Raw genomic sequence first — 114,025 nt, forward strand, 5'->3', positions numbered from 1 at the left:
CCGCGGCGCTAGCGGAAATAAGCACCGATTTCGGACCAGCGCATACCGGACCAGAGGTGCGCCGGTCCGAATCTGCCGCCGCCGTCCGGAACCGTAGCGGAAACGGTGACGCCGGGGCTGTCCCATCCGGGGGAGCGCCGCCGCCGTCCGGAACCGTAGCGGAAACCGGGGGAGCTTAGGCGGTGGGGCCGCGGAAGCGGGAGTAGCTGCGCCAGAGGCCGTAGATGGCGCCGCCGACCGTGGCCGCCTTCAGGCCCAGGGTCGCGGCGCGGCGGCCGGACCGGAAATCGTAGACCGGCCAGTTGTTCTCGCGGGCGTGGCGGCGCAGCCGGGCGTCAGGATTGATCGCCACCGGGTGGCCCACCATGCTCAGCAGGGGAATGTCATTGTGCGAGTCGCTGTAAGCCCAGCAGCGGGACAGGTCCAGGTCCTGCTCCTCGGCGATGCGGCGGACGGCGACGGCCTTGGCCGGACCGTGCAGGATGTCGCCCACCAGCCGCCCGGTGTAGGAGCCCTCGTGGATCTCGCCCACGGTGCCGAGTGCGCCGGTGAGGCCCAGCCGGGTGGAGATCACCGTGGCCACCTCGATCGGCGTCGCGGTGACGAGCCAGACCGGCCGGTCCATCCGCAGGTGCTGTTCGGCGAGGGCCTTGGTGCCGGGCCAGATCCGGGACTCGATCATCTCGTCGTAGACCTCTTCGCCGAGGGCCTCGATGTCCTTGACGGTGAAGCCGGACGCCAGGCTGAGGGCGGTATCGCGGACGGCGTGGACGTCCTCGAGGTTCTCACCGCGGCAGACGAACATCAGCTGTTTCCAGCCAAACCCTGCGGCCTGGCGGAGGGTGAACGCCCCGCGCTGGTGCATTTTGCGTGCCACATGGAAGAGGCTGGCGCCGCGCATCAGCGTGTTGTCGACGTCGAAGAAGGCAGCTTCGCCGTGCTTCGGTGACGCTGCCGTCCTCGCGGCGACGGCGACGATCTTCTCCTCGGGCATGCCACGAGTCTAGTCAATGCGGCAGGCATCCCCGTGATCGGAGCCCTCCGCCGCACCGGAGGAGCGGGCCGAAAAGCCCAGCGAACCGTGCCGGCGAGAGGGGCACGGCACCTTCGGCGGGGCCGGACCAGGGCTGCGTCGACGACGGCGGCGGCGCCCGGCTACCGTTAAACCATGGCCAGCACCGACCCGCACCAGGCGCCCAGTCCCGCCGTCGTCCTCATCACCAAGCCGAACTGCCACCTGTGCGAGGACGCGCGCGACGCCGTGACCCGGGTGACCGCCGCGCTGGGCCTGGAGTGGTCCGAGCAGTCGATCGACGACGACGCGGCCCTGCGTGAGCGTTTCGCCGAGGAAATTCCGGTGGTGCTGGTGGACGGGGTGCAACGCGACTTCTGGCGGATCGATGAGGCGCGGCTGACGCGGACCCTTACCCGCGCGCTCGGCACCGGCCACTGAGCAGGTCATTCAGCCTGGCACTGATAAGCCGGCCGGCCGCCGCTGCTTTGTGGGCCGAAGTCGCCCGGCCCTAGAGTGGGAAGACAACAGAACTCGATGGAGCAGATAGTGACCTCGCTGGACCCCACACCCGGCGCCCTGGCCGCGGGTGCCGGCGCAGCCGCCAAGCAAATCCCGCCCGCGGCCGTGGCGCGGCTGACCCTCTATCTGCGCGCCCTCACCACGCTCCTGTCGGAGGGAGTGGACCGGGTCTCGTCCGAATCGCTCGCCGAGGCCTCCGGGGTCAGCTCCTCCACCCTCCGCAAGGACCTGTCCTACGTCGGCTCCTACGGCACCCGCGGCGTCGGCTATGAGGTGCAGTACCTGAACCAGCACATCGCGGCGGCTCTGGGACTGACCCGGGACTGGAAGGTCGCGATCGTCGGCGCCGGCAACCTGGGCAAGGCGCTGGCCCGGTACGGCGGGTTCGAGTCCCGCGGCTTCGACATCGTCGCCATCCTCGACGCCGACCAGATGGTGATCGGCAGCGAGGTGGGCTGGTTGCGGGTCAGTGACGCCGCCGACCTCGAAGCGGTCCTGCACCGCACCGGCGCCAACATGGTGGTGCTGGCATTGCCCGCCGCCGTCGCCCAAAGCGTGTGCGACCGCGTGGTTGCCGCGGGGGTACGCAGCATTCTTAGCTTCGCCCCGGTGATGCTCCAGGTCCCGGACGGGGTCAACCTGCGGAAGGTGGACATGGCCACCGAACTGCAGATCCTCGCCTACCACGCACAAAGGGCGCAGGACCCGGACGACGCCGACTGATCAGTCGGCGTCGTCCGGGTCCCGCGCCCGGCGCGTGAACGCGGCGTCTAGCGGCCGTACGGGTTGGCGAACGGCTGCTGCTTCTTGAAGTACGGGGCGACGGCGGGCATGTACAAGATGACGATGCCGGCGACGCCGAGGACCACGGCCAGCGTGCCGAGGCTGAGCGGGAACAGGCTCAGCAGCGACAGGGCCGCCAGCACGGTGCCGAGGATGCGGGCCCAGTTCCGGCCCTTCCGGACGTTCAGGGCCACCAGGGCGTACAGGCCGGCGCTGATCAGGGCGAAGACGATGATGCTGACCATCACCGCGCCCTTGATGCTGTCGTAGCTGATGTCCGCGCCGCCGGCGGCCATCTGCTGCTCGACCGTGCTGCGCATCGCGGGGTTGTCCAGGGTACCGAGCGCCAGGAGCAGCGAGATCACCCAGACGACGCCGGAGGCCACCAGCAGCCAGAAGGCGGTGTTGAGCAGCTGCGGCTGGCCCGCGGCTGACTGCTGCGGCTGCTCGGACGGGTAACCGTACGGCGAGGGGCCGTTGGTGTACGCCGGGGGCTGCTGGCCGTACTGCGGCTGCCCGTACTGAGCGCCGTTCTGGCCATACTGCGGCGCGTTCTGCCCATACTGGGGTGCCTGCTGGCCATACTGCGGCGCGTTCTGGCCGTACTGCGGCTGCTGCCCGTACTGGGGTGCCTGCTGGCCGTACTGGGGAGCGTTCTGGCCGTACTGCGGCGGGTTCTGTCCGTACTGGGGTGTGCCGGACTCGTGCCCGTCAGGGCTGGAGGGCTCGACTGGCGGGTTGGTCATGGCGGTCCTCTGCATTTGAAGGCGAACTGCCGGGATCAGCGCCTAGACCCTGCCCCCAGCGTGGATAGTCCCACCGTACCCCGACCGCGCGCCGTTGTGGGGGAACGGATGCCGCGCACTTCCCGTGAAATACGGCGGCCTCAGGTCCGGGACTTGCCGGCTTCGAACCAGGCCTGGGCCGCCGGCAGCCACATCAGCACCGTGGCAGCGAGGCAGATGACGAAGCTGGGCCAGCTCCCGCCCCCGGCCAACCCGGTACTGACGGCGGCCAGCAGGAGGCTCACACCGGCGGCGACCGTCAGGGCGTACCGGGCCCACTCCCGGCCCTCCTTCATCTTCATGGCCAGCGTCACCTGGGCCGCCGCGAGGGCGAGGGCGATCAGCACCAGAAGCAGCAGCAGGATGCCGGGACCGGGGGAGACGACGAAGAGGACCAACCCGCCAAAGAGCCCGACGACGCCGGCCAGCAGCCCGAGGAGGCCGCCGGCCACCCAAATCCAGTACGAAATCCTCAGTGGAACAGGCATCGGCGGGACCATGAACATTCCCGCGTAACCGCCCACCGGCAGAACCTCACGGAAGTTCCGGGGATGGTCTGCAGGCCACGCGAACCGGTTGGCGCCTGGCTTGGGTGGCTCGGGAAGGTCGCCGGTGGTGCTCATGAATTTCACTGTAGACGGACCCGCTGACGGTTTCGAGTTGCCACCCGGGGGCCACCTCAATGAGCGAATGCCCCGCACCATCCGAAGAGGTGCGGGGCATTCGAGGGGCCGGCCGCGGTGGCCGGAAGTGCCCGGCGCTGCCGGGGTGTGCAGACTAGGCTGCGGGGGCGATGAAGGCCAGTTCCAGGTTGATGGCAACCTTGTCGCTGACCAGCACGCCGCCGGCTTCAAGCACGGCGTTCCAGGTCAGGCCGAAGTCCTTGCGGCTGATGGTCGTCTCGGCAGTCAGGCCGGCGCGGGTGTTGCCGAAGGGATCGACGGCCACGCCGTTGAGCTCGGTCTCGAGGGTGACGGGGCGGGTGATGCCCTTGATGGTCAGGTCGCCCTGCAGCTCGTAGGCGTCGCCCTTCTCGACAATGCCGTTGGAGACGAAGGAGATCTCCGGGAACTTCTCGACGTCGAAGAAGTCTTCGCCGCGGACGTGGCCGTCGCGGTTGGCGTCGCCGGAGTCGAAGCTGGCGGTCTTGATGGTGGCGTTGACCTTGGAATCGGCGACGTTCTCGGAGAGGTCGAGAGTGGCGTCGGCTTCCTTGAACTGGCCGCGGACCTTGCTGATGCCCGCGTGGCGGACGGTGAAGCCGATCTCGCTGTGCGAGTTGTCGAGGGTCCAGGTGCCGGCGGTGAGGTTAGCGGGAAGTGCCATGGTGGTTCTCCTTGAGTAAGTGATTCGTTCGGATCGTTGTCTGATCGTCGGTCGCGGCCTCATTGGTTGAAGTCTCAACTAACTGCTTCACCCAGTATAAACATGCATTTGCATCTTTTATTCCACCTGCGGGGAACATTTCGGAAAAAACTTGAGTTCTACTCCTCGTAGAAGATTTCGTCATTGCCCCTGCCCTTTGAGAAACTGGTACACATGCCCCACGCGACTGTTCATCTGCTCCGCCATGGCGAGGTCCATAATCCCGACGGCGTCCTCTACGGCAGGCTCCCGGAATTCCACCTCTCCCAGCTGGGCCGGGAGATGGCGCAGACCGTCGCGGACCACTTCAGCCGCCGCGTCGCCGAGGGCGCCAACATCGTGCACCTGGCGGCGTCGCCGCTGACCCGGGCGCAGGAGACGGCGCAGCCGATCTCGCAGGCACTGGGCCTGCCGATCGCCACCGAGGGACGCATTATCGAGGCGGCCAACTACTTCGAGGGGATGCAGGTGTCCCGCTCCGAGATCCTCAAGCCCCGGCACTGGCCCATGCTCCGCAACCCGCTCCGCCCCTCCTGGGGAGAGCCATACCAGGAGCAGGCCACCCGCGTCCGCGCCGCCGTCCAGGACGCCCGGCTCAAGGCCATGGAACTCGGCGGTGAGGACGCCCAGGCCATCCTGGTCAGCCACCAGCTGCCCATCTGGGCCACGCGCCTGAGTGCCGAAGGCCGCCGCTTGTGGCACGATCCCCGCAAGCGCGAATGCACCCTGACGTCCGTGACCTCCCTCGTGTTCAACGACGACGGCACGCTGCTGCGCGTGGACTACAGCGAACCCGCCGCCGCCCTGCTTCCGCGCGCGTCCAGCACCCCGGGAGCCTGAGCATGGAGACGACGAACCCCCGCGTCACCCGGCGCGGCCTCCTCGCCGCCGGCGGTGCGGGCCTGGCCGCGGTACTGGGCCTGACCGGCTGCGCCCAGGAAGACGACCTGGCCAAGCAGGCCAAAGCCGGGGACAACAAGAACTACGTTGCCGGCGACGGCTCCGTCACCGAATTCGCAGCCGCGGACCGCAAGAAGCCGGTGGACCTCAAGGGCACCCTCTTCGACGGCACCACCGTCACCGCCGCGCAGTTCCAGGGCAAGGTCACCGTCCTGAACTTCTGGTTCGCCGCCTGCGCCCCCTGCCGGGTGGAGGCACCCTCGCTGGAGGCCCTGCACCAGGAGTTCAAGGACCAGGGCGTGCAATTCTACGGCGTCAACCTCCGCGACGAGAAGGCGACGGCGGACGCGTTCGACAAGACCTTCAACCTGACCTACCCGAGCTTCAACGACAAGGACGGGGCGGTCCTGCTGGCCGTCTCCGGCTTGGTTCCCCCCGGCGCCGTCCCCACCACCCTGGTCCTCGACAAGCAGGGCCGGGTGGCCTCCCGCGTGCTCGGCGAAATCGAGAAGGGCACCCTGAAGTCCCTCATCGCCGCGGCCGTGGCCGAGTGAGCCGGTAGCTGCCGCCGTGAACAGTCCCTTCGCCGAAGCCATCCTCAACGGATCCCTCCTGCTGGCCATCCCGGTGGCCCTGCTGGCCGGGTTCGTGTCATTTCTGTCCCCCTGCGTGCTGCCGCTGGTGCCCGGCTACCTCGGCTACGTGACCGGGCTGACCGGCGTCGACCTGCAGAAACAGCGCCGGGGACGGATGCTGGCCGGGATCGGGCTTTTCGTACTGGGCTTCTCGGTCATCTTTGTCCTGCTCGGCGGGGCGTTCGGCCAGCTCGGCACGCTGATCACCGGATCCCAGAACGGCTGGATCACCCAGCTGCTCGGCATCCTCGTGATCATCATGGGCGTGGTCTTCCTGGGCGGATTCTCCTGGCTGCAGCGTGACGCCAAGATCCACGCCAAACCACCGGCCGGGCTCTGGGGAGCGCCGCTCCTGGGCGTGACCTTCGGCCTCGGCTGGGCGCCGTGCATCGGCCCCACCTACTCCGCCGTCCAGCTCCTGAGCCTCTCCGGCGGCTCCTCCGCCGCCAAGGGCGCCCTGCTGGCCTTCGTCTACAGCCTGGGCCTGGGCATCCCGTTCCTGCTGATCGCCCTGGCCGTGCGCCGCGGCGTCGGCGTCATGTCCTTTTTCCGCAAGCACCGGCTCGCCATCCAGCGCACCGGGGGCGGCATCCTGATAGCGCTGGGGCTGCTGATGGCCACCGGCGTGTGGGGTGCCTGGGTGTCCGGCCTGCAGTACTGGTTCCAAACCGATGTGAAGTTGCCGATCTGATGAGCGAGCGAGTGAACGAACAAACGAAAACCACGCCGGACGGCAAAAGCGGCTCCACCACCAAGCCCCGGAAGAAGGCCGTCTCCTCGGCCAAGTCCGAGGCGGTGCTGCCCACGCTGGGCCCGCTTGGCATGCTCCGCTGGGCCTGGACCCAGCTGACCAGCATGCGCACCGCGCTGTTCCTGCTGCTGCTCCTCGCCGTCGCCGCCGTCCCCGGGTCCCTCTTCCCGCAACGGCCTGCCAACCCCGCGATCGTCACGCAGTACATCAAGGACCACCCGGACTACGGCAAGCTGCTCGACTCGCTGCAGCTCTACGACGTGTACTCCTCGGCCTGGTTCTCCGCGATCTACCTGCTGCTGTTCATCTCGCTGATCGGTTGCGTGGTGCCGCGCGCCATCGTGCACTACAAGGCGATGCGCTCCCAGCCCCCGCGCACCCCGGCCCGGCTGTCCCGGCTGCCCGAATACGGCACCCTGATCATCCCCGCCGACGCCGGAATCCCGGCCTCGCGCGCCATCGAGGACGCTGCGGCGCTGCTGAAGAAGCGCGGCTACCGCGTAGAGGTCAGGGACCGCGACGGCGAACGGCCCTCCGTGGGTGCCGAACGCGGCCTGTTCAAGGAAGTCGGCAACCTGGTCTTCCACACCGCCCTGATCGGCGTGCTGGTTTCCGTCGCTGCCGGCGGCCTCTTCGGCTACAGCGGCCAGCGGATCCTGGTGGAGGGCGATACCTTCGTCAACACCCTGGTGGGCTACGACCAGTTCAGCCCCGGTACCAACTTCCAGTCCAGCCAGCTGCAGCCGTACTCGATCCAGCTGGACAAGTTCCAGATCACCTTCGACCGCGAGTCCAAGGGAAAGTTCGGCCAGCCGATCGACTTCAAGGCCGACGTCACCACCAAGGAAACCCCGGACTCGCCGTCCAAGCAGGAAGTGCTGAAGGTCAACGACCCGCTCAGCCTCGGCGGCACCAGCGTCTACCTCACCGGTAACGGCTACGCCCCCGTGGTCACCGTCCGCGACGGTGCCGGCAACATCGCCATGCAGGGCCCTGTAGTGGCCAAGCTGCAGGGCGACAACTACTACTCCTCCGTGGTCATCAAGGTCCCGGACGCCAAGCCGGACCAGCTCGCGTTCGCCGGGTTCTTCCTGCCCACCGCCTTCATCACCCCCGAGGGCGTCTCCTTCAGCGGGGACCCTGAGCTGTTCAACCCGCAGCTAACGCTGAACTCCTACTACGGCGACCTGGGCCTGAACGACGGCGCCCCGCAGAACGTCTTCGAGCTCGACGTCAAGAAGCTGACCCCGCTGAACGCCCGCAACCTGCCGACCAAGGGCATCGTGCTCACCCCCGGCGCCACGCAGACCCTCCCGGACGGCAAGGGCTCCATCACGTTCGACGGCGTCAAACGCTACGTCGGCGTCGACATCCACCACAACCCCGGCCAGGCCTCCGCCCTGGCGTTCGCCCTGATCGCCGTCGCCGGCCTGGTAACCTCGCTCTACGTCAACCGGCGCCGCGCCTGGGTCCGCACCGGTACGCACCCGGACGGCCGGACCATGGTCGAATACGGCCTGCTGGCCCGCGGCGAGGACCACCGCCTGGCCGGCGAAGCCGCCGCGATCCGCGCCATGCTCGCCGCCGCCTGGCCGCTGGACGAGGAACCTGACTCCGCGAAGGGTCCCGGCGACGGGGCCCCGGCCTCCCAGCCCGCTCCCAGCACCATGGCGGATAATGGCCGGGCGGAGACCGTGCTGCCCGGCGCCGAGGGCGAACAAGCCCCGGAGGACGCCGCCGCAGACGCCACCCAGCCCACACCCGGCTCTACCGAGTCAAAGAAGGATCAGTAATGTTCCCCATCAACGAAACCATGGGCCAGTACAGCGAGCTCTTCATGCTCCTGGCGGCCGGTACGTACACGGTCGCGTTCATCGCCTTCGCCTGGGACCTGGCCAAGAGCAGCAAGATGCTCCGTGCCGTGGACCAGAAAGCGGCCGAGCTGTCCGCTGCCGAGCGCTCAACGGCCGAGTCCGCGCGCGTCGCGGTGGGCGCCGGGGTCGGTGCCGCCAGTGGCAGCTCTGACGCCCCCCGCCTGGCCGGTCCCGCCGACCGGGCGGAGCGGCCGACGTCCTCCGCCGCCGGATCCGCCGCCGACGGTGCCGGTCTGACCGCCGACGGCGGCATGCGCTACGGCTCCGAGCGCCGGGTGCCCGCCCGCGTCGCCGTCGCCCTCGCCGTCCTGGGTGCTGCCATTCACGCCGCCGGCGTCATCACCCGGGGCTTCGGCGCCGGCCGTGTGCCGTGGGGCAACATGTACGAATTCCTCACCACCGGTGCGTTCGTGGCCGTGGCCGTCTTCCTGTTGGTGCTGATCCGCCGCGACCTGCGCTTCCTGGGTACCTTCGTGATCGGCCTGGCCATCATCATGCTGGTGGCCGCCTCCGTGGCCTTCTGGACCCCCGTGGGACACCTGGTGCCGGCCCTGCAGAGCTACTGGCTGCTGATCCACGTGTCCATTGCGGTGCTGTCCTCGGCGCTGTTCACCCTGACCTTCGCGATGTCCGCACTGCAGCTGGTCCAGTCGCACCGGCAGAAGACCGTGGCGGCCGGCGGCAAGGACAAGCTCGGCTTCATGCGGCTGGTCCCGAACGCCCTGAGCCTGGAGAACCTCTCCTACCGGATCAACGCCATCGCCTTCGTCGGCTGGACCTTCACCCTGATGTTCGGCGCGATCTGGGCCGAGAAGGCCTGGGGCCGGTTCTGGGGCTGGGACACCAAGGAAGTCTGGACCTTCGTGATCTGGGTGGTCTACGCCGGATACCTGCACGCCCGCGCCACCCGCGGCTGGACCGGCACCCGCGCGGCCTGGCTCTCGATCGTCGGCTACCTGTGTGTGGTCTTCAACTTCACCATCGTGAACCAGTTCTTCAACGGCCTGCACTCCTACTCGGGGCTGTAAGGCCGGGGCCAACTTTGGGGCGCTGGTCCCGGTCTCTCGGGCCGACCCGCTAATCTATCCGTTTGCCAGAAATGGCCGCTAAGCCACAGCGCTTAGCGGCCATTTCTGTCAGATGGGCGGTCTGTCAGCTGGGCGGCCTCTCCCCGGACGAGCTCTGCTCCTCGGGGGGGGTGCGGCGTCCATCCGCGGTCCAGCAGGGCCGCCCGCACGCGGGTGACCGCCGTCGGCTCCAGCCCCGGAGCGAACGGGGTCAGGTCCCACTGGGTCAGCACCACCACCCGCCACCCGGCGTCCCGGGACCGCTCGTCCCGGAAGATATCGCTGCGGCGTTGACGTGGCTCAGCATGATGTCCGCCGTCGTACTGGACCGCCACCTTTTCCCGCTCGTAGGACATGTCAGGGTCCTGTATCCAGCCGCCCGTCTCATCCAGCATCGGGACGTTGATCCCGGGCTCCGGCAGCCCACAGCTGAGCAACAGGAGCCGGAGCTCCGTTTCCTTGGGGGAATCCGTGCCTTGCCGCATCAGTGCCCTCGCCCGGGTGGCATTCCGGTAGCCGGCCTTCCCGGCCCGCGTCTGCAGGTAGGCGTCCACGGCCTGCAGGGTGGACAGCGGGTTGCGGCGCCTAAGCAGAAAGTCCCCGGCGATCACCATGTCGTCGAGGCTCAGGCTGCCGGCGAGGTCGAACCAGGTCCGCAGCGGTGAGGTGCAGTGGATGTGCGCGCCCGTGACAATTTCGTCGGGCGCCAGAAGTTGCTGATGGCCTACGACGTTCCTGCGCCGCACTGCACGACGCCCGGGCTGGCTCGTCAGATGGACGACGGCGGTGCCGGTGGACGCTAACGGCAGAGGGAACCCCCACAGGAGCGCCGCCGAGAGATGGCTCACGACGGCGTCGGTGACAGTGGCCAGGGCGCGGGCCCGGCTGAGGAGCGTGTCCGGGTCGGTGCTGTCCGTCCGGACGCCGTGACAGGGGCTGACAAGATCCCGTGCCCGGGTCCGGCCGCGGCTTACCGCCGCCGCCCGGGCCTCGGCCGTGCTGAAGGGCCGGTGTAGAAGCTGGGGCGGGAGCTTGCTGGGTTGGCGCATGGAGGCCATTCTGCGCCGGTTGAAGCGGTGCACGTCCGTTGTCCACAGGGAACCCCGGGTGTGGGGGAGGAGTGGTCCGCATCGGACCGGCCGAAGGGACCGGTAGCAGGACCGGCGGATCCGGGGCCGAGATGCTAGGCCGGAGACGTTACCGGCGGCGCCGGTTTGCCAGAGATGGCTGTTCTGAGGCTGCTTGAGCGACCGTTTGCGGCAAGTGGCCGCGGTAGGTGGCCCTGGCGGACCTCAGCAAATTCGGGCGCGCGGGTCCGAGGGGAGGGCGGTTCAGCGGGGAGGAGCTACTTGACCTCGTCGGTGCCCGAGGCGGGATCACCGCTGCCATGGGCCTCTCCGGACCCGGAGTCGCCGCGCAGGTCCCGTTCCCGGGCCTCAAGGTCGTCCTTGAGCTTCTTCAGACGGTCCGCCTCCGCCTGGTTGCGCCGGCGCACCTCCAGGTTGCGGAGGAACTCGGGGTCGTCATCCGGGGCGGTGGGATGGCGGTACGCCGCGGGAGCCGGGCCGGCGTTGCCGCGGGGACGCCCGATCAGGAACCAGAGCACAGCACCCAGTACCGGCAGGACAATCTGGACCGCGATCCAGGCGGGCTTGGAAATGCCCTTAACGTCGCGCGCGTCCGTGCGGATCAGGTCAATCAGTCCGTAGACAAAGACCACCAAAACAATGATTGGTACCACCACGCGGAGCATACTTTCAGTCTAGCCGCCGCCCGGCCGTTCGGTGGCGGGGCCAGGGCACGGAGCAATAACACTCTGCCGCGGACCTCCAGTGGAACAACCGGCCGCGGCCCGGCAGGTTCCGGACGGCTAAACTGGGACCGTGGCTTTCCTGAAATACTCCCTCATCCGCTTGGTGCTGTTCGCGCCGCTCTTTGCGCTCTTCGTCTACCTGCAGCTGGGCTGGCTGCTGGCCGCACTCTGCGCAGGGATGATGGCGTTCGCGATCAGCTTCCTGTTCTTCCAGAAGCAGCGCGACCAGGCCACCGCATCGCTGCACAGCCGGTTCTCCGGCAAGGCCAAGCCGCTGCGCACCGCGGGCGAGGTCGACGACGCCGAGGCCGAGGACCGCCTGATCGAGGCCCACCCGGACGTCACGGTCCGCACCGAGCGCCGCAAGGACTCCGAAGAGTCCTAACCCCCTTGAGCCGGCCCGCAATCCTCGTGAGCGGACCGGTGTCCCCAGGGCGTCGCCCCAGTGGCGCCGCCTAGAACCCGTGGCTTAGGACCAGCCCGATGGAGAACAGCGCCGCGTAGCCGAGGTTGATTAGGCCGGTCTGCTTCAGGACCGGGATCAGGCTCTTGCGGCGCCGGCCGGCGATCATCAGCCAGGACGGCATCAGGCTGGCCGGGATCAGCAGCAGCACGATCAGCATCCACGGCTTCGCCGGCGCCAGCACAATCACCAGCAGGATGGCGACGGCCAGCATCAGCACGTAGCTTTCCCGGGCGTGCTTGTCGCCCAGCCGCACGGCGAGGGTCTTCTTGCCCGCCACCGTGTCCGTGGGGATGTCCCGGACGTTGTTGGCCATCAGCAGCGCGCAGGCGATCAGGCCGGTGCCGATCGCACCGATGACCGCCGCGAGGCTGACCTGACCGGCCTGCGTGTACGTGGTGCCGAGCGTGGCCACCAGGCCGAAGAAGACGAAGACGAACAGGTCACCGAGGCCCAGGTACCCGTAGGGGTTCTTGCCGCCGGTGTAGCCCCAGGCGGCCAGGACGCAGCCCACGCCCACCAGGATCAGCCACCACGCCTGCGTGATGATCACGAGCACCAGCCCGAACAGCATGGCCAGTCCGAAGGCCCCGAAGGCCGCCCGCTTCACCAGCGACGGTTCCGCGGCGCCGGATCCCACCAGCCGGAGCGGGCCCACCCGGTCCTCGTCGGTGCCGCGAATGCCATCGGAGTAGTCGTTCGCGAAGTTCACGCCGATCTGCAGGAACAGCGCCACCAGGGCCGCCAGCAGGGCGTTTACCGGACGGAACGCGTCCATCTCGTAGGCGGCGGCCGACCCGATCAGCACCGGCGCGATCGCGGCCGGGAGGGTGCGGGGACGGGCGCCTTGGATCCATTGTGCGGCTGTGGCCACGTTCAGTACCTCGTTGCTTGGGGGGGTGGCGGCCTGCTGGGGAACAGGCCTGGTGGAAGCTTTTACTATTTTCCCTGATGCAGGGCGTCCAGCCGAACGGCCATGCCCAGCCGGTCCGGTTTCCCGTTGGGGAGCATCAGCAGTTCATCGGCGAGGTGGACGGTCTTGGGTGCCAGCGCGCCCGTCAGCGGACCCGCCGGGCCGGAGTCCAGAAGGGCGCGGAAATCCGCCGCGGCGTCCTCGGATCCGTCGGTCAGGACCACGTACGCGGCCAGGGCCTGCCCCCATTCGGCGGAGGGCACACCGGTCACGAACGCTGCGCGCACGCCGTCGAGCCGTTCGAGCTCTGCCTGCACGTGCGCGGCCGAAACCTTGACGCCGCCGGTGATGACGACGTCGTCCGCGCGACCCTGCACCGTGAGGGTCCCGTCGGGGGCCAGGGTGCCGAGGTCGCTGGTGCGGTACCAGCGAAGGCCGTCGCTTTCTACGAAGGCCGCCGCCGTCAGGTCGGGCTCGCCCAGGTACCCGGCGGCCACCGTGGCGCCGCCGAGCAGGATCCGCCCGTCCGCGTCGACCGCCACCTCGACGCCCTCCAGCGGGACGCCGTCGTAGACGCAGCCGCCGCTGGTTTCGGCCGAGCCGTAGGTGGTGACCACGCGGACGCCGGCCTCCCGGGCAGCGGCCAGCAGCTCCGCCGATGCCGGTGCGCCGCCGAGCAGCACGGCGTTGAAGCGGCGCAGCGCTGCAAGCGTTTCGGCCGACGGGTCATCGAGCAGCCGCTGCAGCTGGGTGGGCACCAGGGAGGTGTAGCGGAGGGTGTCGGTCAGCTCCCCGGCGGCCGCGGTGAAGGCCTCGGGGGTGAATCCGCCGGAGAGGTCCATGGCCCAGGGCCGGGTCCCGGCGAACAGCGAGCGGACCAGCACCTGCACTCCCGCCACGAACTGCACCGGCAGGGCCAGCAGCCACTGGCCCTCGCCGCGGAGCGCGATCGCCGTCGCCATCGAGGAGGCGGCGAGTGCGTCGACGGTCAGGACCGTGGCCTTGGGGGTACCGGTGGACCCGGAGGTGCGGACCACGACGGCGGCGCCCTCTACGCCGGGGACGTCCACCGGGCGGGCCACGGGTGAGCCGTCCGGGCCGGCCGAGAGTTCGACGGCGGGGCCCTCCCCGCCGAGGGTGGCGGCGAGGGCGGTCAGGACCTGGTCCAGATTTGGCGGGGCGGCTGTCACGGCGGGCCTAGAAGTAGTAGGGGAACTGGGCCCAGTCCGGGTCCCGCTTTTCCAGAAAGGCTTCCTTGCCCTCCACGGCCTCGTCGGTCATGTACGCCAGGCGGGTGGCCTCGCCGGCGAACACCTGCTGGCCGGCCAGGCCGTCGTCGGCCAGGTTGAAGGCGAACTTGAGCATCCGGATGGCCTGCGGGGACTGCCGGGCGATGTCCGCCGCGTACTCCAGCGCCACCTCCTCGAGCCGCTCATGGTCCACGGCCTCGTTCACGGCCCCCATCCGGACCATGTCCTCGGCGGAATATTCGCGGGCCAGGAAGAAGATCTCGCGGGCGCCTTTCTGCCCGATCTGGCGGGCCAGCAGCGCCGAACCGTAGCCGGCGTCGAAGCTGCCCACGGTGGCGTCGGTCTGCTTGAATTTGCCGTGCTGGCGGGAGGCGATGGTGAGGTCGGAGACGACGTGCAGCGAGTGCCCACCGCCGGCCGCCCAGCCGTTGACGACGGCGATGACCACTTTGGGCATGGTCCGCATCAGCCGCTGGACCTCCAGGATGTGCAGCCGGCCGGCCCGGGCCGGGTCGATGCTCTCCTGGGTCTCGCCGTCGGCTGTGTTCTGTACTACGTACCGGTACCCGTCCCTACCGCGGATCCGCTGGTCACCGCCGGAGCAGAACGAGTGGCCGCCGTCCTTGGGGGAGGGGCCGTTGCCGGTCAGGAGCACCGTGGCCACGTCCGGGGTCATCCGGGCGTGGTCCATCACGCGGTAGAGCTCATCGACGGTGCCGGGCCGGAACGCGTTGCGCACCTCCGGCCGGTTGAACGCGATCCGCACCGTCGGGAGGTCCCGGACCACGGTGCCGTCCGCGGCGCGCTCCACCTGCCGGTGGTAGGTCATGTCCTGCAGGTCGAACCCGGACACGGTGCGCCACCGGGAGGGGTCGAAGACGTCGGATACCTTGGCGGGGATTTCGTTGCTCACAGACCGAGTCTAGTAATCGGCTCAGCTGATGCAGAACTCGTTCCCCTCGGGGTCCGCCATCGTGTACCAGGAATGCGGTCCCTCGTTTGCGGTCCAGAGGTAGGTGGCGCCGCGGGCCTCGAGGGCGGCACGGACCTCGTCCTTGTCGCCGCCGGCCAGGTTCACGTCCCAGTGCACCCGGTTCTTGACGGTCTTGGGCTCGGGGGCGGTCTGGAACAGGATTCTCCGAGTGGCCGGCCTGCTGGCCAGGTCCTCGGGCGGCCGGATGGCGGCGCCGGTCCGCCAGACCAGCTTCCCGCCGTGCCGGAGGGTGTCCGCCTCGGTCGCGAAGCCCTGTTCGATCATGGACCGGATGAAGTTCTCGTCCTGTGGCTCCACGGCCCAGTCCAGGGTCTCGGCCCACCAGTCGGCGAGGGCGTGCGGATCCGTGCAGTCGACGGCGATCTGGATGTTCAGTGTCATGGCAGAAACCTACGACGGCGGCCCGCGGGGCGCCAGAGGCTGGTGCCGGCAACCAGTTGGCTACTGCAGCCGGTCCAGGACGTCCGGAGGGATCGCGTAGATGAAGATGACGGCCAGCAGGTTCTTGGCCGCGTGCACGAAGTAGGAGAACATCAGGTTCCGGCCCGTCCAGACATACACGAACACCAGGACGGCGCCCATCGCGATGTACGGCATCAGCACAGGGAGCGTCAGCGCCTCCTGGCCCACGATGTGAAGCCCCGCGAAGAGCACCACGGAGAGTGCGCTGCAGACCCAGATGTTGATCTTGCGGCTGAGTTTGCCGATCAGCAGGTGCCGGAAGATGTACTCCTCCACGAACGGACCCACCACCACCAGTAGCGGAACCATCAGCCAGGCCGGCACCTGCTGCATCAGCGCCTGCAGCCCGGCCTGGTTCGCGGAGGTCTGCGGCGGCCCGGTCAACGCCACCAGGACGGCGGTCAGAATCATCGCGGCCACCACGGACGCCGGCACCATCAGCAGGGTGAACCACGGCCGGGTGGCCAGGACCTGCAGGTCCCGCCGCACCACGCGGCGTGCTGCGGTCAGCGCCAGCGCACCAATCACGCCGTAGAAGACCAGGTTGATCGCGTACGACGCGGCGGCGGGGTTGGGGGAGAGCTGCAGCACCACCGGCGTCAACAGATCCGCGGCGGTGGCGAAGAACGCGGCAACCGCCACATAAATGCCCGCGGCGGTGAAATCCAGCCGGGAAAACACGTAGAAATCCGGTCGCGGTGCCGGGATGCGGCGGAGATCGGTGCCCATGGAAACAGACTATCCGGCGTCGGCCCGGTGTTGCCCGCGTCACGGCAGGCCCGGCCCAGCTAGTACTATAGACGAGCCGCGCGACGCCGAGCCCCAGCCGGCTCCGGTACCACCGGCTGCCCCGTTCGCCGGGCGCCCCTGCTGCCGAACGCCCGGAAAACGCCGCCCTGTCCCGGCCAGATCCCCAACCGCAAGGAACAGCTGTGCCTCAAAGTACGTCAACAGACAAGCAAACCGCGGCCGCCCCCACCGCCGTCGACTCCTCCCTCAGCGCCGAGGGCTACAAGAAGTCCCTCAGCGGCCGCCAGGTCACCATGATCGCCATGGGCGGCGCCATCGGCGTCGGCCTCTTCATGGGAGCCGGCGGGCGCCTCGCCTCCACCGGCCCCGCACTGGTCTTCTCCTACGCCATCGCCGGCGTCATCGCCTACCTGCTGATGCGGGCCCTCGGCGAGCTCATCATGTACCGCCAGACCTCCGGCTCCTTCGTCAGCTACGCGGGCGAGATGTTCGGCCGCAAGGGCGCCTACCTCTCCGGCTGGATGTACTTCATCAACTGGGCCATGACCGGCATCGCCGAGCTGATCGCGATCGGCCTCTACTTCCAGTTCTTCTTCCCCAACGTCCCGGTCGAACTGACCGCGGTGGCCGCGCTGCTGCTCCTGGTGGGCGTCAACCTGCTCAGCGTGAAAGCGTTCGGCGAATTCGAATTCTGGGCCTCCGTCCTGAAGGTCGGGGCCATCGTGATCTTCCTGGCCGTGGGCACCTTCATGGTGGTCACCAATGCCAAGGTGGGCGAGGGCCACGCCTCCGTCACCAACCTCTTCGCCGGCGACGGCGGCATGTTCCCCAAGGGCGCCCTGGTGATGATCCTGGTGCTCAACGCCGTGATCTTCGCCTACAACGCCATCGAACTGGTCGGCATCACCGCCGGCGAGATGGAGGACCCCGCCAAGGAGGTCCCCAAGGCCATCCGCGCCGTCGTCATCCGCATCGTGGTCTTCTACGTCGGCTCCGTGACCCTGCTGGCCATGCTGCTGCCCTCGGACCAGTACAAGGCCGGCACCTCGCCGTTCGTCACCGTCTTCGGCCAGATGGGCCTGCCCTGGATGGGCGACGTGATGAACATGATCGTCATCACCGCTGCGCTGTCCTCCTGCAACTCGGGCCTGTACTCGATCGGCCGGATCTTCCGCACCATGGCCAACAACGGCCACGCCCCCCAGTGGCTGACCCGGATGTCCAAGACCCACGTGCCCTACGCCGCCATCCTGGCGATCGGCGCGGTCTACCTGGTCGGCATCCTGCTGAACATCTGGCTTGGCGGCTCGCACGCCTTCGATCTGGCCCTCAACACGGCCTCGATCGGCGTCATCTTCACCTGGGGCTCCATCTTCGCCAGCCAGATCGCGCTGCGCAGGATCAAGGGCAACGACGCCTCCTCGCTGCCCATGCCGGGCTCCCCGTGGACCAGCTGGGCCGGCCTGGTCGCGCTACTGGCCATCACCGTGCTGATCGGCTTCGACACCATGACCAGCAAGACCGGCCAGGTCTTCCAGCTGGGCCTCTGGACGCTGGCCACCATCCCGTTCTTCGCGGTGGTGCTGTGGCTGGGCTGGCAGAAGGTCAAGCACAACGCCCCCAAGAGCGAGCTCTACAGCTAGGCTCCTCCCGTTCGGACGCACGGTTCGGACACCCAGGGACGACGGCGGTCACCCGCGCTGCGGCGCGGGTGACCGCCGTCGGCTTTTAAGTCGCCGTCCAGTCCGGTATCGGGCGCGCCCCGTTAGCCCTTGAGGTGCCGGGCGAAGTGGTCCTCGATGCGCCGCCAGGCCTCCGGAGCCGACGTCGGGTCCGGACCCACTCCCATCACCCGCAGCAGCGGGCGCAGCGGCCGCGGCCCCGCCTCGACGTCGTTGAGGAAGGCGTGCCCCGCCGTCGGGAACTCCTTCACGTCGTGGCTGACGTTGAGCCGCTCCAGCACATCGGTGAGCTTCTCGGCGGCTCCCGGCAGTCCCCGGTCCCGGCCGCCGTAGTTGGCCACGATCGGACACGCCCCGGCCAGCTCCCGTTCCGGGTTGGAGGGCAGCTTGCCGTAGTTCACCGCGGCCGCGTCGAAGCCGTCGTTGGCCAGCAACAGGGCAAACCCGCCGCCCATGCAGAAGCCGATGACCCCTACCTTGCCGTTGGTCCGGCCCGAGTCGAGCAGCCACCGCCGCGCCGCCTCAAGGTCGGCGAACGCCTTGCCCTGGCCCGAGGCCAGGGAGCGCATGGTGGAGACCAGGCAGCGGCGCGCGCCCCCGTCGCTGAAGAGGTCGACGGCCAGGGTGAGGTAGCCGGCGGCGGCCATCCGGTCCGCGTGGCGGACCGTGATGTCGTCCAGCCCGAAGACCTCGTGGATCATCAGCACCGCCGGGAAGGGGCCCTCCCCGTCCGGGGTGGCCAGGTAGCCCCGAAGCGTCCGGGACCCGTCCGGCCCGGCCGGGCCGAGGTCGACGTTGTGCAGGTCGGTGCTGCCGGCGGTGGGGCGGTTGGCGGTGCTGGCCACGGGGGCTCCTCGGTTCGTCGGGCGGGATGGTGGAGTCGCTGGGTGAGGGGTGAAAAAACGACGCCGGGCACGCCCCCAAAGGAGCGCCCGGCGTCGTCGGCCATCGCGGCGGGGCGGCTAGTCGCGCCGGACCGCATCCTTGACGTTCTCGCCAACCTTCTTGGCATCGGAGACCACCTGGTCCTTCTGGCCTTCGGCCTTCAGACGGTCGTTGCCGGTGGCGGTCCCGGCAGCCTCCTTGGCCTTGCCACCAAGGTGCTGCGCCTCGTGCTGAATCTTGTCGCCGAGACCCATGGGGAACCGCCTTTTTCTCTGGTTGGCTGCTTCGGTCCCAGCATAAGCAAAGCATGCTTACTAGTTCAAGTCTTTTCCGGTCGGCGCTAGGCTCGACGTCATGAAACCCGGCAAGCCCCGAATCACCGCCCCGCGCCTCCCGGACCTCCGGCTGGATGATCTCCAGGAGGACGCGGACCCCGAGTTCCGCCGCGGGGAACGCTACGAGGGCCGCTCCTACCGGCAGGCCATCGCCGACGGGCTGGACCTCGCCGGTACGGACTTCGTCGAGTGCTCGTTCGCCGGGATTTCCTTCCACGAGACGCAGCTGCGCGGCGCCGGGTTCCGGGACTGCGTCCTGTCCGACCCGAACGCCCCCGTGCTTACCGCCGCCCGGGCGGGGCTGACGGAGGTGGAGATCCGCAATCCGCGCTGGGGTTCCGCCGAGCTCTACGAGGGGCGCTGGCAGTCGGTGCGGATCGATGGCGGAAAGCTCGACTACGTCAACCTCCGCGGCGCCACGCTGGTGGACGTACAGATCAGCGACTGCATCATCGGGGAGTTGGACCTCGGCGCGGCTACGGCCACCCGGATGGTCCTGAAGGACTGCACCATCGGCGCCTTGGACTTCACCGGCGCCCGGCTCAAGGACGTGGACCTGCGTGGGAGCGCCTTCCGGGCGGTCAGCGGCCTGGGCAGCGTGTCCGGGCTGGTGGTTGACGAGCGCCAGTTGGACCTGCTCGCCCCGCTGCTGGCCGCGCATCTGGGGGTCGCCGTCGCCTGAGCCGTTGGGGATGTGCCGGAACGTCATGCAGGCGTCCCCGGTTGACCCTCTTGACCCGCCGTGTAATCTTTATAGAACGAACGGTCGGTAATTTATTCTGCTGCCGGCCCCCTCTCTGGTGAAGGATGTTCTCATGGTCGAGGCTTTTCTCGTTGGCGGTGCCCGCACCGCGGTTGGCCGGTACGGGGGAGCCCTGTCCGCGGTCCGTCCCGACGACCTGGCGGCGCTGGTGGTCCGTGAGGCCGTCGCCCGCGCCGGCGTCGACCCGGACGCGGTGGAGGAGGTCATCCTCGGCAACGCCAACGGGGCCGGTGAGGAAAACCGCAACGTCGCCCGGATGGCCACGCTGCTGGCCGGCCTGCCGCTGCACATCCCCGGAATCACCGTCAACCGGCTCTGCGCCTCCGGCCTGAGCGCCATCATCATGGCCAGCCACATGATCAAGGCCGGCGCCGCGGACATCGTGATCGCCGGCGGCGTCGAATCCATGAGCCGCGCGCCCTGGGTGCAGGAGAAGCCGCAGACAGCCTTCGCCAAGCCCGGCCAGATCTTCGACACCTCCATTGGCTGGCGCTTCACCAACCCGCTGTTCCAGAAGGGTGAGCTCTCCCGCGACGGGAAGATGACCTACTCCATGCCGGAAACCGCGGAGGAGGTGGCCCGGGTCGACGGGATCACCCGCGACGACGCCGACGCGTTCGCCGTCCGGTCGCACGAACGGGCACTCGCCGCGATCGCAGCGGGCCGGTTCGCTGAGGAAATCGTTCCCGTCACCGTCAAGACCCGCAAGGGTGAGACCGTGGTGGACACCGACGAGGGCCCCCGCCCCGGCACCACCGCCGAGGTGCTTGCCGGGCTGCGACCCGTCGTCGCGGGCGGCTCGGTGGTCACCGCCGGCAACTCCTCCACCCTCAACGACGGCGCCTCCGCGATCATCGTCGCCTCCGAGGCCGCCATCCGGAAGCTGGGCCTGACCGCCCGCGCCCGCATCATCGCCGGCGCCTCCGCCGGCTGCGAGCCCGAGATCATGGGCATCGGCCCGGTCCCCGCCACCCGCAAGGCCCTGGCCAGCGCAGGGCTCGGCGTCGGCGACCTCGGCGCCGTCGAACTCAACGAAGCCTTCGCCACCCAGTCGCTGGCCAGCATGCGCCGGCTGGACCTGGACCCGGAAATCGTGAACCGCGACGGCGGCGCGATCTCCCTGGGCCACCCGCTGGGCTCCTCCGGCTCGCGCATCGCCATCACCCTCCTGGGCCGGATGGAGCGCGAGAACGCCAAGGTGGGCCTCGCCACCATGTGCGTGGGCGTGGGCCAGGGCACCGCGATGCTCCTGGAGCGCGTCTAATGGCCGCCGGCGGCCTGGATACCACGGGTTTCGCGACGCTCCTGGTGGAGGAGCGGCCCGACCGGCTGGTGGTGCTGCTCAACCGGCCCGAGGTCCGCAACGCCATCGACCAGCAGATGGTCGACGAGCTTCACCGGGTCTGCGCCTACCTGGAACAGACCCCCAAGGTGCTGATCATCGCAGGGACCAACGGCGTGTTCGCCTCCGGCGCGGACATCGCGCAGCTGCGCGAACGCCGCCGCGACGACGCACTGCAGGGCATCAACTCGACGATCTTCGTCCGGATCGCCAAGCTGCCCATGCCGGTCATTGCGGCCCTCGACGGCTTCTGCCTCGGCGGCGGCGCGGAGCTGGCCTACGCCGCCGACTTCCGCATCGGCACGCCCGGGGTCCGGATCGGCAACCCCGAAACCGGCCTGGGCATCCTGGCCGCGGCCGGGGCCAGCTGGCGGCTCAAGGAACTCGTCGGCGAGCCCGTGGCGAAGGAAATCCTGCTGGCCGGGACCGTCCTGCGCGCCGACCGGGCCCTCGCCGTCGGCCTCATCACCGAAGTCCACGACGCGGACCGGCTCATGGATGCCGCCCACGATCTCGCGGACCGGATCGGCCGGCAGGACCCGCTGGCGGTGCGGATCACCAAGTCCGTCTTCCACGCCCCCGCCGAGGCGCACCCGCTGATCGACCAGCTGGCCCAGGGCATCCTCTTCGAATCCCAGGCCAAGTTCGACCGGATGCAGGCGTTCCTGGACAGGAAAAACACCAAAACAACTTCCACACCTCAAGACCAGCACGACGGGACGAAGTAACCATGAGCAATTCCGCACAGTCCGCCCCCACGTCCGACGGCGTTCTTCCCCGGTTCGTCGGTGTGCTCGGCGGCGGCCGCATGGGCGCCGGCATTGCCCACGCTTTCCTGATCAAGGGCGCGGATGTGCTGGTGGTCGAACGCGACGAGCAGTCGGCCGAGGCCGCCCGCGAGCGGGTGGAGTCAGCCGCCGCCAAGAGCATCGAGCGCGGCGCCGTCGACGGCAACCTGGACGAGATGGTCTCCCGACTCGCCGTCTCCGTGGATTACGACGACTTCAAGGACCGTCAGCTGGTGGTCGAGGCCGTCCCCGAGGACTGGGACCTCAAGGTCGCCTCGCTGCGCGGCATCGAGGAGCGCCTGGCCGACGACGCGTACCTCGCCTCCAACACCTCCTCGCTCTCCGTGAACGGGTTAGCGCGCGAGCTGGCGCGGCCGCAGAACTTCCTGGGACTGCACTTCTTCAACCCGGTGCCGGCCTCCACCCTGATCGAGGTGGTCCTGGGCGAGCAGACCTCGGATGCTGTGGCCGCTGCGGCCCGCGGCTGGGTCGAGGCGCTGGGCAAGACGGCCGTCGTCGTCAACGACGCTCCCGGCTTCGCGTCCTCCCGGCTGGGGGTAGCGATCGCGCTGGAAGCGATGCGCATGGTCGAGGAGGGGGTCGCGTCCGCCGAGGACATCGACAACGCCATGGTCCTGGGCTACAAACACCCCACCGGCCCGCTCCGGACCACGGACATCGTGGGCCTGGACGTCCGCCTGGGCATCGCCGAATACCTCGCCTCGACCCTGGGCGACCGCTTCGCACCGCCGCAGATCCTGCGCGACAAGGTGGCCCGGGGCGAGCTCGGCCGGAAGACCGGCAAGGGATTCTTCGACTGGAACAGCTGAACCGGCCCCAGCGGGCCGTCTTCCCGGCCCCCTTGAGCCGCAGCGCCTAGCCGGAGTGCGTGGCCAGTGAGTCCAGCGTCCGCTTCATCCCGTCCATGGCGGGGTCCGCGAGCTTCTGGAACATGGGCCGGGCGATCGGCTCGGCCAGCTTCATCCAGCCCTTGAGCTGGAATTCCGCGGTGTAGTTGACCTCGCTGCCGGAGCCCGCGGGCCGGACCTCAATAGTGTCCACCGAGATCACGCTCTTGTTCTCGCCGCGGAGCACGATCTCCGAACCGGAGAGCTTGACCACCTCGTAGGTCAGGCTCTGGCGCTTGCCGCGGAACTCCGCCTCCGCGTGGTACCGGTGGCCCACCGCGACCGGGCCGTCGGTGAGCTTCCTGACCACCGGCGTGCCGGGGTCCCACTCGGGCGTGTGCTCGAAGGCGGAGAGGTAGGCGAAGGCCTTGCCGGCCTCCAGCGGCGTGCGGACCGTGCCGGTGACTGTGATCATGGGCCCAGCCTACCCACGGCGTCCAGCCCCCGGACGGGAATGCCCAGGGGTCCGCCGCCGCCGCGGGCCTAGGATGGTGCCGTGAACCCCTTCCAGCCGCTCACCCTGACCGGCCGCTACGTTGCCCTCGAACCCCTGGACCACAGCCACCACGACGGGCTGGTGGACGCGGTCCGGGACGGGGAGCTGTGGAAGCTCTGGTACACCGCCGTCCCCGCCCCGGAGGCCATGGGCGCCGAGATCGACCGGCGGATGACGCTGCAGGCGGCCGGCTCCATGCTGCCGTTCACCACCCGTCTGCTTGACCCCGCCACCGGCGAACCCGGCCGGATCATCGGCATGACCACCTACAAGAACATCGACGCCGCCGTGCCCCGGGTGGAGATCGGCTCCACCTGGAACGCCGCGTCCGCGCACGGCACCGGCAGCAACCCCGACACCAAGCTGCTGCTGCTCCGGCACGCCTTCGAGGTGCTGGGCTGCCCCGCCGTCGAGTTCCGCACGCACTGGCTCAACCACCAGTCCCGCGAAGCGATCGCCCGGCTCGGCGCCAAACAGGACGGGGTGCTGCGCAGCCACACCAGGAGCGCCGACGGCGCCCTGCGGGACACCGTGGTGTTCTCGATCCTGGAACACGAATGGCCCATGGTCCGGAACAACCTCGAATACCGCCTCGCCAGGCAACGGACCGAACGGGAACCTGCCCGATGAGCAGGAACGGAGCCGTGGGCGGAGCGGTCACCTGGGACGGGGCGGTGAACGCCTGGCACGTCGGCGGCGAGGTTTACCGGATGGGCCGCCGCGAGTGGCTCACCGAGACGGGCTGGCGGCAGGCGTACGACGCCGGCATCCGCACCGTTATCGACCTGCGCAACCCGGAGGAGATCCGCCGCCGCGAGACTGATCCGCGGGTGCCGGAGGCGGCCCTGGCGCCGTTCGACGTCGTCCATGCCCCCACCGAGGACCCCGCCAACGAGGAGTTCCGGGCCCTTTGCGTTCCCTACCTGAACGACCCCGCGTCCTACCCGGACAACGTCCGGCTCTTCCCGGACCGGATGGCCCGGGTCTTCCGGGCCATCGCGGCCGCACCCGCCGGCGTCGTGCTGCACTGCTCCGCCGGCCGGGACCGCAGCGGAATGATCGCCGCGATGCTCCAGGACCTCGCCGGGGCGGGGGAGGACGCCATCGCCCTGGCCTACGAACGGGCCATGCGCGGCATCAACGAACACCACCGCGTCTCCCCGGTCAAGCACCCGCACGAGCGCTACCTGACCGAGGCCGAACTGGGGCCGTTGCTGGCCACCCGGCGGGCCAGCCTCCTGCGATTCCTGCGCAACCTCAGGACTTCCACATTTTTGGGCCACAATGGCGTAACGGAAGGGGAGCTGGCGGCCATTCGGGCCAAGCTCGGACGCTAAAGTGACCGGGTGAAGATAGCAAAAAGCGTTCCTGCGCTGCGGATGACGGCCGCCGTGGCCGTTGCGCTCGCCGGAGCGTCCCTGGCCGTTCCCGCGCTCGCCGAAACGGGCTCCGTCCAGCCGACACCCGCCGCCACCTCCAGCCCCGCTTCTTCCGGGGCAACGGCCGCGCCGACGGCGTCGCCCGCGCCAGGCTCGCCCGCGACTGCCTCTTCCACAACGACGGCTACCGCCACGACGGCGCCGGCCCCCGGCATCAGCGAGGACGGCCTCGCCGAGGCGACCCTCCGCGACCTCGGCATGACCCTCGAGCAGTTCAACGCCGCAGGCGAGCTCGCCCGCCGCGCCGCCGACGCACTGCCCTCCCTGTCCGGACTGCCCGGCTACGTCGGCATCAGCATCAGCAACGGCAGGATCATCGTCGACGGACAGGGCGCCGAGCTGCAGGCCCGGGTGGATGCCCTCAACGCGGCCGGCCTCACGGCCGTGTTCACGCTCGCAGCCCCGGCCGCGCCGGCCCCGGCACCGAGCGCCGCCGACCTCATCGCGGCCAGCACTGACCAGCTCTTCGCCGCCTACGTCCGCGACGTCGGTCCCGCAGGACTGCAGGCCGTGGCCTACGCCGGCGGCCACTTCGTCATCCGGACCGGCGGCGTGACCGTCACCGAGGAGGCCTCCGCGACCCCTGCCCCGGCGACTGCGTCCCCGACGGCGACGGAGGGCCCCGGGCCAGCCAGCCCGGGCCTGACCACGGCCGCGCCCGGCAAGATTTCCCCGGCGGCGTTCGTGGCCCGCTATAAAAACGTCCAGCTGGAAAAGTCCGCCCCGATCGCCACCGAGGCCAGCACCGACTACTTCGGCGGCCAGGGCTACGTCACGGACATGAACACCATCTGCTCCTCAGGGTTCAACGCATATGATCCAACGGGACTGCCAGTCATCTTGACTGCCGGCCACTGCGCCGAGGACGGTGCCAGTAAGAACACCACCGTGGCGCCACTTGCCTCTTCGGAGGCGGCGGGCATGCTGGTCCCACTTCCCTCAATCCGTGAACCGCTGGGTACGTTTGGGTTTAGCCAATTCGGCGGCCCCGGGAACACCTGGGTCCTGGACCCGACGTGGGACATGGGCAACCCGGGAACGCCCGGAAACGTAGGCACCGACATTGCGGTTATCCAGGGAATATCTCCAACGGTCGCCGCCCAGCCTTCGGTTTCTATTTGGCGAGGGGACGAAGTGATGAGCGGAGATCCCTTGAATCCGGGGCCGACCGCGGTGAAAATAACCGGCATTACCTCTCCCGTGAGCGGTCAGAGCGTCTGCCGGTCGGGCCAAAGGACGGGGTGGTCGTGTGGCCACATCGACGAGGTCGGCATCTACGTTGCTGGTGGACTGTCGTACCGGAGCAACAGTAACGATGTGCGCGCCTTCAAAGGATTTCTCTCAACATCGGTGTCTTCGGCTGGCGGTGACTCGGGAGGACCGTGGATCAGCGGTCACCTCGCCGTGGGCACACATTCTGCCGGCGGAGTGAACGGAGCGGGTGCACCCGTAGCTGTTGCCACTTCCTTGGCTGATGCTCTTAACTATCTGCCCGGCGTCCAGCTGCAACTCTTCCTCAACGCACCGCAACTCGACGGGACCGCCAGCGGCGCCACCCTCCAGCCCGGGACCACGATCCGCGGCAAGGTGGCGGCCGCCCCCGCCTCCGCCGTCGCTTCCGGCTCCTCGGTCCGCCTGACCCGCGACGGCGCCAGCGTCGACCTTCCGGTGGACAAGGACGGAAACTGGTCCTTCACCCTGCCGGCCACCGAAGGAAAATTCGCCTACACCGCGGCCACCGTCAACGGCTTCAGCCACTCGGAGACCACCGCGTTCGCCCTGACGGCCTCCGCGCTGACCGCCCCCGCCATCACCACCCCCGCCGCGGTCCCCACCGCCTCGGCACCGGCCCGGATCGAGGGCACCGGAACGCCGGGCAACACCGTCGCGGTGACCGGCGCCGTCACCGGCTCGGCCACGGTCGCCGCCGACGGCCGCTGGAGCGTCCCTTTCGGGAGCGGCCCGCTGTACGGCAAGCTCGCGGTCTCGGCGGTGCAGACCTCCCCGGGCCACGAGGACGGTCCCGCGGCCACCGCCGTGTACCTGGTCCAGCCACCGGTCCCCGCCCTGGCACTGTCCCTCGACGGGTCCACGTTCCGGCAGGACGCGCTGCCCAAGACCATCTCGGGGACCGGTGTGGAGGGCGCCTCGGTCAGCGTGAGCATCGACGGCGTCCCGCTGGATGCCGGCCAGGGCGGCGGCCCCGGCGTCGGCGGGAAGGCCGTCTCCGGGTCACTGGCCTTGGCGATCCTCGCCACCGGCGGGCACTGGTCCGTGCCGTTCCCCACGGGCCTGGCCACGGGACAGCACATCCTGACCGTGTCGCAGTCCCTGGACGGCATCGCCTCCGCTCCGCTGTCCTCCACCTTCTCGATCAGCGCACCGGTGGTGGCCGCCGCTGCAGCCGTGTCCCCGGACCGTTCCGCCGGGACGCCCGTGCTAGCCAGCACCGGAGCCGGGGGACTGGTTCCCGCGGCCGGCGCCGCCGCGGCCGCGGTCCTGATGGGCGCCGGCATGCTGGTCCTGGGCCGCCGCCGGAAGCCAGCGGCGCCGGAATCTGCCCGGTAAATCGGACGGCCAAAGCGCCCCGGCACATCGGACCGGCAAAGCGTTCCGATAGGCAGTCCCCGGAAACGCCAAGCAGGCACAACAAAGCCCGGCGGGACGGGACCCTTGGAAATCATCCAGGGGCCGGTCCGGCCGGGCTTTGCGTTTAGCCGAAGTTCGCGACGTAGCTTGGCTTGCCCACCTCGGCGGTGGTCACCGGGGCGCCGGTGTCGTTGACCACGTGGTCCAGCGTTCCCGCGCCCAGGTTCACGGTCAGCAGCCCGTGCAGCTTCACGCCCGGGGTGACCGGGACCTCGAAGCCGCGGCTGGCATGGATCGAGGGATCCACGTTGGTGTAGACGTAGCTGCCGCCGCCCCAGAGCTCGTGGGACCGGACCGAATCGGCAACCTTGTACCCGGCCCAGCCGAGGACGCCGTCGTGCTGCCAGGCGTCTTGGTTCGGCGCGTCGTAGGGCAGTTCGTTCTGGAAGAAGACCGTCCGTCCGCGCTCACCGTTCCAGGTCACGTTGTACTTCTGGTAATGCTCCACGAACAGGCCTGTGGCGGTGACGTCGTCGCCGTTGATGGTGACGCCGTTGTCCGCCGTGTTGGTGTTCCAGCCCACGCCGTTGCCGTGGTCCGCGCGCCAGGCCCAGATGTGGTCCAGGAGCACGCCGTCGCTGTTGACCTCGAGGCTGACGGAGGCCTTGCCCACGTGCGGGCCGCCGATGCGGAAGAACACGTCGTGCAGGGCTGTGGGGTTGCCCGGGTCGCCGTGCTTGCCGGAGGCGTCCGTGTGGGAGGCGTTGCCCTTGGCCTTGCCCAGCCGCATCAGCGCCGGGGAGTTTACGGTTCCGGCGTCGATGGTGAGCCCGGCGACCTGGACGCCGGAGACGTCCGCGACCTCCAGCGGAACGGCGCCGCCGACGGCGGTCAGGGTGGTCATGCCGAGCCCGAGGGCCACGGTGTCGGCACGCTTGACCTCGAGGGTGCGGTCGATGTTGTACACGCCCGGGGTGAAGAGCAGGTTCTTGCCCCGGGCCAGCTGGACGTTGATGTCCTTGGCCGAATCGGCGGGTGTGGCCACGTAGAAGTCGGAGAGCGGCACGCTGCGTCCCGCCGTCGGGCCGTTCTCCCAGGTGGTGCCGGAGGAGTTCTGCCGCGCGGAGGGAACGAACACGCTGTAGCTGCCGGCGCCGTCGATGGTCAGGTACGGCTTTTCGCGGCTGACCGGGGTGCTGGCCAGTGTGGTGTACGGCGGGTCCGGGAAGGACTGTGCGGGTGCGCCGTTGACGCCGGAGAAGACCTGGTTCCAGACGGCGTTGGACCAGCCGCCGAGGGTGCTGTCGCGGACGTAGTACTGCTGCTGGGAGCCGTTGATTACGAACCCGGTCTTGGAGTCGGCGATGAATCCGCCGCTGGCGTACTGCGGGCCGGCGGTGCAGTAATCCATCAGGGTGAGGTTTCCGCCGGTGACGTTGACCCGCCGCATCGGCGAGGCCTGCGAGGCGGCCCAGAAGTTGGCCGAGGCGCGGCAGCCTTCCAGCCCGGTGACGTTGATGGTGAGGTTGGAGACCGACCGCCAGAAGTTATTCAGGGCGATGCAGTTGTCCGCGGTGAGGCAGCGGTTGTAGGTGTCCACGTGGCCGTTGATGGTCACGTCGGTGGGGGAATTGCCCAGGCCCGCCACCTCGGTGGAGTAGCCAACCTGGATGATCAGCGGCGTCTCCGCGGTGCCGTAGGTGCCGGGCTTGAAGAGCAGCGAGTAGCGGTTGGTGCCCATCTCGTCGTCGACCTGCTGGGCGGCGATGGCGTCGAAGGTGGCCTGGATCTGCGCCACCGGCATGCTCGGATCGAAGACCCGGACGTTGGGGCCGAACGCGGACGCGGCGCCGGGTGCCGGCTTGGCCGCTAAGGCGGGCTGCGCCGGAGCGGGCTGCGCAGGAGCGGGCTGCCCAGGAGGGGTGGAGGGGGCTGCCGGGACGACGACGGCGGCTGGCGCGGGGCCGGTCCCGGCGGGTATGGCGGCGGTGGCCGCGGTGCTGCCGGCCAGGGCAGCGGCGAGGGCGACGACGCCTCCGACGATCAGCCGGCCTGCGCCGTGCGGGGAGGTGCGGAGGCCCGGCGGGGACGCCGGGCGGAACGGGAAGTGGGCTAGCGGCATTGCTCGGCCTGCTCTCTGTGGGGGGTGGCGGGGCTCCGTGCGGAAGGTTGTGGGAGCGCTCCCAATCGAGGAAGCCTAACACCGGGCCCACGACCGAACAAGGGCTCATCACCGTCGGGGGATCCCGTATTCTCAAGGTGATGAGCTCACAGACCCACCACGGATCCCGGCCGGGAGCGGCCCGTCCCACTCCCACGCTTGAAGACCTGGCGACAGCGGCGGGCGTGTCCCGTTCCACCGCCTCCCGGGCCATCAACGGCGGGTCCAGGGTCAGCCCGGAGGCCAAGGCCGCCGTGGACGCCGCCGTAATCTCCCTGGGCTACACCCCGAACCGGGCGGCCCGCAGCCTGGTCACCCGCCGGACCTCCTCGATCGCGCTCGTCATCAACGAACCCGATGCCAGGGTCATGATGGACCCGTTCTTCGCCGCCGTCATCACCGGGGTGACCGAGGCGCTGCGGGAGACGGACATGCAGCTGGTCCTGCTGATGTCCCGGGCCGGCGGGGACCCGTCCCGGACGGTCCGCTACCTCCGCGGTGGCCACGTCGACGGCGCCATCGTCGTCTCGCACCATAAGACGGACGGCTGGACGGAGGAACTGGCGGCCTCCGGGTTGCCCACCGTCTTCATCGGCCGTCCCTGGGACACCGGCCTGGGCATCCACTACGTGGACGTGGACAGCTTCGAGGGTGCCCGGCAGGCTGCGTTGCACCTGGCCGCCACCGGGCGCCGCCGGCTGGCCACCATCACCGGTCCGCTGGACATGACCGCAGCGGCGGACCGTCTCGAGGGCTGGCGGGCGGGCCTCAAGGATGCCGGACTGCCGGCCGGGCCCGAGGAGCCGGGGGACTTCACGGCGGCCGGCGGCACCGCGGCCGCCGCCCGGCTGCTGGCCCGCGACGGCGGCATCGACGGTATTTTCGCCGCGTCCGACCTGATGGCCCGGGGTGCCATCACGGCCCTGCAGGGGGCCGGCCGCACGGTGCCCGGCGACGTCGCCGTCGTCGGCTTTGACGACCACCTGTCCGGACCGGGGGAGCTGCCCCTCACCACGGTCAACCAGCCCACCGTGGACATGGCCGAGCAGGCCGGGCGCCTGCTGCTGGCCGATATCGAGAACCCCGGGGCCGGCCGGGAGCCGCTGATCTTCCCGGCTCGCCTGGTGGTCCGGGCCAGCACGGAGCCGGCCGCCGGCTAGGCGGTTCCCCGGAAAAGGCCGGCTTAGCCCTTCCGGTCCAGCAGCAGGTTGGTGATCCGCAGCGTGCACAGCCGCTCGCCGGCGGCGTTGCTGATGACCACCTCGTGGGTGGTGACGGTGCCGCCCAGGTGGATGGGCGTTGCGGTGATGGTGACCAGGCCCTCCCGGGCGGACTTGTGGTGGGTGGCGGAGACGTCGACGCCTACGGCCGTCTTGCCCAGCGTGCTGGCATGCTTCACCGCGGCCCAGGAACCGACGGCCTCGCCCACTGCCAGCGAGGCACCGCCGTGCAGGAGCCCGAACGACTGACGGTTGCCCTCCACGGGCATGGTGGCCACCACGCGCTGAACCGATTCCTCGACGATCTTCACGCCCATCTTCTCGTCGAGCTCGCCGAGGGTGATCTTCCAGGGCTCGTTGGCGCCGGGCTGGGTGGTCATCGGGTCTCCTCAGGGTCGGGACGGGGTGGGGCGGAACCGGAACGGGACCGGGGCGGGGCCGCAATGGTCCCGCGGTACTAGTGTGCCGCAGGCCTCAGTCATGTACTGTGGTCATATTACCGAACGGCCGGTCAGTAATGTTCCGGACGTGCTGCTCTTGCCCCGCGTTGGAAGGACCCGTCAACGATGACCACCACTGCAACAGCCCCCGCATCCGCCGTGGATACCGCCGAAATCGTCCCCAGCTTCGTCCGGGGTTCCTGGTGGACGCCGGACGCAGCGGCCGCCGCCTCCGCCGCCCCGGTCCTGGACGCCAGCACGGGGGAGCTGCTCGCCAGGGTCAGCACCGAGGGCCTGGACCTCGCCGCCGTCGTCGACTACGGCCGCACCACCGGGCAGGCGGCATTGGGCCGGCTGACGTTTCACCAGCGCGCCCTCAAACTCAAGGAACTCGCCCAGTACCTCAACGGCCGCCGCGACGAGTTCTATGCCCTCTCCGCCCAGACCGGCGCCACCAAGGTCGACTCCATGATCGACATCGACGGCGGCATCGGCGTGCTCTTCACCTTCGGTTCCAAGGGCCGCCGCGAGCTGCCCAACTCCCAGGTGGTGGTCGACGGGCCGATGGAGATCCTGTCCAAGGACGGCTCCTTCGCCGGCGAGCACATCTATACGCGGATCCCCGGCGTCGCCGTGCAGATCAACGCCTTCAACTTCCCGGTTTGGGGCATGCTCGAAAAGCTTGCCCCGGCCTTCATCGCCGGCGTGCCCACCATCGTCAAGCCCGCAACCCCCACCGGCTACGTCGCCGCGGCCGTGGTGAAGGCGATCGACGAGTCCGGCATCCTGCCCGAGGGCTCGCTGCAGCTGGTGTCCGGCTCCGTCCGCACCCTGCTGGACCACCTCGACTACCGCGACCTGGTCGCCTTCACCGGCTCGGCGTCCACCGCGAACACGCTGAAGTCCCACCCCAACGTGGTCAAGGGCGGCGTCCGCTTTACCTCCGAGACGGACTCGCTCAACGCCGCCATCCTCGGCCCGGACGCCGTCAAGGGCACGCCCGAATTCGACGCCTTCGTCAAGTCCCTGGTCACCGAGATGACCGCCAAGGCCGGCCAGAAGTGCACCTCGATCCGCCGCGCCATTGTGCCGCAGGAGCTCGTCGCGGACGTCGTTGCCGCCGTCGGGGAGAGGATCACCGAACGCGTCGTCGTCGGCGACCCGCGTGCCGAGGGCGTCACCATGGGCGCCCTCGCCTCCCTCGAGCAGCTCGCCGATGTGCGCGCCGCCGTCCAGTCCATGCTCGACGCCGGCGGTGAGCTAGCCTACGGCTCCCTCGACGCCCCGAAGGTCACCAGCGCGGACGGGAGCGTCGGCGTCGTCGACGGCGGAGCCTTCATGTCGCCGGTGCTGCTGCGCTGGGCCGACCCCGAAGCCGAGGAAATCCACTCGCTGGAGGCCTTCGGCCCGGTGTCATCCGTGATCGGCTACAGCGATATCGCCGACGCCGTCCGCCTCGCCGCCCGCGGCGGCGGCTCGCTGGTCGCCTCGGTCTGCACCAACGATCCGTCGGTGGCCCGCGAACTGGTCACCGGCATCGCCGCCCACCACGGCCGCGTGCTGATGCTTAACCGCGAGGACGCCCGCAGCTCCACCGGCCACGGCTCCCCGGTCCCGCACCTGGTCCACGGCGGCCCCGGCCGTGCCGGCGGCGGCGAGGAACTCGGCGGCATCCGCTCGGTCATGCACCACATGCAGCGCACCGCCGTCCAGGGCTCACCCAACATGCTCACCGCCGTCACCGGCGTCTGGCACACCGGCGCGGACCGGAACTTCACCGTCGAGACCGAGGGGCTGCACCCGTTCCGCAAGCCGCTGGCCACCCTGCGCATCGGCGACGCCGTCCGCTCCGGGCTGCGCGAGGTGACGCTGGAGGACATCACCGCGTTCGCCAACTCCACCGGCGACACCTTCTACGCCCACACCAACCAGGAAGCGGCGGAAGCCAACCCGTTCTTCCCCGGCATCGTGGCGCACGGCTACCTGCTGCTCTCCTGGGGTGCCGGACTGTTCGTGGAACCCGCCCCGGGCCCGGTGCTGGCCAACTACGGCCTGGAGAACCTGCGCTTCATCACGCCGGTGGCCGCCGGGGACTCCATCCGGGTCACCCTCACGGCCAAGAAGATCACCCCGCGCGAGACCGACGAATACGGCGAGGTGGCATGGGATGCCGTCCTGACCAACCAGAACGACGAGATCGTGGCCACGTACGACGTCCTCACCCTGGTCGAGAAGTAGCCCCACCCTGTCGGCGCTCCCTCAGATGTGGCGCCTTCTTGCCCGACGCTCCCTCAGGTCCGGCGCCTTCTTGCCCGACGCTCCCTCAGGTCCGGCGCCTCGTAACCTAACCCTCCCTCACGTCGGGCGCGTCATAACCCAACCCTCCCTCAGGTCCGGCGTCTCGTAACCCAACCCTCCCTCAGGATGTGAGGGAGGGTTGGTCGTGGGGCCACCAGACGTGAGGGGGCGTCCGTCGTGGGCCCCCGGAGGTGAGGGAGGGTGGGGGCGAAGTGCCCGTTCCTCCAGCCGCGCTCCGGCGTAACATCGTGCCCGTAGGAGGTGGCATCATGTCCCTGGTACTCAACAAAGCCACAACCATCCTGCCCGTCGATGATGCGGCGCGTGCCCGGCACTTCTATGCGGACACCCTGGGACTCCCGCACCGCGGCGTAGCAGCGGACGGCAGCGAAATCTTCGGTTCGGACGGGGGCCCGCTGCTCCAGCTCATGCCGGTCACGGACGGAAAGCACTCCGAGCACACCGCTCTCAGCTTTGAGGTCGGCGGCATCGAACGCACGGTTCAGGACATGGAGGCCCGGGGCGTCACGTTCCAGGATTACGACCTTCCCGGACTCAAGACCGAGAACCACATCTGCACCACGGACTCAGAGAAGTGCGCCTGGTTCATGGACACCGAGCACAACGTTCTCTGCATCCACGAGAACCTGCCCGGCCCGGCCGACTACCAGCTCTAAACGGGCCGACGGCGGTGCGGGCACACGCTGGCGGGACGGCGGGACCGGCCCCGGGACGGACGCCGCCGAACGCCCGAAGCGGGACGAGGACCTGGTGGCCCACCACCCGGACCGGGAGGGTGGCCCTCGCCGTCGACGTCGTAATGCTTGGATTCCCGCTCTGGCTGGTCCCGTCCTGGTATCTGGTGACGTACCTCGCCGGCGCCGGGACCCTCTTCGAATCGCCCCCGGGCGGTGTTTGCCAACAGCGTGTTCCAGGCCGCCGTCGTGGCCGTCGCCGTGCTCACCAACCTTGCGGCACTGGTCCTGGCGCGGGACCGCTCCGTGGTGCTGGTGATGGCGGTGATCCCGCTGTCCGGCGTGCTGGCCTACATGGGCTGGGTCGCGGCCGTCCGCGGGTTCCCGGGAATCATCCCCGGCTAGGAGGTCCTCGCGGAGGAAGGGCTAGTCCGGGACGTGGAGGCCGTGGAAGGCCATGGTGATGACGTCGTCGGCGAGCTTCTCGGGGGAGAGGGAGCCGCCGGGCTTGTACCACTCGACGATCGAGTTGATGGTGCCGAAGAGCAGGCGGGTGACGGTCCGCGGGTCGATGTCCTGGCGGAGCGAGCCCTCGTCGCGGGCGGCGGAAATCAGTGCGGCGACTTTGCGGTCGAAGGTGCGGCGGCGGGCCAGGGCGTCCCGTTCAATCTCGGTGTTGCCGCGCAGCCGCAGCAGGAGGGTGACGAACGGCAGCCGTTCCACCAGCACCGAGATGGTCTCGCGGAGCACGAACTCCAGCCGGGCGTCCGCGGAACCGGTCTGCGCCTCGGGCCGGTCCAGGATGGCCTCGAGGCCGCCCAGGGCATGATCCAGTGCGAGTTTCAGCAGGTCGCCCTTGGAGGGGACGTGGTGGTAGATCGCGGACTTGGAGATGCCCAGGTTCTCGGCGAGGATGCCCATCGACGTGGCGTCGTAGCCGTGACGGTTGAAGACGTCGACGGCGATCATCAGCACGGACTGTTGGTCGTAGCCGGGCCGGCCGCGCTTGGTGGATGCTGTTGTGGGCATACTCGCTAGTTTCTCATGACGGGCCGGAGTGGTTCGGGCGGTTCTCAGCCCTTGGGGCGCATGTCGTAGATCCGGCGCAGTTTGCCGTTGGAGCGCTCCAGGGAGCCGGGCTCGACGACGTCGACGGCGCAGGAGGACCCGACGTGGATCTTGATCTGCTGCTGCAGGACCTTCGCCGCCGTCGCGCTGCTCTCCACCGAGACGGCATCGCGTCGTTCGATCTTGACCGTGAGCTGGTCCATCCGCTGGCCCTCGGGACGGGTCAGTTCCAGCTGGAAGTGCGGGCTGAGCTCCGGGATCCGCAGCGCGATTTCCTCGATCTGGGATGGGAAGAGGTTCACGCCGCGCAGGATGATCATGTCGTCGCTGCGGCCCGTGATCCGGCCCATGCGGCGGTGCGCCGGACGCGCCGTGCCGGGCAGCAGCCGGGTGAGGTCCTTGGTGCGGTAGCGGATGATCGGCAGGGCCTGCTTGGTCAGCGAGGTGAAGACCAGCTCGCCGTGCTGGCCGTCGCCCAGCACGGACTCGACGCCGACGGCAGGGTTGAACGGGTCGATGATTTCGGGCCGGAAGTGGTCCTCCCAGATGTGGCTGCCGTCCTGGGTCTCGACGGCCTCGCCGGCGACGCCGGGGCCCATGACCTCGGAGAGGCCGTAGATGTCGCAGGCCTTGAGGTTCATGGTGACCTCGAGTTCGTGCCGCATTTCCTCGGTCCACGGCTCGGCCCCGAGCACCGCGTACTTCAGCGAGGTGGAGGCCGGGTCGATGCCCTGCTTCATCATGGCGTCGGCGATGGTCAGCAGGTAGGTGGGCGTGGCCAGGATGGCGTCCGGCTCGAAGTCCTGGATGAGCTGGATCTGGCGTTCGGTCTGGCCGCCGGAGATCGGGATGACCGTGCAGCCGAGGGCCTCGGCGCCGGCGTGGGCGCCCATGCCGCCGGTGAACAGGCCGTAGCCGTACGCGTTGTGGACCTTCATGCCCGGACGGACGCCGGAGGCGCGGAGCGAGCGGGCCACGAGCTTGGCCCAGTCGGCGAGGTCCTGCTTGGTGTAGCCGACCACCGTGGCGCGGCCGGTGGTGCCGGAGCTGGCGTGGATCCGGGCCACCTCGTTTTGCGGCACCGCGAACATGCCGAACGGGTACTCCAGGCGGAGGTCTTCCTTCGTGGTGAACGGGAACTTGCCCAGGTCCGAAAGCTCGCGCAGGTCGGTGGGGTGCACCCCGGCCTCGTCGAACTTCCGCTTGTACAACGGGACGCGGTCGTAGGCGTAGGCCACGGTGTGCTGGAGCCGGGAGAGCTGGAGGGCCTCGAGCTCGTCGCGGGAGATGGTTTCTTCGCGGTCCAGGACGGCGTCGCTGGTGGCGAGGGCGGATTCAGCGGTGGGGGTGGTCATCTGCGTCCTACGTTTCTATTTCTTGGAGATGGTGCGGCTGCGGCCGCGGAACTCGGCGATGAGTTCTCCCGCGCCGGCGGGGATGGTGGTGGATCCAGCGGTGGGGTCGACGGCGTCGGGGTCGGCGGCGTAGATCTGGACGTCGTAGATGCCGCTGCGGCCGGTGCTGGCGCGGCGGTTGGCGACGGCGGTCAGGATCTGGCCGCGGTAGGCGGACTTAATGAAGTTGATGTCGACGCCGGAGGCCACCGTCATGGACCCCTCGTCATGCGGCCCGGGTTCGGCGGGGTTGCAGGCCAAGGCGAAGGCGGTATCGCCGAAGGCGAAGATCATCCCGCCGTGGGCCATCCCGAAGCCGTTCAGCATTTCCTGGCGCAGCGGCATCCGCAGGGTGGCGTGGCCGTCGGCGAGTTCGAGGACTTCGATGCCCATCCACTCGGAGGCATAGTCGTTGTTCAGGAGCGGGTGGGTCTTCCCCGGAATTGTCAGTTCAGCCATGCGTCGTTGCCTCCAGCTTTATTTACCGAATGTTCATTAGGTAATCCCATCGCGGGCCCCGCTGTCAAGGGGTGTAAGTATGCTGGGACACATGGCCAAGGGAATCTACGTCAGCGCAACCACGCCGGGATCCGGCAAGTCCCTCGTCGCCCTGGGCCTCGCTGACACGCTGCACCGGCACGCGGACCGGATCGGCTTCTTCAAACCCGTCGTCCACGGCCACGCCGAGGTCGACCCCATGGTTTCGCTGATGAAGGCACGCTTCGACCTCGACGACGCCCGGTGCCGGAGCGGGCTGACGTTCGAGGAGGTCCGCAGCCTCCTCGCCGAAGGCAAGCGCGAGGAAATCGACTCCCGCTGCGTCGAGATCTTCGCCGAGATGGGCCGGCACTGCGACGTGATCATCATCGAGGGCACGGACCTCACCGGCCAGGATGCCGCCGTCGAATTCGACCTCAACGCCCGGCTCGCCAACAACCTCTCGGCACCCGTCGTCGCCGTCGTGGGCGCCAAGGGTCGCACCGTGGCGGAGACCGCCGACGCCGTCGAGGTGGCCCGCAAGGAGCTTATTGCCGAGCGCTGCACGCTGCTGGCGATCATGGTCAACCGCGCCGAGCCGGAGGACCTGGAGGGGATCGCCGCCGCGGTCCGGCCCGGCGCCTCCGGCCGCCCGGTCTACGTCTTCCCGGAGCTCGAGGACATCGCCCGGCCCACCACCGGCGAGGTGGCCTCCGCCCTGGGCCTCGGCCAAGTGGCCGGCCTGCCGGACCTCGAGCGCGACGTACACTCGGTGAAGGTGGCGGCCATGAACGTGGCGAACTTCCTGCACGTGCTCGACGACGGCGCCCTGGTGATCGTCCCGGGCGACCGCGCCGACGTGCTGGTCGCCTGCCTGGCGTCTTCGTTCTCGCCCGAGTTCCCGGTCCCGTCCGCGCTCATCCTTACCGGCGGGCTGGCCCCGGACCCCACCATCTACTCGTTGCTGGCGCAGGCGCCGTTCCCGATTTTCGCCGCCCCGGACGACACCTACGTGACCGCCAAGCGTGTCTCGGAGGTCCGCAGCGAGATCTGGTCCGGGCACCGCCGCAAGGTGGCCTCCGCGCTGGGCCTCTGGTCCAAGCAGGTGGACGAGGCCGAACTGCTCGAGCGGCTGCACCTGCCCCGGCCGGAGCGGATGACGCCGCTGCGGTTCCTGCACGACCTGATCGAACGGGCCCGCTCCCAGCGTCGCCATATCGTGCTGCCCGAGGGCAAGGACGTGCGGATCCTGCGGGCCACGGAGATCCTGCACCGCCGCGACGTCTGCGACCTGACCGTGCTGGGCCGCGAAGCCGAGATCCGCGAGCTCGCCGCCACCCAGGGCATCGACCTGTCCGGGATCAACATCGTGGACCCGGCCACCTCGGAGTTGCGCCAGGGCTTCGCGGAGAAGTACGCCGAGCTGCGCGCGCACAAGGGCGTGGACCTGGCGAAGGCGCTCGAGGTGATGCAGGACGAGAGCTACTTCGGCACCATGATGGTTCAGCTGGGCGTGGTGGACGGCATGGTCTCCGGCGCCGCCCACACCACGGCGCACACCATCCGGCCGGCGCTGGAGTTCGTGAAGACCCGCGAGGGCGTCAAGATCGTCTCCTCCGTGTTCCTGATGCTGATGCCGGACCGGGTCCTGGTCTACGGCGACTGCGCCGTGAACCCGGAGCCGAACGTCGAACAGCTCGCGGACATTGCCCTCGCCTCGGCCGAGACCGCCGCGCAGTTCGGCGTCGAACCGCGGGTGGCGATGCTGTCCTACTCCACCGGCGGCTCCGGGTCCGGCGAGGCGGTGGAGGCCGTCCGGAAGGCCACCGAGCTGGTCCGCGACCGCCGTCCGGACCTGGCCGTCGAAGGCCCCATCCAGTACGATGCCGCCGTCGACGCCTCCATCGCGGCGTCGAAGATGCCGGGTTCCACCGTGGCCGGCCAGGCGACGGTGTTCATCTTCCCGGACCTGAACACCGGCAACAACACCTACAAGGCGGTGCAGCAGTCCTCCGGGGCGGTCGCCGTCGGGCCGGTTCTGCAGGGCCTGCGCAAGCCGGTCAACGACCTTTCGCGCGGCTGCACGGTGGACGACATCCTGAACACCGTCGCGATCACCGCCATCCAGGCCCAGTCCGTGCCGGCAGCCGCATCACACGAAGTGCCCCAGCCCGCTCAGTCCGTCGACGCCCAGGCCTAGGAGGCCCCCCGTGCTCGTGCTCGTCATCAACTCCGGTTCGTCGTCGCTGAAGTACCAGGTCCGTGACGTGGAGGCCGGCAGCGTCCTGGCCGAAGGGCTGGTGGAACGGATCGGCATGGGCAACGGCGGTGGCGGCGACGGCGCCGTCGAGGGTCCCCGGGACCATGCGGAGGCGCTGGAACTGGTCGACGGTGCCATCCACGAGGCGCTGGGGGACCGGACCCTGGACGCCGTGGGCCACCGCGTGGTGCACGGCGGCGAGCGGTTTGCCGAGCCGGAGCTGATCAACAACGAGATCACCCGTGCCATCGAGCGGCTCAACCCGCTGGCGCCGCTGCACAACCCGGCCAACGTCCTGGGCATCCGGGCCATCGCGAAGAAGTGGCCGGATCTGCCGCAGGTGGCCGTGTTCGACACCGCCTTCCACCGCACCCTGCCGGAGCACGCCTGGCGGTACGCGGTACCTGATGAGCTCTACACCAACCACGGCATCCGGCGGTACGGCTTCCACGGCACCTCGCACGAGTATGTGGCGCACCGTGCCGCGGCCCTGCTGGACGTGCCGGTGGAGGAGTTCGACGCCGTCATCGCCCACCTGGGCAACGGCGCCTCCGTCACCGCGATACACGGCGGAAAGTCGATCGACACTTCGATGGGGTTTACACCCCTCGAGGGCCTGGTGATGGGCACCCGGTCCGGGGACCTGGACCCCTCGATCCTGGTCTTCCTCGGCCGCGCCGGCTGGTCCGCCGAGGACATCGACTCCATGCTGAACCGTCAGTCCGGGCTGAAGGGCCTGGCCGGGAACAACGACATGCGCTCCGTGGTGGAGGCCGCGGAGGCCGGGGACGCGAAGGCCGCCATGGCGCTCGCGGTGGCCTCCTACCGGCTGGCCAAGTACATCGGCGGTTACCACGTGGCCGTCGGCGGGGCGAGAGCGCTGGTCTTCACCGCCGGGATCGGCGAGAACTCCCACCAGTTCCGGAACCTCGTGGCCGAACGGCTCGGCGCGCTGGGCATCGAACTGGACACCGCCCTGAACCGGCAACGCTCGAAGGAACCGCGGGTGATCTCGACGCCGGAGTCCGCCATCCCGGTGCTGGTGGTCCCCACGGACGAGGAACGCGCCATCGCCGAGGCGACCGCCGCCGTCGTCTCCGCTCCCCGGTAGGTCCGTGGGCGTTTCTCGGCTAGGTCCCGCTGGAACGTTCGCGAAGTGAAGCCGTCGACTTGCCGGAAATGGCCGCTATGGGAGTTCCATAGCGACCATCTTTGGCAATTGGTCCCGTGCTCAGCCCCTTACGGCGACGGTGCGGCTGTGCCCGTAGGGGCGGCCGACGTCGCAACCGGGGCGGGTGCGACGGCGCCGCCGGCCGGCTGGCTGGGCTCGGACGAGACCGTGGCATCCGGGACGGTCGTTTCGGCCGGTCCGGGCGCGGCCGTCGTACCCGGAGCGGGCTGCTCCGTGGCGCCGGTTGTTGGCGTCTGCGGGGCCTCCGGCGAAGCGGTTGCCGGCGCCGTCGCGGTTCCGGTCCCACCCGGAGTGGGGGTACTCGTAGCCGTTGCCCCGCGCGGCTTGGCGCTGGGGTCGGCCTGGACCACGTCCATGATCTGCTTCTTGAAGCCCTCCAGCGTCCCCTGGATCTCCGAGAGCGGCACGTTCTGCAGGTTCCGGCCATAGTCGGCGATCTGCTGCCAGAGCGCGTTCAGTTTGGCCGTGCCATCGGCGCTCAGTGGTCCGTCGAGGGTCAGGACCAGCTGGTTTGCGAGGGCATAGGTGAGGCAGCGGACGCAGTTGTAGTTCGCGGCGGTAGAGAGGTTCTGCGGCACCACGACGTCGGCCTGCCCCACAATCAGGACCACCTGGAATCCCACGGCCACGGCCGCGCAGTCCTTGCAGCTCGCGAACGCGTAGGCCTCGTTGGTGTTCAGGACGTCCGCGCCGTCGTCGGCCCACACCAGAGCGAAGGCGACGTCGTAGACGACAGATCCGTCCGTGGTGTTCACGGCGAGGGCCTGGTTGCCGCCATCGTCGGGGGCGGCCGGCTTATCGAAGGGGAACACCCACGACGGCGCCGCCGCCGGTGCGGTGGCGCCCGCGGCCCCGGGCGACGTCGCAGAAGCCCTGGGGACCAACACCATGCTCAGCTGCGGTTCTTCCCGGGTGGGCTTGCGGGCGCCCTGCGGCCAGAGCGCCACGGTCCGACCCGCCTGGCCCTGCTTCAGGTCGCGCCCGGTGGCGGTGGGGAAGATGGCGGTAGTGGCGTCGGTCAGCGTCCCGCGTTCGTAGGGCTGGACGGGCCGGTAGGTCCCCCCGGCGGGCCACCATGCCCAGGCGAGGCCTGCCACGACGGCGGCGACCGCGGCGAGGGCCACGCCGCGCTGCCAGGCCTTGCCGCGGGTCTTCTGCCACAGCCCCGTGACGAGCTGCCGGCCCAGCCGGATCAGGATGTAGAGGATGCCGGCCACGGGCAGTGCGATGCAGACCAGTGCGAGGACCCGCACGGCGGCGTCCGTGGGGTCGCCGGTTGCCAGGCTGTGGGCGAGTGCGGCCTGCTGTTTGACGCCGTTGTCCCAGGCGGTGCCCACCACGCGGGGAAGTGTGAGGACCATGGTGACCAGGCTGAAGACCAGCAGCGGGACGGTGACGAGGACCCAGAGGGTGACGACGGCGCGGGCCCAGGGCTTGAGCAGCTGCGCCTGCGGGTCGGTTTTGCGCCAGGGAATCAGGGCCAGCAGGGTGGGCTTGATCCGCTGGAAGAGGTCCGGCACACCGGTGGCGTCCGCAAGGATGTGGTAGCCGTCGAAGCGGACCATGGGCATGAGTTGGCGGACCATCTGCAGGATCTGGGTGACCACCACCAGGAGCAGGGCGTCGAAGCCGGTGGCCCACCAGATGCCCATGATGGCCACCGCGACGATGGCGTTGAAGTAGAGGCCGCCGAGGTCGGTGCGGATCCGGCCGGCCCGTCCCAGCCGGTAGGAATCGGTGACGTCGGTGTAGAAGGCCGGCCACATTAGGTACAGCCCGGTGCCCATGGCCCCGGGTGTGGCGCCGCCGCGGCGGGCGGCGGCCGCATGGCCGAACTCGTGGAAGCCCGCGGACAGGACGGTGACCACGAAGATCAGCAGAACCAGCCCGGGGTTGGCGAAGGCCTCGTGCGTGGCCGAGGCGAGGCCCTTGACCATGAGGAGCCACCAGCAGATCGCCAGGAAGGCGGCGGTCACCGCCACGACGATCAGCGGGTTGAAGAGGGTGGCAAAGGGTGCCGTGATCTTCCGGGTGCGTTCGGGGTCCGTCACCGAATAGCGGAACCGCATGCCCAGCAGCGGGTTGGCCTTGCGGACCTCCGGCTGCGAGCCGTCCGCCAGCCGCAACAGCCCCAGCGGCAGCAGTTGCTGATCGACCAGGGTCCGCACGTTGGCGGCGCTGATCGGTTTGCCCGCGGCCGTCCCGGCGTGGGCGGCGATCTCCTCGAGACCGCGTCGGCCGTCCACGGCCTCAAGCACCAGGTAGAGGAGTCTGGTCAGCTGGATGGTCTGGCCGTCGGCACGCCGGACCAGGGAAGGGGCCTGCTTATATCCGGAGCCCTTGGTTTCGCCCAGGAGCTGTACGCCGTCGGCCAGCGCTGGCGGCGGAAGGGTACCGGCGGAAGGGGAAGGGCCGGGGGCAGGAGCCGGCGGGCCGTCCTGGGTGGACGGCCCGCCCTGCACGCTAGTCATGGACCGATTACTGCTTCAGGGTGGACTGCTGCTCGGCCCCGGCCGTGGCATTGCCGTTGATGTCCTGGTTGATGATGGCGTCCTGCTGGGCGACGGCGGTCGCGTTGCTGTCGATCGAGCCGATGTTGGCGGCGACAGCGGCGTCGATCGGGGCGGCGACGTTGGCGTTGGCGGCCACGGCGCCGTTGATCGGCGCGGCGATGCCGGCGTTCGCGTCGAGGTTGACGTCGACGTTGAGCAGGTTGCCGTTCAGGGCGCCGGCCGCGGTCGGGTCGGCCGTCGTGGTGGTGGTCGGATCCGTGGCGGCGGTGGTGCCGGCGGGGTCTGTCGTGCCGGTGGTGTCCGTCGGGGTGGCGGTGCCCTGGTCGATACCGCTGTCCTGGACGGAGTGCGCGGTGGCATCGCCGGTGATGCCCTGGGTGATGAGGGTGCCCTGATCGGCCAGGGCCTGGGACCCGGAGCCGAAGGAGAGGACGTTGGCGGAGGCGGCGGCGTCGATCGGGGCGGCCACGTTGGCGTTCGCCGCGACGCCGAGGTCGATCGGCGCCGCGGCGCTGATGCCAAGGTTGAGGTCGGCATTGAGGTCCAGGACGGAGGCGACTTCCTTGTCAGGCAGCGCGGTGGCGCCCTCGGCCATCAGTTCCTCATCGGACAGTCCGTTGGCGGCAGATTCCATGCTCACGATTGGCTCCACTTCCCGGCGCCGGTTCTGCTGCCCCCAGCGGGCAGTGTCCCCAAGGCACCTAACGACGCTCAATAGTAAGCATGGTGATGAATTTTTGCTACCACCCGGCCGGGTTACTTCAGCCCGGCCCCCGCCAGCAGTTCCGTGGCGCCGAGGGAGTCCGCGACGAAGGCGTAGTCCCAGGCCCGTTCCTTCCACTGCACGTACCGGCCGGACGCGCCGCCGTGGCCGCCGTCCATCTCGATCTTCATCACGATCGGCTCACTGCCGGTGTTGACCTCCCGCAGCCGCTGCACCCACTTGGCCGGCTCAACGTAGAGCACCCGGGTGTCGTTGAACGAGGTCACGGCCGCGATTTTCGGGTACGCGGCGGCGTGGACGTTCTCATACGGGGTGTACGACTTCATGTACGCGTACACCTCGGGGTCCGTGATCGGGTTGCCCCACTCCTCCCACTCCAGGGCCGAGAGCGGCAGCTCCGGGTCCAGGATGGTGGTCAGCGCGTCCACGAACGGGACGGCGGCGACGATGGCGGCGTACTTCTCCGGCGCCAGGTTCGCGACGGCGCCCATCAGTAGTCCGCCGGCCGATCCGCCCATCGCCGCGATCCGGGCCGGGTCCACCCAGCCGGAGCCGGCCAGCCAGTCCGTGGCCGCGATGAAGTCCGTGAACGTGTTCTTCTTGTGCAACTTCTTGCCGTCGTCGTACCAGTGCCGGCCCAGCTCGCCGCCGCCGCGGATGTGCGCAATCACGAACACGATCCCGCGGTCCAGGAGCGAGAGCCGGGCGATCCCGAAGCCGGGGTCCATGCTCATCTCGTAGGAGCCGTAGCCGTACACCACGCCGGCCGCGCTGGAATCCCGCGCCACGGAGGCGTGCCGCAGCACCGAGAGTGGGATCAGGGTGCCGTCGGAGGCCTCCGCCCATTCCCGGGTGGCGACGTAGTCGGCGGCGGAGTAGCCGCCCAGCACCGGGCTTTCCTTGCGCAGCAGCAGCTCGCCGGCGGGGCGTTCGGGCGTCGGCAGGACGAAATCGTAGACGCGGGAGGGGGTGAAGTAGGACGTGTAGCCCATCCGGATCACCGGCGCCTCGTAGTCCGAGCCCGAGACCCCGGCGGTGTAGAGCTCCTCGTCGAAGGCCGGTTCCACGGCGGGGGCCTGCTCCGGCGTGCCCAGCCCGGCCAGCGGCACCACCTGGACGCGTTCGATCGTGTCCTTCCGGATCGAGAGCACCAGGTGGGTGGCGGTGACGCCGGCGCCGTTGACGCGGACGTCGTCGGAGTGGGCGACGACGGTCTGCCAGTGCTGCTCCGCGACCGGCTTGGCGAGCTCGGCCGGGTCCACCAGGGACACCATGGAGTTGATGGCGTCCTTGTTGTGGGTCAGCAGGATGGTCTCGCGCGGGGCGCCGGAGGCGTCGGCGAGCAGGAACGGCTCGGCCTCGTAGAGGATGCGTTCGTCGCGGGAGATGACGGTGGTGAGGCCGGCGCCGGGGTCATCGAAGCGCAGCAGCCGGGTCTCGCTGAACTCGGAGCAGCCGATGCCCAGGACCAGGTGGCGGCGGTCCGCGGAGAGCTCGAAACCGAGCCACATGGCGACGTCGTCCTCTTGGTAGATCACCTCGTCCTCCGCCACGGGGGTGCCGAGGACGTGGGCCTTGACCTGGTAGGGCCGCCAGGAGGCATCCACCACGGTGTAAAAGATCCGGGTGCCGTCGGGGGAGAAGGAGAGCCCGTAGAAGACATTCTCGATCACGTCCGGCAGCAGTTCGCCGGTCCGCAGGTCCTTGATCCGCAGCGTGAAGCGTTCGTCGCCGGCGTTGTCCACGGCGTAGGCGTAGAGGTTCCCGTCGATGGTCACGGCGGCGCCGCCGATGGAGAAGAACGGCTTGCCCTCGGCCTCTATATTGCCGTCGAGCAGGACCTCCTCGCCGGGGATGTCGACGCCGACCTCGACGGCGGGCGGCGTCCAGTCCGTCACCGGGTCGCCGCTGTCCTGGGCGCGGACGCGGCACTGGATGCCGTATTCCTTGCCCTCGACCGAGCGGGTGTAGTACCACCAGCCGTCCTTGCGGTTGGGTACCGAGAGGTCCGTCTCCTGGGTCCGGCCCTTGATCTCCTCGAAGATGGCCTGGCGCAGCGGCTCCTGGTGCGCGGTGACGGCCTCCTGGTAGGCGTTTTCGGCCTTCAGCAGCTCCACGACCTCGGCGGATTCCTTGTCCCGCAGCCACTCGTAGTTGTCCTCGAACACATCCCCGTGGTGGGTGCGGAGCGTTGGAAGCTTCCGGGCGACGGGCGGCTGCGGAGCGGCCTGGGCGGGGGCGGACGGGCTGCCGGCGGCGGGAGTCTCAGTCATGGACCCAATCTACCCGTGACCGGTGTCAGTTCCCGTTCTGCAAACCGTGCGCGGCGATGTAGTCCGGCAGGGTCCCGGCCGCCAGCGCGGCGGCCACCTCGGCGGTGGCCGCCGGGTCCTGCAGCACGATCGACTGCCCGTCCGTGCTGGTGCCTATTCCCGCCGTCGGCAGCGTGAAGAAGGCGGTGTTCCCGGGCGGGGTGCCGCGCATGCTGTAGGAGAGCCGTTCCAGGGTGTCCAGGGTAAGTCCCGGGGTGACCGAGACGTGCGGCAGGACGCCCGTGACGAAGGCGCGCGCCGTGGCCCGGTCCGCCAGGGCGCCGCTGCCCACCGCCTTGGCGAGGACCGCCTTGAGGAAGGTCTGCTGGTCCCGGACCCGCTGATAGTCGCCGTCGGCGAAGGCTTTGCGCTCGCGGACGAAGTCCAGGGCCTGCGGGCCGGTGAGGTGGTTGATCCCGGGTGTGAACGTGTGGCCGGATTCCAGGGTGGAGGTGAACGGCAGCGTCACGTCCACGTCGATGCCGCCGACGGCGTCCGCCAGGGCGGCGAACCCTTCGAAGTCGGCCATCACGGTGTGGTCGATGTGGGTCTGCAGCAGGGCCTCGACCGTCCTGGTCTGCAGGCCGATGCCGCCGAGTTCCAGGGCCGCGTTGACCTTGGCCTGGCCGTGGTCCGGGATTTCCACCCAGAGGTCGCGCATGATGGAGATGCCGTAGACGTGCTGCCGGTCCGCGGGCAGGTGGACGAAGATCAGGGCGTCGCCGCGCTGGTCCGACGGCGCGCCCGCGACCGCGTCCGCCCGGGCGTTGACCCGGCTGTCGCTGCCGATGATCAGGAGGTTGAGGTCGGTCGCCGGCGGCTCCGGCGTGGGAGTGGGGGAGGGGGTAGGGCTGGGGGAGGCCGACGGCGACGGCGTGGGGGTCGGCTGCGCGGCGGGCCGGACGGGCTCGGGCTGGGGACGCCCCAACCAGATGGCGGCCACCGCCAGCACCGCCACCAGCAGGGCCGCGGCGGCGATCAGCAGGATGCGGCGCCGTCGGAGAACCGCGCCCGGCCCGGCACCGGCCCCTGTACCCGCGGCAGCCGCGCCGACGGCCCCACCTGTACTGCCGGGCTGATCTCCCTGTCCGCCCTGAACGTCGTCGTTCACGTCGCCCCCTTCCACCGCGGCCCGTTGCCGGCGCCACGGAGTGGTCCTCACGGCCCGGGCACACTGCCGGTCCGCGTGGAGCAGACGCTACCACCGGCTCCCGGTCCGGCCAGGAAACACGCCTGCACCGCGGCGCCCGGTGCTTGACGCGCTCCGAACCTTCCGCATATCCTGAACGAACGGTCGGTAATTATTTATCGGAAACGCATAGGAGTAACCATGGCATCGCAGACCCTGCAGTCAGTGCCCGCCGAGCCTTCGCCGGCACGGCACGATTCACGGCTCGAGAGCCGGCACGAAATGAGCCCCGAGGACGCGGCCCGCCGTGATGCCGAAGGCCAGGCCTACTTCGACAAGGTGATGGCGGACGATTCCCGGATCGAGCCGCGCGACTGGATGCCGGCGGCGTACCGCAAGACCCTGGTGCGGCAGATCTCCCAGCACGCGCACTCCGAAATCATCGGCATGCAGCCGGAGGCGAACTGGATCACCCGCGCCCCCAGCCTGAAGCGCAAGTCCATCCTGATGGCCAAGGTCCAGGACGAGGCCGGCCACGGGCTCTACCTGTACTCCGCCGCGGAGACCCTCGGCCAGCCGCGGGATCAGATGATGCAGGACCTGATGGACGGCAAGGCCAAATACTCCTCCATCTTCAACTACCCTGCCCGTACCTGGGCGGACATGGGCGCGATCGGCTGGATGGTCGACGGCGCCGCGATCGCCAACCAGGTGCCGCTGTGCCGCGCCTCCTACGGACCTTACGGCCGCGCCATGGTCCGGGTCTGCAAGGAAGAATCCTTCCACCAGCGCCAGGGCTTCGAGATCCTGCTGGAACTCTCGCACGGCACGCCTGCGCAGAAGCAGATGGCCCAGGACGCCGTGAACCGCTGGTACGCCCCGGCTCTGATGATGTTCGGGCCGCCGGACGACGATTCCCCCAACTCCAAGCAGTCCATGGCCTGGAACATCAAGCGCTTCAGCAACGACGAGCTCCGCAACCGCTTCGTCGGCATGATGATGGAGCAGGTCAAGGTCCTGGGCCTGACCCTGCCGGACAAGGACATCCGTTTCAACGAGGAAACGAAGAAATGGGAACACGGCCCGCTGGACTGGGATGAATTCCACGAGGTCATCGCCGGCCGCGGCCAGTGCAACGCCCAGCGCCTGGAACGGCGCCGCGAAGCCCACCAGAACGGCGCCTGGGTGCGCGAGGCCGCAGCGGCCTACGCCGAGAAGCAGGCAAAGAAGAACGCAGAGAAGGAAGCCGCAGCATGACAACGCCCGAACCCCACGCAGGCAACGTCTGGCCGATCTGGGAAGTCTTCGTCCGCTCCAGCCGCGGACTGTCCCACGTCCACGCGGGATCCCTGCACGCCCCGGACGCGGCGATGGCGCTGCGCAACGCCCGCGACCTCTACACCCGCCGCAACGAGGGCGTCTCCATCTGGGTGGTCCCGGCCGAGGCCATCGCCTCCTCCGATCCGGACGCCAAGGGCTCCTTCTTCGAGTCCCCCCAGGGCAAGGACTACCGGCACGCCACCTACTACACCAAGAGCGAGGGCGTGAAGCACCTGTGAGCACCCCCGAAGCAGCCACCAACGCCCTGGCATCGCCCGCCCCTGCGGAAGAATCAGTCGGCCACGGAGAAATCTCCGTCGGCGTCGCGGGTGCGGGCGCGGGCGGCGACGGCATGGCTAGCGCGACCCGCATCACCCCCGGCAACGCGCTCCGCCCCGAGGACATCGCCCTCGCCGTCAGCCGCGGCACCGCCACACCGGACGCGGATGCCGCCGAGCTGGCCTTGCGCCTGGGCGACGACGCCCTGATCCTCGCCCAGCGCCTGAGCCACTGGATCTCCCGCGCTCCCGAGCTGGAAGAGGACATCGCCCTGGGCAACATCGCCCTGGACCAGTTGGGCCACGCCCGTTCCTTCCTGACCTATGCCGGCGGCCTGGACGGCCGCAGCGAGGACGACCTGGCCTACTTCCGCCGCGAGCACGAGTTCCGCTCCGTGCAGCTCTTCGAACAGCCCAACGGCGACTTCGCCGTCACCATCGCCCGGCAGTTCGCCGTCAGCTACTACCAATTCGAGCTCTACCGCCGGCTGGCCCAGTCCAGCGACGCCACGATCGCCGGCATCGCCGCGAAGGCGGTCAAGGAAGTCGACTACCACCGGGACCACAGCGCCCAGTGGGTGCTGCGCCTGGCCCTCGGCACGGACGAATCCCGGGCCCGGATGCTCCACGGCCTGGCCGTGGTCTGGCCCTACGTGGACGAATTGTTCCGCGACGACGAGCTCACCGGCCGGCTCAGCGACGCCGGCGTCTCCGTCCAGCCCTCCACCCTGCGCGCCGACTTCGACCGGCTGACCGGAGAGGTGCTGACCGAGGCCGAACTCGAGGTCCCGAAGGTCCAGCCCGCCCCCGGCGGCGGCCGTCGCGGCCTGCACTCCGAACACCTGGGCTACCTGCTCGCCGAGATGCAGGTCCTGGCCCGCGAGCATCCCGGAGCGAGCTGGTAACCATGGCCGAGATGTACCTCAGCCACCCGACGGCGGACGCTGCCCCCAGCCCGAAGTCCGCGGAGCAGAAGGCCTGGGACCTTGCCGCGACCGTCTGCGATCCCGAAATCCCCGTCCTGACCATCGCCGATCTCGGCATCCTCCGGGATGTCGAAGTGGCGAAAGAACCGGACGCGGGCGACGGCGGCATGGTCCCGGCGGTACGGGTCACCATCACGCCCACCTACTCGGGTTGCCCGGCCATGGACACCATCCGTGACGACCTCACCGCGGCCTTCCACGCCGCCGGGTACCCGCGCGTCGACGTGGACCTGGTGCTGTCCCCGGCCTGGACCACCGACTGGATGAGCGAGGAGGGCAAGGCCAAGCTGGAGCAGTATGGCATCGCCCCGCCCTCCGGCCATTCCCGCGCCGGCGGCCACTCCGGCCCGGTCCGGCTGAGCCTGGCCGTGAAATGCCCGCAGTGTTCCTCGCTGCACACCAAGGAACTCACCCGCTTCGGTTCCACCTCCTGCAAGGCGCTCTACGTCTGCCAGGACTGTAAGGAACCGTTCGATTACTTCAAAGTCTTGTAAGGAACAGGTGCAACCATGACCGTTGTCCGCCAGACCGCCGCCGAGACGGCGGCAGCCACCGGCCGCCGTCGTGCGTCCTTCCACCCGCTGACCGTGGACCAGGTCCGCAGGCTCACCGACGACGCGATCGAGGTCACCTTCGCCGTCCCGGCCGAACTCGCCGGCCAGTTCGACTACCTGCCCGGACAGTACGTTGCCCTGCGCACCACCCTTCCGGACGCCGCCGGCGAACCGCACGAGATCCGCCGCAGCTACTCGATCTGCGCGGAGCCGCGCAGCTTCGCGGACGGCAGCAGCGAGATCCGCGTGGCCATCAAGAAGGACTTGGGCGGCCTGTTCTCCACCTGGGCCAACGCCGAGCTCAAGGCCGGGGACGTGCTGGACGTGATGAGCCCGATGGGCGCGTTCGTCTCAAAGCACGGCCGGGACGGGGCTGCCGTGGAGCAGAACGTCATGACGTCCATGAACAACCCCGAGCAGCTCGCCGGCGAGGCCGGGAACTTCGTGGCGATCGCCGCCGGCTCCGGCATCACCCCCGTGATCGCTATCGCCCGGACCCTGCTGGCCGCGCACCCGGACACCCGGTTCGACCTGATCTACGCCAACAAGGCGGCCATGGACGTGATGTTCCTCGAGGAACTCGCGGACCTCAAGGACAAGTACCCGTCCCGGCTGGCCCTGCACCACGTGCTCTCCCGCGAGCAGCGGATTGCCCCGCTGCTCAGCGGCCGGATTGATGCCGAGAAGCTCGAGGCGTTGCTGGGCACCGCCATCCACGCCGACGACGTGGACGAGTGGTTCCTCTGCGGGCCGTTCGAACTGGTCCAGCTGTGCCGCGACACCCTAGCCGCCCGCGGGGTCAAGCCCGAGCACATCCGCTTCGAGCTGTTCACCTCCGGCAAGCCGGACCGTCCCGAGGGCAACATCGGCCGGCCGGTGGTGGCCGACGAATCCCAGGAAACGTACAAGATCACTTTCACCCTCGACGGGTTGCAGGGCGAGGTGGCCAGCCCCACCCACGCCCGGGAGTCCATCCTCAACGCCGCGCTCCGGGTCCGACCGGATGTCCCCTTCGCCTGTGCCGGCGGCGTCTGCGGCACCTGCCGGGCCAAGGTGGTCACGGGGTCCGTCACGATGGACGAGAACTACGCGCTGGAACAGGACGAACTGGATAAGGGGTACGTGCTGACCTGCCAGTCGCACCCCACCACCCCCAGTATCACCGTCGACTTCGACGTCTAAACCCGCCACATTTCCCCGTCTGCCCTTCCATGCCTAGGAGCCGCATGATTTCCCTGACCATCGCCGACGGCGTCGCCGAGATCGTCCTGGACGCCCCGCAGAAGCTGAACTCACTCGACGAGCAGGCACTGCGGGACCTGGACCGGGCCTACGACGACGCCGCGGCCGCCGCCGCGCGCGGCGAGGTGCGGGCGCTGCTGCTTCGCGGCGAGGGCCGGGCATTCTGCGCGGGCCGGGACATCGCCGGTGTTACCCCCGCGAACGACGACGCCGAGGCCTATCTCGGCGGCCTGGTGCAGCCGCTGATGGAGAAGATGAGCGCCTTCCCGGCGCCCACCTTCGCCGCAGCGCAGGGCGCCTGCCTGGGGGTGGGACTGGGACTGCTGCTCGCCTCGGACGTGGTGTACGTGGCGGAGAATGCGAAGTTCGGCTCGCCGTTTGCCAAGCTTGGCGCCACGCTGGACTCCGGCGGGCACTGGTACTTCACCGAACGGCTGGGGATGCACCGCACCCTGGACCTGATCTACACCGCCGAGCTGATCTCCGGGACCGAGGCGGTGGCGCAGGGGCTCTTCAGCCGGGCGCTCCCGGCGGAGGAGCTGCTGGAAACCACCCGCGGCATCGTTGCCAAGGTCGCCGCCGGGCCCACCGGCGCCTTCACCGCCAGCAAGGAGCTGGTGGCCCACATCCGCGATCAGCGGCTGGGTCTCTGGCAGTCCATGGCGGAGGAGAATTCCGAGCAGGCCCGGCTCTGCAAGAGCGAGGACTACGCCGAGGGCTTCCTGGCCTTCCAGGAGAAACGAAGCCCGGTTTTCAAGGGCTGACCCGGGCCGCCGGCGATTCCCTCCACTTCCTGCGTCAGCGTGTGTCCAGGTCCTCGAAGACCAGGAACGTCTGGGTGTCCAGCACCCCCGGCATGGACTGCAGCTGGTCGAAGATCACCCGGCGCAGATCCACGTTGTCCACGGCCCGCACCAGCAGGATGACGTCGAAGTCCCCGCCGACCAACGCGATGTGGTGAACCTCCGGAATGGCCCGCAGCAGCTCGCGGAGCTCCCGCCAGGAGTGCTGCCGCACCTTGAGCGTCACGTAGGCCGAGGACTTCAGTCCGGCCTTGATGGGGTCCACCAGGGCCGTGAACTTGGTCAGCACGCCCTCGCCGGTCAGGCGGGAGATGCGCGAGTAGGCGTGGGCCCGGGAAATGTGCACGTTTTCGGCCACTTGGGTCACGGACATGCGCCCGTCCCGGGTCAACTCGGCGATGATGCTCCGGTCCACCTCGTCCAGCGGCACCGCCTGCTCAGATTCGGTTCCTGCCATTTGTCTTCAACTCCCGCCGGTAACCCAGCTCACACTTACGATTTGTCTTCAAGAGTAAGCCGTTTGAGATGAAGTCTCCACGATCTTGCCCGGGCGTGGATACGAAAGCGCCCTTGGAAGCATACTTGGTGCGAATAGTGGCTACAGAAGGACGGACCAATGACGATCTCCGCGGACTCCGCTGCACAGGAATCCGAGACCCGGCAGGGCAGCGCCGCCAGCGAGGCGGTACGCAAGTTCGGGATCACGGTCGAGGATTACATGCTGCCCGCCCGGCACCCGATCCAGATGGTGAGCCCGGACGGGACGCCGAACGCGCACACCGAACAGGGCGCGCAGCCCGGCCACGAATACGGACTCCCCGGCGATGCGGAGCTGCTCGCCGCCTACGAAGAGCTCATCGTCGGACGCCGGGTCAACGACCAGAACTCCGCCCTGGTCCGGCAGGGCCGGATGGCCGTCTACCCGTCCAGCCACGGCCAGGAAGCCTGCCAGGTGGCAGCCGCCCTCTGCCTCGCCGAGGGTGACTGGATCTTCCCCACCTACCGCGACTCCGTGGCCGTGATGGCCCGTGGCGTGGACCCCGTCCAGACCATGACGCTGTTCCGTGGCGACTGGCACGGCGGCTACGATCCGGCCAGGCACAAGGTCGGGATCCAGTGCACGCCGCTGACCACCCAGCTGCTGCACGCCGTCGGCGTCGCCCACGCGGCCAAGCTGCGCGGCGAGGACACCGTGGTCCTCGCCATGTGCGGCGACGGCGCCACCAGCGAGGGGGACTTCCACGAGGCCCTGAACTTCGCCGCCGTCTTCCACCTTCCGGTGATCTTCTTCGTCCAGAACAACCAGTACGCCATCTCCGTGCCGCTGGCGCACCAGTCGGTGGCGCCGTCGCTCGCGCACAAGGCCGTGGGCTACGGCATGGCCGGCGAGCGCGTGGACGGCAACGACCTGGTGGCGCTGCTCGCCGTGCTGGGCCGGGCCGTGAAGCTGGCCCGCGAAGGCTCCGGCCCGCTGCTGGTGGAGGCCCACACCTACCGCATGCAGGCCCACACCAACGCCGACGACGCCACCCGCTACCGCCAGGACAGTGAGGTGGCCGAATGGCTGGCCAAGGACCCGCTCACCCGGATGCGGACCTACCTGACGGAGCGCGAACTGCTTGACGACGCCGGGGCCGCCCGGATCGCCGACCGCGCCGAGGCGGTCGCCGCCCAGCTCCGCGAGGGCCTGGGGGAGGACGTCCCGGTGAACCCGCAGGACCTCTTCTCCTACGTCTTCTCCACCCCCACCCCGCAACTGAAGGAACAGTCCGCGCAGCTCGCCGACGAGCTGGCCCGCGACGCCGCAGCAACCTCCGAGGAGTCCGCACGATGAGCCCCACCGTCACCACCTCCTCCGAGGCCAACGGCAACGTCAGCGCCGCCACCGCCCGCGCCGCCGCGAAGGCCGCGGTTGAAGCGGAGCAGACCGGGCCCCAGCCCCTCACGCTGGCCAAGGCCCTGAACACCGCCATGGCCGACGCCATGCGCGCCGACGACTCCGTTCTGGTCTTCGGCGAGGACGTCGGCATGCTCGGCGGCGTCTTCCGCATCACCGACGGGCTGACGGCCACCTTCGGGCAGAACCGCTGCTTCGACACCCCGCTGGCCGAATCCGGGATCGTGGGCATGGCCGTTGGCATGGCGATGAACGGCATGCGTCCCGTCATCGAGATGCAGTTCGACGCCTTCGCCTACCCGGCCTTTGAGCAGATCGTCAGCCACGTCGCCAAGATGCACAACCGCACCAAGGGCGCCCTGAAGCTGCCCATCGTCATCCGGGTGCCCTACGCCGGCGGCATCGGCGGCGTCGAGCACCACTGCGACTCCTCCGAGGCCTACTACGCCCACACCGCCGGTCTCAAGGTCTACACGCCGGCCACGGTGGCCGACGGGTACCGGATGCTCCGCGAGGCCATCGACTCCGACGACCCGGTCATGTTCATGGAGCCCAAGAAGCTCTACTGGTCCAAGGACCAGGTGGATCTGGGTGCGCTCCGGGCCGAACACGACGCCAACGCCGCACGCGGCACCTCCTCCGAGGGCCGCGCCGCCGTCGCCCGCCCCGGCACCGACGCCACCCTGATTGCCTACGGCCCCTCGGTCCCCACCGCGCTCGCCGCCGCCGCGGCCGCCGCCGAGGAGGGCCGCTCCCTCGAGGTGATCGACGTCCGCTCGATCGTCCCGTTCGACGACGAAACCGTCGCCGCCTCCGTCCGCAAGACCGGCCGCGCCGTCGTCATCGCCGAGGCCCACGGCTTCGCCTCCGTCGCCTCCGAGATCGTGGCCCGGGTCCAGGAACGCTGCTTCCACCACCTCGCCGCCCCGATCCGGCGCGTCACCGGCTTCGACGTGCCCTACCCGGCGCCCAAACTCGAGCACTACTACCTGCCCGGCGTGGACCGCATCCTCGACGCCGTCGACGACCTCCAGTGGGAAGACTGACCATGAGCGAACCGAAAGTATTTCTCCTGCCCGACCTCGGCGAAGGCCTCACCGAAGCCGAACTGGTCAACTGGCTCGTGGCCGTCGGTGACGAAATCCGCGTCGACCAGCCCATCGCCGAGGTGGAGACCGCCAAGTCCATGGTCGAGGTCCCCTCGCCGTACGCCGGCACCGTCGCCGTGCTGCACGGCGAGCCCGGCCAGACGCTCGACGTCGGGAAGCCGTTGATTTCCGTGACTCCGGTGGGTGCTGCTTCCGTTTCGGCCCGTGGGGCCGCCACGGATGATGCCGCCCCCGCCCCTTCGCCGGGGGGCATTGCTGCAAGCAGCATGCCGCCCGGCTCCGACAGGCCCGATGCCACTCCCGGGGCGGCATCATCCGCGCCGGCTGGGTCGGGCGGGGACGTCGCCTTGACGTCCTCAAGCGACTCACCTTCCGCCGCTGCGGCCGAGGCCTACCGCGAGGAGGAGAAGGCCGGGTCCGGGAACGTGCTCATTGGGTACGGGACGCCGGGCGGGCATGGGGTGGCCCGGCGGACGCGGGCTCCGAAGCGGGCCTCCGGGGCCGAAGCCGGGGCTGTTCAGGTTTCGGAGGCCGAGAAGGCCGCCGATGAGCTGATCCTCATGCGGACCCGGGTGCCGGGGAAGCTGGGGGCAGTGATTTCCCCGCTGGTGCGGCGGATGGCCCGGGACCATGGGGTTGATTTGGGGGGACTCCAAGGTTCCGGGACCAGCGGGATGATCATGCGGCGCGACGTCGAGGCCGCCATCAAGCCTGCGCCGGCCGAGCAGCAAGCCGTGACCGCACCGCAGACCGCGCCGGTCTCAACACCGGAAATTACCTCCGCCGGCGGGACCGACTCCCGGACCGGGCTCGGCATCACCGGCCGGACGCCGGTGCGCGGCGTGCGCAAGGCCGTCGCCGTGAACATGAGCCGCAGCCGCTCTGAAATCCCCGAGGCCACCGTCTGGGTGGACGTGGACGCGACCGCGCTGGTCGAGCTGCGCGCCGGCCTCAAGAAGGCCGACCCGCACCACACCCCTGGCCTGCTCGCCTTCATCGCCCGGTTCGTCACCGCCGGGCTCAGGAAGTACCCGGAGCTGAACACCCGGATCGTAACCACCGGCGATGCCGACGGCGGAACCGGCCAGGAGATCGTGGCGTTCGACGGCATCAACCTTGGGTTCGCCGCGCAGACGGACCGCGGCCTGATGGTCCCGTCCATCCGGAACGCCGACAAGCTCAGCGCCCGCGGGCTGGACGCCGAGATCCGCCGGCTCACCGCCGTCGTGCGCGAGGGCAAGGCGACCCCGGCGGAACTGGGCAGCGGCACCTTCACGCTGAACAACTACGGCGTCTTCGGCGTCGACGGCTCCGCGGCGATCATCAACCACCCCGAGGTGGCGATCCTCGGTGTGGGCCGGATTATCGACAAGCCCTGGGTGGTCAACGGGGAGCTCGCCGTCCGTAAGGTCACCGAGCTCACGCTGACCTTCGACCACCGGGTCTGCGACGGCGGCACCGCGGGCGGCTTCCTGCGCTACGTCGCGGACGCGATCGAAAACCCGGGAGCCGTGCTGGCGGATCTCTAAGCGCCGGTGGGTAGAATCGAGCCCTGAACATCGCACCAACCACGCCGGCCAAGCGTCGGACTACGGAGATTTCATGTCACGATGGCTCGAAGTCGGCCAGGACAACTACGTTCTGACCACCGAAGGATCGCTGCTCAACACGGGTCTGATTGTGGGCACCGAACGTGCCATGGTGATCGATACCGGCGGCGGGCCCCGGCAGGGCCGTGAAATCCTGGACGCCGTCCGTGAAAAGACGGACCTGCCGCTGGTGGTGGTAAACACGCACGCCCACTACGACCACTTCTTCGGCAACGCCGTGTTCGCGGACGACGGCGTGACCGAGTTCTGGGCGCACGAGAACTGCGCGGCCGAGATCGAGGAGAACGGGGACGCCCAGCGCCGGCTCGTCGCGGCCGCCGAACCGGAGATGGCGGCCGCCGAGGGCGGCGCCGTGGAACTGGTGGTGCCGAACGCGATCGTGAAGGACCAGCCCGTTCTGGTGGATCTGGGCGGCCAAAGCGCCACCCTGTTCTTCCTGGGCCGCGGCCACACCGACGGTGACCTGCTGGTGGGCTCGTCCACCACCCTCTTCGCGGGCGACCTGGTGGAACAGGGCGCCCACCCGTCCTTCGAGGACTCCTACCCCGAGGAATGGGCGGACGCTCTGCGGCACATCTCGGCCCTGCGGCACCGCTACGAGTTCCTGATCCCGGGCCACGGGGAACCCTGCAGCGACCAGTTCGTGAAGACCATGGCGAACACCATGAGCACCGCGGTGCGGCAGGCTACCCAAGCAACCCGGGAGACTCCCAACGACGCCACCAAGGCCATCCCGATCCTGCCTTACGGCCCCGAACAGTCGCGCTGGTTCATACGCCGGCTGCAGGAAACCCGCGCCCACCACTAGCCTCCGCGGCGCCGGTTTGGGCCGTCCTGCAGTGACGGAAGATAAGGGTGCGCACTACTGCACCTAGACTGGGTCCTTGAAAGAAGTTCCAACACGCGCCGCAACGGTCACCGCTGCGGGTCCTGGGGGAGAAACCAACTTATGCCCGAACCGGTGGAAGACAACTCAGCTGCCACTGCTGAAAACTCAGGACAGCCTGAACTCCGGCGCCGCCGCGACCTTCGTCGCGGCGATAACGACGACTTCGCTGCCCGGACAGGAACCATGCCGGTCATCAACCCCCGCGCCTCCGACGACGCGACCGTGCCGGCCCGCCCGGCGCCGGTCCGGAGCAGCTCCTGGGCCCAGGCCGCCGAAGCCGCCGACGAGCGCTTCGGCAACCCCGCCACCGGCACCAACCCCGTGATCCGGCAGGTCCCGGCCGCCCAGCGGCCCGCCCCGGAACAGCCCGCCCAGCAGCCGGACGCCGGCCAGCCGTCCTTCCGGCGGCTCGCACCCGAACAGCCCGCCCAGCAGCCTGCCACGCCCCGCCAGCCCGTCGCGCCGCCGTCGTCGGCAGCCCCGGCCGCGGAACTGGCAGACCTGGACGAGGCGGACGAACTCCACCCCGCCGAACCCGCCAGGGAATCCGGCACCGTCCCGCCGCCGCCCGCACGGGCCACCCGCGCCGGGCTGCGCGCCGCGGCCTTGAGCGAACCCGCTCCGGACTTCATCAGTTCCCCGGGCCTATTCGTCCGCGAACAGAAGCCCCGGCCCGTCGGCGGCGTGCGGGGTGCGCTCTACAAGCTCACCGGCGGCAGCCTGAACCTGGGCCCCAGCGCCAAGCAGCGCGAGGAGGACGAGCTTGCCCGCCGCATCTCCCGCCAGCTGCAGGGCAGCTACAACACCGCCGTGCTGAGCCTCAAGGGTGGCATCGGTAAGACCTCCACCACCGTGGGCGTCGGGCTGACCCTGGCCGAATACCGGGGCGATCCGCCCTGCGCCATCGACGCCAACCCGGACTCCGGCGACCTGGTGGAACGGGCGCTGGGCGAGGGGATCTACCAGCAGCAGACCCCGCGGACCATCAGCGACCTGCTCCGCAACGTCGACTCGATCGATTCGCTGACCGCCCTGGCCCGCTACATGCACCACGCCGGCCGGCTGCACCTGATCGCCGGCGAGCAGGACCCGGAAGTTTCCGATTCGCTCACCGCCGAGGAATACCTGCGCATCCGCAAGCTGATCTCCGGCTACTACTCCGTGGCCCTCACGGACTGCGGCACCGGTGTCACCCATAACGCCATGAGCGGGATCCTGCAGTCCGCGGACAACCTCATCATCGCCGCCGGCTACGCGGTCAGCGGCGCCAAGCGGGCCCGCAGCACCCTGCACTGGCTTGCCGACCACGGCTACGAGGACCTGGCGCGCAACGCCGTTGTGGTCATCACGGACAAGGACGAGGTGTCCTCCCGCGTGGATAAGGACGCCATCGAGGACCACCTCTCCGGCATCTGCCGGCAGCTGATCGCGGTTCCGCACGACCGCGGCGTGGCCGACGGCGACCTGGTCACCCTGGACGCGCTGCGCCCCGAGACCCGCCGTGCCTACCGGGAGATTGCAGCCGCAATCGTGGACGGGTACGTTTAGCCGCTACATTTAGGCCATGAGCAACTACGTCGGGGACGACGCCACCGCCCACCTGCAGGAGCTTGTTGCAGGAACCGAAACCGTCGAGGACTTCCTGGACGGCCTCTCGGAATTCGCCGCGTCGACGCTGACCCACTTCGCTGGCACCGACATCGAATGCGGCGTCACGCTGCAGCGGCGCAGGAAAACCATGACCGTGGCCGGCTCCAGCAGCACCGCCGTCGCACTCGACCAGATCGAGCAAAGCCTGGGCGACGGACCCTGCATCGAGGCGCTGCGGACCAAGAAGGTCATCCTGCTGGCAGATGTCGTGACGGACCCGCGCTGGCCGGAGTACCAGAAGCAGTTGGCAGCCCACGGCTGCCGCAGCAGCCTGGGCGTCCCGCTCGAAATCGGCGATGACTCCACCGCCGCCCTGAACTTCTTCGCCCCCGCCACCGGCGTCTTCACCACCGAGGTGGTCTCCGAGGCCGCCGGGCTGGCCGACATCGCCGGCCGGGCGCTGCGGCTGGCCGTCCGGATCGGCACCGCGCAGGGCCGGGCCGAGGACCTGCAGGCCGCCATGGAACACCGCACCACCATCGACCTGGCCTGCGGCGTGGTGATGGCGCAGAACCGCTGCTCCCAGGACGAGGCGATGCGGATCCTCACCAGCGTCTCTAGCAACCGCAACCAGAAACTGCGGGTGGTCGCCGCGGACATCCTCGGCAGCGTCACCTCCCACGAGGTCCACACGCACTTCGACGGCTAAAGCGCCCGAGGGCCCGGACACCTTCCATGGCGGATGTCACACACCGCCGGACACCCTCCCGGCCGGTGCCCCGGACCTAGGATGAAGGGGATGACCAGCACAGAGACCGCCCCCTTCAGCCTCCGCAGCATCGCCGTTCCCGCGTTCGGGCCGGCCCTGCTGTTCAGCTTTGGCGAGGGGGCGATCCTGCCGGTGGTGGCCTTGTCCGCCCGCGACCTCGGCGCCTCCGTGGCCGTCGCCGCGCTGATCGTCACGCTGATCGGGTTGGGCTCCTGGTTCTTCAACCTGCCGGCATCCGTGATCACCCTCCGCTTCGGCGAACGCTGGGCGATCGTCGGCGCTGCCGCCGCCAGCGCCATCGCCCTCGTCGGTGCAGCTATGGCCCCGTTCGCCCCGCACGGACTCTGGCTGCTGGCCGGCTCGATGGTGGTGGTCGGGATGGCGGCGAGCGTCTTCAGCCTGGCCCGGCAGAAGTACCTCACCGAGGCCGTCCCGGTGGTCCTCCGCGCCCGCGCCCTGTCGAGCCTGGGTGGCGTGAACCGGATCGGCATCTTCATCGGCCCGTTCATTGGTGCCGCCGTCATGCAGTTCGGCGGCATCCCCGCCGCGTACTGGGCCGGCGTGGTCGGCATGGCCGCCGCGGCAGCCCTGTCACTGACCATCCCCGACCTCGAAACCCCGGCCGCGGACGTCGACGGCGCCCCCGTGCAGGCGGCCACCATGCGCAGCGTCGCGGCCTCGCACGCCGGCGTCTTCCTCACCGTGGGCATGGGTGTGCTGCTGCTCAGTGCGCTGCGTGCCTCCCGGCAGGTGGTGATCCCGCTCTGGTCCGAGCACCTGGGCCTCGATGCGACCCAGGCGTCGCTGATCTACGGCATCTCCGGCGCGATCGACATGCTGGTGTTCTACCCGGCCGGCAAGCTCATGGACCGCAAGGGCCGGCAGTGGGTGGCCATCCCGTCCACGCTCATCATGGGCACCGCGATGCTGCTGATCCCGCTGAGCGCCGGGTTCGTCGGGTTGCTGCTGGCCTCGCTGCTGATCGGCTTCGGCAACGGCATCAGTTCCGGGCTGAACATGACCCTGGGCGCCGACTTCTCGCCCGACAACGGCCGCGGACAGTTTCTGGGGATCTGGCGGTTCCTGGCCGACGCCGGGTCCACCGGCGGCCCCGTGCTGCTCTCCGGCGTCACTGCCCTGGCGTCACTCGGCGCCGGCGTGGCGTCCACGGGCGTGCTGGGCTTCGCCGCCGCCATCGTCTTCGCCATCACCATTCCCCGGCTGAAGCACCGCCGGAACTACTGAACGGGCCGCCGTCCCGGCGTGCCCTGATGGCGCGGCCGCAGCCGGAGCGCGGCGTGGCCGAAGAGCCACACGCCCGCCACCGTGGCGAGGTAGCCGGTGATGACAATCAGCGCCGTGCCCGCCCAGAAGTAGTTGGTGGTGCTGCCCTCCTGGCCCGGGCCGGGCGCGATCTTCAACAGCGAGTAGGCCGCCACCACCGCCGAGGCCAGCCCGGCGAGCACCGGCAGGGCGACCCACAGTCGCACCGAGGCCCAGTGCCGGTTGTACCCCTCCCAGCCGTTCCACCGCGGGCCGGTGCGCATCACCAGCCAGCCGGCAGGCAGCGTGAACATGCCCACCACCAGGAAGGCGGCCACGACATCGGCCGGGCGGTGCCACTGGTTGATCAGCGTCGAGACCCCGGTGGCGACGGCGAAGGTCCCGCCGAGGAACCCGGCAAGCGGCCGCCAACGCGGCGAGGACATCAGGAACACCGCGGCCGCGGCGGAGGCGGCCAGCGTGGTGTGCCCGGACGGCAGCGAGTTCAGCTCCAGCGTCTCGATCCCGCGGTAGGGCCGGTCCGGCACCAGGTTCTTGATCAGCTGGGTGGTCAGGTTCGCGCCCACGGCGGCGGCGACGGCGATTCCCGCGGCCGCCCAGCGCCGCTTCACCACGGTGACCACCAGGACCACCAGCGTGGCGATCAGCAGGGAGAGCGCGGGCAGCCAGTCCAGAAACTGCGTGGCCGCCTTTCCGGCGGTGCCGTACAGCTGCACCGCCTCCACGAGGGCGGACTCGTCAATGAACTGCCCGGTGGTGGTGCGCACGAAGAACAGATAGGTGGCCGCCAAGGCCACCGCGCAACCGAGCGTGCCGACGACGAAGAGGGCAGCCGTCAGCGCGTGGCTGGTGCTCCTGAACCGAAAACTCATCGTCATACAGGTTCCCACAGAACCCTTTGACTCCGCTGGACCGATGAGCGGAGGTGCCCGGTGACGCACGGCCCGGGGTGGTGCCCGCCGGTAGAGTACAGCCATGCCCTCCAGCGCCCCGGACCCCGCCCCGCTCCCGCTCAACCCCGGCGGGTTCGACGAACTCCTCGCCGCGGCCCGGGTGGTCAGCCTGCCCATGCGGGTGAAGTTCCGGGGGATCACCACCCGTGAGGCCTTGCTTCTCAACGGCCCGGCCGGCTGGGCCGAGTTTTCCCCGTTCCCGGAGTACGGCGACGCCGAGTCCTCCCGCTGGCTCGCCGCCGCCATCGAAGCCGGCTGGCACGGCTTCCCGGAGCCGCTGCGGACCAGCATCCCGGTCAATGCCACGGTCCCGGCCATCCCCGCGGCGCGGGTCCCGGAGATCCTGGCCCGCTTCGGCCGCGTGGACGTCGTCAAGATCAAGGTCGCGGAGGCCGGGCAGACGCTCGAGGACGACGCCGCCCGGGTCGCCGCGGTGCGGGACGCCCTGCCGGAGGCCGCGGTCCGGGTCGACGCCAACGGCGGCTGGAACGTCGACTCCGCCGTGGCCGCACTGACCCGGCTCGCCGGCGTCGGCCTCGAATACGCCGAGCAGCCCGTCCCCGATATTGCCGGCCTCGCCGAGGTGCGCCGCCGGCTCAGGGCCGCGGGCGTGCCGGTGCCGATCGCCGCCGACGAGAGCGTGCGGAAGGAAGAGGACCCGCTCAAGGTTGCCCGGGCCGGTGCCGCGGACCTGATCGTGGTGAAGGTGGCCCCGCTCGGGGGAGTGCGCCGCGCCCTCGAGATCGTCGCCGCCGCGGGGCTCCCCGCCGTCGTCAGCTCCGCCCTGGATACCTCCGTAGGCATCCGCGCGGGCCTGGCGCTCGCCGCCAGCCTTCCGGAGCTTCCCTACGCGTGCGGCCTGGGCACCGTGTCGCTGCTGGCCGCCGACATCACGACGGACTCTCTGGTGCCCGACGACGGCGCGATCGCCCTCCGCGACATGGCCGCGGACCCGGCCCTGCTGGAGGAGCACGCGGCGTCCCCGGAGCGCCGCGACTGGTGGCTGGCCCGCCTCCGCCGGGTGCACGGGGAATTGACCCGCGCCCGGTAGGCTCCGAGCATTCGGTAGGCTCCCAGGTTTCATTGGGGAAGTTCACCGGAATTTCACTGCCGGGCCGCCGGGACGTCGCGTCCCGGTGACAGGGTGGGCGGTACCGCACCCCACACCCTCTCGAAAGGTCCGCCATGCCTGAACGTCCCGGACGCCCCTTCCCGCTGCTGCCGATGCTCGGCCACACCAAGGGCAAGCGAAGCCCCGTCACCTGCGCCCTGAAGTGCGACAACGCGTGCTCCGGCGAAATCTGCAACACCAGCTCCAACGGCTACTTCCGCGACATCGCCTCAGCCACCCTCTCCCGCCGCTCGGCCCTCGGGCTCGGGGCCGCGGGCGCGCTCGCCGTCGTCTTCGGCAACGCCGCCATCACCGGCACGGAGGGCAAGGGTGCCGGTCTGGCCGCCGCCGCGAAGGCAGGCTTCGGCCCCTCGAAACTCCAATTCACCGCCATCGCCCCGGTGGACGCCGCCGTCGATTCCCTCACCGTCCCCGCGGGGTTCACCTGGCAGCCGGTGATCCGGTGGGGTGATCCGCTCTTCGCCGACGCGCCGGACTTCGACGTGGACCACCAAAGTGCCGCGGCGCAGGCCCGCCAGTTTGGCTACAACAACGACTACACGGACATCCTGCCCATCGACGCCAAGAACCGCCGGGCCGTGCTCTTCACCAACCACGAGTACACCAACGAAAACATCATGCTCCCCGCCGGTTTCGACCCCGCCGAGGCCCGCGCGATCGGCCGCGCCGCCCACGGCCTCACCGTCGTCGAACTCGAGCGCCAGAACACCACGAAACCCTGGACCTACGTCAAGGGCGCGCCCCGGAACCGCCGCTTCCTGACCGACACGGCGTACGCATTGACCGGTCCCGCCGCCGGCTCCGCCCTGGTCCGCACCGCCGCCGACCCCGCCGGCCGGACCATCAGGGGAACCCTGGGCAACTGCTCCGGCGGCACCACCCCGTGGGGGACCATCCTCTCCGGCGAGGAGAACTTCAACGGCTACTTCGTCGCCGCGGGAACGTCCGCGGCGGACAGGCGCTACGGCCTGACCAACAAGCCCACGGCCCGCCAGTGGGAGCTTGACGACCCGCGCTTCGACACCCGCAACCCCGGGTTCGGGAACGAGGCCAACCGCTTCGGCTGGATCGTCGAGGTGGACCCGCTGGACCCGACGTCGACGCCGCGCAAGCACTCCGCGATGGGCCGCTTCAAGCACGAAGGGGCCAACGTCATCGTCGCCGCCTCCGGCCACGTCGTCGCCTACATGGGCGACGACGAACGCTTCGACTACCTGTACAAGTTCGTCTCCCGGGACACCTACCGCGAGGGGGACCGGGCACACAACATGACCCTGCTGACCGAGGGTGACCTCTACGTCGCCCGGTTCTCCGGCGACTCGCCCGCGGCGGAGATCGACGGCTCCGGTGCCCTGCCGGCCGACGGCGCCTTCGACGGGGCCGGTGAATGGCTGCCGCTGGTGGTGGGCGGCCAGTCCAAGGTCCCCGGGATGAGCGTGGAAGAGGTCCTCGTCTACACTCGGCTCGCCGCGGACAAGGTGGGCCCCACGAAAATGGACCGCTGCGAGGATGTCCAGCCGAGCCTGCACACGGGCAAGGTCTACGTGGTCTGCACGAACAACACGGACCGCGGAAAGGCCGGCAAGGAAGGCCCCACCGAGGTCAACCCCCGCGCCATCAACCGGGACGGCCATATCGTCGAGATCTCCGAGACCGGGGACCAGGCCTCGACCACCTTCACGTGGAACCTGCTGATGGTCTGCGGCGATCCCGCCAAGAACCCGTCCGCCTACTTCGCCGGCTTCCCGGCCAGCCAGGTCTCACCGATCTCCTGCCCGGACAACGTGGCCTTCGACTCGGTCGGCAACCTGTGGATCTCCACCGACGGCGCCCCCTCCAGCACCGGCTACGCCGACGGCCTGTTCAAGGTCACCCTCGACGGCCCCGAGCGCGGCCGGGTGGAGCAATTCCTCGCGGTGCCCCGGGACGCCGAGACCTGCGGGCCGGTCATCCACGACGACGAACGCCGCGTCTTCGTCGCCGTCCAGCACCCGGGCGAGGAAGGCACCTTCGCGGACCAACACTCCGCCTTCCCGGACTACGTGCCGGCCGGCGCGGCGCCGAAGCCCGGCCAGGCCCGGATTCCCCGCCCGTCGGTGGTCCAGGTTTTCCGCGGCGGCAACTAGCCCCTCCGCCACTGCCGACGCTCCCTCACGTCCGGCTCTATTCCGGTGGACGCTCCCTCACGTCCGGTTCCCGCGGGTCCGGATGTGAGGGAGCGTTGGTGGTGAAGTGGCGGGATATGAGGGAGCGTCTGGCGCGGGGCGGAACTGATAATTTGAACAGTGTGAATAATCCGGCCGAAATGGTTGTCCCCAGAGTCCAGGCAGCGATTGCCACCGCGTTCGGCGACGAGTTCCGCGGAACGGACCCGGTGATCCGCCCCTCGCAGTTCGCGGACATCCAGATCAACGCCGCCCTGGCCCTGGCCCGCAAGGTCGGACTGCCGCCCCGGGACGCCGCCGCCCGGATCGTCGAGGCGCTGGACCTGGACGGGGTCTGCAGCCTGGTCGAGATCTCCGGCCCCGGCTTCATCAACCTCACCTTCGACGGAACCTGGATCGAGGAGCTGCTCAACGCCCCCACCGCGCAGGCCGCCGGGGGCGACGGGCACGGTCCGCTGCACCGCGTCGTCGTCGACTACTCCTCCCCGAACGTCGCCAAGGAAATGCACGTCGGCCACCTCCGTACCACCGTGGTGGGCGACAGCCTGGTCCGGGTCATGGAGGCCCTCGGCCACACCGTGATCCGCCAGAACCACATCGGCGACTGGGGCACCCCGTTCGGCATGCTGATCGAGCACTGGCTGGAGGTGGGCGAGGATTCCCCCGAAGCCGCCCTGCTGGTCGATGACCCCAGCGCCTTCTACCAGGCCGCGCGTGCCAAATTCGACGCGTCCACCGAGGAACCGGACGGCTTCGCCACCCGTGCCCGCCTCCGCGTGGTGGCCCTGCAGGGCGGGGACCCGGAAACGTTCGCCGTCTGGGAACGACTGGTGGCCCAGTCCAAGCGCTACTTCAACGCCATCTACGCCATGCTGGGCATCAGCCTCACCGACGACCACATCGCCGGCGAGAGCTCCTACGACGCGCATCTGGCACAGCTGTGCCAGGAGCTCGAGGAACGCGGCATCGCCCGGATCAGCGAGGGCGCGCTCTGCACCTTCCCGGCCGGCTTCACCGGCCGCGAGGGCGATCCGCTGCCGCTGATCATCCGCAAGTCCGACGGCGGGTACGGTTACGGCACCACCGACCTGGCCACCATTCGCTACCGCGTCCGCGAGCTGCAGGCGGACCGGGTGCTCTACGTCGTCGGCGCCCCGCAGAACGTGCACCTGCGCATGGTCATGGCCACCGCGCGCGACGCCGGCTGGCTGCCGGACACCGTCGAAGCCACCCACGTCCAGATCGGCAACGTCCTGGGCGAGGACGGCAAGATCCTCAAGTCCCGCGCCGGTAACCCGGTCAAGCTGATGGCGCTGCTGCAGGAAGCCGTGGACCGGGCCCGCGCCGTCATCGACGCCAACCGGCCCGAGCTCAGCGATGAGGAGCGCGCCGTCACCGCCCGTCAGGTGGGCATCGGGGCGGTCAAGTACGCCGACCTCTCCACCGGCCACGACACCGAGTACGTCTTCGACTTCGACCGGATGCTGGCCCTCAGCGGGAACACCGGCCCCTACGTCCAGTACGCCGCCGCCCGGATCCGCTCCATCCTCCGCAAGGCCGGGGCATTGGAGCAGCACGAGGCCGCGGCCGTGACCGTGCCGGCGGCGACCATCGCCGTCGTCGAGCCGGCCGAACGCGCCCTGGCCCTGCACCTGCTCGAGTACGACGCCACGCTGCGGAAGGTCGCCGAGCTGCTCGAACCGCACCGGCTCTGCGCCTACCTGTTCGAGCTCGCGCAGCTGTTCACCTCCTTCTACGACCAGTGCCCGGTGCTCAAGGCCGAGGACAGCGTGCGGGAATCCCGGCTGGCCCTCTGCGGGCTGGTGCTGCGCCGGCTGAGCGCGGGCCTGGACCTGCTGGGCATCGAGACGCCGGAGAACATGTGAGCCAGGGCGGGGGACTGGGCGCCGTCGAGAGCGCGCGGATGGCCGTTGCCGCCCTGCTCGGGACCGGCGTCCGCTACGTCGTTGTCGCTCCCGGCTCCCGGTCCGCGCCCATGGCGTACGCGCTGGCCGAGGCGGACACCGCCGGCCGGGTGGAGCTGCTGGTCCGGATCGACGAACGCGACGCAGGCTTCACCGCCCTGGGCCTGGCCCTCGCCACCGGCGCCCCCGCCGCCGTCCTCACCACCTCAGGGACCGCCGTCGGCAACCTGCTGCCGGCCGTGATGGAGGCCAACCACGCCGCCGTGCCACTGGTGGTCCTCTCCGCCGACCGGCCCGACGAACTGCGCGGCACCGGCGCGAACCAGACCACCATCCAGCCTGACCTGTTCGGCGAGCACGTCCGCTTCGCCGTGGACGTGGCCGCCGGGGACAACCCGGTCCGCGCGGTGGAGACCGCGCTCAGCGCCGCCACCGGAGCCTTCGAGGACATCCCGCCCGGCCCCGTGCAGCTGAACCTGGCCTTCCGGGACCCGCTGGTCCCCGCCGAGGGGGAAAGCATGGGCGACCCCGCCGCCCGCCGGGTCCACCACGTCCCGCGGACCCCGCTCGCGCTGGACTTCCCCGCCGCCGACGCCGCCCTGCCGGAGCGGCGCACCGTGGTCCTCGCCGGGCACGACGCCGGCCCCGTCGCCGAGGCGTTCGCCCGAGCCCACGGACTGCCGCTGCTGGCTGAACCGTCCTCCAACGCCCGGTTCGGTCCCAACGCCGTTGGCCCCTACCGGCTCTTGCTGGAGCACTTCGGCCCGGACGCGGCCCAGCCCATCGAACGGGTGGTCCTCTTCGGCCGGCCCACCCTGTCCCGGCCGGTCTCGGCGTTGCTGGCCCGCGCCGACGTCCCCTCCGCCCTCTACCAGCCGGTGCCGGTGGCCTGGTACGAACCCGGCCGCCGGACCGAGCTGCCGTTGGAAACCCTCGCGGACCTGGCCGAGTTCGCCGGCCGCGGACCCGCCGCCTGGCTGGACGCCTGGGTGCTGGCCGGGGCCGCCGCACAGCACGCCCTGGACTCCGTTCTCGCCGGCACGGCCGAGGCCACCGGTCCCGCCGTCGGCGCCCAGGTCTGGGAGCACGCCTCCGGGCAGCTGGTGCTGGGCTCCTCCAACGGCATCCGCGACGTGGACCTGGCCGGTGTCCCGCCGCAGGAACCGCGGGCCACCGTCTTCGCCAACCGCGGCCTCGCCGGGATCGACGGCACCCTGGCCACCGCCACCGGCGTCGCGGTCGGCGGGCGGCAGGAAACCACCGTCCTGCTGGGCGACGTGACGTTCCTGCACGACGCCGGGGGCCTGTTCCTCGGGGCGGGGGAGACGGACCCGGCGCTGCGGATCGTGGTCCTCAACGACGCCGGCGGCGCGATCTTCGGGCTGCTGGAACACGGCGGAATCGACCAGTCCGGCCGCTACGGCACCGCCGTCGAACGCCTCTTCGGCACCCCGCACACCGTGGATCTGTCCGCCCTCGCCATGGCCTACGGCGTGCCGCACCGGGCCGTGACCACGACGGCGGAGCTCGCCGCGGCCCTGGCCGAACCGGTGGAAGGCCGCAGCATCATCGAGGTCCGGACCGACCGGCGGCGTCTGCGGGCCCTGCACGGCAGCATCCGCACCGCGGTGGCCGCCGCCGTCGCAGGCACCCTCGGCCGGTAGCTCCGCGCCGCCCGCGGATTCCGCTGCGGCAGTCGGTTTCCGCTACGAAAAAGGACAGCCGCCACGTGGATCCACGGGGCGGCTGTCCTTTTTCGGCGCGAAATCGCGTCCAGGCCCTAGAGCACCCGGCTCAGGAACTCCTTGGTGCGGGCGTGCTGCGGGTTGGACAGCACCTCGCGCGGGTCACCGGATTCGACGACGACGCCGCCGTCCATGAACGTCAGCCGGTCACCGACCTCCCGGGCGAAACCGATCTCGTGGGTTACCACGATCATGGTCATGCCGGACTTGGCGAGGTCCTTCATCACGTTCAGCACGTCGCCCACCAGTTCGGGGTCCAGTGCCGAGGTGGGCTCGTCGAAGAGCATCAGCTCCGGATCCATGGCCAGCGCCCGGGCGATCGCCACACGCTGCTGCTGGCCGCCGGAGAGCTGCGAGGGGTAGTGCCCGGACCTGTCGGCCAGGCCTACGCGGTCCAGCAACTCCAGCGCCCGCTTCTTGGCGACGTCCTTCGGCTGGCCCTTGACCTGGACCGGAGCCTCCATCACGTTCTGCAGCGCGGTCTTGTGTGGAAACAGGTTGAAGCGCTGGAAGACCATGCCGATCTCGCGGCGCTGGGCGGCGATCTCCTTGGCCTTGAGGTCGTGCAGGCGGCCGTTGACCTCGCGGTAGCCGATCAGCGATCCGCCGACCGAGATCCTGCCGGCGCTGATGGTTTCCAGCAGGTTCACGCAGCGGAGCATGGTGGACTTGCCGGAGCCGGACGGACCGATCACCACGGAGACCTCGCCCTGGTTGACGGTCAGGTCGATGCCGCGCAGCACATGGTGGTGGCCGTAGTACTTGTGCAGCCCCTGGATTTCGACCAGTGGCTTCTCGGCGATGGCCGTCATCGGGCACTCTCCTCGGGGAAGTCCGTTTTCAGTGACCGCTGGGCGTCGGCGCCGGGGGTGCCGGCGGCGGCGGCCTTGGCGGCGGCGGGGTTCACCGCGGCGGGCGCCAGGTTGTCCACGCCCTTGCCGTAGTACGCCTCAAGGTAGTGCTGGCCCACCATCAGGATGCTGGTGACCAGCAGGTACCAGAACGCCGCGACGATCAGCAGCGGGATCGGCAGGTAGATCCGGTTGGCCAGGGCGTTGGTGGCGAAGGTCAGGTCCAGGGTGAACGGCACGGCCAGGACCAGAGAGGTGGTCTTGAGCATGCCGATGGTCTCGTTGCCCGTGGGCGGGACGATGATCCGCATGGCCTGCGGCAGGATGATCCGCCACATAATCTTGCCCTTGGACATGCCGAGCGCCTCGGCGGCCTCGGTCTGGCCCCGGTCCACGGACTTCAGGCCGGCCCGGAAGATCTCGGCCAGGTACGCGGACTCGTTCAGGCCCAGGCCCAGGATCGCGGGGATCAGGCCCTTGCTGGGATCCGAGAGCGCGTAGCTGAACAGCTCCGGACCGAACGGGATGCCCAGGGTGATGGCCGGGTAGAGCACGGTGACCAGGCCCCAGAACACCAGCTGGGTGTAGACCGGGGTGCCGCGGAAGAACCAGACCCAGAGCCAGCTGGTGTAGCGCAGCACCGGGTTGTCGGACTGCCGCATGACCGCCAACAGGATGGCCAGGACAATCGCCAGGACCATCGAGGTGACGGTCAGGAGCAGGGTCCAGCCCACGCCCTGGACCACCTTGACGTCCAGGATGTAGGTGGCGACGACGTCCCAGCGGAAGTTGGGGTTGGTCACGAGGCTCTGCAGCAGCAGGATCAGGGCGCCACCGATGATGATGGCGCTGATCCAGCGGCCGGGGTGGCGCACCGGTACCGACTTGTTCAGTACCGGTGCTTCCTCATTCCGGTCCTTCATTGCAGCATCCGAGTGGCCGGTTAGGCTCAAGACGACGCCGCCGGGTTGAGCTCGGACTTGGTGATGGCGCCTTCGGCGTTGCCCCAGCCCTCGAGGATCTTCTTGTAGGACCCGTCAGCGATCAGCTTGGTCATGGTCTTCTGGACGAGGTCCGCGAGGGCCGTGTCCGACTTGGCGACGGCGATGCCCTGCGGAGCGGCGTCGTAGACGTCGCCGAGCTTCTCGAGCTGGCCGTTGGTCTGGGTGAGGGCGTAGCCGATGATCGGGGAATCGGCGGCCATCGCGTCGATGCTGCCGTTGACCAGGCGGGTGGTGACGTCGGTCTGGTTCTTCAGCGTCACGATTTCGATCGGCTTCTTGCCCTCGGCGGTGCACTTCTTGTTGCGGTCGGCGAGGTCCGGGTCTTCCTGCACGGTGCCGGTCTGGACGCCGATGGCCTTGCCGCAGACGTCATCGAGCGAGAAGCTCTTCGGGTTGCCCTTCTTCACTGCCCAGGCGGTGCCGGCGTTGAAGTAGCTGACCATGTTCACCGCGCCGAGGCGCTCCTTGTTGATGGTGAAGGAGGAGATGCCCAGGTCGTACTTCGGGCCGAGCGCCGGGAGGATGCCGGTGAATTCCGCGGTCTGGACCTGGACCTTGAGGCCCAGGGTCGCGCCGATCGCCTTGGCGATGTCGACGTCGTAGCCCACCGGGGTCTGGCCGTCCGGGCCGAGGAATTCGGCCGGGGCGTAGCTGGTGTCGGCGCCGATGGTCAGGGTGCCCTTGGACTTGATGGCCGCGGGGACCATGGCGGCCAGGGAATCGTCCTTCTGCACGGTCGTGGGGTCGAAGCTGGCCTTCGTCGCGCCGGAGGCTGCGGGGCTGCCGGCGCCGGACCCGGTCTCGGAGGCGTTGGTGCAGGCGGACAGTGCCAGAGCACCGACGGCAAGGACGGTGGCGGCCTTGAGCGTGGAGGCGCTCAGGAGCGAACGGGAGATCTGCATTTTTTCTTACCTTTTGTTGCAGGGGAGCCGGGAACTAAATCGGTTCATAGTGTATCGCCGAACAAGAGATGTACGTCACAGAAAACTAAGTTTCACTATTGGATAACTATAGTGAACGCTTTTGCAACCATTACCGCCGGGCAGATGTCTGGGATCCCGGATTCGGTGTCGCGGCGGACGGCCGCCGGGTGAGCCAGGGGTACGACGGCGGTGGGCCGGACTCCCGTGGGCGGCGCCGGTGCGCCGGCTTCCCGCCGCCAGCGGCCACGCCCGCGTGCGCGTCGAGAGCCGGGGCTCAGCTCTCGATGCCGAGGGATTCCAGCATCGGCCGGAACTTCGCCCAGGTCTCGGCCAGCTCCATCTCCGGAACCGAACCCTCGACCACGCCGCAGCCGGCGTATAGCCGGACCGTGTCCGGGCCCTCGACTACCGCGCCGCGCAGGGCGATGCCCCACTCGCCGTTGCCGGCCGCGTCCAGCCAGCCCACCGGACCGGCGTACGGGCCGCGGTCCAGGTGCTCGAGCTTGCGGATGAGCGCCCCGGCCACCGTGGTGGGGGTGCCGCAGACGGCCGCGGTGGGATGCAGGGCATTGATCAGCGCCAGGCAGGTGGGGACGTGGCCCTCCACCTCGGTCAGCTCGGCCTTCACGTCGGAGGCGAGATGCCAGACGTTGGGCAGTTCCAGGATGAAGGGCTCGCTGTGGGCGTTCATGGCCTCTGAGAACGGCGCCAGCCGGGTGGTCAGCGACGCAATGGCGATGTCGTGCTCGTGGCGCTGCTTCTCGGACCCGGCCAGGACCCGCTCGGCGAAGTCCAGCGGGCTGCCCTCGATGCCGTCGGCGTCCCGCCGGTCCAGGGTCCCTGCCAGAACGCGGGCCTGGGCCGTGCGGCCCTCCACCTGGATCAGCATCTCCGGGGTGGAGCCCACCAGTCCGTCCACGCCGTAGGTCCAGCACTCGCGGTACCGGACGGCCAGTTCGCGGAGTATGGCGGCCGCGTGCACGCCGTCGGGCAGGGTGGCCACGATGTCCCGGGCCAGCACCAGCTTCTCCAGGGCGCCGGTGCGGATTTCGGCGACGCCGGCGGCGACGGCGGCCATCCAGTCCGTCTCGCTGAGCGCCCCGGTGCTGAGCTTGGCCTCGCGGTCGCCCTGCGGCTCCTGCTCCGGAGCGGTGTCCAGCCAGCGGTTCAGGGCGGCGCGCGCGCCTGCCTCGGTGAGTTCGACGTCGTCGGCGGTGATCTGGGTCAGCCAGGCCGTCCCGTCGCGCAGCCCCACCACGATCTCTGGGATGATCAGCCGGGATTCGTGCGCGGAAACCTTGGAGAAGGCAAAGGATCCGAAGGCCGCCGGGCCGGTGCCGGGGCACTCCACCGCGTCGGTAACGTCGGCCTCGAGGACCAGGTGGCGCCACCAGATGTCGGCCTCCAGGAACCGCTCCGGGCCCGTGGCCGTGAACCGGTCCACCTCGCCGAAGCCCACCAGTCCGGCCTCGCGGCGGGTCCAGCAGAGCACGTCGTCACGGACCAGAAATGACGGCAGCCCCCCGGGGAACGAATCAGCATCGAGGGGGACTGTCAGGGTCCTGATATGTCTGGTGCCGGGCGCGCTCGTCATGATGAGACAACACTACTCCCGCGTGTCCCGCCCTCTGCCCGGTCCGGCGGTTAGGGGGAGGGTGGAAGTTTTGAGACAATGACGGGGTGAACCGAGCATCCTTGGATAAGCGTCCGGACGAAGTAGCCACGATGTTTGATGACGTCGCGCCTAAATACGACGTCGTCAACGATGTGCTGTCGATGGGACAGACCCGGCGCTGGCGCCGGATCGTCGTCGAGGCCATGGATGTGAAGGCCGGCCAGCGGGTGCTGGACCTGGCCGCGGGAACCGGCACCTCCAGCGAGCCGTACGCGGACGCCGGCGTCGACGTCGTCGCCTGCGACTTCTCCCTGGGCATGCTGAAGGTGGGCAAACGCCGCCGCCCGGACATCGACTTCATCGCCGGCGACGCCACCCGGCTGCCGTTCGCCGACAACACCTTCGACGCGAGCACCATCTCCTTCGGCCTGCGCAACGTCAACGAGCCCAAGAAGGCCCTCGCCGAGATGCTCAGGGTCACCAAGCCCGGCGGCCGGCTGGTCATCGCCGAGTTCTCCCAGCCCGTGGTGCCGCTCTGGCGAACCATGTACACCGAGTACCTGATGCGCGCGCTGCCCGCGATCGCCGTCAAGGTCTCCTCCAACCCGGACGCCTACGTCTACCTCGCCGAATCCATCCGCGCCTGGCCAGATCAGGACCACCTGGCCGCCTGGCTGCAGGAAGCCGGCTGGGAGTCCGTCAGCTACCGCAACCTCAGTGGCGGCATCGTTGCCGTGCACCGGGCGCAGAAGCCGGCCGGTCCGGCGGACGGCCCCGCCGCCGGTGCGCAGGCCCTGGCCAACCACACCGGCCCGGTCGCGAAGCTGCGGCGCAACATCGCCCGGCCCGGGCGCTAGCCCGGCGATGCCGTGAAAGTACTGATCGTCGGCGCGGGTCCCGCTGGATCCACCGCCGCGTACTACCTGGCGCAGGCCGGCCTCGAGGTTACGGTGCTGGAGAAGACCAGCTTCCCGCGCGAGAAGGTCTGCGGCGACGGCCTCACGCCCCGCGCGGTGCGGGAAATCCAGAAGCTCGGCCTGCCGCACCCCGAAACCGAGGGCTGGCGGCGGAACAAGGGCCTGCGGCTGATCGCGGGCGGCCGCACCATCGAACTGCCCTGGCCCGAGGTCTCCGACTTCCCGCAGTACGGCCTGATCCGGACCCGGCTGGGCTTCGACGAGGAGCTCGCCCGGCACGCCCAGTCCGCGGGCGCCGTCGTGCTCGAACGCCACAGCGTCACCGAAGCACTCCGCGACGACGACGGCCGGGTCACCGGCGTCCGTGCCGCGCTGCTCGATGACGCCGGCCGCAAGACGGGGGAGACCCGGGACTTCACCGCCGACGTCGTCCTCGCCGCCGACGGCAACTCCGCCCGCACCGCCGTGTCCCTGGGCCTGCGCAAACGCGACGACCGGCCGCTGGGCGTGGCCGTGCGCACCTACTTCACCAGCCCCCGCCACGAGGACGACTGGATGGAGGGCTGGCTGGAACTGCCCGGCGCCGACGGCAAGCTGCTGCCCGGCTACGGCTGGATCTTCGGCGTCGGTGACGGCACCTCCAACGTGGGCCTGGGCATCCTGAACTCTTCCAAGGAATTCGGCAAGCTCGACTACAAGCAGGTCCTGCGCGAGTGGACCGCCGGGATGCCGCCGGAGTGGGGCTTCACTCCGGAGAACCAGGTGGGCGAGATCCGCGGTGCTGCGTTGCCCATGGGCTTCAACCGCACCCCGCACTACGCTCCCGGCCTGCTGCTGCTCGGTGACGCCGGCGGCATGGTCTCCCCGTTCAACGGCGAGGGCATCTCCTATGCGATGGAGTCCGCCCGCTTCGCCGCCGAGTACCTGATCGACACCGCCTCCCGGTCCGCGGCGGCCGGCTGGGACCGGAACGACGCCGACGCGCACCTGTCCGGGTACGCCGGCTACGTCCGGGACCAGTGGGGCTCGCACTTCACCCTGGGCCGCGCCTTCGCCGCCGTGATCGGCAAGCCGGCGGTCATGAAGCTCGCGCTGCGGACCGGCATGCCGCTGCCGCTGTTGATGAAGTTCGTGGTCCGGCTGATGGCCAACCTGACCGACCCCTCCGCCAGGGGCATCGAGGACCGGATGATCCGGGTCCTGGAGGCCCTGGTCCCGGCGACGTCCAATACCGGCACCGTTCCGGCCCCGAATCCGCGGTTTCCGCAACAAAAAGTTAGGGTTAACCCGTGACCAACTCCGCAGACCAAAGCTGGACGCACGCCGGGCACGGCCTGCAGGGCTCCGAGCCCGACCTGAACACCACCGCCATCGCCACCGGGCTGCAGCTTCCGGCAGGGTTTGCGGCGATCGCCGGCGACGCCGAACTGGGCCCCGCGATCACCACCAACCTCGCCCGCGTGGAGAAGAAGCTGCGCGAGGCGATCGCCAACTCCGACCCGCTGGCTGACGCGACCTCCCGTCACCTGGTGGAGGCCGGCGGCAAGCGCATCCGGCCGCTGCTCACCCTGCTGTGCGCGCACCTGGGGGACGCCTCGCGGCCCGCCGTGGTGCAGGCCGCCGTCGTTGTCGAACTGACGCACCTGGCCACGCTTTACCACGACGACGTAATGGACTCCGCGCCGTTCCGCCGCGGGGCCCCCACCGCCCACGAGGTCTGGGGCAACTCCGTGGCCGTCCTCACCGGCGACCTGATCTTCGCCCGCGCCTCGATCCTGGTCTCCGAGCTGGGCTCCCGGGCCCTGGGCATCCAGGCCCGCACCTTCGAACGGCTGTGCCTCGGCCAGCTGCACGAGACCGTCGGGCCGCGGCCGGACGAGGATCCCGTGGAGCACTACCTGTCCGTGATCGCGGACAAGACCGGCTCCCTCGTGGCGGCCTCGGGCCAGCTTGGGGCGATCTTCTCCGGGGCCGACGAGTCCTACGAGGCCCTGCTGGTCGAGTACGGCGAGAAGGTGGGCGTGGCCTTCCAGCTCGCCGACGACGTGATCGACGTGACCGGCGTCAAGGTCAAGAGCGGCAAGTCTCCGGGCACCGACCTGCGCGAGGGCGTGCCCACGCTGCCCGTGCTGCTGCTGCGCAAGGCCGCCGCCGACGGCGACCAGTCCGCCGTGGACCTGCTGACCCTGATCGACGGGGACCTGAGCTCCGACGAGGCGCTGGCTGCCGCCGTCGCCGGGCTGCGCGAGCACCCTGTCACCGCCCAGTCCTGGACCGTGGCGCGGGAGTGGGCCGCCGAGGCGATCGCCGCCTTGGAGCCCCTTCCCGAGGGCGTGGTCAAGGATTCGCTGACCAGCTTCGCGCACGCCGTGGTGGAGCGCAGCAGCTAGGTTCCTTGCGGTGCCGTGGCCCCTGTCCGGACCGGCAACCCTTTGGACGCGGAATGGCCCCGGTCCTCACAACGTTCGAGTCGTCCGTTGTGCGGAACCGGGGCCATTTCTCCGTTCGCATCAGATTCACCGGAGGCATTTAGTGAACCCATGAATAAGCGTATGACAAATCTGTCAAGCTGTCTAGGGTTTCTGTAAATTGGCTGTCACGGTTCGCGGCGGGCTCCCCGGCGGAGTTTCCCCACTTTTCCCCAACCCCGGCGTCGGCTGCCCAGCGAGCCGCGGCGACCCGCCGTCGTCGGTCCGCAAAGGCGGGGAAAACCCGCAGCCGAGGACGAGCCATCTCCAACCCGGTCTTTTCCACATAGGGGATGCGGGGGCTTACGACGTCCGCCTGCCATCCGGTCTGCTGTGGCCATGGACGTCGTGGGTTACCTGAGGTATGCCGGCTCCGTGGCCAGGCCGCAGACGCTGCTTCGCGGCGGGTGCACGGAGCGGGCGATCCGCAACGCCGTCGCGGCCGGGGACATCCTCCGGCTGCGCCACGGCGTCCTGGCCCTTCCCGATGCCGCGCCCGACCTGACCGCCGCCGTGATGGCCAATGGGCTGCTGTCCTGCGTCTCCGCGGCCGGTCATCTCGGCCTGTGGCGGCTGCACGAGCCCGACCGGCCGCATCTGCTGTGCCGGCATGGTTCGGCTACCGGGGTGGTGATTCATCGGGGGAGCGTTGTTCCTGCGGAGTTCCCGCTGCCTCTGGCCGGGGTGACCGACTGCCTGCTGCATGCCCTGCGCTGCCGTCCCCCGATCGAGGCCGCGGTGATAGTAGAAAGTGCGCTGCGACAGGGACGGACCACCCCGGACTACCTTCGCCAACGCCTGCCGGGCAACCGCAACGGTGTGGCCCGTGCCGTACTGGAGCTGGTAGACGGAACGGCGGACTCCGCCGTCGAAGTCGTGGCCCGGCTCCTGTTTCGCGCCGAGGGAATCTTCACGCAGACGCAGGTGGCCCTGCCGGGCATCGGGATCGTCGACTTCCTGCTGGAAGGCTTCCTGATCATAGAAATCGATGGCAAGACCCACCTGGAACCCCGGCAGGTGGTCAAGGACCGGCGTCGCAATAATGCCAGCAGCCTGTCCGGCTATGTCGTGCTCCGGTACGGCTACCAGGACGTCGTCTACTACCCAGAACGGGTGGTCGCTGAGGTCTGGCAGGTGCTCCGCGGCCGCGTCATCCGCTGAGATTCCCCGGGTTTGGACCGAAGTTGGCCGTCAACACCGGCGTGGCGGTGCGACACTCCGGCGGGGGCTGCCAAAGGTGGGGAGGTTTGGCAGCCGAAGTGCCCCCGGGGGGAGCGCCGGCGGCGGGAGGCTAGTCCTCGTCGTCGTCGTTGAAGGCCCACTCGAACATGTCGAAGACGAACTCGGAGAAGGTTCCCTCTTCGCTCTTCCACTGTCCGCGGGCGTTGTTGCGGCGGTACACGATGGGGTCCGGGACGCTGAGGTCGCCCACGCGGAAGCCCCAGGTGAACTGCTCTTCCTCGTCCTCGAGGAACATCAGGAAGCCCTCGTCGTCGACTTCGAGTTCCTCGGGATCCCAGAAGTAGTGGTACGCCTCCATCAGGTCCTCGCAGCCGCCGAGGGCCAGGTAAAACTCGCGGAGAACCAGCGGGATGGTGAACTGGTGCTCGGCCAGGGCCTCGTCCAGCTCCTGCTCGGACAGGCCGTCCGCTTCCTGCCATTCGTCTTCGAGATATTTCGGAACAAGCGCGCGGAACTTCTCGAGGAACATGTCAGTCATGCTTCATATCCTAGCTAATCCGAGGGCCCTCTCCCCGCCCGGCCCAGGCCCAGCCGGTGCCAGCCGCGCACGGCCAGTGGAACCCGCCAGCGGCGCCGCCACGCGGTGACCCGGAACGCGAAAACCAGGGCGGCCACCACCGGCCCGGTGACCGGGTTGAAGGAGCCCGTCACGGACAGCGCCACCGTCAGTCCGGCGCCGGCGAACGCGGGCAGGGCGTACAGGTCGCCGGGGTCGAATAGCTGCGGTACCTCGTTGGCGGTGATGTCGCGCAGCAGGCCGCCGCCCACCGCCGTTGTCACACCCAGCAGCACCGCGGCCACCGGGTGCATCCCCGCGGCGAGGGCTTTCAGGCTGCCCGTGATGCAGAACAGGGCCAGGCCGCCGGCGTCGAAGAGCACCAGCAGGGAGGTGAACCGCTGGACGCTTGAGTAGAGGAAATACACCAGCACGGTCGCCAGCAGCGGGGGAGCGAGGTAGGCGGGGTTGGTGAACGCCGCCGGGGAGCCATTGTTGATGATGATGTCCCGGATGACGCCGCCGCCCAGGCTCACCACCGAGGCCAGCAGCAGGGAGCCGACAATGTCGAATTCCTTCCGCGCCGCCAGCAGCGATCCGGACACCGCGAAGAAGAAGACACCGGCCAGGTCCAACCACACCAGGACGAGGCTGAAGGAAAAGGTCATGGCGGTCCTGGTTATTCGGCGGGGCGGAGGGGCGGCTCCAAGGTTACGCTAGCGGCTATGGATAGCCCCCTCCTGATCGCCTGCGCCCACGGAACCGCCAACCCCGACGGCGCCGCGGAAGTCAACGCCCTGCGCGCCGCCATCGCCGCCCTCCGTCCCGGACTGGAGGTCCTTGAGGCCTACGTCGACGTCCAGGAGCCCGTCCTGCCCGACGTCGTCGCGGGGCTCCCCGCCGGTCGGAGCGCCGTCGTCGTGCCGCTGCTGCTCAGCATCGGCTACCACGTCAAGGTGGACATCGCCCGCGCCGTGGGCAGCCGCCCCGGCACGGTGGCGGCGGCGCCGCTGGGGCCGGATCCCCGCCTCGCCGCCCTGCTTGACCGGCGGCTGCGGGAGGCGGGGGTGACGGACAACGACGCCGTGATTGTCGCCGCGGCGGGCTCCTCGGACCCCACCGCCGCGGACAACGTCGAAGAACTGGTGGGTCAGCTCCGGGACCTCCGCTCGAACCGGATCGTCGCCGCCTACGGAGCCTCCGCGAAACCGTCGGTTCCCGAAGCCGTCGCAATGCTGCGCGAGGAGGCGGCCGGGGGAGCGGGGGCCGGGGCGTCCGCCGGCGCCGTCGACCTCGGTGGCCGGGTGGTGATCGCGTCCTACCTGCTGGCGCCCGGGTTCTTCCACAACCAGCTCGCCAAGGCCGGGGCGGACCTGGTCACCGCGCCGCTGCTGCCCTCCCCGGACCTGGCCCGGATCGCCTTGGACCGCTACGACGCCGCGGTGGCCGCGTCCTAAGGTCCGCGTATGACGAATTGTTGCCCACGGTGACCCCGCGTTTCTGACCCGTTGTCGGCCGATTCGGGCCGCCCCTACAGTCGAGCCATGACTGATACAGCTCTAGCCGGAGCGCCCCAGGACCAGACCGCCGGCGGCCGTTCGGCCCGCGCCGCCAGGCCCGGCCGGCCCGCCGCCAAGCCCCACGGGCAGTGGAAGGTGGACGGCACCGCGCCGCTGAACGCCAACGAAACCTGGAAACAGGAAGACAACGGCTTGAACGTGCGGGAGCGCATCGAGTCGGTCTACGCCAAGCACGGTTTCGACTCGATCGACGGCACCGACCTTCACGGCCGGTTCCGCTGGTGGGGTCTCTACACGCAGCGCAAGCCCGGGATCGACGGCGGCAAGACCGCCACCCTGGAGCCGCACGAGCTCGAGGACAAGTTCTTCATGCTCCGGGTCAGGATCGACGGCGGCGCCCTATCCACCGAGCAGCTGCGCGTCATCGGCGGCATCTCCGTGGACTTCGCCCGGGACTCGGCCGACCTCACGGACCGGCAGAACATCCAGCTGCACTGGATCCGGGTCGAGGACGTGCCGGAAATCTGGCGCCGCCTCGAGGCGGTGGGGCTGTCCACCACGGAGGCCTGCGGCGACGTGCCCCGCGTGATCCTGGGCTCCCCGGTGGCCGGGATCGCCAAGGACGAGGTCATCGACCCGACCCCGCTGATCCGGGAGCTCGCCGAGCGCTTCATCGGCGACCCGGAGCTGGCCAACCTTCCGCGCAAGTTCAAGACGGCCATCACCGGCCACCCCAGCCAGGACGTGGTCCACGAGATCAATGACGTCGCCCTGGTGGGTCTGGTTCACCCCGAACTCGGCGCCGGCTACGACCTCTGGGTGGGCGGCGCGCTCTCCACTAACCCGATGCTCGGCAAGCGCCTCGGCGCCTTCGTCCGCCCGGACCAGGCCGCCGACGTCTGGCTTGGAGTCACCAGCATCTTCCGCGATTACGGCTACCGGCGCATGCGCACCAAGGCCCGGCTGAAGTTCCTGCTCGCCGATTGGGGTCCGGAGAAGTTCCGCCGGGTCCTCGAGGACGAATACCTCGGCTACGCGCTCAGCGACGGCCCGGCCGCGCCTAAGCCGGCAACCCCCGGCGACCACATCGGCGTCCATGAACAAAAGGACGGCAGGTTCTTCATCGGCGCCACTCCGGTGGCCGGACGCCTCTCCGGCAGCCAGCTCGTGGCCCTCGCCGACACCCTCGAATCCCGCGGTTCGCGGCGGCTGCGGACCACCCCGCATCAGAAGCTCGTGGTCCTGGACGTGCCCGGCGGCCAGGTGGAACCGCTCGTGGCCGAGCTCGACGCCCTGGGCCTGTCCGCCCGCCCGTCCGTGTTCCGCCGCGGCACCATTGCCTGCACCGGGATCGAATTCTGCAAGCTCGCGATCGTCGAAACGAAGGCGACGGCGGCGACGGCGGTGGCCGAACTGGAGCGACGCCTCGCCGACCTCGTCGACGCCGGGAAGCTGCCGGAGTCGCTGTCCCTGCACATCAACGGCTGCCCCAATTCCTGCGCCCGCATCCAGACGGCGGACATCGGCCTAAAGGGCATGATGCTTCCCACGCCCGACGGCGACCCGACGCCCGGCTTCCAGGTCCATCTCGGCGGCGGACTCGCCTCCACCGACCGGGAGGAGGCGGGCCTGGGACGCACCGTCCGGGGCCTCAAGGTCACCGCCGACGAACTGCCCGACTACGTGGAGCGGGTGGTGCGAAAATTCGCCGACACCCGTACCGACGGCCAGAGCTTCGCCGAATGGGCCTTCGCCGCCGACGAAGGGGACCTGCAGTGAGCTCCAGCGCCCCTGTTGCCCTCCGCCGCCGCGAGGAGCTCAAGGCCCTCGCTGCGGCCGGGGCCGCCGAACTCGGCTGGGACGCCCCGGCCGGCGACGTGATCGACTGGGTGGCGCGCACCTTCGAACGGCCCGCCGTCGCCGTCGCCTGCTCCATGGCCGACGCCGTCCTGCCCGCCCTCGTTGCGGAACGGATTCCCGGCGTCGACGTGCTCTTCCTGGACACCGGCTACCACTTCCCGGAAACCTACGCCACGCGCGACGAGGTGGCCGCGAACCTGCGCGTCACCGTCGTGGACGTACTCCCGGAAACCACCGTGGAGCAGCAGGACCGGATCCTCGGCAAGGACCTCTTCGCCCGTGACGCCGCCCAGTGCTGCGCGCTCCGCAAGGTCGCCCCGCTGCACCGCACCCTGGCCGGCTACGAACTCTGGTTCACCGGCGTCCGCCGCGACGAGGCACCCACCCGCACCAACACCCCGCTGGTGACCTGGGACGAAGCCAACGGCCTGGTCAAGGTCAACCCCGTGGCGGCCTGGACCTTCGACCAACTGGTGGCCTACTCGGAGGAGAACCTCCTGCCCGTCAACCCGCTCCTTTCACAGGGCTACCCCTCCATCGGTTGCCAGCCCTGCACCCGCCAGGTCGCCCCCGGCGAGGACCCCCGCGCCGGCCGCTGGGCCGGAACCGACAAAACAGAATGCGGACTACACGTATGAGCATCAAGACCACCAACGAGGAACTGCAGCTGGCCGGGCTGGTCCACGGCACGGTTGGGACGCCGATTGCCGCCCCGGGAGTGGCATCGGGCCTGTCGGAGCCGCGCGGCGCAGGGGCGGGGGCGGCAATCGGCGTCGCGGCCCCGGCACGTCTTTCATCCCTGGACACGCTCGAATCCGAGGCGATCCACATCATCCGGGAGGTTGTTGCCGAGTTTGAGCGGCCCGCGCTGCTGTTTTCCGGCGGCAAGGATTCTGTGGTGATGCTGCACCTGGCCACCAAGGCTTTCTGGCCTGGCAAGGTGCCTTTCCCGGTCCTGCATGTGGATACCGGGCACAACTTCCCGGAGGTGATCGAGTTCCGGGACCGGACCGTGGAGCGGCTGGGGCTCAGGCTCGTGGTGGGCTCCGTGCAGGAGTTCATCGATTCCGGCGAGCTGGCCGAGCGCGCGGACGGCACCCGCAACCCGCTGCAGACCGTCCCGCTGCTGGACGCGATCAGCAGCAACCGGTTCGACGCCGTCTTCGGTGGCGGCCGCCGGGACGAGGACAAGGCCCGGGCCAAGGAACGCATCCTCAGCCTGCGCGACGAGTTCGGCCAGTGGGACCCGCGCAACCAGCGCCCGGAACTCTGGAACCTGTACAACGGCCGCCACACCGTGGGCCAGCACGTCCGGGCCTTCCCGATCAGCAACTGGACCGAACTGGACGTCTGGCGCTACATCGAACGCGAGAACATCGACCTGCCGGGCCTCTACTACGCCCACGAGCGGGAGGTCTTCGCCCGCGACGGCATGTGGCGCGCCGTCGGCGAGGTCTCCCAACCCCGCACCGACGAGCAGGTCCTCACCAAAACGGTCCGCTACCGCACCGTCGGGGACATGTCCTGCACCGGCGCTGTCGAATCCGCCGCCGCCACCGTGCGCGACGTCGTGATTGAAGTTGCCGCCTCCACCATCACCGAACGTGGCGCCACCCGGGCCGATGACCGCATCTCCGAGGCCGCCATGGAAGACCGCAAGAAAGACGGCTATTTCTAATGAGCACGATTCCCGCCACCGAGGATGCCGCCGCCGAAGACCTGGGACTCTCATCCGCGTCGCTGTTCCGCTTCGCCACCGCCGGCTCCGTCGACGACGGCAAGTCCACCCTGGTGGGCCGGCTCCTGCACGATTCGAAAGCCATCCTTGCCGACCAGCTCGACGCCGTCGCCCGCACCTCTGTTGACCGCGGCTTCGGCGCGGCGGACGGGGAGGGCGGAGGGCAGCGTATCGACCTCGCGCTGCTGACCGACGGGCTGCGCGCCGAGCGGGAACAGGGCATCACCATCGACGTCGCCTACCGCTACTTCGCCACCGACCGGCGCAGCTTTATCCTCGCCGACTGCCCCGGGCACGTGCAGTACACCCGGAACACGGTGACCGGAGCCTCCACCGCGGACGCCGTCGTCGTCCTCATTGATGCCCGCAAGGGTGTCCTGGAACAGACCCGCCGGCACCTGTCCGTGCTGCACCTGCTGCGGGTGCCGCACGTGATCGTGGCGGTGAACAAGATCGACCTGGTGGACTTCAGCGAGGACGTCTTCCGCACCATCGAGGCCGAGGTGCAGCACGTGGGCCGCGAACTGGGGCTGGGGGACGGGGACGGTTCCGGGCTACTGGTGGTGCCGGTGTCCGCGCTCGACGGCGACAACGTCGTCGAGCGGTCCACGCGCACCCCCTGGTACCGGGGACCGGCGCTGCTGGAGATCCTTGAGACCCTCCCGGCCGCCGATGAGATCGAAACCCACCTGGAGAGCTTCCGGTTCCCGGTCCAGCTGGTAGTTCGGCCGCAGGGGGCGCTGGCCCCCGACGCGCTCGCTCGCGGCCTCAACCCCGGCGCGTACCGCGACTACCGGGCCTACGCCGGCCAGATCACCGAGGGTGCGGTGAGGGTCGGCGACCCGGTCACCGTCCTGACGCCCGGGCAGGCGCCGCGGAACACCACGGTGACCGGGATCGACTTCGCCGGCCGGCAGCTCACGGAGGCCGTGGCGCCGCAGTCGGTGGCGCTGCGGCTGGCGGACGAGTTCGACGTCGCCCGCGGCGACACGATCACGGCCGCCGGAACGATCTCCGAGTCCACCGCCGACCTCTACGCCTCGCTCTGCTGGCTGTCCCCGACGCCGCTGCGGGAGGGCGCCAAGGTGCTGGTCAAACACGGCACCCGCACGGTCCAGGCCCTGGTCCGGAACGTTACCGGCAGGCTGGACCTCGGCAGCTTCCGGGTGGAACCGGCCTCCACGCTGGAACTCAACGACATCGGCCACGCCCAGCTCCGGCTTGCCGCCTCCTTGCCGCTGGAGAACTACCGGCACCACCGGCGGACCGGTGCGTTCCTGGTGATCGACCCTCGGGACGGCAACACCCTCGCCGCGGGACTGGTCCGGGACCACCCTGGCGACCACGAGGACGAGCGCTACAGCATCTGAGCCGCATCTGAGCCGCGATCTGAGCCTCGGCGGAGGCGGCGCCCAACGACCCTAGCCGCCGCCAAACCGGCGGAGGACAATGGGCGCCATGCCGGAGAACACGGCTCCCACCCCGGCCCCAGCGCCGGACCCCGGCCCTGGGCCGGAGCGCGGCCCTGGACCCGAACCCGGCCACGCCGTTGAACCCGCCGGGCCGCCGCCCGCGGTGCGGGCGCAACTGCTCGCCACCGAACACTGGAGCCTGCTGGCCTCCCGAAGCACCACCCAGAGCGAGGTGCTGACCCGGATCAGCATGTTCCTCACGCTGACCTCCGCCGGGTTGCTCAGCCTGGCCCTGGTGGGCCAGGCGACGGGGTTCACCGGGCTGTTCCCGGTGTTCGAGCTCTCGGTCCTTGGCTTCGTGACGCTGGTGGGGGTTCTCACCCAGGTCCGCGTCATGAACGTCGGCATCGAGGACCTGATGTACGTGATCGCCATGAACCGGATCCGGGCCGGGTACCTCGGCCTGGACCCGGGACTGGCGCCGTACCTGATGTCCTCCCCGCACGACGACCGGCCCGGCTCCGAGCAGACCTATTTCTTCTTCCGCAACCGGAGGCACGCCAGCCAGTTCCTGGGCAGCAGCATGGTCTTCATCGCCGCCGTCAACGCCGCGCTCGCGGGCCTCCTGACCGCGGCCGTCGCCGGAACCCTGACCGCCCCGGCGCCGGTCACCGTGGGGCTCGGCGCGCTCGCCGCCGTCGCGTACCTCGCCGTCGCCCTGGTCCGCAGCGGCCGCCGCTACTTCGGCCTCTGGACCCGCTATTCACCGAGCTTCCCTACGCGCCCCGAGGACTGACATCTGCCCGTTGCGACCCCAGTGTGACGCAGCGTGAACCCCCGTGACCCCCGGTTTCCGGACCATTGAACCCGGTTCGGACGGCTCCCTAGGGTGAAGCCATGACAAGCTCACAGCCCGGGACCACCCGGATCGTTGCCGGTGAACCGGGCCCCTCCCGGCACCAAAAGACCAGGCGCCGCCGCGGCCTCGAGGTGGGCCTCGCCGTCGGGCTCGCGCTCCTGATCGGTGCCGGGGCCGCCGTCGCCTCCACCGTCAGCCGCGGCCCGGCATCGGACGCGGACGCGGGCACGGTCGGCGGCACCCCCGCGGCCGAACTCAAACTCGGCTACTTCGGCAACGTCACCCACGGGGCCGCCCTGATCGGCGTCAGCAAGGGCTTCATCGCCGCAAGCCTCGGCCAGACCAGGCTCAGCACCCAGGTCTTCAACGCCGGCCCCGCCGCCATCGAGGCCCTCAATGCCGGCGCCATCGACGCCACCTACATTGGCCCCAGCCCGGCGATCAACTCCTTCGTCAAGAGCAAGGGCGAATCCATCAGCATCGTCGCCGGTGCCGCCTCCGGTGGCGCCCAACTGGTGGTACGGCCGGACATCAGCTCCCCGGACCAGCTGCGCGGAAAGACGCTCGCCACCCCGCAGCTGGGCGGCACCCAGGACGTGGCGCTCCGGGCCTGGCTCGGCAAACAAGGCTTCCACGTCAGCCCCGACGGCGGCGGCGACGTCACCATCAACCCCACCGAGAACGCCCAGACCCTGAAGCTGTTCCAGGCCGGAAAGCTCGACGGCGCCTGGCTGCCCGAACCCTGGGCGTCCCGGCTGGTGCTGCAGGCCGGCGCCAAGGTCCTGGTGGACGAGAAGGACCTATGGGACGGCTCGCTGTCCGGCTCCCCGGGACAGTTCCCCACCACCGTACTGATCGTCAACAAGGCCTACGCCGCGGCCCACCCGGACACGGTCAAGGCCCTGCTCAAGGGCCACGTCCAGGCCGTGGACTGGCTGCAGCACGCCCCCGCCGCGGAGAAGGCCGGCGCCCTGAACGCCGCGCTCAAGGACGCCGGCGGTGCCGAGCTGCCCGCCGACGTCGTGGACCGCTCCCTGCAGAACATCGTCTTCACCGTCGACCCGCTCGCCGGCACCTACCCGAAGCTGCTGCAGGACGGGGCGGACGCGGGCATCACTAAACCCGCGGACATCACCGGCATCTTCGACCTGACGGCGCTCAACGCCGTCTCCGCCGCCCACGTGTCCGCCCGGGGCCTGGGCAAGGACTGACGGCCCCGGCCCCCACCGCAACCAAGGAGGACCTCCTCATGCCGGTACTGCTGGAAAACCTCGGAAAGACTTTCGACGACGGCGCGCCCGTCCTGGAGGGCGTGAACGCCAGCATCGGCGCCGGTGAGTTCGTGGCGCTGCTGGGAGCCTCGGGCTGCGGGAAATCCACCCTGCTGAACATCATCGCCGGGCTGGAGGCGCCCAGCGCCGGCGCCCTCGAGGTGCCCAGCGACGGGGCGGCGTTCATGTTCCAGGATGCGGCCCTGTTTCCCTGGCTCACCGCCCGTGAAAACGTCGAAGTGGCCCTCACGCTCCGCGGCGTGGGGAAGGCGGAACGCCGCCGGACGGCCGGGGAACTGCTGGACCTGGTGCACCTGGCCGGCGCGGGCGGCAAACGCCCGCACGAGCTCTCCGGCGGCATGCGCCAGCGGGTGGCCCTGGCCCGGGCGCTGGCCCAGGACCGGCCGTTGCTGCTGATGGACGAACCCTTCGCCGCACTCGACGCCATCACCCGGGACCTGCTGCACGACGAACTGGAACGCGTCTGGCACGAAACCGGCCGGACCATCATCTTCGTCACCCACAACGTCGGCGAGGCGGTGCGGTTGGGCCAGCGGGTCCTGCTGCTCTCCTCCCGCCCGGGCCGGGTGGTCCAGGAGTGGCAGGTCACCGCGGAACACCGCTCCAACCCCGGACTGGCCGGACAGCTCACCAGCGCCATCACCGCCCGGCTTCGCGAGGAGATCCGCCGCCATGCCCACTAGCCACACCGCTGCCCCCGAAGCAGCCACTCTCCCTTCCGCCGCCCGGGAGGAGACTGTCCGTCCCGGCGTCGAGGACCTCCGCCAGTTGGAGGCCGGCCTGGACTCGCTGCAGTCCGCCGCTGCCCGGACCGCCCGCATCGACTGGTCACGGGTGCTGCTGCCGGTGGCTGCGCTCGCCGTGCTCCTCCTGGCCTGGCAGGCCTACGTCTGGCTCGGCATCAAACGCCGCGACCTGGTCCCCGGTCCGCTCGACGTCGCCGGGCAGCTCGGTGCCCTCTGGGGTGAGGCCACCCTGCAACAGGCCGTGGCCACCTCCCTGCAGCGCGGCGCCGCAGGGTTCGTCATCAGCGTGCTCATCGCGACGCCGCTGGGCCTGCTGCTCGCCCAGGTGGCCCCGCTCCGGCGCGCCTTCGGGCCGCTGATTTCCGGTCTGCAGGTGCTGCCCTCGGTGGCATGGGTGCCTGCGGCCATCATCTGGTTCGGCCTCAGCGACGCCACCGTCTACTTCGTGGTCCTGATGGGCGCCATCCCGTCGATCATCAACGGCCTGATTTCCGGCGTCGACCAGATCCCGCCGCAGTACCGCCGCGTCGGCTCCGTCCTTGGCGCCTCCCGGCTGGACCTGACCCTCCGGATCATCCTGCCCGCCGCCCTCCCCGGCTATCTGGGCGGGCTCAAACAGGGCTGGGCCTTCTCCTGGCGCTCGCTGATGGCCGCCGAAATCATCACCGTGGGCGGCAGCATGGGCTTCGGCCTGGGCTCCCTGCTCAACCAGGGCCGCGATCTCGCGGACATGACGGTGGTCCTCGCCGCCATCCTGCTCATCCTCGCCATCGGCATCCTGGTGGAACTGCTGGTCTTCGCCCCGGTGGAGAAACATCTGCTCCGCCGCCGGGGGCTTCTGGCCGGCAGTACCCGCTGACTCCGCCAGACCAGAGATAACAGTCCAGAGAGGACGGCACAGATGACGCCCCGTGACCTCGCGTGAACCGGTGTTTCCCGGCCACTGGTCGGCCCGCCCGGACCCGCCCTACCCTCGACGCATGACCATCCAGGACATCTACCCCGCCGCACTGCGCCTGCTCGGCCGCTCCGTACTCGTGGTCGGCGGAGGCCCCGTCGCCGCCCGCCGCGCCAAGGGCCTGCTGGACGCCGGCGCCCGGGTCACGCTCGTCGCCCCCGAGGCCGGGGCCGGGGTGCGGGAACTGGCCGACGCCGGCCTCCTGGCCTGGAAGGCCCGGCCCTACCGCCCCGGCGACGCCGACGGCGCCTGGTTCATCCAGACCGCCACCGGCGACCCGGCCGTCGACGCACAGGTCGCCGCCGACGCTGAGGCGCAGCGTACCTGGTGTGTCAACGCCTCCGACCACGAGGCGTCCGCCGCCTGGACGCCCGCCGTCGCCGTCGTGGACGACGTCAAGATCGCCATCAACGCCGGGGGAGACCCGCGCCGGGCCATGGCGCTGCGCGACGCCGTCGCCACCGCCCTGGACACCGGCGACCTGCCGCTGCGCCGCCACCGCGTTCAGACGGACTCAGCCACCGGCTCCGTCGCCCTGGTGGGCGGCGGCCCCGGCGACCCAGGCCTGATCACCGTCCGCGGCCGGCGCCTCCTGGGCCAGGCCGACGTCGTCGTCACCGACCGGCTGGGGCCCCGGCAACTGCTCGACGAACTCGCCCCCGACGTCCGCGTGGTGGAGGTCGGCAAGACCCCCGGCCACCACCCCGTCCCGCAGGCCGAGATCAACCGGATCCTCGTGTCCGAGGCACTGGCCGGCCACCGCGTGGTCCGGCTCAAGGGCGGCGACCCGTACGTCCTGGGCCGGGGCGGCGAGGAAGCCGAATACTGCCGGCAGCACGGCGTGGACGTCGAACTGGTCCCCGGGGTGACGTCAGCGGTGTCCGTCCCCGCCGCCGCCGGCATCCCGGTCACCCACCGCGGCCTGGCCAGAGGCTTCAGCGTGGTCACCGGCCACGAGGAGCTCGCCGAGGTGCCGGCCCGGGCCGACCACACCGTCGTCCTGCTCATGGGCGTCGGGCGGTTGCGCGACTCCGCTGCCACCCTCGCGGCGGCGGGTTTGCCCGCAGCGACGCCGGTTGGCATCGTGGAGAACGGCTACCTGCCGAACCAGCGGGTCACGATCGGGACGCTCGGGACCATCGCGGACCAGGCGGAGGCCGTCGGGGTGGCGAACCCCGCCGTCGTGGTCATCGGCGACGTCGTCCGGGTCAGCCCCTACGCCCCGCCCCACTTCAAGACCGCGGACTACAGCACCACCACCCCGAACACCCCGCGCGTCCCCGCCCCCTAGGCACGCCCGGAACCAGCCACCGCCCGAACCAAAGGAACACAGCCGTGTCAGCAATCCTCCCCGCAGGAACCCCCGCCCGTCCGCTCCGCGTCGCCGTGATCGGCGCCGGTCCGGCCGGCGTCTACGCCGCGGACATCCTGACCAAGAGCGAGGCCGTCACCAGCGGCGCGCTCACCGTCAGCATCGACCTCTTCGACCGGTACCCGGCGCCCTACGGCCTGATCCGCTACGGCGTGGCCCCGGACCATCCCCGGATCAAGGGGATCGTCAACGCCCTGCACAAGGTCCTGGACCGCGGCGACATCCGCTTCTTCGGCAACGTCGACTTCGGTACGGACCTCACCCTCGCGGACCTGCGCACGCACTACGACGCGGTCATCTTTGCCACGGGTGCGATTAAGGACGCGGACCTGAACATTCCGGGCATCGACCTGGAGGGTTCCTTCGGCGGCGCGGACTTCGTCTCCTGGTACGACGGGCACCCGGACGTGCCGCGGGAGTGGCCGCTGGAGGCCAAGGAAATCGCGGTGATCGGCAACGGCAACGTGGCACTGGACGTGGCCCGGATCCTGTCCAAGCACGCCGACGACCTCCTGGTGACCGAGATCCCGGACAACGTCTATGAGGGTCTGAAGGCATCCCCGGTCACGGACGTGCACGTTTTCGGCCGTCGCGGGCCCGCCCAGGTGAAGTTCACCCCGCTGGAGCTGCGCGAACTCTCCCACTCGAAGGACGTGGACATCGTCCTGTATGCGGAGGACTTCGAGTTCGACGAGGCTTCCGACGAGGCAATCCAGTCCAACAACCAGATCAAGACCATGGTGGGCACGCTGACGAACTGGATCGCCGAGCAGCCGGAGGACCTGTCCGAACTCACGGCGTCCCGCCGGCTGCACCTGCACTTCCTGCACAGCCCGGTGGAGATCCACGACGACCCGGCCCACCCCGGCAAGGTCACCGGCATGACCTTCGAGCGTATGCAGCTCGAGGGCACCGGCAACGCCCGCGGCACCGGCGAGTTCGTCGACTACCCGGTCCAGGCCGTCTACCGCGCCATCGGCTACTTCGGTTCCGCCCTCCCCGAGGTGGACTTCGACCACAGCAAGGGAGTGATCCCGAACGAGGGCGGCCGCGTGCTGGACACCGCTGGCAGCCCGGTCCCCGGGATCTACGCCACCGGCTGGATCAAGCGCGGCCCGGTGGGACTGATCGGCCACACCAAGGGCGACGCCCTCGAGACCATTACCCTCCTGCTCGAGGACCGGGAAACCCTGCCGGCCGCCCCGGCACCCGCCCCGGACGCCATCGTCGCCCTGCTGGAAGGCCGCGGCACCGGCTTCACCACCTGGGAGGGATGGCTGGCGCTGGATGCCCACGAGCGGGACCTGGGCGGCCGCGCTGCGGACGCGGGCCTCCGGCGCGAACGCATCAAGGTGGTCCCCCGGGACGAGATGGTGGAGATCTCCCGAGCCGGGGTGGCGGCGCAGGTCTAGGGAACACCGCGCGTCCAAAGTGGCGGCATTCCGGGCTGATAGTCAGTAGGCTTACCGTCATGAATGCACACTCGACGCTTGGGCCGCTCCGGTGAGGCTCCGCCGCAGCAACGCCTCCGGCCGCGGCTACCGGCGCGTGCCCTCCGGTTCCGGGTTCAGCTACAAGGACCTGGACGGTTCCACCATTCCGCCCGGGGAGCTCCGGGACCGACTGGAGGGCCTGGGCATCCCGCCGGCCTGGACGGACGTCTGGATCGCCCCGTACGAGAACGGGCACATCCAGGCCACGGGTGTGGACGCCGTCGGCCGCCGGCAGTACATCTACCACCCGACCTGGCGGGAGCGGAAGGACCGGGTGAAGTTTGACCGGTCGCTCCAGCTCGCCGAGACGTTGCCGTCCGCGCGGCGCGGGGTCACCCTTGACCTCCGGTCCGAGGGCCTGACCCGGGAGCGGGTCCTCGCGGCTGCCTTCAGGATGCTCGACAGCGGTTCGCTGCGGGTCGGCTCGGAGCGCTACACGAACGAAAACGGCAGCCACGGCCTCGCCACGCTGCTCTGCGCCCACGTCACCGTCCGCAAGGACGAGCTGCGCCTGACCTTCCCGGCCAAGAGCGGCAAGACGTGGGAGTCCCGCATCGACGACGCCGACCTGGCCGCCGTCGTCCGCTCGCTCAAGCGCCGCGGAGGCAACGCCCGCCTTCTCGCCTACAAGAACGGCCGCAGCTGGCACCCCGTGACGAGCGCCGAGATCAACGAGTACGTCAAGGAGCGCACCGGCGGGGACTTCACCGCCAAGGATTTCCGGACCCTCCGGGGCACCGTCGCGGCCGCCGTGAGCCTGGCCAGGAGCGGTCCGCAGCCCAAGGTCTCAGCACGGAAGCGGGCGGTGAGCCGGGCCATGGTGGACGCCTCCGCTGTCCTCGGCAATACGCCCTCGATCGCCCGCAAGAGCTACGTCGACCCCCGGCTGCTGGATCACTTCGCCGCGGGGGAGACCATCGACCCCAAGCGGCTGGACTCGGCTGAGTCGGAGATCCGCGCCCTGCTCTACCAGGAGGGCAACGTGGTGCCGCTGCGCTGATCAGCGCTGAGGGCCGCCGGGCCCGGCTACATCCGCCCGAAGCGGGCCCGGATCAGGGCGAACAGGCCGTAGGCGATGAAGCCGGCGCCGATGGCCAGCAGCAGGAACGGGCCGAACGGATGGTGCTGGAGGGCCTTCAGGCTCCCGTCCAGCCCGGTGGAGGAAGCGGGGTCATCGGTGACCTCGGCCGTGACGAACAGCAGGCCGGTGAGGATCAGGGCCACGCCCTTCGCGACGTGCCCGGCCACGCCCAGTCCGCTGATCAGGTGGCCGCGGTGGGTGCCCTCGAAGTGCCGCAGCTCCTCCTTGAACTTCTTCCCCAGCCCCTTGACCACGAAATACACGCCTATCCCGCCGACGGTCAGGCCCAGGCCGATCAGCAGCGGGCCGCCGAGCGGCCGGCTCATCAGGTCCTCGCTGAAGGCGGCGGTGGAATCACCCGAGTCGCTGCGGACCCCGATCGCGAAATTCGCAAAGGTCCAGCCCACGCTGCCGTAGGCCACGGCCAGGAACCCCGAGGAGACCAGCTTGCCCAGGCGCTCCCCGCGCGGCAGGTGCCGTGCCCGCAGGGTGGCCTCGCTGAGCTGCCACAATGAGAGGCCCGCGCAGCCGATAAACCCGGACCACATCACCGCAGGGCCCCATGGGTTGTCGGCAAGCTGCTCGATGGCGCCGGTGGGTTCGGCCTGGCCGGGCGCGCCCAGGACCAAGGCGACGGCGATCGCACCGATGACGATATGCAGCAGGGCCATCACCGCGAATCCCCAGCGGGCCACGACGTCGAGCGCCCGGCTGTTGGAGGCGGCCTCGGCCGCTTCGACGGCGTCGAGTCCCGGGGCGGCGACCGCGTCCGGTGTCGTGTCGGGCAGGTGCCCGTCCCGCAATCGTCCGTCCGTCTCCCGCGTCATGGCCCGAGTTTACGCGCCGCCGCGCGGGGATGCCGACGGCGCGGCCCCGTCCCCGCCCGGACTTCACACTTGTTGGTAAGTGTGCTTACTATGTGCTGGGGCATGGTTGATCCTTGACCATGCCGGCCCGGACCCGCAGACAGACGATAGGAAGCTCATCATGGCAGGAAACCTCGTTGCACGTTCCATTCACGATTTGACCGCAGGCGCCTGGTTTGGCGGCTCGCTGATGGGCGCCATCGGACTCAACGGCGCCACTGCGGAGGCCAAGGACCCGGCCGAGCGCACGCGGCTCTCCAGCCTCGGCTGGAAGAAATGGGCCCCGTACCAGACCGCAGCCTTCGGCGCGCACTTCCTCTCCGGCCTGGCCATCATGTGGGAGAACAAGGGCCGGATGGCCAAGCAGGACGGCGTTACCCGCCTGAGCATCTACAAGTCGATCGTGACCGCGGCCGGCGCGGGCGTCACCCTCTACGCCGGCATGCAGGGTGCCAAGGTGGAGAAGCTCGCAGCCGAAGGCGCCGAGGGCGCCACCGAACCGAAGCCGGGCGCCTCTGAGAAACTCCGCTCCGCGCAGCAGCAGTTGAAGATCCTGCAGTGGGCCATCCCGGTCTTCGCCGGCTGGGTGATCGTCCTCGGCGCCAAGCACGGCGAGATGCAGCGGCCGAAGAACGTCCTCAAGGGCCTCGGCCGCTCCTAGTCCTTCAGCAGCACCGTCCTTCCACGGCACCACCACGGCGGGGTCGGAACCGGCCCGGGAACCATCCCGGCACCGGATCCGGCCCCGCCGTGCTGTGCGGGCAGGATCGATGTGCAGGGGCGGACGGGTCAGGAAAAGAGCGCGGAGAGCGGCACGGACTGCCCAGGGACACCCTCGCGTCCGGCCACGGCTGCGAGGTAGCCGGGCGGAGCCGGAACCCCGGCGGCGAGCAGGCCGTCCACGGAGGGGTGGCCTGTTCCCGTCGCCTGCACATGGGCTCCCGGGACAGGCGCAGGAGCGCCGCTGGCGTCCACCAGGGACACCGTGGCCGGATCAAGCGCCAGACCCAGGCCGGCCGCCTTGAGCACGGCCTCTTTCGCGACCCAGAGCGCTATCCGCGCTGTGACATCGCCGTGCGGTGAACTCTCCGGGGGTTCCGCCATTCCCGGCCCGGTCCGCTCCTCAGGCGCCAGGACGTAATCGTCAAAGCCGGCAAAGAGGTCAGCGGGAATTCTTTCAATGTCCGCTCCCAGTTGCGTCCCGGCGGGTCCTGCCGCGGCCATGACGGTGCCGTGGCTTCGGGACAGGCTCAGCTCCACGCCGGCAATGGACGGCTTGCCGTGTTCCGTACTACCGCACCCGGCGCAACGCCGACTGACGGTGAGCCCGGCGGCGGCGCCCGGACTTAATCCCAAGTGCCTGGCAGCCAGGAGCCGGAAAAGCGCATGCGATGCGGCGTAATCCAACCGGTCAGTCTCGTGTTTGAAGCGCAGCATTGACCGCTGTTCGTTGGGGGAGAGGAACGTCTCCAGGCCGCCTGCCGGGTCCGCTGCCGCGCGGACCGCGGCGGCGGGCGCCGTGAGATAAACGGGGCCCGCGGCGCCCCCGTCGGGCACTGTCACCGCCTGCTGATCCGGCGGTACTGCGCGATCGCCAGCGGGGCAAAGACGGCGATGATCGCAAGGCTGCACAGGACCGAGTAGAGCACCGCGTTGTCCGCGGCCCATCCGCCGGGCGCCGCAAAACCTGCGGGGGCCGCGTTGCCGAAGAGCTCGCGGGCGGCCGTTGCCACAGCGGTCACCGGGTTCCACTCGGCGATGGTGCGCAACGGTCCTGGAAGCGAGCTGACAGGAACGAAGGCACCGGAAACGAACGTCACGGGGAACAGCCAGACCAGGCCCAGGCTTTGGGCGACCTCGACGCTCCGGGCGGTGAGGGCGATGACGGCGCCGATCCACGACACCGCGAAGGCGAACAGCAGGAGCAGGGCCAGGGCCGCGAGGGCGGAACCGGGGCCGGTGGTGATCCGCCAGCCGATTGCGAGTCCGCACAGCAGCGTCACGGCAACGGAGAGGACGCTGGTCGAGAGGTCGGAGGACGTGCGCCCCAGGATGACCGCCACGCGGGACATCGGCAAAGAGCGGAACCTGTCGATCAGCCCCAGCTGCAGGTCCTTGGCCAGGTAGACGGCCGTGAAGGACGCGTTGAACGTCAGCGTCTGCGCCAGGATTCCGCCGATCAGGTAGCTGCGGTACTGGTCTCCGCCGAGGGCCCCGCCAAAGACGAAGCCGAGCAGCAGGACGAACATCACGGGCTGCACAATGCCGGTGACCAGGGCCCCGGGGGTGCGCAGCACGTTGATCAGGTTGCGCCGGGCGATGACCGAGCTGTCCCGGGCGGCAGCGGCGATGGCGCTCATGCGGACACCCCCGCCGTCTCGGAAATCCGGTCTATGGCGGAGTCCCCGCCCTCCGCCGGTCCCTGCCCGGTCAGCTGCAGGAAGACGTCGTCCAGGGTAGGTCGGCGCAGGGCTGCCTCCTCGACGTGCAGGGATTGGGCGTCGAGCTCGGACAGCACGTGGACCAGCAGCCGGTGGCCGCCGGGGGCGGAGACGGAGATCCGCAGGTTTTGTGGATCCTCCTCGGCCCTGGCGCCGGCGGCCCGGGACAGTACCGCGGCGGCAGCTTCGAGGTCCCCGGCGTTCCGCAGCACGACGTCGATCCGTTCCGTTCCGGCGCGCTGCTTCAGTTCGGAGGCCGTGCCTTCGGCGATCACGCTGCCGTGGTTAATCACGGCAATATGGTCCGCGAGGCGGTCCGCTTCCTCGAGGTACTGGGTCGTCAGCAGGACCGTGGTGCCGTCCGCGACGAGGCGGGACACCACATCCCAGGTGTCGAGGCGGCCGCGTGGGTCGAGGCCGGTGGTGGGTTCGTCGAGGACCACGACCTTGGGCCGGGCCACGATGGCCCCGGCCAGGTCCAGGCGGCGCCGCATTCCACCCGAGAACGTCCCGGCGCGTTTACCCGCGACGTCGTCAAGCCGGAAGTTGAGCAGCAACTCATGCGCCCTCGCCGAGGCCGAGCGATGACTCAGCCCGTACAACCGGCCCACCATGTGCAGGTTTTCGAAGGCCGTCAATTTTTCGTCCACCGCCGCGTACTGGCCGGACAGGCCGAGGTTACGGCGTACGTTGCCCGGTTCCTTGACGACCGAGTACCCGGCCACCCGTGCGTCTCCGCTATCCGGGCTCAAAAGGGTGGTGAGGATCTTGACGGTGGTGGTCTTGCCGGAGCCGTTCGGTCCCAGCAGGCCAAGCACCGTTCCCTCGCCGGCCCGCAGGGTGAGTCCGTCCAGGGCCTTGAAACTCCCGAAGCTCTTGCTGACGTTCTCGATCCGGATCACTGCGAAGCGGCGAGTTCGGCGACTTTACGCGGTGCCATGTCGGTCCACGTCCGGGACACGTAGTCCAGGCAGGCCTCACGGCTGTCCGGGCCGAACATGGTCACCCAGCCCTGCGGTACGGCCGCGAAATCGGGCCAGAGGGAGTGCTGCTGGTACTCGTTCACGAGCACGGAGAACGTTGCGGACTTGTCATCGAAGGGGTTCGTCACGTCGACCTTTCCTGTCGGTTCTGTCGTTCGGACCGCCCCTCAACTGCATCAGGGGCATCATTGGTTATTCGGCTCGCGGGCCCAAGTGGATTGCCAGAGCGGGCATGATGGCGCTGAGAGCCCGGTCACTTAAGAGCTGTGAATGGCGGTCATCCACCTCCACCTCGGTGATGTTCCCGGAGATGAAGGGCGCCCAGGCTGTGCTGTCCGGGGTCCCCGCCGGAATGTCGCGGGTGGCCCGGAAGAAGAGCAGGTCACCGTCGAACACGCCGGGCCGCCCGGACCGAATGAGCCGCGCCAGCTCCGGGAAATTGGCCACCATCGCCTGGACGGATTCCAGCGGCACCGTGCCCAGCGGATTGTCGTGCTCCCGGAGGATCTGGAGTGCGCGCGGCCCGTCCATGGCGGCACGGTCCTCATCGGAGAGCTCATAGCCCTGCGCGTCCAGGTAGCTGGCCCAAAGGGCCGGCCCCGTTCCGACGTCGGCGTTGTTCTCCACGTTGCCCGGGAACGCATCCAGGATCGCCAGGAAGGCCACTTCCTCGCCGAGCTCCTGCAGCCGGGTGGCCAGGCGGTGGACCAGGTGGCCGCCGAACGACCAGCCCATCAGGTGATACGGCCCCTCCGGCTGGATCGAGCGGATCCGGGCGATGTAGTCATCCGCCAGCTCGGACAGGCTGCCGGCGTCCACCTGGTGTGTCCGTCCCGGTTCCATCCCGGGCATCTGTAGCCCGATCAACGGCCGTTCAGGGTCGAGATGGCCCAGCATTGAGGCGTAGCCCCAGCTGATGCCCGAGGCCGGGTGGACGGCGAAGAGCGGCAGCTTGGTCCCGCTGGTCCGCAACGGCAGGAGCTGTCGCAGGCTTTCGGCCGTGCTCTCGGCGGCACCCTTCGATGCCTCCCGCAGCAGACCCTCGACCGTCGGTGCCCGGAACAGCGACTGGACCTGGAGGTCCGTGCCGAGCGCCGCGTTGATCTTGGTGATCAGCGGCCGGGCCAGGAACGAGTGTCCGCCCAGTTCGAAGAACGACTCGTCGACACCCACCCGGTCCAGGGAGAGGACCTCCGCGAACACGCCGGCGACGGCTTTCTCCCGCGGTGTTCCCGGCGGGCGGCCGGCGGCCCGGACGCTGGTTCCGGGGTCAGGCAGCGCGGCGGTGTCGACCTTGCCGTGCGGGGTCAGGGGCACTTGGTCGATGACGACGACGGCGGCCGGCACCATGTAGTCCGGCAGGATCGCCTTGATGTAGGCGCGGGCAGTGGAGGCGAGCTCCGAGGGCTCGGCGCCCGAACCGTCCGGGACCACGTAGCCGACCAGGCGTGTGTCGGAACCGCCGGTCCCGACGGCCCGGACAACGGCCCGGCCGATACCGGGGGCCTGGCCCAGGGCGCGTTCGACCTCGCCGGGCTCCACGCGGAACCCGCGAATCTTGAGCTGATCGTCGTTGCGGCCGCCGAAAACCAGTCGTCCGTCCGCGTGGCGGAAGACCAGGTCGCCGGTCCGGTACATGCGCTCGCCGCGGCCGGTGAAGGGGTCGGCGACGAAACGCTCCGCCGTCAGGTCTGGGCGGCCCCGGTAGCCGCGGGCCAGCTGCGGTCCCGCGAGGTACAGTTCGCCCGAGGCGCCGGGCATGACGTGCTGCAGCCGGTGGTCCAGGACGTACAGCCTGGTTCCGGCGGTGGGCGAGCCCAGCACCGGCTCGGCGGAGTAGCCGACCCGGGCCAGCACCGTGTCCACGGTGGCTTCGGTGGGCCCGTAGAGGTTCCACGCGCGGACCCCCGGGTGCGCGGCGAGCGTGCTCCAGAGGTCGGCGTCGAAAGCCTCGCCACCGAGGGCCAGGCTGAACACGCCGCCCCGGGTGGCGTGGCTGTCGAGCAATTCCGCGAAGGCCGGTTCGGTCAGCAGCTGCCGGACGTAGCCCGGGGTGGTCTCCCACACCGAGATGCCGTGGAGGGAGAAGTAGCCCGCGAGTTGTTCCGGATCGCGCCGGGTCGGGTCGTCGATCATGTGCAGCTCGTGGCCCGCCACCATCCACAGGATCGGGTCCCACGAAGCGTCGAAGCCGACGCCGGTGGTGTGGGCGACCGTCTGCCGGCCGGAGACGCCCGCCATCAGCGTGCCCCGGTGCGAGGACAGCAAGGCGGCGAGTGCGCCGTGGCTGACCTCGACGCCCTTGGGACGGCCGGTGGAGCCGGAGGTGAACATGACGTAGGCCGTCTGCTCATGACCCACGTCGCGGAAGGCGGGCAGGTCGTCGGGGTGCCCGGCCACATCCCCGTCGGCGAGATCCTCGAGCAGGAGCACCGAAGGCCGTCGCCGGAGGCCGGCCAGCAGCCGGTCTACCCGGTCGGCTTCGCCGCGGGAGGTCAGCAGGACCGCCGGGGCGCCGTCTTCGATGATGGCCGCGGCTCTTTCGTCGGGGTAATCGGTGTCGATCGGGTTGTAGATCGCGCCGGCGGCCAGCACCCCGAACATTCCCTCCACGGTCCCGGCAGAGCGCGGAAGCATCACGGACACTACGTCCCCGACGTCGACCCCCGCCGAGGTCAGGGCGGCGCCGATGCGGGCGGCGGAAGCAGCGAGCCTGGCGTAGCTCAGGGTTCGGCCGTCGGCGACGAGTGCCGGTGACTCCGGGGTCGATCGGGCCGTCGCCTCAAGGGCCGCCAGCACTCCCATCCCGGCGCCGGCGTCAGGTTCGGCGCCGGCGGTGGCCCGCATCAGTTGCCCGGCCTCATCGCCGCTGACCAGCGGCAACAAGGCGACCGGCGAATCCGGGGACCCGCCTGCCAGTTCCGCGAAGCGAACGAACGCATCCGCCAGGCGCCGGGCGGTGTCCTCCTCGAACATGGCCGCGTTGTAGTCGAGGGTGACGTTGAGTCCATCCCCGGGGGCCGGCCGGAACGTGAAGGAGAGATCGAACTTGGCTTCACCGGTCGGTGCCTCCGGCTCCGGGGTGACCCGCAGCCCGGGCAGTTCCGGGACGGACGGCGCCTCGCTGTCGACCGTCAGCATGGTCTGGAACAACGGGTGACGGCCCAGTTCACGCTCCGGGTTCACCGCCTCGACGAGCCGCTCGAACGGGACATCGTCGCGGTCAAAGGCGGCCAGGATGCTCTCCCTGGAGCGGGCCACCATGGTCCGCAGGCTGGGGTCGCCGGTGGCGTCCACGCGCAGCGGGAGGGTATTGACGAAGAACCCGACCAGATCCCGCAGGGCAGGGTCCGTCCGGCCCGCAGTAGGGGACCCGATCACCAGGTCATCACCGGCACCGGACCGGTGCAGGAAGGCGGCCAGGACGGCGTGAAGAGCCATGAACTGGCTGGCGTTGGCCGCGGCTGCCACCGCGTTGATGGAAGCAGTAGCGGCGGGAGACAAGCGGAAGGACAGCTGCCGGCCGGGCTGCCGGGCTTCCCGCGGCCGGCGGTGGTCGGCCGGCAGGGCAAGCTCGGCGGGTATGCCCGCCAGGTCCTCCTGCCAGCGGTCCAGTTTGGTCTGCAGGGCCGGGCCCGAGAGTTGCTGGCCCTGCCAGTGGGCGTAGTCGGCGTACTGCAGCGGCAACGGCGCAGGCTCCGCCGCGGGAGCGCCGGCGAGGGCGCCGGCGAGGGCGGCCGCGTAGCCGGCAGAGAGGTCACTGGCCAGCGGAGCCAGGGAGGCGCCGTCGCTGGCGATATGGTGCATCACCAGGTGAAGAACCCACGTGCGGTCCTTGCTGTCGGCACCGGCCGGGCCGACGCGGATCAGCCGGGCCCGGAGCGGGAGGTCGGACCGGACGTCGAAGCCCCGGGCCGCCTCCGCGGCGAGGAAGGCTTCCACCTCGGCGTCGGAACCGGCGTCGACCACGTCGAGGCCCATGGCTGCCGCAGCCGGGCCGCCTGTAGCCAGCACGCGTTGCTCAGCGACCCCGCCGGTTTCCGGGTAAACGGTCCGGAGCACCTCGTGCCGGCCAACCAGGGCCCGGACGGCAGCGTCCAGCGCGGCCTCGTCGAGGCTGCCGGTGAGCCGGACCGCCAGCGAGATGTTGTAGTCGGCCGATCCCGGATCCAGCTGGTTGAGGAACCACATCCGGGACTGTGCGGGGGAGAGCGCGGGACGCTCGGGCCGGACGGAATCAGGCCCCGACAGCCAGTCGGCCAGGGACGTACGGCCCTGGACCGTTGAGCCGTCGGCGCCCTCCGCCATTTCGGAGGTGCCGTGGCTGCCGTGCACCGCACCGGTCTGCCGGTGGACGGCGGAGAGCAACCCGGCGGGAGTCGGTTCGTTGAACAGGGTGCGCAGCGGCAAGTCGACGCCGAAAGCATCCCGGATGCCGCCCATCATGGCGACCGCCAGGAGGGAGTGGCCGCCGAGGGCAAAGAAGTCATCGGCCAGGGAGACCGTGTCCACGCCCAGGACACCGCCGAAGATTCCGCACATGGTGTGTTCGTCCGGGGTCGCCGGCGCCTCCCCGGCGCCCGCGGTGGCCGTGGCCGCGGGGAGCGCCCTGCGGTCCAGCTTGCCGTGCGGCGTCAGGGGAATGGCCGGCAGGGGCATGAAGACGGCGGGGACCATGTAATCGGGCAGGCGGTCTCCGGCCAGCGCCCGCAGCTCCTCCGGCGCGGCGTGACCCGTGTAGTAGGCCACAATCCGGTGGGCCGGGACGCCGTCGGCGATCGCCACCGCCCGCTCCACCCCGGTGTGTGAGCGCAGCACGGCCTCGATCTCGCCGAGCTCGACGCGGAAGCCGCGGACCTTGACCTGCTCGTCCGTGCGGGACAGGAACTGCAGGTCACCGTCCGGCAGGCGGCGGACCAGGTCGCCGGTGCGGTACATGCGGCTGCCGTCGGCCGCGTAGGGGTTTGCCACAAACCTGGATGCCGTCTCAGCCGCGCGGCCGTCGTACCCCTGAGCCATGCCCTCGCCGGCCAAATACAGTTCGCCCGGCACGCCGGTCGGAACAACCGCGAGGTACTGGTCCAGGACCAGTGTGTCCGTGCCTGCGATGCCGCGGCCAATAACCGGGACGTCCCCGCGGACCTCAGCCACCACCGAATCAACCGTGAATTCGGTGGGTCCGTAGAAGTTGTAGGCCGTGACGCCCGGCGCGGCGGCCAGGGTGTTCCACAGCTCGGCGGACACCGCTTCGCCGCCCAGTGCCAGAAGCAGGGGCTCACGGCGCGGCTCCGCCAGCAGGCCGTAATGCAGCAGTTGGTCCGCGTAGGAGGGGGTGGTTTCGAGCACGTCGATTCCGTCGTCCCGGCAGTAGGCGGCAAGCGCTTCGGGGTCGGTCCGGACCATGTCATCGACCATATGGAGTTCCGCTCCGGCGACCATCCAGAGCATGGGGTCCCACGCTGCGTCGAAGCCGAGGCCGGCAATGTGGGCCACCGACGTCCCTCCCGCCTGGGTCCCGAACCGCGGGGCGTACAGGGTCCGGTGATGGTGCCGGTACAGGTTGGCGAGGGCGCCGTGGGTGACGCTCACACCCTTGGGCCGGCCGGTGGAGCCGGAGGTGTAGAGGACGTAGGCCAGATCGTCTCCGTTGGGGCGCCTGCTGGACAGGGCGTCTTCGGAAGTCCCGGTTCCTGCGGTGATCAACTGGTCGACGGTGAGCACTCGGGCTCCGCCCCCGGCGGCTGTCGGGGCATCGGCGGTAGAAATCACGACGGCGGGGTCGCCGTCTTCGAGGATGATGCGGATCCGTTCCTGCGGGTAGGACAGGTCCACGGGAAGATAGACAGCTCCCGCGGCGAGGACGGCCAGCGCGGCCGCGGCAACGTCGCCGGTTCGCGGCAGCGCCACGGCTACCCGGTCGCCGGGTTCGACGCCGGCAGCGATCAACCCCTTGGCGAGATCCTCGACCCGGTGGGCGAGCGCGGAGAAGGTGGTCCGGCCGGAGCCGTCGTACACCGCCGGGGCGTCGGGGGTCCGGGCAACGGTGGCCTGGAAGGCCTCCACGATGGTCCCGCTGGCGGTGCCCGCGTCGTCCCCGCCGTCGTCCCCGCCGTCGTCCGTCATCGTGCGGAGACCCCGGGCCAGTGCCTGCGCGTGCTCGTCCGCGGACTGGATCCGGAGCCGGTCCAGGGTGATCTCCGGATCTGCGGCGAATTGGGTGAGTACGGCGAGTAAGCCGGCGGCCAGTCGCTGGGCGGTTTCGGCCTCGAACAGCGCCGGGTTATAAGCCAGTGAACCGCCGATAGCGGGCGCCGTGTCCGCGAGGGCACCCGGTTCCCCCGCCCCCTGGGCGGAGGTGCCGGCCGTTTCGGCCAGGTCCAGCAACAGGTCGAACTTGGCGCCGCCGGGTTCCTGGCTGAGATCCGCGCTCGCCTCCAGGCCGCGCATGGACAGCTCGGCGGCGGACGTGCCCTGCAGCGTCAGCATCACCTGGAAGAGCGGGTGCCGGTGTTGGGAGCGGGCCGGGTTGAGGTGCTCCACGACCCGCTCGAACGGTGCGTCCTGGTTGGCGTAGGCATGCAGGTTCGTGTAGCGGACACTCTCGACGAGTTCCGCGGCGCTCGGGTTTCCGGACGTGTTGGTCCTGAGCACCAGGGTGTTGACGAAGAAGCCCACCAGCTCATCGAGCTGGGTGTCGGTCCGGCCGGCCACGGGCGTACCCAGCGGAAGGTCTTCCCCGGCACCGGACTTGGTCAGGAGGGCGGCGAGGGCGGCCTGCAGCACCATGAACAGGCTGGCGTTGTGGTCGCGGGCCAGCCGGTGGAGACCGGCCGCCGTCGCGGACGGAATCCGGACGGGTACGGACGCCGCAGCGGCCGAAGCACTGTTGCTGCCCCGGACCGAGTCGAACGGCAGGGTGAGTTCTTCCGGAGCACCGCGCAGTTCACGGGACCAGAACTCAAGCTGGCGGGAGATGGCGCTCGCGGGATCGTCCTCGCTGCCGAGCTCGTCGCGCTGCCACAGCGTGTAATCCACATATTGGACCGGGAGGGGCTCGAGACGGGTTCCGTCGCCGGAGAGGACACCGTTGTAGGCGGCAGACAGGTCGTTCGCCAGAGGTGCCAGCGACCAGCCGTCCGCAGCGATGTGGTGCAAGGTCAGGGCCAGCACATGCCGGTCAGGGGCCAGCTGGAACAGCACCGCACGCGCCGGCAGTTCCCGGCTCACGTCGAAGCCACGGCCGGTCTCCGCCCCGAGGGCGGCGGCGAGGTTGTCGTCGGAGCACTGGACCGCCAACAGGTCGACGTGGTGTCCGCCCGCGGGGAGGACCTCCTGGACCGGTTCACCATCAACCAGGGGGAAGACAGTGCGCAGGGTCTCATGCCGGTCGGCCACCATGCTGAGGGCACGTTCCAGGGCCGTCACGTCCAGGACACCCCGAAGGTTCAGGACCACGGGGATGTTGTAGGCCGCGGATTCCGGATCGAGCCGGTTCAGGAACCACAGCCGGCGCTGGGCAAAGGAGAGCGGCACGGCCGCCGGCCGGGCAGCCGGGACCAGCGGGTGTGTGGAGGCAGTCCCGTCGTCCAGTGCGGCGGCGAGGGCCGCGACGGTGGGTTGTTCGAAAATGGTGCGCAGGGCAGGAGCGGTTCCGGTGCGGTCGCGCAGGAGCGCCGCCAGCCGGGTGGCCAGCAGCGAGTGGCCGCCCAGCTCGAAGAAGTCGTCCTCCAGGCCCACGGCGTCCAGACCCAGGATTTCCTGGAAGGCGGCGGCTACGGTCCGTTCCTTCTCGTTTCGGGGTTCGGAGACGGCGGTTTCCCTCTCCGGCGCCGGAAGCGCGGCGGAGTCCAGTTTGCCGTTGGGGGTCAGCGGGATCGCCGGGATCTGCTGGATGGCGGTGGGGACCATGTAATCGGGCAGCAACCGGCGGGACTGCGTCCGCAGGGCGGCGGTGTCCAGCTCGCTATTGGCGGTGACGTAGCCCTGGAGCTGGTCGTAGCCGGCGCGGTTCTTGGTGACGGCCACCGCGGCGTGCTCCACGCCGTCGAGCCCGCGCAGGACTTCCTCGATCTCGGCGAGTTCGATCCGGAATCCGCGGATCTTGATCTGGGCGTCCATGCGTCCGCGGAACTCCAGGGTCCCATCCGGAAGACGGCGGACGACGTCGCCCGTGCGGTACATCCGGGATCCGTCCGGAACGAACGGATCGGCCACGAAGCGCTCCGCACTGAGGCCGGGCTTGTCGAGGTAGCCGCGGGCCAGGTTCACGCCGGCAACGTAAAGTTCGCCGATGGCGTTGACCGGCACCGGGTTCAGAGCCGAGTCGAGGATGTAGTGCCGGGTGTTGGCGATGGATTCGCCGAGCGTCGGGTCGGTGCCGTCCTGCATGAGAGCCGTGAGGGAGTCCACCGTCGTTTCGGTAGGACCGTAGAAGTTGTATGCCGTCAGGCCGTCTTTGCCGCCGAGCGCGGCCCACAGGGCCGGATCGACGGCCTCTCCGCCCAGAGCCACCACGGACGGGTGACCCGTCCGGTCGAAAAGGCCTTCGGCCAGCAGCGCCTTGGCGAAGGACGGCGTGGTCTCCAGCGAGTCGATGCCGGAGACGGTGAGGTACCTGCTGAGGGCTTCCGGGTCGCGGCGGGTCTGGTCGTCCACCAGGTGCAGTTCGTGGCCGGCGACCAGCCAGAGGATGGGATCCCAGGAGGCATCGAAGGACAAGCCTGCCGTGTGCGCCACCTTGAGCTTGCGTCCAAGGCGCTCTTCGGCCGGGACGAAGATGCTGTCCCGGTGGGAGCTAAACAGGTTCAGCAGGGCAAGGTGCTCAACACCGACGCCCTTGGGACGGCCGGTGGAACCGGAGGTGAAGATGACGTAGGCGAGGTCCTGCTGGCCGGCGGCGGGATGGGTGGCCGCGGCGTCCTTGCCGTCGAGACAGGACTCCACCAGGGCAGAACCCAGCACCGTGACCGGCACCTCGGTGGAGAGGGGTGCATGGCTGGAATCGCCGCCGGTGAAGGCGGCGCTCGTCAGCAGCCGCACCGGGGAGGCGTCTTCGAGCATGCCCTCCACCCGGCCGGCCGGGTACTCAGGGTCCAGGGGCAGGTAGGCTGCACCCGCTTTCAGGATGGCCAGGAGCGAAACAGGCACCATGACGCTGCGGTCCAGCCGCACGGCCACGGTTTCCCCCGGACCCGCTCCGTGGCCGGACAGGAACCGGGCCAGTTGGTTGGAGCGGGCTTCCAACTCGCCGAAACTGAGTTCGCCGTCGGGCGCGACGACGGCGGTGCGGGAGGCGTGCTCCCGGGCGTTCTTGCGGAACTCCTCCACGATCGTGTGGCCGGGCAGTGCGCTGCCCGTGGCCTCGCCGGCAGCAAGGAGCGATCGTTCTTCCTCGGCGGTCGTGACCGTGAGGGAAGCCAGCAGGGCGTCCGGTCCGGAGGCGACTTCTCCCAGCAGACGAAGGAAGCGGTGCAGATGATCGCGGAGCCGTTCGCTGCTGTAAAGGTCAGCATTTGCCTCGAACTGGACCGTGGCCGGGGCCCCGGAGGACCCTCCGTCCAGGCCGTGGACCACGATCGAGAGGTCGTCGATGGGACCGGTGGAAAGGATGTGCATGGTGCCGCGGGCGGACCCGAAGTGGATTCCATCAAGAACGGGCAGGATGTTGACCGAGGGGCCAAAGTACCCCGCCTGCACGTCGCGGTCCTCGAAGCGGTGGCGTTGGTGGATCAGGGCGCCGCGCAGCTTTGTTCCCATCGCGGCCGTTGCGTCCTTCACCGTCGAGGACGGGTCGACCGCGAGCCGGACGGGCAGAACGTTCGAGAGCATCGAGGGCGTGGACTTGGCCAGCTTTCCCCGCCGGGCGGTGACGGGCAGGGCCACGGAAACCTCGCGTTCGCCGGTGATCCGGTGCAGGTAGAGGCCGGCAGCCGTGAGCACCAGCGCAGGGGCCGATCCCGCGGCAGCCTGCAGCGCGGCAGCTGTCGCGTCGGGCAGCGCCGAGGCCGCGCGCACCAGGGCCGAGGCGGTCCCGGAAGGACGTCCCGCCAGTCCGGTGGCTGCCGGGACGCCGTCGAGCTCGTCCCGCCAATAGTCACGGTCGCCGTCGGCAGCCGCGGAACCGGCGTAGCCTGCCTCCGCCGCAATCAGTTCCGGCAGCCCGTCGAAGGGTGAACCGCCGTCGTCCGCAGCGCCGCCGGGGCCGTTCTCCGCCAGCAGCGCGTTGTAAAGCTCGGCCACGCGCCGGAGGACCAAGACGGCGGAGTAGCCGTCCATCACCACGTGGTGGACGCGCTGGTAGAAGAAGTACCGCTCGTCCGAGAGCCGGATGAGCTCGGTGTGCAGCAGATCGCCGCCATCGGTGGCCCGGGGAAGCCCCAGATCGGCGTCCATCAACATCCGTGCCTGGGTCTCCGGGTCCCCGGCGGCCCGTAGGTCCGTCACCTCCAGCAACGACCCCTCGCGCACAAGCGGGCGCTGGTATGGTCCGGCGTCGTCCTCGTCGAAGGCCATGTTCAAGGCGTCCGTCTCGGATACGGCAAGCCTGAGCGCCTCCTCCAGGACCGGCACGTCCACGGCGCCGAGGATCTCGACGAACTGGCCGATCTGGAACATGGGGTTCTCCGGAGCCAACTGCTGCGCGTACCAGATCCCGCGCTGCGCCGTGGTCAGCTCGAGCCGGTTCTTGGCATCATCGGACGTGGTGGTCAGGGGAGTCTTGGACATGTTCCTTCTCGGGTTGTCTGCGGGGCGAAGACATGCAGGGGCACGCCAATAGGGCCCGCGCCGGGAGCTCAGGCAAAAGGGCTGTCGGCGGCCGCGGGCGGCCGCCGACAGATCAGGATGTGGGAGGGGTTACTGGAACTGGCCGAACTGGAACGGGCCCACCGGGCCCGTGCTGATTCCGCCGGTGGTGACCGGGGCGTTGACCAGGGGACCGGTAATCAGCGGGCCATCGATGATGCCGCCGTTGAGGATCCCGATGTCCTGAAGCAACCCGGAAGTGGTGCTGGGTCCGGACATGGCCGGTTGGCCCGCAGTGGCGGCTTCGGGCACGCTGGCCTGGGCGGGCATGGATGCGGCGGCGAAGGCGGTCAGCGCCAGGGCTGAGCCTGCTGCGACGCGGGTGGTGGTCTTAAGGATCTTGTTCACGATGATCATCTCCAGTTACGTATCCGTATGGTTTCCACTCGCCAGATGGTGGCGTCAAAGGAATATTCGGAGCCGTGATGGAGCCGGATGGGATGGGGACCGCCCGGGCGCCGGAGTCATCGCGAGGGATCGCGGGTTGCCCGCGGGCGCCCTAGCGCGGGTGGCGGGCGCTGAGCCGCTGGACGGCCAAGGCCAGCCAGAGCTGGACCCGGTCCGCGGTCTGGGCAGGGTCATACCCGGTCAGGTCCGTGATCTGGGCCAGGCGGTAGCGCACCGTGTTCCGGTGCAGGGTCAACTCCTCGGCCACCGCGGCCACTGAGCCGTTGTTATTCAGGTAGCTCTCCAGCGTCGTCATCAGTTCCGCCCCGTGCGCGGCGTCGAACTGCCGGAGCGGGTTGAGCGATTCGTTGGCCATGTCCGCGAGCGGGACGTCCTCGCTGGCCAGCAGCAGCGAGGTCAGGCTCAGCCGTTCCGGTTCGTTGACGGGAAGGCCGTGGCTGGCAGCCTCGCGGGCCTCGAAGTAGCTCCAGCGCAGCCCGTTCGGTTTGGTGTAAGCCCCGCCCAGTCCGATCGTGGCGTGGATGCCGGCCTCGGCCAGGTGGTCGCTGAGGTTGCGGGCCAGGGCGCTGGCGCCGCTGCCGTCGTCGGCGACCACCACCACCAGGTCCTTGCCCACCACGGCGGTCACGGCGGCGCGCAGCGGCTGCGGCAGCGAGGAGCTTCCCAGCTGCTTGGCGTGGGCAGGCGACTCCGCCAGCAGCACCACGTTCTTGCGGGTGCTGTCCACGCCGATCCCCGCGAGCCGGCGGGCGGCCTCGGTGGGCTCGAGCGTGCCGTGGATGACATCCTCCAGCACCTGGCCGGCGAGGGCCCGCTGTGCCTGCCGCTGCTTGACCATGTTATTCAGTTCGACGCTGATCAGGTTCTGGGCGTAGCCGATGATCCCGGTGTCCTCGAAGGGCTGTTTCACCCACAGGGTGCAGGCGTCCCGGCGCCCGGTGGGGATCGGGTAGGACGCCCAGCCGTCGGTGCTGGGGGAGGGGCCGCCCGGAGCACTGTTGTACAGCTCCGCGGTGAATTGGGTCAGGACCAGGTCGGTGCGCAACATCGTCCCGAGGTGCTTGAGGAGTTCGGCCAGGCCGCCGCCGGTGAGCAGCGCCCGGGCCAGGATCTGGTGCCCGGCAATGAGTCGCTCCAGCTTGGCGTAGTGGTCCGCGGACTGGGCGTCCGCCACCAGCTTGCCGATGGCGATGAACGGTGTCTCGTAGGGAACCTCCACCACCGGCAGCCCCCAGCGGTTGGCCTCCGCCACCAGGGCCGGGGGGACCGTCTCGTGCGTGAGGCCGACGCCGAAGCCGATCCCCACCGCGCCGGCCCGCTGCACCTGCCGCACGAAGCGTCGCTGCTCAGGGGCGGACCGGAGCCGCATCCCCGTGGTGAGAACCAGTTCCCCGCCGTTGAGGAAGCGCTGCGGGTCCTCCTGCTCGGTCACCGCCACCCAGTGGATGTCCTGGTGCCAGGTGGTCTCGGCCAGGCCGGCCTTCGTCAGCCGCAGGGACGGAACCCCCAGCAGGGCGGCGAGAGAAATTGCCATGGATTCAGGATAGCCGCGTGCTGGTCAGGCGCACTAAAGTGCCGCCGGGCCGGTGTGCAGCTGCCTATTCCACCCCCAAGCACCCTGGCATAGGCTCGGAGCAGTCACCGATCCCCTCATCCCTGCCTGACCCAGGCCAGCACGAAAGAGGTTGTACACCGTGGTTCAAACCTTGCAGAACTTCATCAACGGCGAGTTCGTCACGCCCGCCGGCACCGGCATGCTGGACATCGTCAACCCCGCCACCGGCGAGGTGGTGGCGAAGTCCCCGATCTCCGTGCAGGCCGACGTCGACGCCGCCATGACCGCCGCGAAGGATGCCTTCGCCAGCTGGAAGCACGTCACCCCGGGCCAGCGGCAGCTGATGCTGCTCAAGCTCGCCGACGCAGTCGAGGCCAACAGCGACGAGCTCGTCGAGGCCCAGCACCGCAATACCGGCCAGGTCCGCTCGCTGATCGCCGCCGAGGAAGTCGCCGCCGGCGCGGACCAGCTCCGGTTCTTCGCCGGGGCTGCAAGGCTCCTCGAGGGCAAGTCCGCCGGCGAGTACCTGGAAGGCCACACCTCCTTTATCCGCCGCGAGCCGATCGGCGTCGTCGCCCAGGTGGCCCCTTGGAACTACCCGTTCCTGATGGCCATCTGGAAGATCGGCCCCGCCCTGGCCGCCGGCAACACCGTGGTACTCAAGCCCTCCGACACCACCCCGGAATCCACCCTGGTCCTGGCCCGCCTGGCCGGGGAGATCCTCCCGGCCGGCGTGCTCAACGTGGTCCTCGGCACCGGTGAGACCGGAGCCATGATGGTCGAGCACAAGGTCCCGGGCCTGGTCTCCATCACCGGCTCCGTCCGGGCCGGCATCGCCGTCGCCTCCGGCGCCGCGAAGGGCCTCAAGCGCGCACACCTGGAACTCGGCGGCAAGGCCCCCGCGATCGTCTTCAAGGACGCGGACATTAAGAAGAGCGCAGCGGCGATCGCCGAGTTCGCCTTCTTCAACGCCGGCCAGGACTGCACCGCCATCACCCGCGTGCTGGTCGAGGATTCCGTCCACGACGACGTCGTGGCCGCCATGGTGGAGCACACCAAGACCCTGCACACGGGCTCGCAGAACGACGCGGACAATTACTTCGGCCCGCTGAACAACGTCAACCACTTCAACGCGGTCACCTCCGTGGTGGAGAACCTGCCGGAGAACTGCCGGATTGAAACCGGCGGCCACCGCGCCGGGGACAAGGGCTTCTTCTTCGAGCCCACAATCATCACCGGCGCCAAGCAGACCGACGACATCGTGCAGAAGGAAACCTTCGGCCCGGTCATCACCGTGCAGAAGTTCAGCAGCGAGGCCGAGGCGATCGAGCTGGCCAACGACGTCGACTACGCCCTCGCCTCCAGCGTCTGGACCACAGACCACGGCACCGCGATGCGCGTCAGCCGCGACCTGGACTTCGGCGCGGTCTGGATCAACACCCACATCCTGCTCACCGCCGAGATGCCGCACGGCGGTTTCAAGCAGTCCGGCTACGGCAAGGACCTCTCGATGTACGGCGTCGAGGATTACACCCGGATCAAGCACGTCATGAGCGCGCTCGACGCATAACGCTGTCGCATAACGCTTCTGCCTAGCGCTGTCGCATAACGCAGGCTCCTGCCGACCACTTCACCCTGAGAAAGGCCCCGCAATGACCACCACCGCCAACGAACTCACCTACCGCCTGGAGCAGAAGCGCCGCGTGCAGGCCGACTTCCCCGGCCCCAAGTCCGTCGCCCTGACCGAGCGCCGCAAGGCCGTCGTCGCCTCCGGCGTCGCGTCCAGCGTCCCGGTCTACGTCGCCGACGCCGACGGCGGCATCATCCAGGACGTTGACGGCAACTCCTTCATCGACCTCGGTTCCGGCATCGCCGTCACCAGCGTGGGCGCCTCCGACCCCGCCGTCGTCGGCGCTGTGAAGGAGGCCGTGGAGCACTTCACCCACACCTGCTTCATGGTCACCCCCTACGAGGGCTACGTCGCCGTCGCCGAGCAGCTGAACCGGCTCACCCCGGGCGACCACGAGAAGCGCACCGTGCTGTTCAACTCCGGCGCCGAAGCGGTCGAGAACGCCGTCAAGGTGGCCCGCCTCGCGACCGGCCGCGACGCCGTCGTCGCCTTCGACCACGCGTACCACGGCCGCACCAACCTGACCATGGCGCTGACCGCCAAGGCCATGCCGTACAAGACCAACTTCGGCCCGTTCGCGCCCGAGGTTTACCGCATGCCGATGAGCTACCCGTTCCGCGAGGAGAACCCGCAGATCACCGGCGCCGAGGCCGCCAAGCGCGCTATCACCATGATCGAGAAGCAGATCGGCGGCGAGTCCGTGGCCGCGATCATCATCGAGCCGATCCAGGGCGAGGGCGGCTTCATCGTCCCCGCCGAGGGCTTCCTGCCGGCCCTGGCCGCCTGGGCCAAGGACAAGGGCATCGTCTTCATCGCCGATGAGGTCCAGTCCGGCTTCTGCCGCACCGGCGAATGGTTCGCCGTGAACCACGAGGGTGTCGTCCCGGACATCATCACCATGGCCAAGGGCATCGCCGGCGGCATGCCGCTCTCCGCGATCACCGGCCGCGCCGACCTGCTCGACGCCGTCCACCCGGGCGGCCTCGGCGGCACCTACGGCGGCAACCCCGTGGCCTGCGCCGCGGCACTGGCCGCGATCGGCTCGATGGAGCAGTACGACCTGAACGCCCGCGCCCGCCGGATCGAGGAGCTCGCCACCGGCAAGCTGCGCGAGCTCGCCGCCGAACTCGGCGAGGGCTCCGTGGTGGGCGACATCCGCGGCCGCGGCGCCATGCTCGCCGTCGAACTGGTCCAGCAGGGCTCCAAGGAACCCAACCCGGAGCTGACCAAGGCGGTTGCCGCCGCCTGCCTCAAGGAGGGCGTCATCATCCTCACCTGCGGCACCTACGGCAACGTCATCCGCCTGCTGCCGCCGCTCGTCATCAGCGACGAACTGCTCACCGACGGCCTGGAGGTCCTCGCGGCCGCCATCAAGGCGCACGCCTGAGCGCTCAGCCTCAGGTAAATCGGCCGGACGGCCGGCCCGGTTCCTGAGCCGGGCCCGGTAAGCACCCGGCAGCAGTACCCATCCGAGCAGCACCCCCGCATCGCGGGGGTGCTGCTTTTTTGTTTCCCCTCCGTCGCTCCGGCCCCTTGGGCAACACTCACGGGCCCCGCCGGAGGCTGGCCGGGTACTAAAGGCCCTAGCGCGCGTAGCAACAGGTAGTCGGCGGGAAATACCCATGTCAGAGCCGCATTTCGGTCCGCGTAGCCCCGGGCCGCCGACTACTCAGACCGGGGCCGGCGGGGGACCTTTGCCTAGGTAATCACTCGGTCCTTTTTGTAGTACCGGCTACTCGTGTTCGCCCTTCGGCCGCCTCCGTACCGTGGAAGTGAAGAAAGGGCCGGCAGC

At 69.8% G+C, this 114,025-nt stretch carries 97 protein-coding genes; 58 read left to right on the forward strand and 39 right to left on the reverse strand.

What is annotated here, in order from left to right:
- Positions 1 to 175: 175 nt before the first annotated feature.
- Positions 176 to 994 carry an HAD family phosphatase gene (locus ACFVY3_RS00825; RefSeq protein ID WP_290256123.1) on the reverse strand — a complete coding sequence of 273 codons (819 nt, stop codon included), beginning with the start codon at positions 992 to 994 and terminating at the stop codon, positions 176 to 178.
- A 174-nt stretch (positions 995 to 1,168) separates the two neighbouring features.
- On the opposite strand from ACFVY3_RS00825, the gene ACFVY3_RS00830 reads away from it, so the two are divergent.
- Both ACFVY3_RS00830 and ACFVY3_RS00835 read left to right on the forward strand, forming a co-directional pair.
- On the forward strand, positions 1,169 to 1,453 hold the full coding sequence (locus tag ACFVY3_RS00830; protein ID WP_364133776.1) for a glutaredoxin family protein: 285 nt from the start codon (positions 1,169 to 1,171) through the stop codon (positions 1,451 to 1,453).
- Between the two features lie 108 nt (positions 1,454 to 1,561).
- A complete protein-coding gene (locus ACFVY3_RS00835) occupies positions 1,562 to 2,257 on the forward strand; it encodes a redox-sensing transcriptional repressor Rex (protein WP_400158449.1) in 696 nt (231 codons plus the stop codon).
- Between the two features lie 47 nt (positions 2,258 to 2,304).
- Here the strand turns inward: ACFVY3_RS00835 and ACFVY3_RS00840 are convergent, their stop codons facing one another.
- The 3 genes from ACFVY3_RS00840 to ACFVY3_RS00850 form a co-directional block, all read right to left on the reverse strand.
- Positions 2,305 to 3,063, reverse strand: a complete 759-nt coding sequence (locus ACFVY3_RS00840; RefSeq protein ID WP_400158450.1) for a hypothetical protein — start codon at positions 3,061 to 3,063, stop codon at positions 2,305 to 2,307.
- A gap of 140 nt (positions 3,064 to 3,203) precedes the next feature.
- Positions 3,204 to 3,725, reverse strand: coding sequence for a hypothetical protein (locus ACFVY3_RS00845; protein ID WP_364133767.1), 522 nt, complete (start codon positions 3,723 to 3,725; stop codon positions 3,204 to 3,206).
- Positions 3,726 to 3,879: 154 nt separating this feature from the next.
- Positions 3,880 to 4,428, reverse strand: a complete 549-nt coding sequence (locus ACFVY3_RS00850; RefSeq protein ID WP_290256118.1) for a YceI family protein — start codon at positions 4,426 to 4,428, stop codon at positions 3,880 to 3,882.
- A 213-nt stretch (positions 4,429 to 4,641) separates the two neighbouring features.
- On the opposite strand from ACFVY3_RS00850, the gene ACFVY3_RS00855 reads away from it, so the two are divergent.
- Genes ACFVY3_RS00855 through ccsB form a run of 5 tightly spaced genes read left to right on the forward strand, consistent with a single transcriptional unit; the run spans position 4,642 to position 9,655 of the window.
- Positions 4,642 to 5,307, forward strand: a complete 666-nt coding sequence (locus ACFVY3_RS00855; protein WP_290256117.1) for a histidine phosphatase family protein — start codon at positions 4,642 to 4,644, stop codon at positions 5,305 to 5,307.
- Between the two features lie 2 nt (positions 5,308 to 5,309).
- Positions 5,310 to 5,921 (forward strand): TlpA disulfide reductase family protein, encoded by a 612-nt coding sequence (locus ACFVY3_RS00860; protein WP_290256116.1) that lies wholly within the window; start codon positions 5,310 to 5,312, stop codon positions 5,919 to 5,921.
- Between the two features lie 16 nt (positions 5,922 to 5,937).
- Entirely contained in the window at positions 5,938 to 6,693 is a 756-nt protein-coding gene (locus tag ACFVY3_RS00865; RefSeq protein WP_290256115.1) for a cytochrome c biogenesis CcdA family protein, read from the forward strand.
- A complete protein-coding gene (locus ACFVY3_RS00870; RefSeq protein WP_400158451.1) occupies positions 6,693 to 8,546 on the forward strand; it encodes a cytochrome c biogenesis protein ResB in 1,854 nt (617 codons plus the stop codon). The genes ACFVY3_RS00865 and ACFVY3_RS00870 overlap by 1 nt, the downstream gene beginning before the upstream one ends.
- Complete coding sequence (gene ccsB / locus ACFVY3_RS00875; RefSeq protein WP_400158452.1) at positions 8,546 to 9,655, forward strand: c-type cytochrome biogenesis protein CcsB; 1,110 nt, start codon at positions 8,546 to 8,548, stop codon at positions 9,653 to 9,655. Before ACFVY3_RS00870 ends, ccsB begins: the two co-directional genes overlap by 1 nt.
- A gap of 92 nt (positions 9,656 to 9,747) precedes the next feature.
- Here ccsB and ACFVY3_RS00880 read toward each other — a convergent pair whose 3' ends face one another.
- Together ACFVY3_RS00880 and ACFVY3_RS00885 are read right to left on the reverse strand one after the other, a co-directional pair.
- Positions 9,748 to 10,743 carry a hypothetical protein gene (locus ACFVY3_RS00880; protein ID WP_400158453.1) on the reverse strand — a complete coding sequence of 332 codons (996 nt, stop codon included), beginning with the start codon at positions 10,741 to 10,743 and terminating at the stop codon, positions 9,748 to 9,750.
- A gap of 296 nt (positions 10,744 to 11,039) precedes the next feature.
- Positions 11,040 to 11,447: a PLD nuclease N-terminal domain-containing protein gene (locus tag ACFVY3_RS00885; protein WP_400158454.1), complete on the reverse strand. Its 408-nt coding sequence runs from the start codon at positions 11,445 to 11,447 to the stop codon at positions 11,040 to 11,042.
- Between the two features lie 130 nt (positions 11,448 to 11,577).
- Here ACFVY3_RS00885 and ACFVY3_RS00890 point away from each other — a divergent pair, with 130 nt between their 5' ends.
- Positions 11,578 to 11,892 carry a DUF4229 domain-containing protein gene (locus ACFVY3_RS00890; RefSeq protein ID WP_400158455.1) on the forward strand — a complete coding sequence of 105 codons (315 nt, stop codon included), beginning with the start codon at positions 11,578 to 11,580 and terminating at the stop codon, positions 11,890 to 11,892.
- A gap of 70 nt (positions 11,893 to 11,962) precedes the next feature.
- On the opposite strand, the gene ACFVY3_RS00895 is transcribed toward ACFVY3_RS00890, so the two are convergent.
- The 5 genes from ACFVY3_RS00895 to ACFVY3_RS00915 form a co-directional block, all read right to left on the reverse strand.
- The gene (locus ACFVY3_RS00895) at positions 11,963 to 12,844 is read right to left on the reverse strand and encodes a 1,4-dihydroxy-2-naphthoate polyprenyltransferase (protein WP_290256109.1); all 882 of its coding nucleotides are present in this window, start codon (positions 12,842 to 12,844) and stop codon (positions 11,963 to 11,965) included.
- 65 nt (positions 12,845 to 12,909) lie between these two features.
- Positions 12,910 to 14,073, reverse strand: coding sequence for an AMP-binding protein (locus tag ACFVY3_RS00900; RefSeq protein WP_400158456.1), 1,164 nt, complete (start codon positions 14,071 to 14,073; stop codon positions 12,910 to 12,912).
- A 7-nt stretch (positions 14,074 to 14,080) separates the two neighbouring features.
- On the reverse strand, positions 14,081 to 15,046 hold the full coding sequence (locus tag ACFVY3_RS00905) for a 1,4-dihydroxy-2-naphthoyl-CoA synthase (protein WP_400158457.1): 966 nt from the start codon (positions 15,044 to 15,046) through the stop codon (positions 14,081 to 14,083).
- A 21-nt stretch (positions 15,047 to 15,067) separates the two neighbouring features.
- Positions 15,068 to 15,508 carry a VOC family protein gene (locus tag ACFVY3_RS00910; protein WP_400158458.1) on the reverse strand — a complete coding sequence of 147 codons (441 nt, stop codon included), beginning with the start codon at positions 15,506 to 15,508 and terminating at the stop codon, positions 15,068 to 15,070.
- A 60-nt stretch (positions 15,509 to 15,568) separates the two neighbouring features.
- Entirely contained in the window at positions 15,569 to 16,318 is a 750-nt protein-coding gene (locus ACFVY3_RS00915; protein WP_290256105.1) for a CPBP family intramembrane glutamic endopeptidase, read from the reverse strand.
- A 203-nt stretch (positions 16,319 to 16,521) separates the two neighbouring features.
- On the opposite strand from ACFVY3_RS00915, the gene ACFVY3_RS00920 reads away from it, so the two are divergent.
- Positions 16,522 to 17,982, forward strand: coding sequence for an amino acid permease (locus ACFVY3_RS00920; RefSeq protein ID WP_400158459.1), 1,461 nt, complete (start codon positions 16,522 to 16,524; stop codon positions 17,980 to 17,982).
- A 122-nt stretch (positions 17,983 to 18,104) separates the two neighbouring features.
- On the opposite strand, the gene ACFVY3_RS00925 is transcribed toward ACFVY3_RS00920, so the two are convergent.
- Positions 18,105 to 18,824, reverse strand: coding sequence for a dienelactone hydrolase family protein (locus ACFVY3_RS00925; RefSeq protein ID WP_364134667.1), 720 nt, complete (start codon positions 18,822 to 18,824; stop codon positions 18,105 to 18,107).
- A 159-nt stretch (positions 18,825 to 18,983) separates the two neighbouring features.
- Positions 18,984 to 19,160, reverse strand: coding sequence for a CsbD family protein (locus ACFVY3_RS00930; RefSeq protein ID WP_290256103.1), 177 nt, complete (start codon positions 19,158 to 19,160; stop codon positions 18,984 to 18,986).
- 100 nt (positions 19,161 to 19,260) lie between these two features.
- Between ACFVY3_RS00930 and ACFVY3_RS00935 the strand changes: the two genes are divergently transcribed.
- The 4 genes from ACFVY3_RS00935 to ACFVY3_RS00950 all read left to right on the forward strand — a co-directional run bounded on the left by ACFVY3_RS00935 (position 19,261) and on the right by ACFVY3_RS00950 (position 22,964).
- Positions 19,261 to 19,923, forward strand: coding sequence for a pentapeptide repeat-containing protein (locus ACFVY3_RS00935; RefSeq protein ID WP_400158460.1), 663 nt, complete (start codon positions 19,261 to 19,263; stop codon positions 19,921 to 19,923).
- A 133-nt stretch (positions 19,924 to 20,056) separates the two neighbouring features.
- Complete coding sequence (locus ACFVY3_RS00940; RefSeq protein ID WP_364133736.1) at positions 20,057 to 21,268, forward strand: acetyl-CoA C-acyltransferase; 1,212 nt, start codon at positions 20,057 to 20,059, stop codon at positions 21,266 to 21,268.
- On the forward strand, positions 21,268 to 22,074 hold the full coding sequence (locus ACFVY3_RS00945) for an enoyl-CoA hydratase/isomerase family protein (protein ID WP_400158461.1): 807 nt from the start codon (positions 21,268 to 21,270) through the stop codon (positions 22,072 to 22,074). The genes ACFVY3_RS00940 and ACFVY3_RS00945 overlap by 1 nt, the downstream gene beginning before the upstream one ends.
- A gap of 2 nt (positions 22,075 to 22,076) precedes the next feature.
- The gene (locus tag ACFVY3_RS00950) at positions 22,077 to 22,964 is read left to right on the forward strand and encodes a 3-hydroxyacyl-CoA dehydrogenase family protein (protein WP_400158462.1); all 888 of its coding nucleotides are present in this window, start codon (positions 22,077 to 22,079) and stop codon (positions 22,962 to 22,964) included.
- A 46-nt stretch (positions 22,965 to 23,010) separates the two neighbouring features.
- Here the strand turns inward: ACFVY3_RS00950 and ACFVY3_RS00955 are convergent, their stop codons facing one another.
- Positions 23,011 to 23,457, reverse strand: coding sequence for an SRPBCC family protein (locus ACFVY3_RS00955; protein WP_377973295.1), 447 nt, complete (start codon positions 23,455 to 23,457; stop codon positions 23,011 to 23,013).
- 81 nt (positions 23,458 to 23,538) lie between these two features.
- Here ACFVY3_RS00955 and ACFVY3_RS00960 point away from each other — a divergent pair, with 81 nt between their 5' ends.
- Genes ACFVY3_RS00960 through ACFVY3_RS00970 form a run of 3 tightly spaced genes read left to right on the forward strand, consistent with a single transcriptional unit; the run spans position 23,539 to position 27,545 of the window.
- Complete coding sequence (locus ACFVY3_RS00960; RefSeq protein ID WP_400158463.1) at positions 23,539 to 24,168, forward strand: GNAT family N-acetyltransferase; 630 nt, start codon at positions 23,539 to 23,541, stop codon at positions 24,166 to 24,168.
- Positions 24,165 to 24,875, forward strand: coding sequence for a tyrosine-protein phosphatase (locus tag ACFVY3_RS00965; protein ID WP_400158464.1), 711 nt, complete (start codon positions 24,165 to 24,167; stop codon positions 24,873 to 24,875). The genes ACFVY3_RS00960 and ACFVY3_RS00965 overlap by 4 nt, the downstream gene beginning before the upstream one ends.
- A 9-nt stretch (positions 24,876 to 24,884) precedes the next feature.
- A complete protein-coding gene (locus ACFVY3_RS00970; protein WP_400158465.1) occupies positions 24,885 to 27,545 on the forward strand; it encodes a S1 family peptidase in 2,661 nt (886 codons plus the stop codon).
- 145 nt (positions 27,546 to 27,690) lie between these two features.
- Here the strand turns inward: ACFVY3_RS00970 and ACFVY3_RS00975 are convergent, their stop codons facing one another.
- On the reverse strand, positions 27,691 to 29,688 hold the full coding sequence (locus ACFVY3_RS00975; RefSeq protein WP_400158466.1) for an adenylyl cyclase: 1,998 nt from the start codon (positions 29,686 to 29,688) through the stop codon (positions 27,691 to 27,693).
- Positions 29,689 to 29,828: 140 nt separating this feature from the next.
- Here ACFVY3_RS00975 and ACFVY3_RS00980 point away from each other — a divergent pair, with 140 nt between their 5' ends.
- A complete protein-coding gene (locus ACFVY3_RS00980) occupies positions 29,829 to 30,887 on the forward strand; it encodes a LacI family DNA-binding transcriptional regulator (protein WP_400158467.1) in 1,059 nt (352 codons plus the stop codon).
- Between the two features lie 23 nt (positions 30,888 to 30,910).
- Here the strand turns inward: ACFVY3_RS00980 and ACFVY3_RS00985 are convergent, their stop codons facing one another.
- Positions 30,911 to 31,327, reverse strand: coding sequence for a PaaI family thioesterase (locus tag ACFVY3_RS00985; protein WP_290256092.1), 417 nt, complete (start codon positions 31,325 to 31,327; stop codon positions 30,911 to 30,913).
- A 186-nt stretch (positions 31,328 to 31,513) separates the two neighbouring features.
- Here ACFVY3_RS00985 and paaZ point away from each other — a divergent pair, with 186 nt between their 5' ends.
- The 3 genes from paaZ to ACFVY3_RS01000 all read left to right on the forward strand — a co-directional run bounded on the left by paaZ (position 31,514) and on the right by ACFVY3_RS01000 (position 34,785).
- Positions 31,514 to 33,625 carry a phenylacetic acid degradation bifunctional protein PaaZ gene (gene paaZ / locus ACFVY3_RS00990; protein WP_400158468.1) on the forward strand — a complete coding sequence of 704 codons (2,112 nt, stop codon included), beginning with the start codon at positions 31,514 to 31,516 and terminating at the stop codon, positions 33,623 to 33,625.
- A gap of 329 nt (positions 33,626 to 33,954) precedes the next feature.
- Positions 33,955 to 34,362 (forward strand): VOC family protein, encoded by a 408-nt coding sequence (locus ACFVY3_RS00995; protein WP_400158469.1) that lies wholly within the window; start codon positions 33,955 to 33,957, stop codon positions 34,360 to 34,362.
- Between the two features lie 234 nt (positions 34,363 to 34,596).
- Complete coding sequence (locus ACFVY3_RS01000) at positions 34,597 to 34,785, forward strand: hypothetical protein (protein WP_400158470.1); 189 nt, start codon at positions 34,597 to 34,599, stop codon at positions 34,783 to 34,785.
- A gap of 21 nt (positions 34,786 to 34,806) precedes the next feature.
- On the opposite strand, the gene ACFVY3_RS01005 is transcribed toward ACFVY3_RS01000, so the two are convergent.
- Genes ACFVY3_RS01005 through ACFVY3_RS01015 form a run of 3 tightly spaced genes read right to left on the reverse strand, consistent with a single transcriptional unit; the run spans position 34,807 to position 37,301 of the window.
- Complete coding sequence (locus tag ACFVY3_RS01005; RefSeq protein WP_364133690.1) at positions 34,807 to 35,409, reverse strand: TetR/AcrR family transcriptional regulator; 603 nt, start codon at positions 35,407 to 35,409, stop codon at positions 34,807 to 34,809.
- 44 nt (positions 35,410 to 35,453) lie between these two features.
- Positions 35,454 to 36,803 (reverse strand): phenylacetate--CoA ligase PaaK, encoded by a 1,350-nt coding sequence (gene paaK / locus ACFVY3_RS01010; protein ID WP_290256087.1) that lies wholly within the window; start codon positions 36,801 to 36,803, stop codon positions 35,454 to 35,456.
- A gap of 15 nt (positions 36,804 to 36,818) precedes the next feature.
- Positions 36,819 to 37,301: a hotdog fold thioesterase gene (locus ACFVY3_RS01015; RefSeq protein ID WP_400158471.1), complete on the reverse strand. Its 483-nt coding sequence runs from the start codon at positions 37,299 to 37,301 to the stop codon at positions 36,819 to 36,821.
- Between the two features lie 91 nt (positions 37,302 to 37,392).
- Here ACFVY3_RS01015 and pta point away from each other — a divergent pair, with 91 nt between their 5' ends.
- Positions 37,393 to 39,519, forward strand: a complete 2,127-nt coding sequence (gene pta / locus ACFVY3_RS01020) for a phosphate acetyltransferase (RefSeq protein ID WP_400158472.1) — start codon at positions 37,393 to 37,395, stop codon at positions 39,517 to 39,519.
- 10 nt (positions 39,520 to 39,529) lie between these two features.
- A complete protein-coding gene (locus ACFVY3_RS01025) occupies positions 39,530 to 40,690 on the forward strand; it encodes an acetate kinase (RefSeq protein ID WP_400158473.1) in 1,161 nt (386 codons plus the stop codon).
- A 128-nt stretch (positions 40,691 to 40,818) separates the two neighbouring features.
- Here ACFVY3_RS01025 and ACFVY3_RS01030 read toward each other — a convergent pair whose 3' ends face one another.
- The 4 genes from ACFVY3_RS01030 to ACFVY3_RS01045 form a co-directional block, all read right to left on the reverse strand.
- Entirely contained in the window at positions 40,819 to 43,242 is a 2,424-nt protein-coding gene (locus ACFVY3_RS01030; RefSeq protein ID WP_400158474.1) for a hypothetical protein, read from the reverse strand.
- A gap of 7 nt (positions 43,243 to 43,249) precedes the next feature.
- A complete protein-coding gene (locus ACFVY3_RS01035; RefSeq protein ID WP_290256479.1) occupies positions 43,250 to 43,918 on the reverse strand; it encodes a peptidoglycan-binding protein in 669 nt (222 codons plus the stop codon).
- 122 nt (positions 43,919 to 44,040) lie between these two features.
- Positions 44,041 to 46,281 carry a S9 family peptidase gene (locus ACFVY3_RS01040; RefSeq protein WP_400158475.1) on the reverse strand — a complete coding sequence of 747 codons (2,241 nt, stop codon included), beginning with the start codon at positions 46,279 to 46,281 and terminating at the stop codon, positions 44,041 to 44,043.
- Positions 46,282 to 46,306: 25 nt separating this feature from the next.
- Entirely contained in the window at positions 46,307 to 47,431 is a 1,125-nt protein-coding gene (locus tag ACFVY3_RS01045; RefSeq protein ID WP_400158476.1) for an LCP family protein, read from the reverse strand.
- A gap of 219 nt (positions 47,432 to 47,650) precedes the next feature.
- Between ACFVY3_RS01045 and paaA the strand changes: the two genes are divergently transcribed.
- Genes paaA through ACFVY3_RS01075 form a run of 6 tightly spaced genes read left to right on the forward strand, consistent with a single transcriptional unit; the run spans position 47,651 to position 52,593 of the window.
- Positions 47,651 to 48,706, forward strand: a complete 1,056-nt coding sequence (gene paaA, locus ACFVY3_RS01050) for a 1,2-phenylacetyl-CoA epoxidase subunit PaaA (protein ID WP_364133669.1) — start codon at positions 47,651 to 47,653, stop codon at positions 48,704 to 48,706.
- Complete coding sequence (paaB, locus tag ACFVY3_RS01055) at positions 48,703 to 49,008, forward strand: 1,2-phenylacetyl-CoA epoxidase subunit PaaB (protein ID WP_290256078.1); 306 nt, start codon at positions 48,703 to 48,705, stop codon at positions 49,006 to 49,008. The genes paaA and paaB overlap by 4 nt, the downstream gene beginning before the upstream one ends.
- A 26-nt stretch (positions 49,009 to 49,034) precedes the next feature.
- Positions 49,035 to 49,952, forward strand: a complete 918-nt coding sequence (gene paaC / locus ACFVY3_RS01060) for a 1,2-phenylacetyl-CoA epoxidase subunit PaaC (protein WP_400158699.1) — start codon at positions 49,035 to 49,037, stop codon at positions 49,950 to 49,952.
- A gap of 11 nt (positions 49,953 to 49,963) precedes the next feature.
- Positions 49,964 to 50,527 (forward strand): 1,2-phenylacetyl-CoA epoxidase subunit PaaD, encoded by a 564-nt coding sequence (paaD, locus tag ACFVY3_RS01065; RefSeq protein WP_400158700.1) that lies wholly within the window; start codon positions 49,964 to 49,966, stop codon positions 50,525 to 50,527.
- 15 nt (positions 50,528 to 50,542) lie between these two features.
- Positions 50,543 to 51,769, forward strand: a complete 1,227-nt coding sequence (gene paaE, locus ACFVY3_RS01070) for a 1,2-phenylacetyl-CoA epoxidase subunit PaaE (RefSeq protein ID WP_400158477.1) — start codon at positions 50,543 to 50,545, stop codon at positions 51,767 to 51,769.
- A gap of 44 nt (positions 51,770 to 51,813) precedes the next feature.
- Positions 51,814 to 52,593, forward strand: a complete 780-nt coding sequence (locus ACFVY3_RS01075; RefSeq protein WP_364133664.1) for an enoyl-CoA hydratase/isomerase family protein — start codon at positions 51,814 to 51,816, stop codon at positions 52,591 to 52,593.
- Positions 52,594 to 52,627: 34 nt separating this feature from the next.
- On the opposite strand, the gene ACFVY3_RS01080 is transcribed toward ACFVY3_RS01075, so the two are convergent.
- On the reverse strand, positions 52,628 to 53,089 hold the full coding sequence (locus ACFVY3_RS01080) for an Lrp/AsnC family transcriptional regulator (RefSeq protein WP_290256073.1): 462 nt from the start codon (positions 53,087 to 53,089) through the stop codon (positions 52,628 to 52,630).
- A gap of 159 nt (positions 53,090 to 53,248) precedes the next feature.
- Between ACFVY3_RS01080 and ACFVY3_RS01085 the strand changes: the two genes are divergently transcribed.
- From ACFVY3_RS01085 to ACFVY3_RS01115, 7 genes are all read left to right on the forward strand, one after another.
- The gene (locus tag ACFVY3_RS01085) at positions 53,249 to 54,466 is read left to right on the forward strand and encodes a thiamine pyrophosphate-dependent dehydrogenase E1 component subunit alpha (protein WP_400158478.1); all 1,218 of its coding nucleotides are present in this window, start codon (positions 53,249 to 53,251) and stop codon (positions 54,464 to 54,466) included.
- Complete coding sequence (locus tag ACFVY3_RS01090; protein WP_290256071.1) at positions 54,463 to 55,575, forward strand: alpha-ketoacid dehydrogenase subunit beta; 1,113 nt, start codon at positions 54,463 to 54,465, stop codon at positions 55,573 to 55,575. Before ACFVY3_RS01085 ends, ACFVY3_RS01090 begins: the two co-directional genes overlap by 4 nt.
- Positions 55,576 to 55,577: 2 nt before the next feature.
- Complete coding sequence (locus tag ACFVY3_RS01095) at positions 55,578 to 57,167, forward strand: dihydrolipoamide acetyltransferase family protein (protein ID WP_400158479.1); 1,590 nt, start codon at positions 55,578 to 55,580, stop codon at positions 57,165 to 57,167.
- Positions 57,168 to 57,240: 73 nt separating this feature from the next.
- A complete protein-coding gene (locus ACFVY3_RS01100; protein WP_400158480.1) occupies positions 57,241 to 58,056 on the forward strand; it encodes an MBL fold metallo-hydrolase in 816 nt (271 codons plus the stop codon).
- A 264-nt stretch (positions 58,057 to 58,320) separates the two neighbouring features.
- Positions 58,321 to 59,685: a MinD/ParA family protein gene (locus ACFVY3_RS01105; RefSeq protein WP_400158481.1), complete on the forward strand. Its 1,365-nt coding sequence runs from the start codon at positions 58,321 to 58,323 to the stop codon at positions 59,683 to 59,685.
- Between the two features lie 16 nt (positions 59,686 to 59,701).
- Positions 59,702 to 60,436, forward strand: coding sequence for a GAF and ANTAR domain-containing protein (locus ACFVY3_RS01110; protein WP_364133653.1), 735 nt, complete (start codon positions 59,702 to 59,704; stop codon positions 60,434 to 60,436).
- A 90-nt stretch (positions 60,437 to 60,526) separates the two neighbouring features.
- A complete protein-coding gene (locus ACFVY3_RS01115) occupies positions 60,527 to 61,741 on the forward strand; it encodes an MFS transporter (protein ID WP_400158482.1) in 1,215 nt (404 codons plus the stop codon).
- Here ACFVY3_RS01115 and ACFVY3_RS01120 read toward each other — a convergent pair.
- Positions 61,735 to 62,658 (reverse strand): phosphatase PAP2 family protein, encoded by a 924-nt coding sequence (locus ACFVY3_RS01120; protein WP_400158483.1) that lies wholly within the window; start codon positions 62,656 to 62,658, stop codon positions 61,735 to 61,737. The genes ACFVY3_RS01115 and ACFVY3_RS01120 overlap by 7 nt on opposite strands.
- Before the next feature lie 97 nt (positions 62,659 to 62,755).
- Here ACFVY3_RS01120 and ACFVY3_RS01125 point away from each other — a divergent pair, with 97 nt between their 5' ends.
- The 4 genes from ACFVY3_RS01125 to menD all read left to right on the forward strand — a co-directional run bounded on the left by ACFVY3_RS01125 (position 62,756) and on the right by menD (position 69,619).
- Positions 62,756 to 63,784: an o-succinylbenzoate synthase gene (locus tag ACFVY3_RS01125; RefSeq protein WP_400158484.1), complete on the forward strand. Its 1,029-nt coding sequence runs from the start codon at positions 62,756 to 62,758 to the stop codon at positions 63,782 to 63,784.
- Positions 63,785 to 63,918: 134 nt separating this feature from the next.
- Positions 63,919 to 65,991: a PhoX family protein gene (locus ACFVY3_RS01130; protein ID WP_400158485.1), complete on the forward strand. Its 2,073-nt coding sequence runs from the start codon at positions 63,919 to 63,921 to the stop codon at positions 65,989 to 65,991.
- A gap of 179 nt (positions 65,992 to 66,170) precedes the next feature.
- Positions 66,171 to 67,916, forward strand: coding sequence for an arginine--tRNA ligase (argS, locus tag ACFVY3_RS01135; protein WP_400158486.1), 1,746 nt, complete (start codon positions 66,171 to 66,173; stop codon positions 67,914 to 67,916).
- Positions 67,917 to 67,954: 38 nt separating this feature from the next.
- Complete coding sequence (gene menD / locus ACFVY3_RS01140; protein ID WP_400158701.1) at positions 67,955 to 69,619, forward strand: 2-succinyl-5-enolpyruvyl-6-hydroxy-3-cyclohexene-1-carboxylic-acid synthase; 1,665 nt, start codon at positions 67,955 to 67,957, stop codon at positions 69,617 to 69,619.
- Positions 69,620 to 69,735: 116 nt separating this feature from the next.
- On the opposite strand, the gene ACFVY3_RS01145 is transcribed toward menD, so the two are convergent.
- The 4 genes from ACFVY3_RS01145 to ACFVY3_RS01160 all read right to left on the reverse strand — a co-directional run bounded on the left by ACFVY3_RS01145 (position 69,736) and on the right by ACFVY3_RS01160 (position 74,072).
- Positions 69,736 to 70,512: an amino acid ABC transporter ATP-binding protein gene (locus ACFVY3_RS01145; RefSeq protein WP_290256060.1), complete on the reverse strand. Its 777-nt coding sequence runs from the start codon at positions 70,510 to 70,512 to the stop codon at positions 69,736 to 69,738.
- Complete coding sequence (locus ACFVY3_RS01150; protein ID WP_364133635.1) at positions 70,509 to 71,474, reverse strand: amino acid ABC transporter permease; 966 nt, start codon at positions 71,472 to 71,474, stop codon at positions 70,509 to 70,511. Before ACFVY3_RS01150 ends, ACFVY3_RS01145 begins: the two co-directional genes overlap by 4 nt.
- 26 nt (positions 71,475 to 71,500) lie before the next feature.
- Positions 71,501 to 72,457, reverse strand: a complete 957-nt coding sequence (locus tag ACFVY3_RS01155) for an ABC transporter substrate-binding protein (RefSeq protein ID WP_290256058.1) — start codon at positions 72,455 to 72,457, stop codon at positions 71,501 to 71,503.
- Between the two features lie 295 nt (positions 72,458 to 72,752).
- Positions 72,753 to 74,072, reverse strand: coding sequence for an isochorismate synthase MenF (locus ACFVY3_RS01160; RefSeq protein ID WP_400158487.1), 1,320 nt, complete (start codon positions 74,070 to 74,072; stop codon positions 72,753 to 72,755).
- A gap of 86 nt (positions 74,073 to 74,158) precedes the next feature.
- Between ACFVY3_RS01160 and ACFVY3_RS01165 the strand changes: the two genes are divergently transcribed.
- From ACFVY3_RS01165 to ACFVY3_RS01180, 4 genes are all read left to right on the forward strand, one after another.
- Positions 74,159 to 74,950, forward strand: coding sequence for a demethylmenaquinone methyltransferase (locus ACFVY3_RS01165; RefSeq protein ID WP_364133627.1), 792 nt, complete (start codon positions 74,159 to 74,161; stop codon positions 74,948 to 74,950).
- A 12-nt stretch (positions 74,951 to 74,962) separates the two neighbouring features.
- Positions 74,963 to 76,303 (forward strand): geranylgeranyl reductase family protein, encoded by a 1,341-nt coding sequence (locus tag ACFVY3_RS01170; RefSeq protein ID WP_364133625.1) that lies wholly within the window; start codon positions 74,963 to 74,965, stop codon positions 76,301 to 76,303.
- Positions 76,300 to 77,400 carry a polyprenyl synthetase family protein gene (locus ACFVY3_RS01175; RefSeq protein ID WP_377973265.1) on the forward strand — a complete coding sequence of 367 codons (1,101 nt, stop codon included), beginning with the start codon at positions 76,300 to 76,302 and terminating at the stop codon, positions 77,398 to 77,400. Before ACFVY3_RS01170 ends, ACFVY3_RS01175 begins: the two co-directional genes overlap by 4 nt.
- 417 nt (positions 77,401 to 77,817) lie before the next feature.
- Positions 77,818 to 78,639, forward strand: coding sequence for an endonuclease domain-containing protein (locus ACFVY3_RS01180; protein ID WP_400158488.1), 822 nt, complete (start codon positions 77,818 to 77,820; stop codon positions 78,637 to 78,639).
- Positions 78,640 to 78,769: 130 nt separating this feature from the next.
- On the opposite strand, the gene ACFVY3_RS01185 is transcribed toward ACFVY3_RS01180, so the two are convergent.
- Positions 78,770 to 79,198 (reverse strand): hypothetical protein, encoded by a 429-nt coding sequence (locus ACFVY3_RS01185; protein WP_290256052.1) that lies wholly within the window; start codon positions 79,196 to 79,198, stop codon positions 78,770 to 78,772.
- 14 nt (positions 79,199 to 79,212) lie between these two features.
- Positions 79,213 to 79,884, reverse strand: coding sequence for a trimeric intracellular cation channel family protein (locus ACFVY3_RS01190; RefSeq protein ID WP_290256051.1), 672 nt, complete (start codon positions 79,882 to 79,884; stop codon positions 79,213 to 79,215).
- Positions 79,885 to 79,941: 57 nt separating this feature from the next.
- Between ACFVY3_RS01190 and ACFVY3_RS01195 the strand changes: the two genes are divergently transcribed.
- The 12 genes from ACFVY3_RS01195 to ACFVY3_RS01250 all read left to right on the forward strand — a co-directional run bounded on the left by ACFVY3_RS01195 (position 79,942) and on the right by ACFVY3_RS01250 (position 93,466).
- Positions 79,942 to 80,673, forward strand: coding sequence for a CbiX/SirB N-terminal domain-containing protein (locus tag ACFVY3_RS01195; RefSeq protein ID WP_364133615.1), 732 nt, complete (start codon positions 79,942 to 79,944; stop codon positions 80,671 to 80,673).
- Between the two features lie 87 nt (positions 80,674 to 80,760).
- The gene (locus tag ACFVY3_RS01200; RefSeq protein ID WP_400158489.1) at positions 80,761 to 82,515 is read left to right on the forward strand and encodes a nitrite/sulfite reductase; all 1,755 of its coding nucleotides are present in this window, start codon (positions 80,761 to 80,763) and stop codon (positions 82,513 to 82,515) included.
- Positions 82,479 to 83,234 carry a phosphoadenylyl-sulfate reductase gene (locus ACFVY3_RS01205; protein ID WP_400158490.1) on the forward strand — a complete coding sequence of 252 codons (756 nt, stop codon included), beginning with the start codon at positions 82,479 to 82,481 and terminating at the stop codon, positions 83,232 to 83,234. Before ACFVY3_RS01200 ends, ACFVY3_RS01205 begins: the two co-directional genes overlap by 37 nt.
- Entirely contained in the window at positions 83,231 to 84,274 is a 1,044-nt protein-coding gene (cysD, locus tag ACFVY3_RS01210) for a sulfate adenylyltransferase subunit CysD (protein WP_400158491.1), read from the forward strand. Before ACFVY3_RS01205 ends, cysD begins: the two co-directional genes overlap by 4 nt.
- Positions 84,274 to 85,704 (forward strand): sulfate adenylyltransferase subunit 1, encoded by a 1,431-nt coding sequence (locus tag ACFVY3_RS01215; RefSeq protein ID WP_400158492.1) that lies wholly within the window; start codon positions 84,274 to 84,276, stop codon positions 85,702 to 85,704. Before cysD ends, ACFVY3_RS01215 begins: the two co-directional genes overlap by 1 nt.
- 88 nt (positions 85,705 to 85,792) lie before the next feature.
- The gene (locus tag ACFVY3_RS01220) at positions 85,793 to 86,542 is read left to right on the forward strand and encodes a hypothetical protein (protein WP_400158493.1); all 750 of its coding nucleotides are present in this window, start codon (positions 85,793 to 85,795) and stop codon (positions 86,540 to 86,542) included.
- Between the two features lie 101 nt (positions 86,543 to 86,643).
- Positions 86,644 to 87,816: an ABC transporter substrate-binding protein gene (locus ACFVY3_RS01225; protein WP_400158494.1), complete on the forward strand. Its 1,173-nt coding sequence runs from the start codon at positions 86,644 to 86,646 to the stop codon at positions 87,814 to 87,816.
- Between the two features lie 38 nt (positions 87,817 to 87,854).
- On the forward strand, positions 87,855 to 88,580 hold the full coding sequence (locus ACFVY3_RS01230; RefSeq protein ID WP_400158495.1) for an ABC transporter ATP-binding protein: 726 nt from the start codon (positions 87,855 to 87,857) through the stop codon (positions 88,578 to 88,580).
- Positions 88,570 to 89,502, forward strand: coding sequence for an ABC transporter permease (locus tag ACFVY3_RS01235; RefSeq protein ID WP_400158496.1), 933 nt, complete (start codon positions 88,570 to 88,572; stop codon positions 89,500 to 89,502). Before ACFVY3_RS01230 ends, ACFVY3_RS01235 begins: the two co-directional genes overlap by 11 nt.
- Before the next feature lie 121 nt (positions 89,503 to 89,623).
- On the forward strand, positions 89,624 to 90,892 hold the full coding sequence (cobA, locus tag ACFVY3_RS01240) for a uroporphyrinogen-III C-methyltransferase (RefSeq protein WP_400158497.1): 1,269 nt from the start codon (positions 89,624 to 89,626) through the stop codon (positions 90,890 to 90,892).
- Positions 90,893 to 90,936: 44 nt separating this feature from the next.
- On the forward strand, positions 90,937 to 92,385 hold the full coding sequence (locus ACFVY3_RS01245; RefSeq protein ID WP_400158498.1) for an FAD-dependent oxidoreductase: 1,449 nt from the start codon (positions 90,937 to 90,939) through the stop codon (positions 92,383 to 92,385).
- Between the two features lie 91 nt (positions 92,386 to 92,476).
- Positions 92,477 to 93,466, forward strand: coding sequence for a DNA topoisomerase IB (locus ACFVY3_RS01250; RefSeq protein ID WP_400158499.1), 990 nt, complete (start codon positions 92,477 to 92,479; stop codon positions 93,464 to 93,466).
- Positions 93,467 to 93,492: 26 nt separating this feature from the next.
- On the opposite strand, the gene ACFVY3_RS01255 is transcribed toward ACFVY3_RS01250, so the two are convergent.
- Entirely contained in the window at positions 93,493 to 94,374 is an 882-nt protein-coding gene (locus ACFVY3_RS01255) for a DUF1206 domain-containing protein (RefSeq protein WP_400158500.1), read from the reverse strand.
- Positions 94,375 to 94,534: 160 nt separating this feature from the next.
- Between ACFVY3_RS01255 and ACFVY3_RS01260 the strand changes: the two genes are divergently transcribed.
- Positions 94,535 to 95,074: a hypothetical protein gene (locus ACFVY3_RS01260; RefSeq protein WP_400158501.1), complete on the forward strand. Its 540-nt coding sequence runs from the start codon at positions 94,535 to 94,537 to the stop codon at positions 95,072 to 95,074.
- A gap of 128 nt (positions 95,075 to 95,202) precedes the next feature.
- Here the strand turns inward: ACFVY3_RS01260 and ACFVY3_RS01265 are convergent, their stop codons facing one another.
- The 7 genes from ACFVY3_RS01265 to ACFVY3_RS01295 all read right to left on the reverse strand — a co-directional run bounded on the left by ACFVY3_RS01265 (position 95,203) and on the right by ACFVY3_RS01295 (position 110,582).
- Positions 95,203 to 95,673 (reverse strand): 4'-phosphopantetheinyl transferase family protein, encoded by a 471-nt coding sequence (locus ACFVY3_RS01265; RefSeq protein WP_400158502.1) that lies wholly within the window; start codon positions 95,671 to 95,673, stop codon positions 95,203 to 95,205.
- A 299-nt stretch (positions 95,674 to 95,972) separates the two neighbouring features.
- Positions 95,973 to 96,773 (reverse strand): ABC transporter permease, encoded by an 801-nt coding sequence (locus tag ACFVY3_RS01270; RefSeq protein ID WP_400158503.1) that lies wholly within the window; start codon positions 96,771 to 96,773, stop codon positions 95,973 to 95,975.
- Positions 96,770 to 97,756 (reverse strand): ATP-binding cassette domain-containing protein, encoded by a 987-nt coding sequence (locus ACFVY3_RS01275; RefSeq protein WP_400158504.1) that lies wholly within the window; start codon positions 97,754 to 97,756, stop codon positions 96,770 to 96,772. Before ACFVY3_RS01275 ends, ACFVY3_RS01270 begins: the two co-directional genes overlap by 4 nt.
- Positions 97,753 to 97,965 (reverse strand): MbtH family protein, encoded by a 213-nt coding sequence (locus ACFVY3_RS01280; RefSeq protein WP_400158505.1) that lies wholly within the window; start codon positions 97,963 to 97,965, stop codon positions 97,753 to 97,755. The genes ACFVY3_RS01275 and ACFVY3_RS01280 overlap by 4 nt, the downstream gene beginning before the upstream one ends.
- A 64-nt stretch (positions 97,966 to 98,029) precedes the next feature.
- Positions 98,030 to 108,562, reverse strand: a complete 10,533-nt coding sequence (locus tag ACFVY3_RS01285) for an amino acid adenylation domain-containing protein (RefSeq protein WP_400158506.1) — start codon at positions 108,560 to 108,562, stop codon at positions 98,030 to 98,032.
- Between the two features lie 129 nt (positions 108,563 to 108,691).
- Entirely contained in the window at positions 108,692 to 108,988 is a 297-nt protein-coding gene (locus ACFVY3_RS01290) for a hypothetical protein (protein WP_400158507.1), read from the reverse strand.
- A 151-nt stretch (positions 108,989 to 109,139) separates the two neighbouring features.
- Entirely contained in the window at positions 109,140 to 110,582 is a 1,443-nt protein-coding gene (locus ACFVY3_RS01295) for a PucR family transcriptional regulator ligand-binding domain-containing protein (protein ID WP_364133581.1), read from the reverse strand.
- 160 nt (positions 110,583 to 110,742) lie between these two features.
- Between ACFVY3_RS01295 and ACFVY3_RS01300 the strand changes: the two genes are divergently transcribed.
- The gene (locus ACFVY3_RS01300; RefSeq protein ID WP_400158508.1) at positions 110,743 to 112,173 is read left to right on the forward strand and encodes a gamma-aminobutyraldehyde dehydrogenase; all 1,431 of its coding nucleotides are present in this window, start codon (positions 110,743 to 110,745) and stop codon (positions 112,171 to 112,173) included.
- A gap of 82 nt (positions 112,174 to 112,255) precedes the next feature.
- The gene (gabT, locus tag ACFVY3_RS01305; protein ID WP_290256034.1) at positions 112,256 to 113,620 is read left to right on the forward strand and encodes a 4-aminobutyrate--2-oxoglutarate transaminase; all 1,365 of its coding nucleotides are present in this window, start codon (positions 112,256 to 112,258) and stop codon (positions 113,618 to 113,620) included.
- Positions 113,621 to 114,025 lie beyond the last annotated feature (405 nt).

The sequence above is a fragment of the Arthrobacter sp. BPSS-3 genome (assembly GCF_044628475.1).
Lineage (GTDB): Bacteria > Actinomycetota > Actinomycetes > Actinomycetales > Micrococcaceae > Arthrobacter.

Bases quoted from the DNA above. Each gene is read 5' to 3' on its own strand.
- ACFVY3_RS00825 (WP_290256123.1), bottom strand. From the start codon at position 994: ATGCCCGAGGAGAAGATCGTCGCCGTCGCCGCGAGGACGGCAGCGTCA.
- ACFVY3_RS00830 (WP_364133776.1), top strand. From the start codon at position 1,169: ATGGCCAGCACCGACCCGCACCAGGCGCCCAGTCCCGCCGTCGTCCTC.
- ACFVY3_RS00840 (WP_400158450.1), bottom strand. From the start codon at position 3,063: ATGACCAACCCGCCAGTCGAGCCCTCCAGCCCTGACGGGCACGAGTCC.
- ACFVY3_RS00845 (WP_364133767.1), bottom strand. From the start codon at position 3,725: ATGAGCACCACCGGCGACCTTCCCGAGCCACCCAAGCCAGGCGCCAAC.
- ACFVY3_RS00850 (WP_290256118.1), bottom strand. From the start codon at position 4,428: ATGGCACTTCCCGCTAACCTCACCGCCGGCACCTGGACCCTCGACAAC.
- ACFVY3_RS00855 (WP_290256117.1), top strand. From the start codon at position 4,642: ATGCCCCACGCGACTGTTCATCTGCTCCGCCATGGCGAGGTCCATAAT.
- ACFVY3_RS00860 (WP_290256116.1), top strand. From the start codon at position 5,310: ATGGAGACGACGAACCCCCGCGTCACCCGGCGCGGCCTCCTCGCCGCC.
- ACFVY3_RS00870 (WP_400158451.1), top strand. From the start codon at position 6,693: ATGAGCGAGCGAGTGAACGAACAAACGAAAACCACGCCGGACGGCAAA.
- ccsB (WP_400158452.1), top strand. From the start codon at position 8,546: ATGTTCCCCATCAACGAAACCATGGGCCAGTACAGCGAGCTCTTCATG.
- ACFVY3_RS00880 (WP_400158453.1), bottom strand. From the start codon at position 10,743: ATGCGCCAACCCAGCAAGCTCCCGCCCCAGCTTCTACACCGGCCCTTC.
- ACFVY3_RS00885 (WP_400158454.1), bottom strand. From the start codon at position 11,447: ATGCTCCGCGTGGTGGTACCAATCATTGTTTTGGTGGTCTTTGTCTAC.
- ACFVY3_RS00910 (WP_400158458.1), bottom strand. From the start codon at position 15,508: ATGACACTGAACATCCAGATCGCCGTCGACTGCACGGATCCGCACGCC.
- ACFVY3_RS00915 (WP_290256105.1), bottom strand. From the start codon at position 16,318: ATGGGCACCGATCTCCGCCGCATCCCGGCACCGCGACCGGATTTCTAC.
- ACFVY3_RS00930 (WP_290256103.1), bottom strand. From the start codon at position 19,160: ATGGGTCTCGGCGACAAGATTCAGCACGAGGCGCAGCACCTTGGTGGC.
- ACFVY3_RS00935 (WP_400158460.1), top strand. From the start codon at position 19,261: ATGAAACCCGGCAAGCCCCGAATCACCGCCCCGCGCCTCCCGGACCTC.
- ACFVY3_RS00940 (WP_364133736.1), top strand. From the start codon at position 20,057: ATGGTCGAGGCTTTTCTCGTTGGCGGTGCCCGCACCGCGGTTGGCCGG.
- ACFVY3_RS00945 (WP_400158461.1), top strand. From the start codon at position 21,268: ATGGCCGCCGGCGGCCTGGATACCACGGGTTTCGCGACGCTCCTGGTG.
- ACFVY3_RS00950 (WP_400158462.1), top strand. From the start codon at position 22,077: ATGAGCAATTCCGCACAGTCCGCCCCCACGTCCGACGGCGTTCTTCCC.
- ACFVY3_RS00955 (WP_377973295.1), bottom strand. From the start codon at position 23,457: ATGATCACAGTCACCGGCACGGTCCGCACGCCGCTGGAGGCCGGCAAG.
- ACFVY3_RS00965 (WP_400158464.1), top strand. From the start codon at position 24,165: ATGAGCAGGAACGGAGCCGTGGGCGGAGCGGTCACCTGGGACGGGGCG.
- ACFVY3_RS00975 (WP_400158466.1), bottom strand. From the start codon at position 29,688: ATGCCGCTAGCCCACTTCCCGTTCCGCCCGGCGTCCCCGCCGGGCCTC.
- ACFVY3_RS00980 (WP_400158467.1), top strand. From the start codon at position 29,829: ATGAGCTCACAGACCCACCACGGATCCCGGCCGGGAGCGGCCCGTCCC.
- ACFVY3_RS00985 (WP_290256092.1), bottom strand. From the start codon at position 31,327: ATGACCACCCAGCCCGGCGCCAACGAGCCCTGGAAGATCACCCTCGGC.
- paaZ (WP_400158468.1), top strand. From the start codon at position 31,514: ATGACCACCACTGCAACAGCCCCCGCATCCGCCGTGGATACCGCCGAA.
- ACFVY3_RS00995 (WP_400158469.1), top strand. From the start codon at position 33,955: ATGTCCCTGGTACTCAACAAAGCCACAACCATCCTGCCCGTCGATGAT.
- ACFVY3_RS01005 (WP_364133690.1), bottom strand. From the start codon at position 35,409: ATGCCCACAACAGCATCCACCAAGCGCGGCCGGCCCGGCTACGACCAA.
- paaK (WP_290256087.1), bottom strand. From the start codon at position 36,803: ATGACCACCCCCACCGCTGAATCCGCCCTCGCCACCAGCGACGCCGTC.
- ACFVY3_RS01015 (WP_400158471.1), bottom strand. From the start codon at position 37,301: ATGGCTGAACTGACAATTCCGGGGAAGACCCACCCGCTCCTGAACAAC.
- pta (WP_400158472.1), top strand. From the start codon at position 37,393: ATGGCCAAGGGAATCTACGTCAGCGCAACCACGCCGGGATCCGGCAAG.
- ACFVY3_RS01030 (WP_400158474.1), bottom strand. From the start codon at position 43,242: ATGACTAGCGTGCAGGGCGGGCCGTCCACCCAGGACGGCCCGCCGGCT.
- ACFVY3_RS01035 (WP_290256479.1), bottom strand. From the start codon at position 43,918: ATGGAATCTGCCGCCAACGGACTGTCCGATGAGGAACTGATGGCCGAG.
- ACFVY3_RS01040 (WP_400158475.1), bottom strand. From the start codon at position 46,281: ATGACTGAGACTCCCGCCGCCGGCAGCCCGTCCGCCCCCGCCCAGGCC.
- paaA (WP_364133669.1), top strand. From the start codon at position 47,651: ATGGCATCGCAGACCCTGCAGTCAGTGCCCGCCGAGCCTTCGCCGGCA.
- paaB (WP_290256078.1), top strand. From the start codon at position 48,703: ATGACAACGCCCGAACCCCACGCAGGCAACGTCTGGCCGATCTGGGAA.
- paaD (WP_400158700.1), top strand. From the start codon at position 49,964: ATGTACCTCAGCCACCCGACGGCGGACGCTGCCCCCAGCCCGAAGTCC.
- paaE (WP_400158477.1), top strand. From the start codon at position 50,543: ATGACCGTTGTCCGCCAGACCGCCGCCGAGACGGCGGCAGCCACCGGC.
- ACFVY3_RS01075 (WP_364133664.1), top strand. From the start codon at position 51,814: ATGATTTCCCTGACCATCGCCGACGGCGTCGCCGAGATCGTCCTGGAC.
- ACFVY3_RS01080 (WP_290256073.1), bottom strand. From the start codon at position 53,089: ATGGCAGGAACCGAATCTGAGCAGGCGGTGCCGCTGGACGAGGTGGAC.
- ACFVY3_RS01085 (WP_400158478.1), top strand. From the start codon at position 53,249: ATGACGATCTCCGCGGACTCCGCTGCACAGGAATCCGAGACCCGGCAG.
- ACFVY3_RS01090 (WP_290256071.1), top strand. From the start codon at position 54,463: ATGAGCCCCACCGTCACCACCTCCTCCGAGGCCAACGGCAACGTCAGC.
- ACFVY3_RS01095 (WP_400158479.1), top strand. From the start codon at position 55,578: ATGAGCGAACCGAAAGTATTTCTCCTGCCCGACCTCGGCGAAGGCCTC.
- ACFVY3_RS01100 (WP_400158480.1), top strand. From the start codon at position 57,241: ATGTCACGATGGCTCGAAGTCGGCCAGGACAACTACGTTCTGACCACC.
- ACFVY3_RS01105 (WP_400158481.1), top strand. From the start codon at position 58,321: ATGCCGGTCATCAACCCCCGCGCCTCCGACGACGCGACCGTGCCGGCC.
- ACFVY3_RS01110 (WP_364133653.1), top strand. From the start codon at position 59,702: ATGAGCAACTACGTCGGGGACGACGCCACCGCCCACCTGCAGGAGCTT.
- ACFVY3_RS01115 (WP_400158482.1), top strand. From the start codon at position 60,527: ATGACCAGCACAGAGACCGCCCCCTTCAGCCTCCGCAGCATCGCCGTT.
- ACFVY3_RS01120 (WP_400158483.1), bottom strand. From the start codon at position 62,658: ATGACGATGAGTTTTCGGTTCAGGAGCACCAGCCACGCGCTGACGGCT.
- ACFVY3_RS01125 (WP_400158484.1), top strand. From the start codon at position 62,756: ATGCCCTCCAGCGCCCCGGACCCCGCCCCGCTCCCGCTCAACCCCGGC.
- ACFVY3_RS01130 (WP_400158485.1), top strand. From the start codon at position 63,919: ATGCCTGAACGTCCCGGACGCCCCTTCCCGCTGCTGCCGATGCTCGGC.
- argS (WP_400158486.1), top strand. From the start codon at position 66,171: ATGGTTGTCCCCAGAGTCCAGGCAGCGATTGCCACCGCGTTCGGCGAC.
- menD (WP_400158701.1), top strand. From the start codon at position 67,955: ATGGCCGTTGCCGCCCTGCTCGGGACCGGCGTCCGCTACGTCGTTGTC.
- ACFVY3_RS01145 (WP_290256060.1), bottom strand. From the start codon at position 70,512: ATGACGGCCATCGCCGAGAAGCCACTGGTCGAAATCCAGGGGCTGCAC.
- ACFVY3_RS01150 (WP_364133635.1), bottom strand. From the start codon at position 71,474: ATGAAGGACCGGAATGAGGAAGCACCGGTACTGAACAAGTCGGTACCG.
- ACFVY3_RS01155 (WP_290256058.1), bottom strand. From the start codon at position 72,457: ATGCAGATCTCCCGTTCGCTCCTGAGCGCCTCCACGCTCAAGGCCGCC.
- ACFVY3_RS01160 (WP_400158487.1), bottom strand. From the start codon at position 74,072: ATGACGAGCGCGCCCGGCACCAGACATATCAGGACCCTGACAGTCCCC.
- ACFVY3_RS01180 (WP_400158488.1), top strand. From the start codon at position 77,818: ATGGACGTCGTGGGTTACCTGAGGTATGCCGGCTCCGTGGCCAGGCCG.
- ACFVY3_RS01185 (WP_290256052.1), bottom strand. From the start codon at position 79,198: ATGACTGACATGTTCCTCGAGAAGTTCCGCGCGCTTGTTCCGAAATAT.
- ACFVY3_RS01190 (WP_290256051.1), bottom strand. From the start codon at position 79,884: ATGACCTTTTCCTTCAGCCTCGTCCTGGTGTGGTTGGACCTGGCCGGT.
- ACFVY3_RS01195 (WP_364133615.1), top strand. From the start codon at position 79,942: ATGGATAGCCCCCTCCTGATCGCCTGCGCCCACGGAACCGCCAACCCC.
- ACFVY3_RS01200 (WP_400158489.1), top strand. From the start codon at position 80,761: ATGACTGATACAGCTCTAGCCGGAGCGCCCCAGGACCAGACCGCCGGC.
- ACFVY3_RS01205 (WP_400158490.1), top strand. From the start codon at position 82,479: ATGGGCCTTCGCCGCCGACGAAGGGGACCTGCAGTGAGCTCCAGCGCC.
- cysD (WP_400158491.1), top strand. From the start codon at position 83,231: ATGAGCATCAAGACCACCAACGAGGAACTGCAGCTGGCCGGGCTGGTC.
- ACFVY3_RS01215 (WP_400158492.1), top strand. From the start codon at position 84,274: ATGAGCACGATTCCCGCCACCGAGGATGCCGCCGCCGAAGACCTGGGA.
- ACFVY3_RS01220 (WP_400158493.1), top strand. From the start codon at position 85,793: ATGCCGGAGAACACGGCTCCCACCCCGGCCCCAGCGCCGGACCCCGGC.
- ACFVY3_RS01225 (WP_400158494.1), top strand. From the start codon at position 86,644: ATGACAAGCTCACAGCCCGGGACCACCCGGATCGTTGCCGGTGAACCG.
- ACFVY3_RS01230 (WP_400158495.1), top strand. From the start codon at position 87,855: ATGCCGGTACTGCTGGAAAACCTCGGAAAGACTTTCGACGACGGCGCG.
- ACFVY3_RS01235 (WP_400158496.1), top strand. From the start codon at position 88,570: ATGCCCACTAGCCACACCGCTGCCCCCGAAGCAGCCACTCTCCCTTCC.
- cobA (WP_400158497.1), top strand. From the start codon at position 89,624: ATGACCATCCAGGACATCTACCCCGCCGCACTGCGCCTGCTCGGCCGC.
- ACFVY3_RS01255 (WP_400158500.1), bottom strand. From the start codon at position 94,374: ATGACGCGGGAGACGGACGGACGATTGCGGGACGGGCACCTGCCCGAC.
- ACFVY3_RS01260 (WP_400158501.1), top strand. From the start codon at position 94,535: ATGGCAGGAAACCTCGTTGCACGTTCCATTCACGATTTGACCGCAGGC.
- ACFVY3_RS01270 (WP_400158503.1), bottom strand. From the start codon at position 96,773: ATGAGCGCCATCGCCGCTGCCGCCCGGGACAGCTCGGTCATCGCCCGG.
- ACFVY3_RS01285 (WP_400158506.1), bottom strand. From the start codon at position 108,562: ATGTCCAAGACTCCCCTGACCACCACGTCCGATGATGCCAAGAACCGG.
- ACFVY3_RS01295 (WP_364133581.1), bottom strand. From the start codon at position 110,582: ATGGCAATTTCTCTCGCCGCCCTGCTGGGGGTTCCGTCCCTGCGGCTG.
- gabT (WP_290256034.1), top strand. From the start codon at position 112,256: ATGACCACCACCGCCAACGAACTCACCTACCGCCTGGAGCAGAAGCGC.